Annotated in this window: 94 protein-coding genes, 2 tRNA genes, 5 pseudogenes and 1 other annotated feature (2 of these 102 running past the window's edge); of the genes and pseudogenes, 46 read left to right on the top strand and 55 right to left on the bottom strand. The window is 67.0% G+C overall.

The features are described 5' to 3' along the window. Together MFF58_RS01265 and MFF58_RS01260 are read left to right on the top strand one after the other, a co-directional pair. Positions 1–651, top strand: the 3' portion of a protein-coding gene (locus MFF58_RS01265; RefSeq protein WP_238284743.1) for a TerB family tellurite resistance protein. It extends 93 nt beyond the left edge of the window; the window shows 651 of its 744 coding nt (coding positions 94–744); its start codon lies beyond the left edge, outside the window; the stop codon is at positions 649–651. After that, positions 648–1,403, top strand: coding sequence for an N-acetylmuramoyl-L-alanine amidase (locus MFF58_RS01260; RefSeq protein ID WP_238284742.1), 756 nt, complete (start codon positions 648–650; stop codon positions 1,401–1,403). Before MFF58_RS01265 ends, MFF58_RS01260 begins: the two co-directional genes overlap by 4 nt. 12 nt (positions 1,404–1,415) lie before the next feature. Here MFF58_RS01260 and MFF58_RS01255 read toward each other — a convergent pair whose 3' ends face one another. Together MFF58_RS01255 and MFF58_RS01250 are read right to left on the bottom strand one after the other, a co-directional pair. Then, positions 1,416–2,450, bottom strand: a complete 1,035-nt coding sequence (locus MFF58_RS01255) for a TerC family protein (protein WP_238284741.1) — start codon at positions 2,448–2,450, stop codon at positions 1,416–1,418. A 159-nt stretch (positions 2,451–2,609) separates the two neighbouring features. Further along, entirely contained in the window at positions 2,610–3,584 is a 975-nt protein-coding gene (locus MFF58_RS01250; protein WP_238284740.1) for a GlxA family transcriptional regulator, read from the bottom strand. A 117-nt stretch (positions 3,585–3,701) separates the two neighbouring features. Between MFF58_RS01250 and MFF58_RS01245 the strand changes: the two genes are divergently transcribed. Further along, the gene (locus MFF58_RS01245; protein WP_238284739.1) at positions 3,702–4,379 is read left to right on the top strand and encodes an HD domain-containing protein; all 678 of its coding nucleotides are present in this window, start codon (positions 3,702–3,704) and stop codon (positions 4,377–4,379) included. 71 nt (positions 4,380–4,450) lie between these two features. On the opposite strand, the gene MFF58_RS01240 is transcribed toward MFF58_RS01245, so the two are convergent. Beyond that, on the bottom strand, positions 4,451–5,872 hold the full coding sequence (locus MFF58_RS01240) for an MFS transporter (protein ID WP_494337830.1): 1,422 nt from the start codon (positions 5,870–5,872) through the stop codon (positions 4,451–4,453). Positions 5,873–6,264: 392 nt separating this feature from the next. On the opposite strand from MFF58_RS01240, the gene MFF58_RS01235 reads away from it, so the two are divergent. Continuing rightward, complete coding sequence (locus MFF58_RS01235; RefSeq protein WP_238284866.1) at positions 6,265–7,479, top strand: TIGR03862 family flavoprotein; 1,215 nt, start codon at positions 6,265–6,267, stop codon at positions 7,477–7,479. A gap of 10 nt (positions 7,480–7,489) precedes the next feature. Here MFF58_RS01235 and MFF58_RS01230 read toward each other — a convergent pair whose 3' ends face one another. Beyond that, a complete protein-coding gene (locus tag MFF58_RS01230; protein ID WP_238284738.1) occupies positions 7,490–8,383 on the bottom strand; it encodes a collagen-like domain-containing protein in 894 nt (297 codons plus the stop codon). A 232-nt stretch (positions 8,384–8,615) separates the two neighbouring features. On the opposite strand from MFF58_RS01230, the gene MFF58_RS01225 reads away from it, so the two are divergent. From MFF58_RS01225 to MFF58_RS01200, 6 genes are all read left to right on the top strand, one after another. Then, complete coding sequence (locus MFF58_RS01225; RefSeq protein WP_238284737.1) at positions 8,616–9,395, top strand: ImuA family protein; 780 nt, start codon at positions 8,616–8,618, stop codon at positions 9,393–9,395. Further along, complete coding sequence (locus tag MFF58_RS01220) at positions 9,322–10,959, top strand: DUF6504 family protein (protein ID WP_238284736.1); 1,638 nt, start codon at positions 9,322–9,324, stop codon at positions 10,957–10,959. Before MFF58_RS01225 ends, MFF58_RS01220 begins: the two co-directional genes overlap by 74 nt. Then, complete coding sequence (locus tag MFF58_RS01215) at positions 10,956–14,246, top strand: error-prone DNA polymerase (protein WP_238284735.1); 3,291 nt, start codon at positions 10,956–10,958, stop codon at positions 14,244–14,246. The genes MFF58_RS01220 and MFF58_RS01215 overlap by 4 nt, the downstream gene beginning before the upstream one ends. 246 nt (positions 14,247–14,492) lie before the next feature. After that, positions 14,493–15,614 carry a histidine kinase dimerization/phosphoacceptor domain -containing protein gene (locus MFF58_RS01210; protein ID WP_238284734.1) on the top strand — a complete coding sequence of 374 codons (1,122 nt, stop codon included), beginning with the start codon at positions 14,493–14,495 and terminating at the stop codon, positions 15,612–15,614. After that, positions 15,611–16,060, top strand: coding sequence for a response regulator (locus MFF58_RS01205; RefSeq protein ID WP_238284733.1), 450 nt, complete (start codon positions 15,611–15,613; stop codon positions 16,058–16,060). The genes MFF58_RS01210 and MFF58_RS01205 overlap by 4 nt, the downstream gene beginning before the upstream one ends. Positions 16,061–16,098: 38 nt before the next feature. Then, a complete protein-coding gene (locus MFF58_RS01200) occupies positions 16,099–16,572 on the top strand; it encodes a hypothetical protein (RefSeq protein ID WP_238284732.1) in 474 nt (157 codons plus the stop codon). A gap of 118 nt (positions 16,573–16,690) precedes the next feature. Here MFF58_RS01200 and fae read toward each other — a convergent pair whose 3' ends face one another. Both fae and MFF58_RS01190 read right to left on the bottom strand, forming a co-directional pair. Further along, a complete protein-coding gene (gene fae / locus MFF58_RS01195) occupies positions 16,691–17,230 on the bottom strand; it encodes a formaldehyde-activating enzyme (protein ID WP_238284731.1) in 540 nt (179 codons plus the stop codon). A 62-nt stretch (positions 17,231–17,292) separates the two neighbouring features. Next, complete coding sequence (locus tag MFF58_RS01190) at positions 17,293–18,534, bottom strand: NRAMP family divalent metal transporter (protein WP_238284730.1); 1,242 nt, start codon at positions 18,532–18,534, stop codon at positions 17,293–17,295. Positions 18,535–18,614: 80 nt separating this feature from the next. Here MFF58_RS01190 and MFF58_RS01185 point away from each other — a divergent pair, with 80 nt between their 5' ends. After that, positions 18,615–18,830, top strand: a complete 216-nt coding sequence (locus tag MFF58_RS01185) for a hypothetical protein (RefSeq protein WP_238284729.1) — start codon at positions 18,615–18,617, stop codon at positions 18,828–18,830. A 6-nt stretch (positions 18,831–18,836) separates the two neighbouring features. Here the strand turns inward: MFF58_RS01185 and MFF58_RS01180 are convergent, their stop codons facing one another. Next, positions 18,837–19,292, bottom strand: coding sequence for a hypothetical protein (locus MFF58_RS01180; protein ID WP_238284728.1), 456 nt, complete (start codon positions 19,290–19,292; stop codon positions 18,837–18,839). A gap of 235 nt (positions 19,293–19,527) precedes the next feature. On the opposite strand from MFF58_RS01180, the gene lexA reads away from it, so the two are divergent. Further along, on the top strand, positions 19,528–20,256 hold the full coding sequence (lexA, locus tag MFF58_RS01175; RefSeq protein WP_238284727.1) for a transcriptional repressor LexA: 729 nt from the start codon (positions 19,528–19,530) through the stop codon (positions 20,254–20,256). Here the strand turns inward: lexA and MFF58_RS01170 are convergent. After that, complete coding sequence (locus MFF58_RS01170) at positions 20,250–22,547, bottom strand: ComEC/Rec2 family competence protein (protein ID WP_238284865.1); 2,298 nt, start codon at positions 22,545–22,547, stop codon at positions 20,250–20,252. The genes lexA and MFF58_RS01170 overlap by 7 nt on opposite strands. Positions 22,548–22,732: 185 nt before the next feature. Here MFF58_RS01170 and gltX point away from each other — a divergent pair, with 185 nt between their 5' ends. From gltX to MFF58_RS01155, 3 genes are all read left to right on the top strand, one after another. Further along, entirely contained in the window at positions 22,733–24,160 is a 1,428-nt protein-coding gene (gene gltX, locus MFF58_RS01165) for a glutamate--tRNA ligase (RefSeq protein WP_238284726.1), read from the top strand. A 250-nt stretch (positions 24,161–24,410) separates the two neighbouring features. After that, positions 24,411–25,700, top strand: coding sequence for a citrate synthase (gene gltA, locus MFF58_RS01160; RefSeq protein WP_238284725.1), 1,290 nt, complete (start codon positions 24,411–24,413; stop codon positions 25,698–25,700). Between the two features lie 71 nt (positions 25,701–25,771). Continuing rightward, the gene (locus MFF58_RS01155) at positions 25,772–26,650 is read left to right on the top strand and encodes a DNA-3-methyladenine glycosylase family protein (protein WP_238284724.1); all 879 of its coding nucleotides are present in this window, start codon (positions 25,772–25,774) and stop codon (positions 26,648–26,650) included. Positions 26,651–26,932: 282 nt separating this feature from the next. Here MFF58_RS01155 and parC read toward each other — a convergent pair whose 3' ends face one another. Next, on the bottom strand, positions 26,933–29,179 hold the full coding sequence (gene parC, locus MFF58_RS01150) for a DNA topoisomerase IV subunit A (protein WP_238284723.1): 2,247 nt from the start codon (positions 29,177–29,179) through the stop codon (positions 26,933–26,935). 178 nt (positions 29,180–29,357) lie between these two features. After that, complete coding sequence (recO, locus tag MFF58_RS01145; protein ID WP_238284722.1) at positions 29,358–30,077, bottom strand: DNA repair protein RecO; 720 nt, start codon at positions 30,075–30,077, stop codon at positions 29,358–29,360. 141 nt (positions 30,078–30,218) lie between these two features. On the opposite strand from recO, the gene MFF58_RS01140 reads away from it, so the two are divergent. Both MFF58_RS01140 and MFF58_RS01135 read left to right on the top strand, forming a co-directional pair. Continuing rightward, complete coding sequence (locus MFF58_RS01140) at positions 30,219–30,638, top strand: hypothetical protein (protein ID WP_238284721.1); 420 nt, start codon at positions 30,219–30,221, stop codon at positions 30,636–30,638. 19 nt (positions 30,639–30,657) lie between these two features. After that, entirely contained in the window at positions 30,658–31,347 is a 690-nt protein-coding gene (locus MFF58_RS01135) for a gamma-glutamylcyclotransferase (RefSeq protein WP_238284720.1), read from the top strand. Between the two features lie 178 nt (positions 31,348–31,525). On the opposite strand, the gene MFF58_RS01130 is transcribed toward MFF58_RS01135, so the two are convergent. Next, positions 31,526–31,669, bottom strand: a complete 144-nt coding sequence (locus MFF58_RS01130) for a hypothetical protein (RefSeq protein WP_238284719.1) — start codon at positions 31,667–31,669, stop codon at positions 31,526–31,528. Positions 31,670–31,842: 173 nt separating this feature from the next. Between MFF58_RS01130 and MFF58_RS01125 the strand changes: the two genes are divergently transcribed. Further along, positions 31,843–32,466 carry a hypothetical protein gene (locus tag MFF58_RS01125; protein ID WP_238284718.1) on the top strand — a complete coding sequence of 208 codons (624 nt, stop codon included), beginning with the start codon at positions 31,843–31,845 and terminating at the stop codon, positions 32,464–32,466. A 494-nt stretch (positions 32,467–32,960) separates the two neighbouring features. On the opposite strand, the gene dnaE is transcribed toward MFF58_RS01125, so the two are convergent. Further along, a complete protein-coding gene (gene dnaE / locus MFF58_RS01120) occupies positions 32,961–36,479 on the bottom strand; it encodes a DNA polymerase III subunit alpha (protein WP_238284717.1) in 3,519 nt (1,172 codons plus the stop codon). A gap of 525 nt (positions 36,480–37,004) precedes the next feature. On the opposite strand from dnaE, the gene MFF58_RS01115 reads away from it, so the two are divergent. Then, entirely contained in the window at positions 37,005–38,312 is a 1,308-nt protein-coding gene (locus tag MFF58_RS01115) for a glycosyltransferase (RefSeq protein WP_238284864.1), read from the top strand. A 272-nt stretch (positions 38,313–38,584) separates the two neighbouring features. Here MFF58_RS01115 and MFF58_RS01110 read toward each other — a convergent pair whose 3' ends face one another. From MFF58_RS01110 to proS, 4 genes are all read right to left on the bottom strand, one after another. After that, the gene (locus MFF58_RS01110; protein WP_238284716.1) at positions 38,585–38,845 is read right to left on the bottom strand and encodes a hypothetical protein; all 261 of its coding nucleotides are present in this window, start codon (positions 38,843–38,845) and stop codon (positions 38,585–38,587) included. 471 nt (positions 38,846–39,316) lie between these two features. Next, positions 39,317–40,030, bottom strand: coding sequence for an ABC transporter ATP-binding protein (locus MFF58_RS01105; protein ID WP_238284715.1), 714 nt, complete (start codon positions 40,028–40,030; stop codon positions 39,317–39,319). Between the two features lie 13 nt (positions 40,031–40,043). Beyond that, entirely contained in the window at positions 40,044–41,342 is a 1,299-nt protein-coding gene (locus MFF58_RS01100) for a lipoprotein-releasing ABC transporter permease subunit (protein ID WP_238284714.1), read from the bottom strand. 9 nt (positions 41,343–41,351) lie between these two features. After that, complete coding sequence (proS, locus tag MFF58_RS01095; protein ID WP_238284713.1) at positions 41,352–42,677, bottom strand: proline--tRNA ligase; 1,326 nt, start codon at positions 42,675–42,677, stop codon at positions 41,352–41,354. A 592-nt stretch (positions 42,678–43,269) separates the two neighbouring features. On the opposite strand from proS, the gene MFF58_RS01090 reads away from it, so the two are divergent. Continuing rightward, on the top strand, positions 43,270–43,464 hold the full coding sequence (locus MFF58_RS01090) for a hypothetical protein (protein ID WP_238284712.1): 195 nt from the start codon (positions 43,270–43,272) through the stop codon (positions 43,462–43,464). Between the two features lie 6 nt (positions 43,465–43,470). On the opposite strand, the gene MFF58_RS01085 is transcribed toward MFF58_RS01090, so the two are convergent. From MFF58_RS01085 to MFF58_RS01000, 18 genes are all read right to left on the bottom strand, one after another. Beyond that, the gene (locus MFF58_RS01085; RefSeq protein WP_238284711.1) at positions 43,471–43,797 is read right to left on the bottom strand and encodes a DUF1467 family protein; all 327 of its coding nucleotides are present in this window, start codon (positions 43,795–43,797) and stop codon (positions 43,471–43,473) included. A gap of 5 nt (positions 43,798–43,802) precedes the next feature. Beyond that, complete coding sequence (gene mce / locus MFF58_RS01080) at positions 43,803–44,207, bottom strand: methylmalonyl-CoA epimerase (protein WP_238284710.1); 405 nt, start codon at positions 44,205–44,207, stop codon at positions 43,803–43,805. Between the two features lie 215 nt (positions 44,208–44,422). Continuing rightward, positions 44,423–46,096 carry a ribonuclease J gene (locus MFF58_RS01075; RefSeq protein WP_238284709.1) on the bottom strand — a complete coding sequence of 558 codons (1,674 nt, stop codon included), beginning with the start codon at positions 46,094–46,096 and terminating at the stop codon, positions 44,423–44,425. A gap of 18 nt (positions 46,097–46,114) precedes the next feature. Beyond that, the gene (locus MFF58_RS01070) at positions 46,115–46,918 is read right to left on the bottom strand and encodes a biotin--[acetyl-CoA-carboxylase] ligase (protein WP_238284708.1); all 804 of its coding nucleotides are present in this window, start codon (positions 46,916–46,918) and stop codon (positions 46,115–46,117) included. A gap of 7 nt (positions 46,919–46,925) precedes the next feature. Then, the gene (gene nuoN / locus MFF58_RS01065) at positions 46,926–48,371 is read right to left on the bottom strand and encodes an NADH-quinone oxidoreductase subunit NuoN (RefSeq protein WP_238284707.1); all 1,446 of its coding nucleotides are present in this window, start codon (positions 48,369–48,371) and stop codon (positions 46,926–46,928) included. Between the two features lie 10 nt (positions 48,372–48,381). Beyond that, positions 48,382–49,902 carry an NADH-quinone oxidoreductase subunit M gene (locus MFF58_RS01060; RefSeq protein WP_238284706.1) on the bottom strand — a complete coding sequence of 507 codons (1,521 nt, stop codon included), beginning with the start codon at positions 49,900–49,902 and terminating at the stop codon, positions 48,382–48,384. A 1-nt stretch (position 49,903) separates the two neighbouring features. Continuing rightward, positions 49,904–52,012 (bottom strand): NADH-quinone oxidoreductase subunit L, encoded by a 2,109-nt coding sequence (nuoL, locus tag MFF58_RS01055; RefSeq protein ID WP_238284705.1) that lies wholly within the window; start codon positions 52,010–52,012, stop codon positions 49,904–49,906. Positions 52,013–52,091: 79 nt separating this feature from the next. Next, positions 52,092–52,397 carry an NADH-quinone oxidoreductase subunit NuoK gene (gene nuoK / locus MFF58_RS01050; protein WP_010686008.1) on the bottom strand — a complete coding sequence of 102 codons (306 nt, stop codon included), beginning with the start codon at positions 52,395–52,397 and terminating at the stop codon, positions 52,092–52,094. A 22-nt stretch (positions 52,398–52,419) separates the two neighbouring features. After that, a complete protein-coding gene (locus tag MFF58_RS01045) occupies positions 52,420–53,040 on the bottom strand; it encodes an NADH-quinone oxidoreductase subunit J (protein ID WP_238284704.1) in 621 nt (206 codons plus the stop codon). A 222-nt stretch (positions 53,041–53,262) separates the two neighbouring features. Continuing rightward, positions 53,263–53,751 (bottom strand): NADH-quinone oxidoreductase subunit NuoI, encoded by a 489-nt coding sequence (nuoI, locus tag MFF58_RS01040; RefSeq protein ID WP_238196703.1) that lies wholly within the window; start codon positions 53,749–53,751, stop codon positions 53,263–53,265. 23 nt (positions 53,752–53,774) lie between these two features. Then, entirely contained in the window at positions 53,775–54,797 is a 1,023-nt protein-coding gene (gene nuoH / locus MFF58_RS01035) for an NADH-quinone oxidoreductase subunit NuoH (protein WP_238284703.1), read from the bottom strand. Between the two features lie 13 nt (positions 54,798–54,810). Continuing rightward, complete coding sequence (gene nuoG, locus MFF58_RS01030; RefSeq protein ID WP_238284702.1) at positions 54,811–56,892, bottom strand: NADH-quinone oxidoreductase subunit NuoG; 2,082 nt, start codon at positions 56,890–56,892, stop codon at positions 54,811–54,813. 192 nt (positions 56,893–57,084) lie between these two features. After that, positions 57,085–58,386, bottom strand: a complete 1,302-nt coding sequence (nuoF, locus tag MFF58_RS01025; protein WP_238284701.1) for an NADH-quinone oxidoreductase subunit NuoF — start codon at positions 58,384–58,386, stop codon at positions 57,085–57,087. Positions 58,387–58,395: 9 nt separating this feature from the next. Further along, complete coding sequence (gene nuoE, locus MFF58_RS01020; RefSeq protein WP_238284700.1) at positions 58,396–59,757, bottom strand: NADH-quinone oxidoreductase subunit NuoE; 1,362 nt, start codon at positions 59,755–59,757, stop codon at positions 58,396–58,398. A 10-nt stretch (positions 59,758–59,767) separates the two neighbouring features. Continuing rightward, positions 59,768–60,958 carry an NADH-quinone oxidoreductase subunit D gene (locus MFF58_RS01015; protein ID WP_238284699.1) on the bottom strand — a complete coding sequence of 397 codons (1,191 nt, stop codon included), beginning with the start codon at positions 60,956–60,958 and terminating at the stop codon, positions 59,768–59,770. Between the two features lie 14 nt (positions 60,959–60,972). Continuing rightward, positions 60,973–61,620 (bottom strand): NADH-quinone oxidoreductase subunit C, encoded by a 648-nt coding sequence (locus tag MFF58_RS01010; protein WP_238284698.1) that lies wholly within the window; start codon positions 61,618–61,620, stop codon positions 60,973–60,975. A gap of 9 nt (positions 61,621–61,629) precedes the next feature. After that, complete coding sequence (locus tag MFF58_RS01005; RefSeq protein WP_010686017.1) at positions 61,630–62,217, bottom strand: NuoB/complex I 20 kDa subunit family protein; 588 nt, start codon at positions 62,215–62,217, stop codon at positions 61,630–61,632. 40 nt (positions 62,218–62,257) lie between these two features. Then, positions 62,258–62,623 carry an NADH-quinone oxidoreductase subunit A gene (locus tag MFF58_RS01000; protein ID WP_238284697.1) on the bottom strand — a complete coding sequence of 122 codons (366 nt, stop codon included), beginning with the start codon at positions 62,621–62,623 and terminating at the stop codon, positions 62,258–62,260. A 326-nt stretch (positions 62,624–62,949) separates the two neighbouring features. Here MFF58_RS01000 and MFF58_RS00995 point away from each other — a divergent pair. Then, a tRNA-Asp gene (locus MFF58_RS00995) sits at positions 62,950–63,026 on the top strand. A 523-nt stretch (positions 63,027–63,549) separates the two neighbouring features. Here the strand turns inward: MFF58_RS00995 and MFF58_RS00990 are convergent. The 3 genes from MFF58_RS00990 to MFF58_RS00980 all read right to left on the bottom strand — a co-directional run bounded on the left by MFF58_RS00990 (position 63,550) and on the right by MFF58_RS00980 (position 66,040). Beyond that, on the bottom strand, positions 63,550–64,230 hold the full coding sequence (locus MFF58_RS00990; protein ID WP_238284696.1) for a hypothetical protein: 681 nt from the start codon (positions 64,228–64,230) through the stop codon (positions 63,550–63,552). 584 nt (positions 64,231–64,814) lie between these two features. Next, positions 64,815–65,720, bottom strand: coding sequence for an EamA family transporter (locus MFF58_RS00985; protein ID WP_238284695.1), 906 nt, complete (start codon positions 65,718–65,720; stop codon positions 64,815–64,817). A 29-nt stretch (positions 65,721–65,749) separates the two neighbouring features. Then, positions 65,750–66,040 carry a YjiS-like domain-containing protein gene (locus MFF58_RS00980; protein ID WP_238284694.1) on the bottom strand — a complete coding sequence of 97 codons (291 nt, stop codon included), beginning with the start codon at positions 66,038–66,040 and terminating at the stop codon, positions 65,750–65,752. Positions 66,041–66,154: 114 nt separating this feature from the next. Here MFF58_RS00980 and MFF58_RS00975 point away from each other — a divergent pair, with 114 nt between their 5' ends. Then, positions 66,155–67,546, top strand: a complete 1,392-nt coding sequence (locus tag MFF58_RS00975) for an aminotransferase-like domain-containing protein (RefSeq protein WP_238284693.1) — start codon at positions 66,155–66,157, stop codon at positions 67,544–67,546. Between the two features lie 10 nt (positions 67,547–67,556). Here the strand turns inward: MFF58_RS00975 and MFF58_RS00970 are convergent, their stop codons facing one another. Beyond that, a complete protein-coding gene (locus MFF58_RS00970) occupies positions 67,557–68,882 on the bottom strand; it encodes a sensor histidine kinase (protein ID WP_238284692.1) in 1,326 nt (441 codons plus the stop codon). Continuing rightward, positions 68,882–69,547: a response regulator transcription factor gene (locus MFF58_RS00965; protein WP_238284691.1), complete on the bottom strand. Its 666-nt coding sequence runs from the start codon at positions 69,545–69,547 to the stop codon at positions 68,882–68,884. The genes MFF58_RS00970 and MFF58_RS00965 overlap by 1 nt, the downstream gene beginning before the upstream one ends. A gap of 442 nt (positions 69,548–69,989) precedes the next feature. On the opposite strand from MFF58_RS00965, the gene MFF58_RS00960 reads away from it, so the two are divergent. The 11 genes from MFF58_RS00960 (at position 69,990) to MFF58_RS00910 (ending at position 81,449) form a co-directional block, all read left to right on the top strand. Then, the gene (locus tag MFF58_RS00960; RefSeq protein ID WP_238284690.1) at positions 69,990–70,667 is read left to right on the top strand and encodes a DNA-binding protein; all 678 of its coding nucleotides are present in this window, start codon (positions 69,990–69,992) and stop codon (positions 70,665–70,667) included. A gap of 90 nt (positions 70,668–70,757) precedes the next feature. Further along, on the top strand, positions 70,758–71,057 hold the full coding sequence (locus MFF58_RS00955) for a hypothetical protein (RefSeq protein ID WP_238284859.1): 300 nt from the start codon (positions 70,758–70,760) through the stop codon (positions 71,055–71,057). Positions 71,058–71,136: 79 nt separating this feature from the next. Beyond that, entirely contained in the window at positions 71,137–72,888 is a 1,752-nt protein-coding gene (locus MFF58_RS00950; RefSeq protein ID WP_238284689.1) for an ABC transporter ATP-binding protein, read from the top strand. 67 nt (positions 72,889–72,955) lie between these two features. Then, the gene (locus MFF58_RS00945) at positions 72,956–73,831 is read left to right on the top strand and encodes an aldose 1-epimerase family protein (RefSeq protein WP_238284688.1); all 876 of its coding nucleotides are present in this window, start codon (positions 72,956–72,958) and stop codon (positions 73,829–73,831) included. 4 nt (positions 73,832–73,835) lie between these two features. Then, a complete protein-coding gene (locus MFF58_RS00940) occupies positions 73,836–74,540 on the top strand; it encodes a uroporphyrinogen-III synthase (RefSeq protein ID WP_238284687.1) in 705 nt (234 codons plus the stop codon). 105 nt (positions 74,541–74,645) lie between these two features. Beyond that, entirely contained in the window at positions 74,646–76,895 is a 2,250-nt protein-coding gene (locus MFF58_RS00935) for a translation initiation factor 2 (RefSeq protein WP_238284686.1), read from the top strand. Positions 76,896–77,020: 125 nt separating this feature from the next. Then, positions 77,021–78,643, top strand: a complete 1,623-nt coding sequence (locus tag MFF58_RS00930; RefSeq protein ID WP_238284685.1) for a heme biosynthesis protein HemY — start codon at positions 77,021–77,023, stop codon at positions 78,641–78,643. Between the two features lie 417 nt (positions 78,644–79,060). Further along, positions 79,061–79,492, top strand: coding sequence for an NUDIX hydrolase (locus MFF58_RS00925; protein WP_238284684.1), 432 nt, complete (start codon positions 79,061–79,063; stop codon positions 79,490–79,492). A gap of 100 nt (positions 79,493–79,592) precedes the next feature. After that, a tRNA-Thr gene (locus tag MFF58_RS00920) sits at positions 79,593–79,667 on the top strand. A 473-nt stretch (positions 79,668–80,140) separates the two neighbouring features. Then, positions 80,141–80,737 (top strand): hypothetical protein, encoded by a 597-nt coding sequence (locus MFF58_RS00915; RefSeq protein ID WP_238284683.1) that lies wholly within the window; start codon positions 80,141–80,143, stop codon positions 80,735–80,737. Positions 80,738–80,831: 94 nt separating this feature from the next. Beyond that, complete coding sequence (locus MFF58_RS00910) at positions 80,832–81,449, top strand: hypothetical protein (protein WP_238284682.1); 618 nt, start codon at positions 80,832–80,834, stop codon at positions 81,447–81,449. A gap of 316 nt (positions 81,450–81,765) precedes the next feature. Here MFF58_RS00910 and MFF58_RS00905 read toward each other — a convergent pair whose 3' ends face one another. The 5 genes from MFF58_RS00905 to MFF58_RS00890 form a co-directional block, all read right to left on the bottom strand. Next, positions 81,766–82,104, bottom strand: coding sequence for a DUF3768 domain-containing protein (locus MFF58_RS00905; RefSeq protein ID WP_238284681.1), 339 nt, complete (start codon positions 82,102–82,104; stop codon positions 81,766–81,768). A gap of 708 nt (positions 82,105–82,812) precedes the next feature. Further along, positions 82,813–84,192: a hypothetical protein gene (locus MFF58_RS00900; protein ID WP_238284680.1), complete on the bottom strand. Its 1,380-nt coding sequence runs from the start codon at positions 84,190–84,192 to the stop codon at positions 82,813–82,815. A gap of 211 nt (positions 84,193–84,403) precedes the next feature. Further along, positions 84,404–84,784: a GtrA family protein gene (locus MFF58_RS32530; RefSeq protein ID WP_353959811.1), complete on the bottom strand. Its 381-nt coding sequence runs from the start codon at positions 84,782–84,784 to the stop codon at positions 84,404–84,406. Positions 84,785–84,998: 214 nt separating this feature from the next. Next, the gene (locus tag MFF58_RS00895; RefSeq protein WP_238284679.1) at positions 84,999–85,997 is read right to left on the bottom strand and encodes a glycosyltransferase family 2 protein; all 999 of its coding nucleotides are present in this window, start codon (positions 85,995–85,997) and stop codon (positions 84,999–85,001) included. A gap of 1,304 nt (positions 85,998–87,301) precedes the next feature. Continuing rightward, complete coding sequence (locus MFF58_RS00890; RefSeq protein ID WP_238284678.1) at positions 87,302–88,297, bottom strand: IS701 family transposase; 996 nt, start codon at positions 88,295–88,297, stop codon at positions 87,302–87,304. Between the two features lie 153 nt (positions 88,298–88,450). On the opposite strand from MFF58_RS00890, the gene MFF58_RS00885 reads away from it, so the two are divergent. After that, positions 88,451–90,070, top strand: a complete 1,620-nt coding sequence (locus MFF58_RS00885) for a hypothetical protein (RefSeq protein WP_238284677.1) — start codon at positions 88,451–88,453, stop codon at positions 90,068–90,070. Positions 90,071–90,582: 512 nt separating this feature from the next. Here the strand turns inward: MFF58_RS00885 and MFF58_RS00880 are convergent. After that, positions 90,583–91,527: pseudogene (locus tag MFF58_RS00880) on the bottom strand (IS630 family transposase). A 289-nt stretch (positions 91,528–91,816) separates the two neighbouring features. On the opposite strand from MFF58_RS00880, the gene MFF58_RS00875 reads away from it, so the two are divergent. The 5 genes and pseudogenes from MFF58_RS00875 to MFF58_RS00855 form a co-directional block, all read left to right on the top strand. After that, positions 91,817–93,805: a Hint domain-containing protein gene (locus tag MFF58_RS00875; protein WP_238284676.1), complete on the top strand. Its 1,989-nt coding sequence runs from the start codon at positions 91,817–91,819 to the stop codon at positions 93,803–93,805. 234 nt (positions 93,806–94,039) lie between these two features. Next, a pseudogene (gene istA, locus MFF58_RS00870) lies at positions 94,040–95,304 on the top strand (IS21 family transposase). Further along, a pseudogene (istB, locus tag MFF58_RS00865) lies at positions 95,301–96,168 on the top strand (IS21-like element helper ATPase IstB). Before istA ends, istB begins: the two co-directional pseudogenes overlap by 4 nt. Before the next feature lie 107 nt (positions 96,169–96,275). After that, positions 96,276–96,797 (top strand): annotated as a pseudogene (locus MFF58_RS00860) (transposase family protein); the annotation flags it as partial. A gap of 56 nt (positions 96,798–96,853) precedes the next feature. Then, positions 96,854–97,527: pseudogene (locus MFF58_RS00855) on the top strand (IS3 family transposase); the annotation flags it as partial. Beyond that, positions 97,135–97,251: a sequence feature (AL1L pseudoknot), on the top strand. It overlaps the preceding pseudogene by 117 nt. Positions 97,528–97,744: 217 nt before the next feature. On the opposite strand, the gene MFF58_RS00850 reads toward MFF58_RS00855, so the two are convergent. The 3 genes from MFF58_RS00850 to MFF58_RS00840 form a co-directional block, all read right to left on the bottom strand. Further along, positions 97,745–98,992, bottom strand: a complete 1,248-nt coding sequence (locus tag MFF58_RS00850; protein WP_238284675.1) for an O-antigen ligase family protein — start codon at positions 98,990–98,992, stop codon at positions 97,745–97,747. Between the two features lie 127 nt (positions 98,993–99,119). Beyond that, positions 99,120–100,388 carry a GumC family protein gene (locus tag MFF58_RS00845; protein ID WP_238284674.1) on the bottom strand — a complete coding sequence of 423 codons (1,269 nt, stop codon included), beginning with the start codon at positions 100,386–100,388 and terminating at the stop codon, positions 99,120–99,122. 493 nt (positions 100,389–100,881) lie between these two features. Further along, a complete protein-coding gene (locus MFF58_RS00840) occupies positions 100,882–101,526 on the bottom strand; it encodes a hypothetical protein (RefSeq protein WP_238284673.1) in 645 nt (214 codons plus the stop codon). 406 nt (positions 101,527–101,932) lie between these two features. Here MFF58_RS00840 and MFF58_RS00835 point away from each other — a divergent pair, with 406 nt between their 5' ends. The 4 genes from MFF58_RS00835 (at position 101,933) to MFF58_RS00820 (ending at position 107,837) form a co-directional block, all read left to right on the top strand. Beyond that, on the top strand, positions 101,933–102,238 hold the full coding sequence (locus tag MFF58_RS00835; protein WP_238284672.1) for a DUF6894 family protein: 306 nt from the start codon (positions 101,933–101,935) through the stop codon (positions 102,236–102,238). A gap of 425 nt (positions 102,239–102,663) precedes the next feature. Beyond that, positions 102,664–103,449, top strand: a complete 786-nt coding sequence (locus tag MFF58_RS00830; RefSeq protein ID WP_238284671.1) for a lysozyme — start codon at positions 102,664–102,666, stop codon at positions 103,447–103,449. Positions 103,450–103,484: 35 nt separating this feature from the next. Continuing rightward, the gene (locus tag MFF58_RS00825) at positions 103,485–104,378 is read left to right on the top strand and encodes a M48 family metalloprotease (protein WP_238284670.1); all 894 of its coding nucleotides are present in this window, start codon (positions 103,485–103,487) and stop codon (positions 104,376–104,378) included. A gap of 801 nt (positions 104,379–105,179) precedes the next feature. Then, on the top strand, positions 105,180–107,837 hold the full coding sequence (locus tag MFF58_RS00820; protein ID WP_238284669.1) for an MHYT domain-containing protein: 2,658 nt from the start codon (positions 105,180–105,182) through the stop codon (positions 107,835–107,837). 170 nt (positions 107,838–108,007) lie between these two features. Here MFF58_RS00820 and MFF58_RS00815 read toward each other — a convergent pair whose 3' ends face one another. The 5 genes from MFF58_RS00815 to MFF58_RS00795 form a co-directional block, all read right to left on the bottom strand. Continuing rightward, entirely contained in the window at positions 108,008–108,163 is a 156-nt protein-coding gene (locus MFF58_RS00815) for a hypothetical protein (RefSeq protein WP_238284668.1), read from the bottom strand. A gap of 100 nt (positions 108,164–108,263) precedes the next feature. Further along, positions 108,264–109,952 (bottom strand): DUF927 domain-containing protein, encoded by a 1,689-nt coding sequence (locus MFF58_RS00810; RefSeq protein ID WP_283206415.1) that lies wholly within the window; start codon positions 109,950–109,952, stop codon positions 108,264–108,266. A gap of 210 nt (positions 109,953–110,162) precedes the next feature. Then, positions 110,163–110,696, bottom strand: coding sequence for a hypothetical protein (locus MFF58_RS00805; protein WP_238284666.1), 534 nt, complete (start codon positions 110,694–110,696; stop codon positions 110,163–110,165). A gap of 268 nt (positions 110,697–110,964) precedes the next feature. Continuing rightward, positions 110,965–111,216, bottom strand: coding sequence for a helix-turn-helix transcriptional regulator (locus MFF58_RS00800; RefSeq protein ID WP_238284665.1), 252 nt, complete (start codon positions 111,214–111,216; stop codon positions 110,965–110,967). Between the two features lie 58 nt (positions 111,217–111,274). Further along, complete coding sequence (locus tag MFF58_RS00795; RefSeq protein WP_238284664.1) at positions 111,275–111,523, bottom strand: hypothetical protein; 249 nt, start codon at positions 111,521–111,523, stop codon at positions 111,275–111,277. Here MFF58_RS00795 and MFF58_RS00790 point away from each other — a divergent pair. From MFF58_RS00790 to MFF58_RS00780, 3 genes are all read left to right on the top strand, one after another. Further along, on the top strand, positions 111,522–111,815 hold the full coding sequence (locus MFF58_RS00790) for a hypothetical protein (RefSeq protein WP_238284663.1): 294 nt from the start codon (positions 111,522–111,524) through the stop codon (positions 111,813–111,815). The genes MFF58_RS00795 and MFF58_RS00790 overlap by 2 nt on opposite strands. A 460-nt stretch (positions 111,816–112,275) precedes the next feature. Continuing rightward, positions 112,276–113,148: a hypothetical protein gene (locus tag MFF58_RS00785; protein ID WP_238284662.1), complete on the top strand. Its 873-nt coding sequence runs from the start codon at positions 112,276–112,278 to the stop codon at positions 113,146–113,148. 857 nt (positions 113,149–114,005) lie between these two features. After that, on the top strand, positions 114,006–114,380 hold the full coding sequence (locus MFF58_RS00780) for a hypothetical protein (RefSeq protein WP_238284661.1): 375 nt from the start codon (positions 114,006–114,008) through the stop codon (positions 114,378–114,380). A 529-nt stretch (positions 114,381–114,909) separates the two neighbouring features. Here the strand turns inward: MFF58_RS00780 and MFF58_RS00775 are convergent. Continuing rightward, entirely contained in the window at positions 114,910–115,266 is a 357-nt protein-coding gene (locus tag MFF58_RS00775) for an isocitrate/isopropylmalate family dehydrogenase (RefSeq protein ID WP_283206414.1), read from the bottom strand. A 22-nt stretch (positions 115,267–115,288) separates the two neighbouring features. Further along, positions 115,289–115,343, bottom strand: partial view of an adenylyl-sulfate kinase gene (gene cysC, locus MFF58_RS00770; protein WP_238284659.1) — the 3' end only. Its footprint extends 557 nt past the window's final position; only the last 55 of its 612 coding nucleotides appear in the window; the start codon falls outside the window, past its right edge; it ends in the stop codon at positions 115,289–115,291.

Below are 115,343 nucleotides of genomic sequence, written 5' to 3'. Positions count from 1 at the left end.
GTCGGCGGCGTCGCGGGCCATTTCCTGCTCGATCGGATCGGCGCGCCCTTCGGCCGGACCCCCCGGGACGTCGTGTTCACCACCGGGCTCGTGGCGCTCGCCGCCAAGATGGCCAAATCCGACGGCGTGGTCCTGCCCTCCGAGGTCGAGGCGTTCGGCCGGGTCGTCCAGGTCGAGCCCGCCGCGTGGCCGGGCGTCGAGCGGCTGTTCGATCTCGCCAAGAAGACAACGAACGGCTTCGAGGCCTACGCGCACCAGCTCGCCACGACCTTCGGCGAGGAGCCGGCGCTCCTCGAGGACGTGCTCGACGGGCTCTTCCAGATCGCGGGGGCCGACGGGGCGCTCCACGAGGCCGAGGAGCGCTACCTCCGCGCCGTCTCGGGCATCTTCGGCTTCGACGAGGCCGCGTTCCGGCGCATCGCCGCCCGGCACGTTCGGCTGCCGGACGATCCCTACGGCGTCCTCGGGCTGGACCGCGAGGCGGACGACGCCGCCGTGAAGGCGCGCCACCGTGCGCTGGTCGCCGAGCACCACCCGGACCGCGCCCTCGCCCGGGGCCTGCCCACGGAGGCGGTGGCCATCGCCACGCGGCGGCTCGCCGCGATCAACGCGGCCTACGACCGGATCGCGCTGGAGCGCGGGCTGCGGTGAGCCTCGTCGCCGACAGCCCCCTCGCCCGACGCGTCGCGCCCTCGCCGAACCACGGCGCACGCCGGGCCGGGCCCGTCGACATGATGATCCTGCACTACACCGGCATGGAGAGCGGGGCTTCCGCCCTGGCCCGCCTGCGCGACCCGCTGAGCGAGGTCTCGGCCCACTACCTCGTGTTCGAGGATGGCGGCATCGTCCAGATGGTGCCGGAGGCCCGCCGGGCCTGGCACGCGGGCGCGGGCGCCTGGAAGGGTGAGGCCGACGTCAATTCGCGCTCGATCGGGATCGAGATCGTCCATCCGGGCCATGCCGGCGGGCTGCCGCCCTATCCGGAGGCGCAGGTCGCCGCGGTGACCGCGCTGGCGCGGGACATCCTCGGCCGCTGGCCGATCCCCCCCGCGCGCGTGCTGGCCCATTCCGACGTGGCGCCCGAGCGCAAGGAGGATCCGGGCGAGACCTTCCCGTGGGCGCGGCTCGCGGCGGCCGGCGTGGGGCACTGGGTGCCGCCGGTCCCCCTGCGCGACGGCCGCTTCTTCGCGCAGGGCGATTCCGGCCAGCCCGTGGAGGCTCTGCAGGCGATGTTCACCCTCTACGGATACGACCTGCCGGTCCAGGGCGTGTTCGACGCCCGGACCCACGCCGTGGTGACGGCCTTCCAGCGGCACTTCCGGCAGGCACGGGTCGACGGCGTGGCCGACGCCTCGACCATCACCACGCTGCGCGACCTGATCGCGGCCTTGCCGGCGGCCTGAGGGCTCGCCCGGTCAGGCCCGGTGGGCCCGGGCCTCGTGCGGGTGCCCGGGTTCCGGAAGCGCCGCGGCGGATTCGTCGGTGCGGGTCCGCCACAGGCTGTAGGCGACGCCGGCCGCCAGCAGGGTCAGGGTGACGACCAGCGACACCCACGGCGGGACGACCACGAGCCCGAACGTGTCGGCGACCACGATCTTGGTGCCGATGAAGATCAGGATGAAGGCGAGCGCCGTCTTGAGGTAGGCGAAGCGATCGACCATGGCGGCGAGCGCGAAGTAGAGGGCGCGCAGGCCGAGGATCGCGAAGATGTTGGAGGTGTAGACCACGAACGTGTCGGTGGTGATCGCGAAGATCGCCGGCACGCTGTCAACGGCGAAGATCACGTCGGCGCCGTTCACCAGCACGAGGGCCAGCGCCAGCGGCGTGAAGTACAGGGCGACGCGGCCGGTCTTCGAATCGGTCTTGCGCACGGTGAAACGCTGGCCGTGCAGGTCGGGCGTGACTCGGAAAGTCGTCTTGAACCAGCGCACCACGGCGCTGTTCTGGAAATCGCCCTCGTCTTCGTGGCCGGAGAGCAGGATCTTAAGGCCCGCGTAGATCAGGAAGGCGGCGAAGAGCGAGAGCACCCAGTGCACCTGATGCACCAGGGCGGCCCCGAGCCCGATCATGAGGCCGCGCAGCAGGACCGCCGCCAGGATGCCCCAGAGCAGGACCCGGTGCTGGGCGGCGCGGGGAATGCCGAGCGCCGTGAGGATCATCGCGATGACGAAGACGTTGTCCATCGACAGCGACTTCTCGACCACGAGGCCGGTGACGTACTCTTCTCCGGCCTGAGGTCCGAGGTACCACCAGACCCAGCCACCGAAGGCGAGGCCGAGGGACAGGTAGAAGCCGGTGAGAGCCAGGCTCTCCCGGACGCCGATCTCGTGGTTCTTGTCGCGATGGAGCAGGCCCAGATCGAAGGCGAGCAGGCAGGCGATCAGGACGTGGAACCCGAGCCACATCCACAACGGCTTGCCGAGCCATTCGACGGTGAGAACGTCCATCATGCGCGGGACCTGATGCTGATTCCAGAAGGAAAGCATCGGCTCCGACATCACGGGCGCTGAGGAGCGCCCGCCAGAGGGGCCCGCAGCCGATGGCCCCGAGGTAAGGGGTGATCCGGGCGAATCAAGGGCAGGGCTGCGGTGCCCCGGGCGGGGCGGATCTCAGCCGCCTGCGTGCCGGCGCCGGTACTCCGCCGGCGTCGTGCCGACCCGTCGCTCGAAGGCGCGCCGGAGCGTGTCGGCGTCCCGGAACCCGCAGGCGCTTGCGACCTGCTTCAGCGCGCCGGCTCCGGTCTCCAGGAGGTGCCGCACCGCCTCGATCCGGACGGTCTCGACATAGGCGGCCGGGGTCAGCCCTGTCTCGGCCCGGAACACGCGGGCGAAGTGGCGGGGGCTCATCCCGGTCCGGGCGGCGAGACGCTCGACGGCGTGGTCCTCGGCCGGATGGGCGGCGACCCATCGCTGAACCTCCTGCAGGGCCGAGCGACCGGCGGGCGCGCTGACGCCCCGGCGGCTGAACTGCATCTGGCCGCCGCCGCGCTTGAAGAACATGACGAGCTGGGCCGCCACCCGGCGGGCGACCTCGGCGCCGAGATCCTCCTCCACGAGGGCCAGCGCGAGGTCGAGCCCCGCGGTCACGCCGGCCGCGGTGCGGAGCGGCCCGTCGAACAGGCAGATCGCGTCGGGCTCCACCCGGGCCGCGGGGTAGCGCGCGGCAAGTTGCTCCGCCACCGCCCAGTGGGTCGTGACCCGCCGGCCGTCGAGGAGGCCGGCCTGCCCCAGCAAAAAGGCGCCGCTGCAGACCGAGCCGTAGCGCCGGCACCGGGCCGCCGTTCGGCTGAGCCACGCGAGCAGGTCGGCCCCGATCACCGCCTCGTGGATTCGGGGGGCGCCGGCGACGAGGAGCGTGTCGAAATCCGCATCCGCCTCCCCGGGAGCCACGACATCGGCGATCAGGCGCCGGCCCGAGGAGGTGGTGATCGGGCCCGGCTCCGTCCCGACGAGCGTCAAGCTGTAGGCGCCCTGGCCGCCCTGGCCGTTCTGCGCATTCGCCTCGGCGAAGACGTCGAGGGGGCCGGCCACGTCCAGGAGCTGGACATCGGGCAGGGCGAGGACCGCGACTGATCGGGAGGCCATGCGGGCTCCGTGGCCGGGGTTGCCGGCATGTTGGCAGAAATCGTCGTGACACGGCGATTAATGACGGGCCGGGCGCCTCGTAGCCCGGAAGGGCAGTTATTGCCAAGGAGCTTCACGATGCCCCTCCCCGCCGATGTCGCCGTTCCAGACAGCTCGCTCGCCCGCGCGATCACCGAATTCGTCCGCGATACCGAGACCGCGCTGCTCTTCAACCATTCGAGCCGCGTCTATCAGTTCGGCGCGCTGGCCGGTCTGCACCGCGGCCTGACCTTCGACCGCGAGCTGCTCTATGCGGGCGCCATGTTCCACGACCTCGGCCTGATGCCGGACCACAGCAGCGCGGAGGAGCGCTTCGAGGTGGACGGCGCCGACGCCGCCCGCGCCTTCCTGACGGCGCACGGCGTGCCGGTGGCGGATGTCGACATCGTCTGGACGGCCATCGCGCTCCACACCACGCCCGGCATCCCGGTCCACATGCATCCGGTGGTGGCGCTGGTCACGGCCGGCGTCGAGATGGACGTGCTCGGCCTGACCTACGGCCGGTATTCGGCCGCCGAGCGCGAGGCGGTCGTCTCCGCCTTCCCCCGCACGCCGGATTTCAAGGAGGATATCATCCAGGCCTTCTACGACGGCGTCCGGCACAAGCCGGGCACCACCTTCGGCAACGTGAAGGCCGACGTCATCGCCGACAGGGAGCCGGGCTTCCGCCGGGAGAACTTCTGCAGCGTGATCCGAGCCTCGCGCTGGGCCGGCGGCGCGCATGAGCCGGGCTGCGGCTGCGGCCAGCACGGCTGAGGCGCATCGGGGGCCAAGCTCCCCTGGACTGGAACTCCTGGCCCTCGCGGCGGATCGGCTGGCCGTGACCCTCAGGCCGGCTTGTCCGGGGTCCCGCCGTCCATCCGGGGCGAACTGCGCTCGCCGAGCGGGCGCTCCTCCATGAGCGCCAGGAATGCGAAGGCCGCCAGGAGTCCCAGGCAGGCAGCCGCGAACACGTACCGGAAGGTCAGGGCGAGCTGCGCCGGGTCGGCGCCACGGATCAGGCTCTCCACGTCGTGACCCCCCGTGCCATCCGCTGCGCCGCCGAGCACGATTGTGCCGAAGGCCGCCACGATCAGCGCCCCCCCGAGGGACCGGAAGAAGTTCATCGAGGCGGTGGCGATCCCGAGCTGGGGCCGCGCCACCGCGTTCTGGATCGCGATGGTGGAGAGCGGCAGGATCGTCCCGATCCCCATCGAGAGCAGCGCGAACAGCAGCTCCATCAGCCAGAAGGGCAGGGCCCGACCCTGCCAGGCGATCACGGTGCAGCAGGCGAGGCTGACGCTCATCATCGCCAGCGGCACGCGCTTGTAGTGCCGGAAATGGATCATCGACCGGCCCGACAGGGTGGCGCCCGTGACGGTCCCGATCATCAGCGGCACGAGCGCCACGCCGGACTCGCTCGCCGAGAGGCCGATCACCCCTTCGAGGAAGATCGGCACGTAGATGGTCAGCCCGATGAAGGTGCCCATGGCGAAGCAGGCGGCCAGCGTCGCGCTGTAGACCACTTGGTTCCTGAGCACCTCGGTGGGGATCAGCGGCTCGGCCGCCGTGGCGAGCCGCGCCGCGAAGCCGGCCCCCAGCAACGCCGCCAGGGCGAGGAGGCCCAGGACCGGCGCGGAACTCCACGGGTAGCGCACGCCGCCCCAGCTCAGGGCCAGCAGCAGGGCGATCGAGCCCGAGACCATCAGGGCGGCCCCGGGCCAGTCCAGCCGGTGCTGGCGGTCGTGGCGCGGCAGGCGCTTGAGGTTGGCGTTGGTCAGCGCGAAGGCCAGGATGCCGACCGGCAGGTTGATCCAGAAGATCAGCGACCAGTGCAGGTGCTGGGCGAAGAAGCCCCCGAGCAGCGGTCCCGCCACCGAGGCGGCCACGAACACGCCCGCGATCACCACTTGGTAGCGCGCCCGCTCCTTGGGCGCCATGATGTCGGCCAGGATGGTCTGCGCGAGGGCGATCAGCCCGCCGCCGCCGATGCCCTGGAGGCCCCGGGCGAGCGCCAGCGTCACCATCGTGGGGGCGAGCGCGCAGGCGAGCGACCCGACCACGAAGGTCGCGATGGCGATCAGCAGCATGATCCGCCGGCCGTGGATGTCGCTCAGCTTTCCGTAGAGCGGGGTCACCGCCGTGGAGGCCAGCAGGTAGGCGGTGACGATCCAGGGGAGGTTGGCGGCGTCGCCGAGGTCGAGACCGATCGTCGGCATGGCGGTCGCCACGATGGTCTGGTCGAGGGCCGCGAGCAGCATCGCGGTCATCAACCCGAAGACGATGGAGCGGATCTCGCTGTCGCTGAGGCGGGTCTGCGGGGCGCCCGGCTGCGTCTTGGCCGGCGCCTGGATCTCGGTGAGGGCGACGGGAGTGGCGACGGGACTGGCGACGGGATTGGCCACGTGTCGGGGAGCCTTTGATCCGGGCCGTGCCTGCCGAGCATCCGGGACGGACGGGGCTTGGGGCGGCTTGGGGAGGTGCGCGCTTGGACCGCGGACGCCTGCCGGGCCGCCGATATCCGCGGGGGCCGGGATCGGAGCGGCCCTGCGTTCGGGCACGGGCGGTCCTTAGCGCAACGCCGGAGGACAGCCCATGGTGCCCGGCGCCGATCCGGCCTTCGCCCTTGACAGACGGCGCCGGCCTGTCGCTCTCCCGGCGGATGCCGGATGACAGGGATGAGTTGGCCATCGTGGGCGGCGGCCCCGCCGGGCTCGCGGCCGCCGAGGTGCTGGCCGAGGCCGGGCGCGGGGTTACGGTCTACGAGCGGATGCCCTCCGTCGCCCGCAAGCTGCTGATCGCCGGGCGGGGCGGGCTCAACATCACCCACAGCGAGGAGCGGGCCGAGTTCCTCGCCCGCTACCACCCGCACGGTTGTCTCGACGCCGCCATCACGGCCTTCCCGCCCGACGCGCTGCGGGCCTGGTGCGCGGATCTGGGGGAGCCGACCTTCGTCGGATCGAGCGGGCGCGTCTTCCCGCAGAGCTTCAAGGCCTCGCCGCTGCTGCGGGCTTGGCTCGCCCGGCTCGACCGCCTCGGCGTCCGGATCCGCACCCGCTACCGGCTCACGGCCCTCGGCGACGCGCTGCACTTCGAGACCCCGGACGGCCCGCACGCGATCCGACCGCGCGCGACCCTGCTGGCGCTCGGCGGGGCGAGCTGGCCGAGGCTCGGCTCGGACGGGCGCTGGGTGCCACTCCTCGAAGGGCTCGGCGTGGCGGTGACGCCCCTGGAACCCGCCAATGGCGGGTTCGCGGCGGCGTGGTCCGATCGGTTCCGGGAGCGCTTTTCCGGCGCGCCGCTGAAGCGGGTGGCGCTCGCCTGCGCGGGAACGACGGTGCGCGGTGAGGCGGTGATCACGGACTCCGGCATCGAGGGCGGTGCGGTCTACGCCCTCTCGCGCGTCCTGCGGGACGCGATCGCCGCCCGCGGCAGCGCGCGGCTGATCGCGGACCTGCGCCCCGATCTGACCCGGGACGCCCTCGCCCGCCGCCTGTCCGGCGGCCGGCCCGGCGATTCGACGGCGACCCGGCTGCGCAAGGCCGCGGGGCTCTCCCCCGTGGCGGCGGGCCTCCTGCGCGAGGCGGCCGGCGTCCTCCCGACGGATCCCGCGGCGCTGGCCGGTCTGATCAAGGCCGCGCCGCTGACCCTCACGGCCTCCGCTCCGATCGAGCGGGCGATCTCGACGGCGGGTGGGGTCCGGCTCGACGCCCTCGACGGACGCGCGATGCTGCGCACCCGTCCCGGCCTGTTCCTGGCCGGCGAGATGCTGGACTGGGAGGCTCCCACCGGCGGCTACCTGCTCCAGGGCGCGTTCGCGGGCGGCCGGGCGGCCGCCGCCGGGATGCTCGATTGGCTGCGCGAGACCGGCGGCTGAGGGGCCGCCCTCAGGGCCGCGTGCAGAACCCGACGATCCCGGCCGCCTCCGCCGGGCAGCCGGCGCCCTCCCCCTCGTAGACCGGCGTGCCGGCCTTGAGGCAGCGGGCGGTGACCAGCATCTCCCCGGCCTCGCAGGTGATGGCGCAGCCGCCCGCGCAGTCGGACCTGCGCACCGGCCGCAAGGAGGCCCCGGCCTCCCCCTTCGGTCCCGGCATGCCCTGAGGCCCAACCCCGCCCCGCGGGCCCGGGGCGCCCTGAAGGCCCGCGGGGCCCGCCTCGCCCTTCGGGCCCGGGGCACCCTGAGAGCCGGCTGGCCCCTGCGGGCCGGCCTCCCCCTTCGGACCCGTCTCCCCTCTCGGACCGGCCTCGCCCCGAGGGCCCGCATCCCCCTTCGCTCCTGTATCCCCCTGCGGTCCCTGGTCCCCCTTCGATCCCTGGTCCCCCTTCGATCCCTGGTCCCCCTTGGCACCTGGCTCCCCGGGCGGCCCCCCGGCCCCCTGCGGTCCGGGTGGACCCGGAGGCCCCTCGGGGGCGCAGTTCGCCACCACCGCCTCGCGCTCGTCCGGCTCCGCTTTCAGCGTCACCACGCAGGTGGAGGGCCGGTACGGCAGCCGGAAGGTGAACCGCCCGCGCCGGTCGGCCTGGATCGAGATGTCCTCGTCCAGCACCACGATCGCGCCGGGCTTGCGCACGGAGCCTGAGATCCGCAGGTCGCCCGCCTCGATGCGCGCGTCGTAGACCATGATCGGCTGGCTCGGCGGTTGCGGGCGCCGTGGCCGGGCCGGCGCCGGCCGCGGCGCGGCGGACGGCGCCGGAGCCGCAATCCCCGGACTTTCCGGCTGCTGGGCGAGCGCCGTCCCCGAGAGGGCGATCAGGATCGTCAGGGTGAGGGCTGGGCGCATGCGCGGTCCATATCCGCCGCGTCACGCACGCGGCGCCGCGACATTGGTCTCGCCCCGCGAGCGCGGTCAACCGTGGCCGTGGGGACCGGAGGCGCCGCCCGATTCCACACGCGTCCACAACCATCCACAGGCCAAGCCGCTGCGCCAACGCGCGATTCCGGGACCTCGGCGAAACCGTTTGTGCGTGTTCCTGTTATGTTCCTATCGTCCGGCATGACCGGAGCCGACGAAGATGGGGCTGGACCCAGCGGACGACACCGAGCGGGCATCCGCGCGCGGCGATCCCCGGGCTCGGCTGGACGCCCTGCGGGCGCGCCTTGCGCCGCCGGCCAGCAGCCGGGGCCTGCGGCCTGTCCTGCCGCTGGGGCTCGCGGCCCTCGACCAACATCTGCCGGGCGGCGGTCTCGCCCTCGGGCCGCCCCACGAGATCGCCCCGGCCACCCCCGTGGACATGATCGCCGCCCTCGGCTTCGCCCTGGCGCTCTGCGCCCGCCAGCTCGCACGGGCATCCGAGGCGGCGCTGATCGCCGCCGCGCCCGGCCAGCCCCTGCCCTACGGACACGGCCTCGCGGGCCTCGGCCTCGATCCCACACGGCTGGTGCTGCTGGAGGCCGGCAGCGACGCGGAGGTGTTCCGCGCGCTGGAGGCGGCCCTGCATGCGGGCAGCCTCGCGGTGCTGATCGGCCTCCTGCGGGAGGGCCTGCCGCTGAAGCCGGGCCGACGCCTGCAACTCGCCGCGGAGGGGCCGGCGCCGCCGCTGCTGCTGATCCTGCGGCCGGCCGCGTGCGGGTTGCCCAACGGGGCCGCCACCCGCTGGCGGATCGCCGCGGCCCCGGCGGCGCGGGACCGGTTCGGAACCCTCGACAGGCCGCGCTGGCGGGCGCGGCTCGAACGCTGCCGCAACGGGCGGGGCGGAGACTGGCTTCTGGAGTGGGACCATGCCGCGCATCGTCTGCATCTGCCTGAGTCACTGGCCGGTGACGCGTCTGCGGCGGGCCGGTCTCGCGCCTGAGGGCGGACCGCTCGCGGTGGCGGCCGAGGGTCCCGGCGGCCTGCGGCTCCTGGCCCTCGACCCGGAGGCCCGCGCCCTGGGCCTGAACCCCGGCGAGCCCCTCGGCCGGGTCCGGGCGCGGATCGGCGTGCCGCTCCAAGTCTACCCCGCCGACCCGATGGCCGACCGGGAGGCCCTGCTCCGGCTCTGCCGCTGGGCCTCGGGCTACGCGCCCCTCGTGGCGCCGTTCGGTCCGGCCGAGGCGGCGGACGGGCTCTACATCGACGTCGACGGGGCGAGCCACCTGCGCGGCGGCGAGACGAACCTCGTCGCGGACTTGGCGGCCCGGCTCGCGCGGGGGGGCATTTCGGCCCGGATCGCCCTGGCCGACACGCCCGGTGCCGCCTTCGCCCTGGCCCGCCACGGCGAGGCCGACCGGACCGTCGTGGCACCGGGCGGGTCCGCGGAGGCCCTGCGGGGGCTACCCCTGGAGGCCCTGCGCCTCGATCCCGACATGGCCGCGGGCCTGCGGCGGCTCGGCTTGCGCCGGGTCGGCGAACTCGACGCCCTGCCGCGGGCCCCCCTCGCCCGCCGCTTCGGCGAGGCGCTGCTGCTGCGCCTCGATCAGGCCCTGGCCCGCCGGCCCGAACCCCTGGCGCCCCTGTCGGACGAGGCCGAGTATGCCGCCGCCCGCGGCTTCCTCGACCCGATCGGGCGGCAGTCGGACATCGTCCGGACCGCCCGGGACCTGATGGCGGAGATCGCGCCGCGTCTGGAGCGGGACGGGCTCGGCGCCTGTGCCCTGCGGCTCGCCCTCCACCGGGTCGACGGGGCGGTGCGCCCCCTCGATCTCGGCCTGTCGCGTCCCGAGCGCTGCCCCGAGCGCGTCGCCGCCCTGGTCTCTTTGCGCCTCGACAGGCTGGGGTCCGGCCTCGATGCCGGGTTCGGCTTCGAGACGGTGGCGCTCACCGTCACGGTGAGCGGGGCCATGCCGGCCCGCCAGACGGATCTCGGCACCGCGACCGCGGGGGACGGGGTCGGGATCCTGGCCGACGCCTTGGCGCAGCGCCTCGGGCGGGTGCTGCTGCGCCTGGAGCCGGAGGCGAGCCATCTTCCGGAGCGGGCTGACCGGAGCTGCCCCTGGATGGCAGACCCGGGACAGGGATCACCGCCGGACATGGCCGGTGGCCGGGCGCCGGCGTACCTCCCTCCCTCCCCCGCAGGGAAGCGAGGGAGGGCTCGTGCCAGCGCGTCCCCGGTCGCGTACCCGGTCACCCCACCCTGGCCCGACCACCTCCCGCCCCGGCCCCTGGTGCTGTTCCCCCGGGGCGAGGCCGCCCTCGACGTGCTCTCCACCGTGCCCGAGGGGCCGCCCCGGCGCTTCAGCTGGCGCGCCCAGGTGCATCGCGTCGCCCATGCCGAGGGGCCGGAGCGGATCGCCGCCGAATGGTGGCGCGAGCCCGGCGCGGAGCGCGATTATTACCGGGTCGAGTGCGAGGCCGGGCACCGGCTCTGGCTCTACCGCGACGGGCCGCACGGGCCCGACCGCCCGGCCGCGTGGTACGTCCACGGGCTGTTCGCGTGAGCGGCCCCGGACCCGACTACGCCGAGCTCGCCGTCACCACGAACTTCTCCTTCCTGCACGGCGCGTCGCACCCGCAGGAATACGTCGTGCAGGCCGGCGCCTACGGTCTCGCGGCGATCGGCATCGCCGACCGCAACAGCGTGGCCGGCGTGGTGCGGGCGCACGCGGCGGCGCGGGCACTCGAACCGGAGGGCACGGCGATCCGGATCCTGCCGGGGGTGCGCCTCGTCACCGAGGAGGGGTTCGAGGCCGTCACCTACCCGATGGACCGGGCGGCCTGGGGCCGCCTCTGCCGGCTGCTCACCTTGGGCAACCGGCGCGTGCGGAAGGGCGCGTGCCGCTTCTCCTTCGCGGAGATGCTGGACGCCGCAGAGGGGCAGATATTCATCGCCATGCCCCCGGCCCGGCGCCTGTCGGAGGGGTTCCGGGCGCGGCTGGAGGCGCTCGCCGCCGCGGCCCCCGGCCGGACCTTCCTCGGGGCCTGCCATGCGCGGCGCGGCGAAGAGCGGCGGCGCCTCGGGCTGCTCGCCGAGCTGGGCGCGGCCGTCGGCGCCCCGATGGTCGCGGTCTCGGACGCGCTCTACCACCATCCCGAGCGGCGCCCGCTCCAGGACGTGGTGGCGTGCATCCGCGCGGGGTGCCGGATCGGCGAGGCCGGTTACCGGCTGGAGGCCAATGCCGAGCGCCACCTCAAGCCCCCCGCCGAGATGGCGCGGCTGTTCGCCGACCATCCGGAAGCCCTCGCCCGCACCGGCGAGATCGCGCAGGCCTGCGAGTTCAGCCTCGCGCAGCTTCACTACGAGTATCCGGAGGAGCCGGTGCCCCCCGGGCGCACGCCGCAGGAATACTTGGAGGAGAAAACCTTCGAGCGGGCGCGCTGGCGCTACGCCGGCGACATCCCGGCCGCCGTCGCGGCGACGCTCCGCGAGGAGCTGCGGCTCATCGCCAAGATGGATTACGCCCGCTACTTCCTGACCCTGTTCGACGTGGTCGAGTTCGCCCGCGGCAAGGGCATCCTCTGCCAGGGCCGCGGCTCGGCGGCCAATTCCGCCGTGTGCTTCTGCCTCGGCATCACCGCGGTGGACCCGTCCAAGCACCGGCTGCTCTTCGCCCGCTTCATCTCGGAGAACCGGGGCGAGCCCCCCGACATCGACGTCGATTTCGAGCACGAGCGCCGCGAGGAGGTGATCCAGCACCTCTACGCCCGCTACGGCCGGGAGCGAGCCGCCCTCTGCGCCACGGTGATCCACTACCGCCCGCGCATGGCGATCCGCGAGGTCGGCAAGGTCCTCGGGCTGACCGAGGACGTGACCGCGGCGATCGCCGACACGGTCTGGGGCTCGTGGGGCACCGGCATGCCGGACCAGCACGTGCGCGAGGCCGGCCTCGATCCGGACAACCCCGCAATCCGGCAGGCCTTGGACCTCGCCCACCAGCTGATCGGCTTCCCCCGCCACCTGTCGCAGCATGTCGGCGGCTTCGTGCTCACCCGCGGGCGCCTCGACGAGACCGTGCCGGTGGGCAACGGCGCCATGGCGGACCGCACCTTCATCGAGTGGGACAAGGACGACATCGACGCGATCGGCCTGATGAAGGTCGACGTCCTGGCGCTCGGCATGCTGACCTGCCTCAAGCGCGGCCTCGATTTCCTGGAACGGGACCACGGCGTCACCTACGAGACCCTGGCCGACCTGCCCCAGGAGGACCCGGCCACCTACGCGATGCTGGCGAAGGCCGATTCCGTCGGCGTGTTCCAGGTCGAGAGCCGAGCGCAGATGTCGATGCTGCCCCGCCTCAAGCCGAAGGAATTCTACGACCTCGTGGTGCAGGTGGCGATCGTGCGCCCCGGCCCGATCCAGGGCGACATGGTCCACCCGTACCTGCGGCGGAGGTCGGGGGTGGAGCCGGTTGACTACCCCGCCCCGCATTCGGACCACGGCCCGGCCGACGAACTCAAGGAGGTCCTGCAGAGGACCTACGGGGTGCCGCTCTTCCAGGAGCACGCCATGCAGATCGCCATCACGGCGGCGGGCTTCACCCCGGCGGAGGCCGACGGCCTGCGCCGGGCGATGGCGACCTTCCGCCATGTCGGCTCGATCGGCGGCTTCGTGGAGAAGTTCGTCGGCGGCATGACCCGCCGGGGCTACCCGCAGGACTTCGCCGAGCGCTGCTTCGCGCAGATCCGGGGTTTCTCCACCTACGGCTTCCCGGAGAGCCACGCGGCGAGCTTCGCGCTCCTCGTCTACGCCTCGGCCTGGATGAAGTGCCGGCACCCCGACGTCTTCCTGGCCGCGATCCTCAACGCCCAGCCCATGGGCTTCTACCAGCCGGCCCAGCTCGTGCGCGACGCCCGCGCCCACGGGGTCGAGGTGCGGGGCGTCTGCGTCAACGCCAGCGACTGGGACTGCACCCTGGAGCCGGCCGGGGATCCCGCCTTGCACGCCGTGCGGATCGGCCTGCGGCAGGTGCGGGGCCTGCCCGAGGCCGCGATGCGCCGGCTCGTGCGGCTGCGGGCCAACGGCTATGGCAGCATCGAGGGCCTGCAGGCGTCCCTCGCCCTCCCCCGCAACGCCCTGGAGCGCCTGGCCGAGGCCGACGCGTTCCGCTCCCTCGGCCTCGACCGGCGGGCCGCCCTGTGGATGGTCCGGACCCTGGAGGGGACCTCGGCGCGCAAGGCCGCCAGGGCGGATGCGAGCGCGCGCCGGGCCCATCTCCTCGACGCGCCCCTGCCGCTCTTCGCGTGGCACGCCGATGACGGGCTGTTCCGGCACGAGCCGGCGGTGGATCTGCCGACCCTGGCTGCGTCCGAGGCGGTGGCCGAGGATTACGCCGCCACCGGCCTGTCGCTGCAGGGGCACCCGGTCGCCTTCTTCCGGGGGCGCCTCGCCCGGATCGGCGCGATCCCGGCCCGGGCGCATCTCGATCCCGCCCTGCCCCAGGGCGCCCGGGTCACGGTGGCGGGGCTCGTGCTGATCCGCCAGCGGCCGGGGACCGCCAAGGGCGTGGTCTTCCTGACCCTGGAGGACGAGACCGGCATCGCCAACGTGATCGTCTGGAAAACCACGTTCGAGGCCAACCGCCGGGCCGCCATGCAGGCCCGGTTCCTGGCCGTGCGCGGCCGGATCCAGCGGGCGGAGGGGGTGGTCCATCTCGTGGCCGAGGGGTTCCGCGATCTGACCGACGCGCTGCGCGACCTGCGCGCCGCCGGGATGAAGCTGCCCCCCGAGACCACTGATTTCGGCGTTCCCCCGGATCGGCGCCTGTATCCCAGCCGGGATTTCCACTGAGCCGGCGGGGCTCGGGAAGAGCCGTTCCGGAGTCCTGTCCGGGGGCGTTCGCCCCGGGCCCGACGGGCCTCGCGTCAGGGCCGGCGCCGCACGCGCTGCGGCGTTCTGTCAACCGAAAACGAGCCGTCAAGCCGATTGCCCCTGAACCCATTCCGTGAATCGGTCGTTGGAGTTGCCAATCACGTAAGCGCAACCACAAGCCGATTGCCGGAGGTGACGAACGCCGGGCACGGAAGAGCAGGTTCGATGGAACAGCCCGACGCTTGGCATCAGACGGACCGGCTCGACGCCGAGCAGGGCAAGGGCGATCCGTTCGCCGCCGCGGTCCGCGCGACCCGTATGGCGATGATCATCACCAATCCGCGCCTGCACGACAACCCGATCGTCTTCGCCAACGACGCCTTCCTGCGGATGTCCGGCTACGACCGCAGCGAGGTGCTCGGCCGCAACTGCCGCTTCCTCCAGGGGGAGCACACCGACCGCGGGTCCGTGGCGCTGATCCGCGAGGCGGTCGAGGCGCGGACCGACATCGCGATCGACGTGCTGAACTACCAGAAGGACGGGACGCCGTTCTGGAACGCGCTGTATCTCAGCCCCGTTGTCAACGAGGCCGGCGAGGTGCTGTTCTTCTTCGCCTCGCAGCTCGACGTCACCGACCGCATCGACGCGCACCTGCGGGTGCAGCAGGAGAAGGATCACTTCGAGGCCGAGGTCGCCCGCCGGACCCGCGACCTGACCGAGGCCCTGGCCACGCAGACCATGCTGGTCCACGAGGTCGATCACCGGGTCAAGAACAACCTCCAGATGATTGCGGCGCTCCTGTCCATGCAGACCCGGGCGATCACCGATCCCGCCGCCCGCACCGCCATGGAGGCCATGCTGACCCGGGTGGAGGCCCTGGGCACGGTCCACCGCCGGCTCTATCAGTCCAACAACGTCGAGCGGTTCGACGTGGCCGAGTTCGCCCGCGACCTCGCCACCGATCTGGTCCGCGGCTCGGGTACCGACCGCATCCGCCTGCACCTGGACCTGGAGGCGGTGGAGATCCCGGTGAGCAAGGCACCCCCGGTGGCGCTGATGATGAACGAGCTGATCACCAACGCCCTCAAGCACGCCTTTCCGGACGACCGCGCCGGCCGTCTCTCCGTGACGGTGGCGCCGGACGACACGTACTTCACCATCCGGATCGCCGATGACGGCGTCGGCATGCCCGTCCAAGTGATGGAGCACCGCTCCTTCGGCAAACGGCTGATCGGCACCCTGTGCCGCCAGCTGAGCGCCAGCATCGCCTGGCAGGCCAACGATCCGGGGACCGTCGTCAACGTCCGCTTGCCGCGCGAGATGGCCGGCAGTCTGGAGGCATCGTGAGCGAGCCGCTGCGCATCCTCGTGGTCGAGGACGAGGCCCTCATCCTGATGCAGATCGAGATGATGCTGGAGGAGGCGGGCCACCGCGTCGTGGGGACGGCCGTGACCGCCCGCGAGGCCATCGCGCTGATCCCCGAGACCAGGCCCGAACTGGTGCTGATCGATCTGCGCCTCGGCGACGGCTCCTCGGGCATCGACGTGGCGCATGCCGTGCGCGACCTCGGCGGCATCACGGCCGCGTTCATGACCGCCAACGCCCGCGCGATCCCCGAGGACATGGAGGGCGCCACCGCGGTGATCGCCAAGCCCTTCTCCGACACGGTGCTGGGCGCGTCCCTGGCCTATCTCAAGGATTGCGTGCGCCGGCCGCCCCCGGGGGCGGAGGTGCCCTCGGGCATGCGCGTCGCCCCGAATTGGCTGGCGAGCTTCGCCGAGATGCGGGCCTGACCCCTCGACAGGCTTGGCGCCCCGCGTAGAGTGCGCCCATGTCAAGCTTCGCCGTCCAGCGCCTCGTCCTCGCCGCCCTCGCGGGCCTGCCGCTCCTGGCGCTGCTGGCGCTCCCAGCCGGGGCCGATACCTGCGACGACCTCGCCCGCCAGATCGCGGGCGCCATCGGCGGCAAGGTCGGCAAGCGCGCGGGCCCGAGCATCGACATCCGCGTGGCCGGCCCGATCAAGCTCGACGTGACCTGCCGGGCCGAGCCGATCGTGCAGGCGACCTCCGCCGAGCCGTCCCCCTCGCCGACCTTCTTCCGCGACCTCTCGATGGCCTCCGAGATCCTGACCGGCGAGGCCGCCGCGACCGTCGAGCCGATCATCGCGAACGCCTACCGGACCTCGCTGTCGGAGCGGCGCAAGTCGTTCATCCAGCAGAACGGCTGGTCGGCCTCCTGCTACACGGACCCGGGCAGCACCACGATGCGCACCCTGTGCTCGGTGGGCCGGATTCCGCCGGGCTAGGCGCCCGACCGGCGGGCCCGTCGACGCGGCCTGGACGGCCCACGCCGATCGTCGCCGTCCCGCATCGCCGCGCGCGACGACGGGGCGGCGTCCCCCGCCGAGCGCCGCGGCGCGCCGTTCAATACTCGATCACGTCCTCGAGCGCGTAGTGCTTCACGGTCTTCCGGTTGGCGATCAGCTCGTCCACGGTCGGCTCGCCCTTGAGGGCGCGGGCGATGGCGAGCTTCGTCGCCTCGTAGTTGGTCCGGTAGAGGTCCTTCTGGTCGAGGCTGTCGTCCTCGGCGCAGCGCGGGTCGAGCCAGATCATGATGATCATGCAGAGCTCGTCGAGCCCGTCCCGCGGCAGCACGCCCTCGATGATGCAATCGACGATCGCATCGCCGGTGGCCGCCTGGACCACGCCGCCGAGCAGTTCGACGTACTCGGCCGTGTGGATGGTGGCCTTGGTGGTCATCATCGTGGCCGGGCGCACCAGCTGATTGAGGTCGCGCACCACGAACATCCGGGTGTGGCCCTGCACCTGCCCCATCATCGACGCGAAGGCCTGGCCCACGGGCCCGCGCACCGAGCCGATCAGCACCTCCGGCATCGCGTCGGTGTACTGGCCCTCCGCCGCCAGCACCGTGGCTTCGCCCGTGCGGAACCAGATCTCTTGCATGTTCGAACTCCACCTGATCGGAGCCCGCGGGAGACATCATCGCGCCGTCCGCGTCAATCGGCTCAGAGCAGGCCGATCCCGTCGAGCACGCCGACCAGCGCGAACGCGACGGTCACCCCGGAGATGGTGTAGACCACCCACTTGTAGGCCCCGTCCACGCGTTGCCCCTCCGGCAGGGCGCGGGTGGCCAGCAGGATCAGCAGGCCGAGCGCCAGCGGCAGGAGCAGCGCGTTCATCACCTCTACGGCGATGTTGAGCGCCACGAGATTCGGCACGAGCTGGACGGCGACCGCCCCCGCGGCGACCACGAGCGCGAAGGCGCCATAGAAGGCCGGCGCCTCCCGGGGGGACTGCTCCAGGGAATGGGGCTTGCCGGTCACGTCGCCGAAGCCCCAGGCCAGCGCCAGGGCCACGACGTTCAGCGCCACGAAGGCGGCCGCGATGATGCCCACCCCGAACACCACCTGTCCAAGCCACGGACCCAGCGCCGGCGTGAAGGCCCCCGCGAGGTCGCCGACCGTCTCCAGACCGGCCTCGCTGCCCCGCCCGGCCTTGCCGATCGTGGCCGCGGCCGCGATCAGGATCGCCCCCATCACGCCTTGCGAGATCACCGCGCCCGCGAGGGTGTCGAGCCGCAGGCGCCTGGCGTGCGCCCATCCGAGGCCTTTGTCGACGATCGCCGATTGCTGGTAGAAGATCATCCACGGCATGATCACCGCGCCGATATTGGCGGCGATCAGCACCCGGTACCGCCCGTCGCCCAGCGGCATGTGCCCGAAGGAGGCGACGATCTCCCCCGCGTCCGGCCGTGCCGCGACGGCGAGGCCGATGAAGACCAGTTCGAACAGGCCCACCGCGATCGCCACCGCCTCGACGCGCCGGTAGCTCCCGGTGAACACCAGACCGAGCAGCAGAGCGGCCGGCAGCCCCAGGCTGACGAGGCGCGGCACGCCGAACAGGTCGCCGATCCCGGCGATGCCGGAGAATTCCGTGACGATGGCGCCGACCCCGGCGACCACGAGGCCGCCGTAGGAGATCCAGGCCCAGGCCGGACCGTAATGCGCCCGGATCAGCTCTCCGTGGCCGCGGCCGGTAGCGGTCCCCAGCCGGACCGTCAGTTCCTGGACGACGTAGAGGATCGGCACCAGCAGGATCTGGAGGAGCAACAGCGAGTAGCCCCAGCGCGCGCCGCTCTGGGCCGCGGTGATCAGGCTCCCGACATCCGTATCGGCGAGCATCACCACCAGTCCAGGGCCGGCGGCCTTGAGGAACGCGGACAGGCGAGGCAGGGAAGCGCTGGGCACGGCTCGGGAACAGTCCCGGGTGCGGGCAGTTCCGGCGCGCGGCTGCGGCGTTTTCCCGGAACGTGCGGGAGGAGAGGGCCATGGCGGAGAGCGCGGATCGGGGCGGTGGCTGGAGTCTGCAGGCGAGCGCCGTGCCCGACGGGGTGCGCCTGGAACTCGCGCTGTCCGATCTCGGGGGCGGCCCCGTCACCGCCGCGATCATCCTGGACCGGGCCGAGGCCCGCGCCTTCGCCCGGGCCCTGCTGGCGGCGGCTGGCGACGCGGCCGAGCGCACCTTTCCGAAACCGGGGACCTGAGCCGGATCAGCGCTGGATCAGGCCCGGATTGCGGCCCGGCAACCGCGGGACCACCGTGCCGCGCTTCTCGACCGGCCCGTCGCACGCGTAGGCGAATTCGGACTTCAGCGCGTCGAACACGGTCTCGCCGGTGATCCGGCACTCCTCCCGCACGGTCTCGTCGAGATAGGCGCGGGCGGCGGTGCGGAAGCGCGTCACCCGGGTCGCTCCCGGCTCGGGGTCGATCCGCGCCTCACTCAGGTTGCAGCCGGCATACTCGCGCAGGGTGTTCGAGACGATCAGCATCCGGCGCAGTTGCCGGTTGTCGTAGACCTCGTAGGGTTCCTTGCAGCCGATCGTCACCACCTGAGGGGTCAGCGCGACGTAGTTCCGCGAGATGTAGGAGAACCCGGTGGTGCACCCTGCGAGCGCAAGACCGAGGGCGATCAGGCCGAGGGGCAGCAGAGCTGCGGGTCGTCGCATCCTCGTCATCCCAGCCTGATCCCGGCCGCGCCCCGGCTTCTTCCCCTCCGGCGGGCGGCGGTGTGCATTGAAACGGCTCCGCTTGCGCCGTCAATGCGTTTCTGGCCCGGATGCGCCCGCGGCGACGCGAGCGTGGCCATAACTCTCTTGCGGAACACTTGCGGAACGTTTAACGTGTTCGTGATTTGTTTCCGAGACCGCCACGAGGCGGTCCACAAGCCGCGAGGCCCCATCAATGCTCACGCGCAAGCAGCTGGACCTCCTGCGCTTCATCCAGAACCGCATGCAGGAATGCGGCGTCCCGCCGTCCTTCGACGAGATGAAGGACGCCCTCGACCTGAAGTCGAAGTCGGGCATCCACCGGCTGATCACCGCCTTGGAGGAGCGTGGCTTCCTCCGGCGCCTCCCGAATCGGGCGCGGGCCATCGAGGTGATCCGCATTCCCGAGAGCCTGACCCAGGCGGCTCCGGTCCAGCCCCCCGCCGCCGAGCCGCGCCGCTTCACCCCGAGCGTGGTGGAAGGCGGCAAGTCCAAGCAGGCGCCGCTCCCCGCCAATGCCCGGATGATCGACGAATCCGGCCGGGCCATCTCGATCCCCGTCATGGGCCGGATCGCGGCCGGTACGCCGGTCTCGGCGATCCAGAACCAGAGCCACGCCATCACCCTGTCGCCGGACTTCCTGGCCGGCGGCGAACACTATGCCCTGGAGGTGCGCGGCGACTCGATGGTCGAGGCCGGCATCCTCGACGGCGATCTGGTGGTGATCCGCAAGCAGGACACCGCCAATACCGGCGACATCATCGTGGCCCTGATCGACGACGAGGAGGCGACCCTCAAGCGCCTGCGCCGCCGCGGCTCCTCCATCGCGCTCGAGGCTGCCAATCCGGCCTACGAGACCCGAGTCCTCGGGCCGGATCGGGTCCAGATCCAGGGCCGTCTCGTGAGTCTCGTCCGCCGCTACTGAAGCGGCGCGGCCGGCGCGTCGCCGGGCCCGCTTCCGGCGCCCGCCCGGTCAGCGTCGGTGGGCGCGACAGAGTCATCCGCGCGGCTGCTGTCCGCCGCGGCGGTCATCGGCCGCTGCGGCGTCGGCCGCGGATCCGGGCGCAGTCGCCACGGCAGGCCCCGGTCGAGGCTGCGGGCATAGCGCGCGGTGAACCCCGCGGCCTCGGCCCTGAGGGCCACGGCGCCGCGTTCTGACAAAATCTTTCGGTCGATGACGAACGGGCCCGTGCAGGTCGGGGGCGCCGTGAGGCCGGTGATCAGCACCGCGGCGCGGGGGCAATCCTCGGCGAAGGCGCGCCGGTCCCGGATCAGCGCGACCGCCCGTCCGTCCGGCAGGCGCGCGGTGCATCCGAGCCGGTCGCAATGCCCGCCGCCGGTCGGGGCGGCCAGCGCGCCGGGGCGCCGCCCATCGCCGTCCGCCTTCAGCCACTGCTCCAACACGAACCCCGAGGGGCTGCCCAGCGCCGCGAGGCGGCCGTCCGGTCCGCGCACCGCAGCGCCGCCGCCCTGCCGGTCGACGTAGAGGTCGTAGCGATCCGGCAGGGCCGCGAGCCAGAGGCCCAGCAGGATGGGCGGCGCGGCGAGCCAGCGCAGGCGCGAGACCGGGAGCGTCGCCAGCAGGAGACCGGCGGTCAGCAGGATCAGCGCCGTTGTCCCGAAGGCAGGCAGCACGAGGGTGGCGCGCTCGAACCCGGCGATCCACTGCGCGATCGCCAGCATGCCGCCCACCGCCTGGCCCATCAGCCACCAGATCGGCCGGTCGAGGGCGAAGGGATAGGCGAGGCACCCGATCACCGCGGATGGCATCACCACCAGGGAGACGAGCGGCAGCGTCAGGGCGTTGCCCACCAGCCCGAACGGCTGGATCGTCTGGAAATGGTAGGTGGCGAAGGGCGCGGTGGCGACCTGGGCAACCAGGGTCGTGGCCAGGGTTCCGGTGATCGCCGAGAGGCCGGTGCCGACGAGCCGCCCGATGCGTCCTGCCCCGGGACGCACGAACAGCCGGCCGTCGATCAGCCGTGCGCAGGCGATCAGCCCGGCCACCGCCCCGAACGACATCTGGAAGCTCGGGCCGAGGAGACCCTCCGGCTCCCGGGCCAGGGCGACCAGGGCGGCGAGGGCGAGGTTGCGCATCGACAGCGCCGGCCGGTCCACCAGGATCGCGCCCAGCATGATCAGGGTCATGAACAGCGAGCGCTCGGCCGCGATGTCCCAGCCCGAGAAGGCGCAGTAAGCAGTGACGCCCAGCATGGCCAAGCCGGCCGCGATCTTCTTGATCGGCCAGACCAGCGCGCAATACGGCACCAGGGCGAGGACCGCCCGCACCAGCCAGAACACCACGCCGGCGGCCAGCACCATGTGCAGGCCGGAGATCGATACGACGTGGTAGATGCCGGCGGCGCGCAGCGCGTCGTTGGTCTCAGGCCCGATCAGGCCCCGCTTGCCGGTCACCAGGGCCGCCGCCACGGCTCCCGCCTGCCCGCCCTCGGCCTGTGCGATCCGGCGGGTCAGCGCGTTGCGCGCGTCGTCCAGCATCGCGGCGAGACGCAGGTGCAGGGGCGGCGGCTCGGTCGGCGCGCGGATCGAGACCGCGCCGACCAGCGAGCCCACCGCGCCGATCCCCTGGAAATAGGCGTCCCGGGCGAAATCGTAGCCGCCCGGCCGGGCGGCTTCCGGCGGCGGCAGCAGCCGGGCCGTGGCGGCCACGACGTCCCCGGGCCGCGGGATCGGTGTCCTGCGGAACGACACCCGCACCCGGGCGGGCCGTACCTCCGCCGCGAGGCCGGCGAAACTCTCCACCCGGATCAACAGCCGGGCTCCGACCTCGCGCTCGTCGAGGGCCTCGACCATGCCGACGAGCGGGCCGATGGTGATCCGTGGGAGGATCGGGGCGGCGACCTGCGAGACCCGCCAGGTCGCCGCCGCGAAGCCGAGGAACGCGGCCGCCATCCCCAAAGCCAGCGCCAGGGCGGCCGGCCGCGCGCCCAGGGCTGGGGCCGGCGCCAGGGCGAGGGCCGCGCCGACGAGGGGGGCGACCAGGATCGGCCTGCCGTCGGCCGCCACGAACTGGGCCAGGATGCCGGCTCCGAAGGCCACCGCCAGCCAGGGGAACAGCCGGCGCTGCTCGACCTCCCGGCGGATCCCCTCGGCCATCCAGCGGCGGATCGGCGCGAGGCTGGCGGGGAGCGCGGACGCGCGCGAGCCGGCCGGCGACACCGCGCTCCCCGCCAGCCTCGCGCCGATCCGCCGCATTGCCGCCGCATTGCCGCCGCCCCGCTGCGCGCGACCTCTCATCGGCGGCCGGGCGATTCCGCGGTCGATTCTTAACGCATCCGCCGGCCCGTGCTACAGCCGACGCTTCGTGCTACGGGCGCCCTGCCGAGCCCCCTCGCCGCTCCTCCGCCCTCCCGCGACCCTTCCCCGAACATACCGGACCGATGTCCTCAGCCGTCGTCACGCGCTTCGCGCCCTCGCCCACCGGCTACCTGCATATCGGCGGGGCCCGCACGGCGTTGTTCAACTGGCTCTATGCCCGCCACACCGGCGGCCGGATGCTGCTGCGCATCGAGGATACCGACCGCGAGCGCTCCACCAAGGGCGCGATCGACGCGATCCTCGACGGCCTGTCCTGGCTCGGCCTCGACTGGGACGGCGACGTGGTCTTCCAGTTCGCCCGCGCCGAGCGCCACCGGGCTGTGGCCGAGGCGCTGCTGGCCGCGGGCTGCGCCTACCATTGCTACGCCACCGCCGAAGAACTGGCGCAGATGCGGGAGACCGCCCGCGCCGAGGGGCGCCCGCCGCGCTACGACGGCCGCTGGCGCGACCGCGACCCGTCCGAGGCCCCCGCGGGGGTCAAGCCGGTGATCCGCCTGCGCGCGCCGACCGAGGGTGAGACCGTGGTCGAGGACGCCGTCCAGGGCCGGGTGACCTGGGCCAACAAGGACCTCGACGACCTCGTCCTGCTGCGCTCGGATGGGACGCCGACCTACATGCTCGCCGTCGTGGTCGACGATCACGACATGGGCGTCACGCAGGTCATCCGCGGCGACGACCACCTCACCAACGCGGCGCGCCAGACCCAGATCTTCTCCGCCCTCGGCTGGGACGTCCCGAAGATGGCCCACATCCCGCTGATCCACGGGGCCGACGGGGCCAAGCTGTCGAAGCGCCACGGGGCGCTCGGCGTCGAGGCCTACCGGGATCTCGGCTACCTGCCGGCGGCGCTGCGCAACTACCTCGTGCGGCTCGGCTGGAGCCACGGCGACCAAGAGGTCTTCACCACCGACGAGATGATCGCGGCCTTCGATCTCGGCGCGGTGGGGCGCTCGGCGGCGCGGTTCGACTTCGCCAAGCTCGCCAACGTCAACGGCCTCTACATCCGCACCAGCGCCGATGCCGACCTCGCGGCGGCGATCGAGACCATCCTGCCGAGCGTCGGACCGGAGCGCGGCCTGTCGGCGCCGCTTCCGGCCGACCTGAAGGACAAGCTCATCCAGGCCATGCCGGGCTTGAAGGAGCGGGCCAAGACGCTGATCGAGCTCCTCGACAGCGCCTATTACCTCTATGCCCAGCGTCCACTGGCCCTCGACGACAAGGCCCGTGCGCTCCTCTCCGACGAGGGCCGCGCCCGCCTCGCCGGGGTCCGGCCGGCGCTCGAGGCGCTGGCCGACTGGAGCGCAGCCTCGACCGAGGGCGCCGTGCGCCAGTACGCCGAGGCGGCCGGCTGCAAGCTCGGGCAGGTGGCCCAGCCCCTGCGGGCGGCGCTCACCGGCCGCACCACCTCCCCGCCCCTGTTCGACGTGATGGCGGTGCTCGGCCGGGACGAGACCCTGGCGCGGCTCGGTGATCAGGTGCCGCAGGGCTGAGCACGCCGCCATCCGGGCCGGTCAGGGGAACCGCGGATCGCGGCCCGGATTTCGCTTGGCGGAATCGGCGTTGCGAATTCCCTTGGCGTCGGGGTCCGGTTGTCACCGACCCCGTTGCTGCTGCAGTGCCGTTTGGGTAACCCATACCTGTGAGCACCCGCAGCATAATGCGGGTGCTCAGGCCCCCGGGACCGGCTCGGGCAGCCCGAGGCCGGTATCCGCCACGTCGCCACAGAAGGGTCCACGATCCATGAGCGCACCCAGCACCATCACCGTGGACGGCAAGTCGATCGAACTGCCGGTGAAATCCGGTACGATCGGTCCGGACGTGATCGACATCGGCAAGCTCTACGCCCAGACCGGCGCCTTCACCTTCGATCCGGGCTTCACCTCGACCGCCTCGTGCGAATCGAAGATCACCTACATCGACGGCGACGAGGGCGTGCTGCTCTACCGCGGCTACCCGATCGAGCAGCTCGCCGAGAAGGGTGACTTCCTCGAGACCTGCTACCTGATGCTGTTCGGCGCCCTGCCGACCGCGGCCCAGAAGGCCGATTTCGACTACCGGGTCACGCGCCACACCATGGTGCACGACCAGATGAACCGGTTCTTCACCGGCTTCCGCCGCGACGCGCACCCGATGGCCGTGATGGTCGCCTCGGTGGGTGCGCTCTCGGCCTTCTATCACGACTCGACCGACATCACGGACGAGAGCCAGCGGATGATCGCCTCGATCCGCATGATCGCCAAGATGCCGACCCTGGCGGCGATGGCCTACAAGTACTCGATCGGCCAGCCCTTCGTGTATCCGAAGAACGACCTCGACTACACTTCGAACTTCCTGCGCATGTGCTACGCGGTGCCCTGCGAGGAATACGAGGTGAACCCGGTCTTCGCCCGGGCGCTGGACAAGATCTTCATCCTGCACGCCGACCACGAGCAGAACGCCTCGACCTCGACGGTGCGGCTCGCCGGCTCCTCGGGCGCCAACCCCTTCGCCTGCATCGCGGCCGGCATCGCCTGCCTCTGGGGCCCGGCCCATGGCGGCGCCAACGAGGCGGCGCTGAAGATGCTGATGGAGATCGGCACGCCCGAGAACGTCAGCAAGTACGTCGCCAAGGCCAAGGACAAGAACGACCCGTTCCGCCTGATGGGCTTCGGCCACCGCGTCTACAAGAACTACGATCCGCGCGCCCGGATCATGCAGAGCACCACCCACCAGGTGCTGAAGGAGCTCGGCAAGACCGACGATCCGCTGCTCCACGTCGCCATGGAGCTGGAGCAGATCGCCCTCAAGGACGAGTACTTCATCGAGAAGAAGTTGTACCCGAACATCGATTTCTACTCGGGCATCACCCTCAAGGCGATGGGCTTCCCCACCGACATGTTCACGGTGCTGTTCGCCGTGGCCCGCACGGTCGGCTGGATCGCCCAGTGGGCCGAGATGATCGAGGATCCCTCGCAGAAGATCGGCCGTCCGCGGCAGCTCTACGTGGGCCCGGCCCAGCGCGACTACGTGCCGGTCGACCAGCGCGGCTGAGGCGGGACCTGTCCCGGGACAAGACCGACGGGGCGGCCGAGCGGCCGCCCTTCTCGTTTGCGGAGGCGCCCGTGCTCCGGCTCCCCTACCGCCCGCCCTACGACTGGGCGGCGATCCGCGCCTTCCTGGCCAAGCGCGCGATCCCGGGCGTCGAAATGGTCGATCCCGGCGGCGCGACCTACGCGCGGACGGTCAGCGCCGCGGGCCGGCACGGCTTCCTGACGGTGGAGCCCGGCGACGGCTGCCTGCACGCGGCGCTCCGCGGCATCGAGGCCGGCGACGCCCCGACGGTTGCCGGACGCCTGCGCAGCCTGTTCGACTGCGACGCCGACCCGACCGCCATCGCGGCCTGTCTTGCCCGGGATCCCGTCCTGGCCCCGCTGGTGGCGGCGCGACCGGGCTTGCGACTGCCGGGGGCCTGGGACCCGTTCGAGACCGGCTGCCGGGCGATCCTCGGCCAGCAGGTCTCGGTGGCGGCTGCCATCGGACTCGCCGGGACGCTCGTGGCGGCCTTCGGGACGCCGCTGGCGGAGCCGGCCGGCGGGTTGACCCACATCTTCCCGGCACCGGCGGCGCTGGTCGAGGCGGATGTTGCGCGCGTGCTCAACATGCCGCGCGCCCGCGGGGCGGCGATCCGGGCGCTCGCGGCGGCAGCGCTCGCCGACCCGGACCTGTTCGCTCCGGCGGAGACGCTGGAGGCTGCCGTCCTGCGCTTCACGGTCATCCGCGGGATCGGACCCTGGACGGCGCAGTACATCGCCATGCGGGTGCTCAAGCTGCCGGACGCCCTGCCGGTCGGCGATGTCGGCCTGCTGCGGGCGCTGGAGACCGGCACCGGACGCCCGAGCCCGGCGGCGCTGCTCGCCCGGGCCGAGGCGTGGCGCCCGTATCGGGCCTACGCGGCGCAGCATCTCTGGGCGGCGGACGAGGCGGTCGTGAAGGGGCGATGACCGCGCCGCCGTCCCAGGTGAGCGGAGCGACGCCATCTGATCGGCGCCGCGCTGATGTTCGGCGCCGCGCGGGCGCTCGGCGCAGTCAGGCTCGGCCGCCCGCGTCCTCATCCTGGCATGCGGACTGGGATGCGTCCTGAGGTGCGGCGAAGCCGACGCCGAGGAGCCCTCCAGATGGCGCCGCGGTCCCTGGAGGGCTCCGTCGAAGCCTGCGCTGCGCTCCGGTCCCCACGATGAGGAGGTGGGCCGGCAGGTCCACACCCCTTCCGCCCGACAGGATCCTCAGCGCCCGAACCGCTCGAACTTCGGGAAGCTGCGCGCCATCATCAACCCGACCTCGGCGCGATGGCCGAGCCACTTCTCCAGCACCGATGCGTTGGCGAGCCGGCCCTCCGGCGAGCCGTCCTGCCACGGCAGGCCGTCGGCCAGCTTGAACACGTGTGCATCGAGCAGCGTCCCGCTGCGGCAGCGCTGGAGGCGCACGCCCTTGCCGCGGGCGAGTTCGGCCACTTCGGAGATCGGGAAGACCAGCAGCAGCTTCTCCGTGTTCACCACCGCCACGTGGTCGCCGTCCGCCGGCACCAGCACGGCCGCGGTGGCGTCCCCGTCGAGGCCGAGCACGCTCTTGCCCTTGCGGGTGTTGGCCACCAGCGCGTCGGACGGCGCCATGAAGCCGCGCCCGTCCGAGCCCGCGATCAGCAGCTTGGTTTCCGGCCGGTAGGGCAGCGCCGCCACGATCTCGGTGCCGTCGTCGAGGTCGGCCATCAGCCGCACCGGGTCGCCGAAGCCCCGCCCGCCCGGCAGCTTCGAGGCTTCGAGGGTGAACACCTTGCCGTTCGTGGCGAGCAGCAGGATCTTCTGCGTGGTCTCCGTCGGGAAGGCGATCTTCAGGCTGTCGTCGCCCTTGAAGGCCACGCCCGTGAGGTCGGCGACGTGGCCCTTGAGCGCCCGGATCCAGCCCTTGGTAGAGACGATCACGGTGATCGGCTCGCGCTCGACCAGGGCCGCGGTGAAGTCGATGCCGCCGACATCCGGCGGGCTCGCCAGCGTCGTGCGGCGCTTGCCCAGCTTGGTCTCGGCCCCGAAAGTCTTCTTCACGGCGCGGATCTGCGCCTGGATCGCCTTCCACTGCGCCGGCTCAGAGGCGAGGAGGGCGTCGATCTCGGCCTTCTCGGCGGTGAGCGCCTCGAACTCGCGCTTCAACTCCATCTCCTCCAGCTTGCGCAGGGATCGCAGGCGAGTGTCGAGGATCGCGTTGGCCTGGAGTTCGGTCAGCTCGAACCGGGCCATCAGGGCGGCCTTCGGCTCGTCCTCCTCGCGGATGATGCGGATCACCTCGTCGAGGTCGAGATAGACGATGAGCAGGCCGCCGAGGATCTCCAGGCGGCGGTCGATCTGGCCAAGGCGGTAGCGCGAGCGGCGCTGCAGCACCACGCGGCGGTGGTCGACCCATTCCCGCAGGCACTCCACGAGCCCGATCACCTTCGGCACGAGGCCGCCGACCAGGACGTTGAGGTTGAGCGGGATCCGGGCTTCGAGTTCCGTCAGCCGGAACAGCGATTCCATCAGGATGACCGGATCCACCGTGCGCGAGCGCGGCTCCAGCACGACGCGCACGTCCTCAGCCGATTCGTCGCGGACGTCGGCCAGGAGCGGCAGCTTCTTCTCCTGCAGGAGCTCGGCCATCTTCTCGATCAGCCGGCCCTTCGGGATGCCGTAGGGGATCTCGGTGACGACGATATTCCAGGTGCCGCGGCCGAGATCCTCCTTGGTCCAGCGGGCGCGGACGCGGAAGGCGCCGCGGCCGGTCCGGTAGGCCTCGGCGATGGACTCGGCCGAGTCGACCAGGATGCCGCCGGTGGGGAAGTCCGGACCCTGCACGAACTTGGCGAGGTGCGCCGAGGTCGCCTCGGGGTGGTTGATCAGGTAGAGCGCCGCGTCGCACAGCTCGGCGGCGTTGTGCGGCGGGATCGAGGTCGCCATGCCGACCGCGATGCCCTGGCTGCCGTTGGCGAGCAGGTTCGGGAACGCCGCCGGCAGGACGATCGGCTCCTCCTTCTCGCCGTTGTAGGAGGGCCGGAAATCGACCGTGTCCTCGTCGATCCCGTCGAGGAGCAGCCGGGCGACCTCGGTGAGCCGCGCCTCGGTGTAGCGGTAGGCGGCCGGGCCGTCGCCGTCGATGTTGCCGAAATTGCCCTGGCCGTCGACCAGCGGGTAGCGCTGGGCGAAGTCCTGGGAGAGCCGCACCAGGGCGTCGTAGATCGCTTGGTCGCCGTGCGGGTGGAAGTCGCCCATCACGTCGCCGACGATCTTGGCGCACTTCTTGTGCGCGGTGGTCGGATCGAGCCGCAGCAGCCGCATCCCGTACAGGATGCGCCGGTGCACGGGCTTCAGCCCGTCGCGGGCGTCCGGCAGCGCCCGGTGCATGATCGTGGAGAGCGCGTAGGCGAGGTAGCGCTCCTCCAGGGCGGATTTCAGCTCGACGCTCTCGATTCCGTCGCCGGACGGCGGCTCGAAGGGCTGGCCCATGACGGCTCCTCAATTCAACGTCTTCACCGCACGCCGTCATTCCAGGGCCGCGCAGCGGAGCCCGGAATCCAGAACCGCCGGCGCCCCGAGCGTCGGCACGAACGGCGATTCTGGATTCCGGGATCGCCTGCAGCGCCCTGGACCGACGCACGAGGGATATAAGAACAGAACACGAACATTACTCGGCCTCGCGGCCGAGTGCAACGAACCGGGTCCGCTCCTCGGGCATCCCGAGGCCGCGGGGACCCCAGACGTGCCGGTCGAGGAAGTACCCCGTCAAGGTAAACCCTTGCGCAACGCCGTCCGGGCCCGGGGATCCACCCGCGTGCAGGAAGGTCGGGAGCGCCAGCAGGCGGTCCCGGTAGGGTTCGCCCGCCGAGGCGCTGACCGCACGGCCGCTCTTCGGCGACACGTAGGCCAGGGCGTCGTTGCCGCCGGTGGCCGCACAGGCCGTCAGGTCGAGGCCGAAGCCGAGTTCCGCCAGGATCGCCAACTCGAAGCGCACCATCAGGGGGGGCGCGATGGCCGGGTCGTCCAGGTGCTCGACCAGGATCCCGGCGGCCTCGTAGAGGGCCGAATGCGGGTCGCGCTCGGGCAGGAGCCGCAGCAGGGCGGCCAGATGACTCATGCCGTAGAGGGCCAGGCTGGATCCGATCAGGCGCGAGACCCGGGATTCGAGGGGCTCCACCGCGTAGGATCCGAGCCCCTCGTCGAGGCGGGCCCGCCACGTCAGCCGGACCCGGTTGCCGGGCTGCAGCACGGGCTGCATGCGGCGCGAGCGTCCGCCGTGCACGAGGCCGAGATGGCGCCCGTGACCTTCGGTCATCGCCTCCAGGATGACGCCGGTCTCTCCGTGCCGGCGCAGGCCGAGCACCAGGGCGTCGTCGGACCATTGCATCGAACGTCGGGTCGCAGGGTGAGAGGGGCGCGGCGCGCGGCAGGCGCGGTCCGCTCGATCCCCTCCATATAGGAAGTCGCGCCGTCCGGCGCTGCCCGCGCTGGCCAGCCTGGGGCAGCCTTGACCGCGTAGCGATGCGCGATGCCGATCCGCGCCGCCCTCGCCCTCATCTCTTTCCTCGCCGCCATCCTTTCCCTCGCCTTGTCCGGGGCGCAGGCCGCGCCGCGGATGCGAGGACCCGCGGCCGAGGATGCGCCCTCCCCGGCCCTGCTCCGGCGGATCGCCGCGCTGGCGCTGAAACAGGTCGAGTTCGGCTCGGTCTCGCTGCTGCCGGTGCGCTTCGAGGGCAGCCGGATCGCCGGACCGATCGCGGAGTCCGGCCGGGTGATCTACTGCGTGTCGGGACGGATGTACGGCCGGACCTTCGGCAAGCCCGAACGTCCGAAGCTGGCGCTGCGCTACGACACCGACCGGCTCACGGTGATCGACGACGACGCGATCTGCACCGGGCACCGCACCCGGCCGTTCCCCGAACTCGACACCCTGGGCAACGCGCGGTGAGGCCGCCGCGTTGAGGGCCATGCCCGCTCCGACGCGCCTCCTCGACCTCAACCTCGACCTGATCGCCCGCGCCCACGCGGTCCCCGTGGCCGACGACCCGAGCGCCCTCGCCGTGCTGTCGGACGCGGAGCTGCGACCTGGCCTGGAGGACATCATCGCCGGGCGCGATGGCCGCGACCTCTGGGTCTTCGCCTACGGCTCCCTGATGTGGAACCCGGAATTCCCGGTGGCGGAGCGGCGGATCGGGACGGTCCGCGGCTTCCATCGCCGGTTCTGCCTGCTCCAGCGCCGCTTCCGCGGTACGCCGGAGCGGCCGGGTTTCGTCCTGGCGCTGGACCGCGGCGGCCTCTGCCGGGGCGTCGCGTTCCGCCTGCCCGGGATGGAGATCCGCGAAGCCCTGATGCCGGTCTGGCGGCGCGAGATGCGCGGCCGGGGCTACGTCGCCCGCTGGCTGCCGGTGGCGACCGAGGCCGGTCCGGTCTCGGCCCTGACCTTTCTGGCCAACCGCGCCAGCGACCGCTACGCCGGCCGCCTCTCGGATGCCGAGATCGCCGAGAAGATCGCCGCCGCCTGCGGGCATAAGGGACCGAGCGCCGAGTACCTGTTCCGGACCGTGGAGGCCTGCGAGCGCCTGGGCATCCGCGACCGGCACCTCTGGAACCTCCAGGCCCTGGTGGCCGCGCGGCTCAGAAGCTGCGTGCTGGTGTGAGACCGCATTCCGAGGCGGCTCCGAGGCGGCGCGGTCTTCGCGCCTGTTGCGCGGCGACCCGGAGCGCCACCAGGGCCCGCACGGTCACTCGGCCCTCGGTCACGGCGCTTCGCTCGCCATGCCCGGGAGCCTGCATCAGCCCGGGAGGTTTGGTCCGAAGGCCCGATAAGGTTCAGGCTCAGGCCCAAGCCCGCTTCATCGTGAGGACGACGCGGCCGCCCGCGTGCTCCGCATCCGGATTGCGCGGCTCCCGGATGCCGGGGGCACGGCCCGTGGTCACGTAGACCAGGAGGGTGAGGGCGAGCAGGATCTTCGTGCGCATGGCGACGCTCAAGCTTGAGCGAGCGTGCATAGGATCGATCGGTTTTTACGGAGTTGCTGCGATGCACGCGGACGTTTTTGCGGTGCGATTCCCGCGATCGTGGTGAACGAAGGGTTGCGGCCCGAGCGCGATCGTCTATGCCGCCGGCCGGACGATCACAGGCGGAGGATGGGATGCGGCTCCGGATCGGCGTGGCCCTGGCGGTGGTGATCATCGCGGCCGCGGCCCTCCTCGCGGGGCCGCTGAGCCGCGGGGAGCGGCTGTCCGACATCCTCACCGGGCGGACACCGCTTCTGGCAGGCGGTGCCCCGGCTCCCGCAGGCGGCACCGACCTGTCCGGCACCGCCTCCCTGGGGATGGACCAGCGCCCGGCGACCCTGCACGTCGCCTGCGATCCGGCCGGGATCGGCCTGTCGGCGGCGCTGATCGTTCCGCGCTACGCCGAGCTGGCGCCGCGCTTCGATTTCGCCGGGCTCGACGGCACGGGCGGCGCGGCACCGCTCACCGGGATCCTGGTCTCCAGCGCCGGCAGCGTCCGTTCCGTGCGCATGCCGGTGCAGGGCGTGCCGACCGGGCCGGATTCGGGCTTTACCCTGACGGTGACGGGATCCCGCCGCGGCGAGGATCCCCTGCGCGGGGTCGCCCGCTCGCTCACCCAGCCCGGGACGAAGATCATTTGGACGCAGGCGAGCCCGCGAACCGGCGATCCCACCCTGACGGCGACCTTTCCGATCGCGGAGTCCGAGGCCGCCGCACTGAAGGCCGCCCTCGGCGGCTGCCTCACGGCGCCGTTCTAGGGGCCCACGTCTCGGGGAAGCCTCCTCGCGACGAGGCCGGCGGCGAGGAACGTTGCCGCCGGCGGCCAGCCCGCCGATCCCGTCCGGCACCCGCCCCACGATCCGCGCCCGGCATGGACCCGGTCGCTGGTCATCGGCGTCACCAGGAGCGGCGGCACCGGGAAGCCCGGAACGATGCCGGACCGGTCGAGCGCCGGCATCGGGTCGAACCCGCCGCGGTTCGGACCAACCGCCGCGGTCAGGCCGCGATGGTGCCGTCGAACAGCTTGGCCTCGCGCGGCCGGGCGCGGCGTCCGCCGACCCGAGGAAGAAGGCTGTTCGTGGGTGAGGCCCGCCCCGCCTGTCCGCGGCTCGCCGGAGGCCACGCACGCAATCCGGACGCTCCGGCACCGTTCGGAAAAGCCGCCCTGGTGTGATGGCAGGCGGACCCCGGGGCCGGGCTTCAGGTTCCCGCTTCCCGCTGCCGGGATGGTCGTCCTGCGCGCAGGCGGAGGCTAGCTGACCTCCACCTGCACCACCCCCGGGACGGTCCGGAGCTGTCCGGCCAGTGCCGGGCTTGCCTGGAACTTACCCGGCAGCCGGATCTCCACCTCGCGCCCGCCACCGTCGAGCTTGAGGATCAGCGAGACCTCGCTCTCGCCCCGCATCGACAGGCGCTGCTGCACCGGCGCGACCCCGCGCGGGTCGCTCAGGTGGATGCGGATGCCCTTCTGGTGGCGGGCCACCGCCTGGTCGAGGGGCTCCGCGGTGAGGATGCGGGCGCGCACGTCCTCGCCCTCCAGGTTGGCCTGGAGCTGCAGCACCAGGGGACGGCCCGGTTCGAGGATGTCGCGGTACTGCCCGAGTCCCTCGGAGAAGATGATCGCCTCGAAGTGGGCCGTCCGGTCCGACAGGGTGACGATGCCCATCTTGTTGCCGGTCTTGGTGCGCCGCTCCGCCCGGTCGAGCACCGAGGCCGCCACCCGGCCGACGCTGGAGGTTCCGGCGCGGACGGCCCGGCAGAAATCCGCCCAGCTCTGCACCCGCAGCTTGTCCAGAAGGTCGCCGTACTCGTCGAGGGGGTGCCCCGACACGAAGAAGCCGATCGCCGCGTATTCGCGCTTGAGCGTGTCGGCCATCGGCCAGATCTCGTGGGGCGGGATCCGGAGCGAGACGTCGTCCGCCACCACGCCGCCGAACATGTCGGTGACGCCCGCGGACGCGGCCTCCGCCGCGCTGGCGGCGAGCTTCATCATCGGCTCCACCGCCGCGAAGGCCCGCGCGCGGTCCGGCTCGATGCAGTCGAGCGCCCCGGCCTGGACGAGGCTCTCCAGGGTGCGCTTGTTGATCATCCGGGGATTCAGCCGGCGGGCGAGGCAGGCGAGGTCCTTGAACGGCCGGTCGCCGCGGGCCTCGACCAGCGCCCGCACCGCCTCGCGGCCGACGCCCTTGATGGCGGCGAGCGCGTAGAAGATCTTGCCGTCGCGCACCTCGAACACCTCACCCGAGGTGTTGATCGAGGGCGGCTCGACGGTGATCTTGAGGCGCTGCGCGTCCTGGCGGAATTCCGCGAGCTTGTCGGTGTTGTCGATGTCGAGGGTCATGGCGGCGGCCAGGAACTCGACGGGGTGGTTCGCCTTCAGGTAGGCCGTCTGGTAGGTGAGCAGCGCGTAGGCCGCCGCGTGGCTCTTGTTGAAGCCGTAATCGGCGAACTTGGCCAGGAGGTCGAAGATCTCGTTGGCCTTGGCCTTGGTCAGGCCGCGCTCGGTGCAGCCTTTCAGGAAGCGGTCGCGCTGCGCGTCCATCTCGGCGCGGATCTTCTTGCCCATGGCGCGCCGGAGCATGTCGGCCTCGCCGAGCGAGTAGCCGGCCAGCACCTTGGCGATCTCCATCACCTGTTCCTGGTAGACGATGATGCCGAAGGTCTCCTTCAGCATCGGCTCCAGCTTCGGATCCGGGTACCAGGACGCCTCGTTGCCGGCGTCGCGGCCGAGCTTGCGCTCGCAATAGACCGGGATGTTGGCCATCGGGCCCGGCCGGTAGAGCGCCACCAGGGCGATGATGTCCTCCAGCCGGTCGGCCTGCATCTCGCAGAGCGCCTTGCGCATGCCGGCCGATTCCACCTGGAACACGCCGACCGTCTCGCCGCGGCCCATGGGCTTGTAGGTGTTCTCGTCGTCGAGCGGCAGGCTCGCGAGGTCGATGGCGATCCCCCGCTGCTTCAGCAGATCCGTGCAGCACCGCAGCATGGTGAGGGTTTTCAGACCCAGGAAGTCGAACTTCACCAGCCCGGCCTGCTCGACCCACTTCATGTTGAACTGGGTCACCCGCATGCCGGTCTTCGGGTCGCGGTAGAGCGGGACCAGCTCCTCGAGCGGCCGATCGCCGATCACCACGCCGGCCGCGTGAGTCGAAGCGTGCCGGTGCAGGCCCTCCAGCTTCTTGGAGATGTCGATGAGCCGGCCGACGATCGGCTCCTCCTCCATGGCCTGCTGGAGCTTGGGCTCGCCCTCGATGGCCTGGGCCAGCGTCACGGGGTTGGCCGGGTTCTGCGGCACGAGCTTGGTCAGCTTGTCGACCTGCCCGTAGGGCATCTCCAGGACGCGGCCGACGTCGCGCAGGACGCCGCGGGCGAGCAGCGTGCCGAAGGTGATGATCTGCCCGACCTGGCCCTCGCCGTAGCGCTGCTGCACGTAGCGAATCACCCGCTCGCGGCCCTCGACGCAGAAGTCGATGTCGAAATCCGGCATCGAGACGCGCTCGGGGTTGAGGAAGCGCTCGAACAGCAGGCCGAAGCGCAGCGGGTCGAGGTCGGTGATCAGCAGCGACCACGCCACCAGCGAGCCGGCACCCGAGCCGCGGCCCGGACCCACGGGGATGTCGTGGTCCTTGGCCCACTTGATGAAGTCCGAGACGATCAGGAAGTAGCCCGGGAACTTCATCGACACGATGACGTCGAGTTCGAAGGCGAGGCGCTTGCGGTAATCCTCCTCGGAGAAGCCCGGTGCCGTGCCGTGCTGCTTGAGGCGCAGTTCCAGCCCCGCCTCGGCCTGCCGGCGCAGCTCGGTCGGCTCGTCGGCCGAGACCGCCTGCACGCCCGTCTCGCCAGCATCCGCCAGGGCCTCGGCCATGGGCGGTGTCTCGCCCGCGGCCACGGCGCCGAAATTCGGCAGGATGGGCTTGCGGGTCCGCGCCCGCACGGCGCAGCGCATGGCGATCTCGACGGTGGCCTGGAGCGCGTCCGGCAGGTCGCGGAACAGCTCGGCCATCTCGGCGCGGGTCTTGAAGGCGTGGCTCGGCGTCACCCGGCGGCGTCGCTCGTCGGAAACGATCCGGCCCTCCGCGATGGCGAGCAGGGCATCGTGGGCGTCGTAATCGTCGGGCTTGGCGAAGAAGGGCTCGTTGGTCGCCACGATCCCGAGGCCGTGCCGCCCGGCGAGATCGAGGAGCGCGGTCTCGATCCGTCCCTCCTCCGGAAGGCCGTGGCGCTGCAACTCCACGTAGAGGCGGTCCTCCCCGAAAGCCTCCTTGAGCCGCTTGAGGCGGGACAGCGCCAGTTCGGGCCGGCCGGCCCGGAACGCCGCGTCGAGCGGCCCCGACATCCCGCCCGTGAGGGCGATCAGCCCGTCCGAGGCGCCCGCGAGCGCGCCGGCGTCGAGGCGGGGCGCCTCGCCCAGCGCCGTGTCGAAATAGGCGCGGCTCGCCAGCCGCAGCAGGTTGGCGTAGCCGGTCTCGTCCTGGGCCAGGAGGACGACGCCATGGCTCGTCGGGGCGCTGCGCTGGTGCGGGTCGGCCGCCTCGAATGCCACCGAGAGCTGCACGCCGGCGATCGGCTGCACCCCCTCCCCGGCCGCCTTCTCGGAGAATTCGAGCGCCCCGAACAGGTTGTTGGTGTCGGTGAGCGCGAGCGCCGGCTGCCGGTCGGCGACCGCGGCCTTGATCAGGGAGCCGACCTTCAGCGCCCCTTCGAGTAGGGAATAGGACGAGTGGACATGGAGGTGGACGAATCCGACCTCCTTGAGCTGGCGTGGCATGGCCGACCTTGTTCCGGGGTCGTGCAGCATCCCTGCTCGCCGGCTTTGAGTCGACGTGTGGAGGCCCCTGGCGGGACGATATCCACCGGTCGTGCCCTGGAAGCACCAGTTCGAGCTGCCCCTGTGGACAATCGGCATCGTGGGGCCGATCGCCTGTGCATAAGCCGCCCGCAGGGGGAACCGGGCGGCGATCGGAAAATTCCGGCTAACGAACCGGTGCCAAGGCTACCGTCCAGGCGCCCACCGCGGCGAACAGCATTCCGAACGCCATGAACTCGATCATTCCGGTCAGGACCATTCGCTTCAGCATCGCCGTGCCTCCTCTGTGCGCGGTCCATTATGTTCATGTTTTGTTCTAGAGGAAGGGGCTGGACGCGGCGCGTCGGCTGCTTCTCGTCGGCATGGTAAAAAGATCGTTGCTGCGCTTCGGCCGGGCTGGCATCACCCCCGCTGCGTACTGAATTCGTCATCGGATCGGGGGGTTCGGAGGAGCAGGTCATTCCCGCGATACGGACGGTCGGACGGATCGAGGTCGCGCTCGTGGCTGTCGGGACACACGGCGACGTGCTGCCGTTCATCGCGCTCGGCCACGCCCTCCGCGCGCGCGGGCACGGCGTCGCCCTGGCCGCGCCGGCACCGTTCGAGCCGATGGCCCGGCGGGCGGGCCTCGCCTTCCAGTCCCTGGGGACGGTCGCCGATTACGAGGCGGTGATCGGTGCGCCGGAACTCTGGCACCCCCGCTGGGGCTTCAAGCCGATGTTCGACTACGCCCTGCGGATGACCGAACCCACCTGTCTGTGGCTGGGTGCCACCCGGGCGCGGACCCGGGATCTCGTCGTGGTGGCGTCGCCGCTCAGCTGGGGCGCGCGGTTCGCCCAGGATCTGTACGATCTACCCACCGCCACGCTGCACGTGATGCCCTTCCTGATCGAGAGCCGGTTCGAGCCGCCCCGGATGCCCGGATTGCCGTTGCCGCGGCTGCTCCCGGCGCGCCTGCAGGCCTTCATCAACCGGGGCATCGACAAGGTCGTGGTGGGTCCGTTCACGCTGCCGCCGCTCAACGCGCTGCGCCACCACCTCGGCCTCGATCCGGTGCGCCGGCTGCGCCACTGGTGGAACAGCCCGACCCGCATGCTGCTGATGTTCCCCGGCTGGTACGCCGCCCCGCAGGCCGACTGGCCGGCCCAGGCGGTGCAGCTCGGCTTCCCGCTGGTCGACCGGTTCGGCGACGTGGCGGCCATGCCGCCGGACCTGGAGGTCTTCCTGGCCTCGGGCGATGCCCCGATCGTGTTCACCTACGGCTCGGCCATGCGTCAGGGGGCGGCCTTCTTCGAGACCGCCGTAGAGACGTGCCGCCGGATGGGGCGCCGGGGCGTCCTGCTCGCACCGCAGGGAGGCCAGATCCGCAAGCCGCTTCCCGAGGGGATCATCCACGTGCCCTACGCGCCCCTGAGCGCGCTGCTGCCGCGGAGCGCCGCCCTGGTGCACCACGGTGGCGTCGGAACGGTGGCACAGGCTCTCGCGGCCGGCATCCCGCAGCTCGTCGTGCCGGTGGCGTTCGATCATTTCGACGAGGGCCGCCGCCTCCAGGATCGGGCCCTCGGCATCACCCTGAGCCGCCGGGCGTTCCGGCCCGCCCGCGCCGCCCGGGTGATCGGGCGGCTGCTGAGCGACGCGGCGGTGACCCGTGCCTGCGCGCGGGCCAAGGCGCGCATGGCGGAGAGCCACGACGCCATTGCCGAGGCCTGCGCTCAGGTCGAGGCGCTGGCCGACGAGCGCGGGCGGACCGCGCCCGATCCCCGTGCCCCGGAGGGCGGCAGGCGGACACCCTGAAACTGCCGACAGGCAGACGTCGGAGCCGCGTCGCGGGCCCTGGTTTCTGCCTCAGGTCGGAGATCGGTGTGGGAGGCCGCAATCGGAGATCGGCCGCGGCGGTTTGCCTTCGAGGTCTCAAGGCGCCGCCGCGACCTCGGTGCGGACGCGCGGGTTCAGTGGCCCAGGAGGAGGCTCGCCGAGCCGATGAGCGTCGCGAGCAGGCCGCTCACGAAGGCGCCGATCATCGCGTAGGAGACAACCTTAAGCTTCATGTACGCCGATCCCCCGGCTCAGCAGCGGTAGCCGCCGGTGGTCTGCCCGTACTGCTTCACCGGGCGGGTCTGCTGATCGGCGTTGCCCTCCGCCGCGGAACTCATCGGGCAGCCCTCGTAGAAGGGCATGTCGTGGGCGCCGAGGCCGAGCGCGCCGGTGGTCTCGGGCGCGTAGGGCACGAAGCCGGTCCAGCGGCCCCGGTTCTCCGCCATGGCGGACGAGAGCGGTGCGGCACCAAGGACAAGCGCGGTGAGGGCGATGGCGATACGGTTCTTCATGGCAGGGCTCCAGAGATATCGCAGTACAGGCCGGTTGTTCGGCTCTGTTTTGTCTTGCGTGATTGCAATGTAGTGAGCCGATGTCTTTCGCGGCGTGACGCGCCGCACGCGGCAGGATGGATTAAAAATCGCGGCGTTTCGGGCGCGTCTCGGGCCCGTCTCGCGCCCTCGTGGCGGGGCCGGACGCGGTTTGCCGCGACGGTGAGAGCCGGCCCACATCGAGGAGGGACACGGCGGTCCGGCACACGGGATCCGGAGATCCGCGGAACGGATCCCCGAGCAGCGCTTCGCCCCAGGCGGTGTCCGATCGAGACCCGCGATCGCCGGGCGCCCGTCCGTCATCGGGGACGCACGGCATCGGCGCGCATTGCGCCGCCTTATCGGCTCGCTTCGCCGGCACCGCCGTCCGGGACTGGTGTGAGGGCCGGGCCGATGCCGGCGCCCGGTACGGTCCCCGGGGCGTGTCGCAGCCTAATCGAGCGGCGTGATCAGCCCGTCGCGGATGGTTACCCGGCGGTCCATGCGCGCGGCCAGCTCGAGGTTGTGGGTCGCCACCAGGGCGGCCAGTCCGGAGGCCCGCACCAGGGCGAGCAGCACCGAGAAGACGTGGCCGGCCGTGCCCGGGTCGAGGTTGCCGGTGGGCTCGTCGGCCAGCAGCAGCCGCGGACCGTTGGCGACCGCCCGGGCGATGGCGACGCGCTGCTGCTCGCCGCCCGACAGTTCGGCGGGGCGGTGCGGCAGCCGGTTCTTGAGGCCGAGGAAGCCGAGCAGTTCGGTGGCGCGGGCCTTCGCCTCCGCGCTCTTCAGGCCGCGGATGAGCTGCGGCATCACCACGTTCTCCAGCGCCGAGAATTCCGGCAGCAGGTGGTGGAACTGGTAGACGAAGCCCATCTCCTCGCGCCGGAGGCGGGTGCGTTCCGCATCCGGCATGGCGGCGGTGGGCTGGCCGCCGATATAGACCTCGCCCCCGTCCGGCCGTTCCAGCAGCCCGGCGAGGTGCAGCAGGGTCGACTTGCCGGCGCCCGACGGCGCGACCAGCGCCACGAGCTCTCCCGGCCAGATCGCGAGATCGGCGCCGCGCAGGATCTCCAGGGCGCCCTCGGCCTGAGGGTAGCGCCGCTCGACGCGGGAAAAGAACAGGGCCGGAACCGGCGGGTCGCCGGTCGTCTGGCTCGGATCGCTCATGGGTGGTGGCCCGTCAGCCGTAGCGGAGGGCCTGCACCGGATCGAGCCGGGCGGCGCGCCAAGAGGGATAGAGCGTCGCCGCGAGCGACAGCAGCAGGGAGGTGATCACCACGGCGGTGATCTCCTTCGGATTCATCTGGGCCGGGATCTCGGCGAGGAAGCGCACGGTCGGATCCCAGGCCCCCGGAAACAGCACGTGCTGGATCGGCTTGATGTTCAGCGTGATCAGGACGCCGAGGGTCAGCCCGCCCAGCGTGCCGACGATACCGATCAGCGCGCCGTTGATCAGGAACACGCGCATGATCGTGCCGGGCGTCGCCCCCATGGTGCGCAGGATGGCGATGTCGCTCGACTTGTCGCGCACCAGCAGGATCAGGCCTGAGACGATGTTGAGCGTCGCCACCACGACGATCAGGCTGAGGATCAGGAACATCACGTTCCGCTCGACCTCCAGCGCCCCGAAGAAGGTCCGGTTGCGCTGGCGCCAGTCGGTGAGCAGGATCGGGCGCTCGGCCGCCATCTCCAGGGGCTCGCGCATGTCGCCGACATGGTCGGGATCGTCGACATAGATCTCGATCATGCTGACGTCGCCGTCCTTGTTGAAGAAGGCCTGCGCCTCAGCCAGCGGCATGAACACGAAGGTCTGGTCGAACTCGGTCATGCCGACTTCGAACACCGCCTTGACCGTGTAGCTCTTGGTGCGCGGCGCCGTCCCGAAGGGCGTGGACGAGCCCTTGGGCGTCACCAGCGTGATCGTGTCCCCGGCCTGGAGACCGAGGGTATCGGCGAGCCGCCGGCCGATCAGCACGCCGGTGCCGTCGTCGAAGCCCTCCAGGGTGCCGCCGCGGATCGACGAAGACACCGCCGCCAGCGCGTCGAGGTCGGCGGCGCGCACGCCGCGGATGATGACGCCCGAGCCGCCGTACTGCGACGAGGCGAAGGCCTGCCCCTCCACCAGCGGCACCGCCGCGCGCACGCCCGCTACCTTGGACAGGCGCTCCGAGAGGTCGGTCCAGTCGTTGAACGGGCGGTCGATCGGCGTCGCGAACAGGTGGCCGTTGATGCCGACGATCTTCGACAGCAACTCCGCCCGGAAGCCGTTCATCACCGACAGGACGATGATCAGCGTGGCGACGCCGAGCGTTATGCCGAGCACCGAGAAGAACGCCACCACCGAGACGCCGCCACCCCGGCGGCGCGCCCGCAGGTAGCGGCCGGCAAGGATCCACTCGAACGGCGCGAACGGCGGGGTGCCCGCGCGGAGCGACGTCGCAAAGGTCTTCACCCGATCCAGCGCCGCTGATGCCGCCATCGGATTGACTCAGACGCGCCGGATGCGTGCCAGCAGGTCGACGGTCGCGAGGCTCTCGCGCTCGCCGCCGGCGCGCCGCTTCAACTCGACCTTGCCCTCGGCCAGACCCTTGGGCCCGACGATCACCTGCCAGGGCAGGCCGATCAGGTCGGCGGTGGCGAACTTGGCGCCCGGGCGCTCGTCGCGGTCGTCGTAGAGCACTGACAGGCCGGCGGTCTCCAAGTCGGACTGGATCTGCGCGCAGGCCGCGTCGGTGCCGGCATCGCCGACCTTCAGGTTGATCAGGGCCACGTCGAAGGGCGCCACGGAATCCGGCCAGATGATGCCGGCCTCGTCGTGGCTGGCCTCGATGATCGCCGCCACCAGCCGGCTGGGACCGATGCCGTAGGACCCCATATGGACCGGCCGCTCGATCCCGTCCGGACCCGCGACCTTGGCGCCCATCGGCTCGGAATACTTGGTGCCGAAATAGAAGATGTGCCCGACCTCGATGCCGCGGGCCGCGAGGCGGCTCGCCTCCGGCACCGCCGCGAAGGCCTCCGGCTCGTGCATCTCCTCGGTGGCGGCGTAGTGCGAGGTCCAGGCATCGACGATGCCCTGAAGGCCGGCGACGTCGTCGAAATCGACCGTCTCGGGCGGGGTGTCGAAGCCGAGATAGGCCTGGTCGCAGAAGACCTCGCTCTCGCCGGTCTTGGCCAGGATGATGAACTCGTGGGACAGGTCGCCGCCGATCGGACCGGTATCGGCGCGCATCGGGATCGCCTTGAGGCCCAACCCCGCGAAGGTGCGCAGGTACGCCACGAACATCCGGTTGTAGGCGTGGCGCGCCCCCGCCTGGTCGAAGTCGAACGAGTAGGCGTCCTTCATCAGGAACTCGCGCGAGCGCATCGTGCCGAAGCGCGGCCGCACCTCGTCGCGGAACTTCCACGAGATCTGGTAGAGATTCTTGGGCAGGTCCTTGTAGGAGCGCACGCTCGCCCGGAAGATCTCGGTGACCATCTCCTCGGCGGTGGGCCCGTAGAGCATCTCGCGCTCGTGCCGGTCCTTCAGGCGCAGCATCTCCTTGCCGTAGGCGTCGTAGCGGCCGGATTCCCGCCACAACTCGGCGGATTGCACCGTCGGCATCAGGATCTCGATGGCACCGGAGCGATCCTGCTCCCGGCGGATCACCGCGCAGACGCGCTCAAGGACCCGGAGGCCGAGCGGCAGCCACGCGTAGATGCCGGCCGATTCCTGGCGGACCAGGCCGGCGCGCAGCATCAGCCGGTGCGAGACGATCTCGGCTTCCTTGGGCGTCTCGCGCAAGGTCGGCATGAAGTAGCGGGAGAGACGCATGTCGTCAGAATCTTGGAAGTGGATCCGGCCGGGAGGAGCCGCGGCGCGCCGGCACACAACACGCCGGAGACGCAAATTACAAGCACTGCGGGACCAAGGCGCGGCGTAATCGCGGCGAAGCGGTGGCGCCGGGGGTATGTCGGCCCGGGGGCTGCCCATCGCGGAAGCGGTCTGCCCATTTGCCGGCAAGAAAGCGCAGATTTTTCTCGCAGACCCGGTGACAACACGAATTGTTGTTCCTATAAGCGTCCGGCGATGTTTGCGACGCCCGGAAGAGGTGGCGCAAGGTCCGAGTCTTGGGAGGAAAAGCGACCACCCCGCAGCCAATGCGAGGGATATTCAAAGGTCGATACACTGAAGCTTGAAAAGCAAGGCCTTCGGCCTTGCTTTTTTTATTCTTGGCGGCAGTCCGCACCGGTCCCGGTCCGGCAGCGCCTCCGCCCGAAGCCGCTCCCGACCGCCCTGTGGAGAGCGGTCAAAGCGTGCAGAACCCATGCCGGCGTCTACATTTCGACAGTGCGGGCCCCGTCCTTAACCCGGCAGGCTCTTCGGCCGCGCATGGTCGCTCGCGAACGACCCGTGCGAGCCCGCCATGCACTTCCAGATCCGCCAGGATGGCAAACGCTGGTCCTGGGTCCTGCTCAGCGACGCCCACGAGCCGATCGCCGCGTCGGACCAAGCCTATCCGTCGGCCGCCCAGGCCTCGGCGGCGGCCCTCGCCTTCGCCCATCTGGTCGCCCGGGCGGGCAGGTCCCTGACGGTGACCCCCTCGGGGCCCCTGCTCTGAGCCGCTCTACAGCCCGGTAAGCGGGAACACCGCCAGGGCGATCAGGAAGGCGGCCCCGGCCACGAGGGTCGTCCAGATCGCCTTCTCGCGCAGCCGCGGCGCGGCCGGCGCGCCCGGATCCTGCCCCGGCACCACGTGGCTGGCCCGGGTCTCCGGCTGGTTGCGCAGCGGCAGGACCGCGAAGAGCAGCGTCCACCAGACCACGAAGTAGAGAGCGATCGCGCCGCCCACCGTCAGCTTGAACAGGCTCACCCCCGCGGCCACGAAGGCGGCGACCAGCGCGGTGATGACGGCGAGCGTCATCGGCGTCGAGCGGGTGAGCGTGGTCATCATCCGTCTCAGACCTGTTCGAGCTCGACCAGCGTGCCCAGAAAATCCTTCGGGTGCAGGAACAGGACCGGCTTGCCGTGGGCGCCGATCCGCGGCTCGCCCGTCCCGAGCACCCGCGCGCCGTCAGCCTTCAGCTTGTCGCGGGCGGCCAGGATGTCGTCCACCTCGTAGCAGACGTGATGGATGCCGCCGCCCGGATTGCGGGCCACGAAGGCCTCGATCGGTGAACCCTCGCCGAGGGGGGACATCAATTCGATCTTGCTGTTGGGCAATTCCACGAACACGACCGTCACGCCGTGCTCCGGCTGCGGAAGCGGCGGCGTGATCGTGGCGCCCAGCGTGTCGCGGTAAACCGCGCAGGCGGCGTCGAGATCCTGCACGGCGATGGCCACGTGGTTGAGACGACCGATCATGGTGGTTCCTCCCCTAGCGCGCACCGATCGGCAGGCTGCGCCGTCCCCGTTCCCCGCGCGCATCCGGAGGTGCCGGCGCGCAGCGGAGGCCTCGCGAGAGCCGTCCGGGGATTGCGCTGCCGGCCCGAGAGCGCCTGAGAGGCCCACTCGCGCGGGCCTCTCAGGAGGGGGGACGGGTGCTGGACCTGCCGCGATACGTCGTCTGGCTTCGTACCTTAAACTTCCACGACCTGCACGTGGCAGGCCGGCTTCTTGCCCCAGACCTCGTTGGCGGCGGTGCGCACCGCCCGGTCGACCGTCTTCTCGACGCTCTCCGAGTCCTTGAGCTTGCCCCGCGACATCCCCGACAGGGTCCGGGAGACCGCGTCGACGACCGTCTCGATCAGCGGCTCACCCGACCGGCCCCGGTTCGGCAGGCCGATGATGTCCACCGCCGGCTCGCCCAGCACGACGCCGTCCTCGTCGATGGCGATGGCCACCGAGACGAGGCCGGCCTGCATGAGCTTGCGCCGCTCCGGGATCGCCCGGTCCTTCTCGTCGATCAGGACGTCGCCGTCCTTGAACAGGCGGCCGGCCTTCACGTTGTCGATCACCGCCGGGGTGCCGGGGCTCAGGCGGATGAGGCTGCCGTTGCGGGCCTTGACGACGTTCTGCACGCCCTGCGCCCGGGCGAAACGGGCATGCTCGTCGAGGTGCAGCGCCTCCCCGTGGACCGGAATGGCCGTGCCGGGGCGGGTCCAGCGGTACATCTCGACCATCTCGTCCCGGCGCGGGTGGCCGGAGACGTGGACGAGTTCGGTGCGGTCGGTGATCACCTCGACCCCCTGCTCGATCAGGTCGTTGATGATCGATCCGACATCGCGCTCGTTGCCGGGGATGGCCCGCGAGGAGAAGATCACCTGGTCGCCCGGGGCGAGGCTGATATCCGGATGGTCGCGGCGGGAGACCCGCGCGAGCGCCGCCCGCGGCTCGCCCTGCGAGCCGGTGAGCAGGGCCACGACCCGCTCGCGCGGCAGCGACTTCCACGAATCCGCGCGGCGGAACTCGGGCAGGCCGTCGAGGTAGCCGCATTCGCGGGCGACATCGATCACCCGGTCCATGGCGCGGCCGACCGCGATGACCTCGCGCCCGCAGGCGACGGCAGCCTCGGCGACGGCGCGGATGCGGGCGACGTTCGATGCGAAGGTGGTCACCGCGACCCGGTGGGGCGCGTCCGCGATCAGCGTCTTCAGGGTCTCGGCCACGGTCTTCTCGCTGGGCGAGAAGCCCTCGCGCACCACGTTGGTCGAGTCGCAGACGATGGCGAGGATCCCCTCGTCGCCCAGGGCCGTGAAGGCCTCCGGCGAGGTCACTGAGCCGGCGACCGGCGTCGGATCGATCTTCCAGTCGCCGGTATGGAGCACGAGGCCCGCGGCGGTGCGGATCGCGATCGCGTTCGATTCCGGGATCGAGTGCGAGACCGGCACGTATTCGAGTTCGAACGGTCCGACGGTCACGCGCCGGCCGGGCTTCACCTCCCGCAGGTCGACCTTCGGGGCGCCGGGCTCGGACAGCCGGCGCGTCTCCAGCAGGTTCTTGGCGAAGCGGGTCGCGTAGACCGGCGCCTTCAGCCGCGGCCACAACTCCGAGATCGCCCCGATATGGTCCTCGTGCGCGTGGGTGATGAAGATTCCCAGCAGGTCCTTGCGCCGCTCCTCGATGAAGGAGAGGTCCGGAAACATCAGGTCGACGCCCGGCATCTTCTCTTCGCTTGCGAAACCCATGCCGCAATCGACCATGATCCACTTGCGGCCCTTCTCCGGCCCGAAGCCGTAGAGCGCCGCATTCATCCCGATCTCGCCCACGCCGCCGAGCGGCAGGAAGACGAGCTCCTCCTGTCCCTTAACCATGTCTGTCGTCGTCCAAACTCAGGCCGCCGTCGCGGCCGATCCGAAATGCACCTCGCCCGCCGTCACGGTATGCCGGTTCCCATCGGGGGCGAGGATCACGAGCCGCCCCCCCTCGTCGATTGTCTCGAACACGCCCCGCAGGATGTGCCCGCCGCTGTGCACCGCGATCTCCGATCCGAGACCGGCCGCCCGCGCGAGCCAGTCGGCGCGCAGGGCAGCGAAATTCCGTCCCCGGTCCCAGGCGCGCGCCCGCGCGTCCATCCGGTCCGAGAGATGTTCCAGTAGCGCCTCGGCGCCGGCCGCGTAACCCGTCGCGGCCAAGCTCGTCGCGCCGCGAACCTCGGGAGCTGCCGCGACGTTCACGCCGAAGCCGACCACGACGGCGCGTCGCCCCCCCGGCAGCATCTCGGCTTCCAGGAGCAGGCCCGCGAGCTTGCCCCCGTCGCGCAGCACGTCGTTCGGCCACTTCAACTTCAGAGATCGGGCGGCAGGGGCGGAAACGGTATCCGGCAGGGTGCCGCAGGCCGCCACCAACGCCTCGATCAGCGCCAGGCCCGCCACGAAGCCCAACTCGGCGAGTTGCGCGGGCGGGACGCCGACCACCGGCCAGAGCACGCTTGCCGCGAGGTTGCCGGGCAGCGAGGCCCAGCCGTTGCCGCGCCGGCCACGGCCGGACTCCTGCCGGTGGGTGACCACCCACAGCGGCCCGGTCTCGCCCGCGCGCGCCTGCGCCATCGCCTCCGAGTTGGTCGAGCCGAGGGTGTCGTGGACGTGCAGGCGGTGACCCCGGGCGCGTGCCCCGGGTCCGAGTCGGTAGCTCAAGACCGTCCTAGAACAGCGACCGGGCGGCCCGACCGGCGGCGCCGACCAGCGGTCCGGGCAGCAGGAAGAACAGCACCACCACGACGCTTGACAGGGCCAGCACCACGCGCAGGCCCGGCGCCATCGCCTCGTAGGGCTCCTTCGGCTCGTCGAAATACATGATCTTGACCAGCCGCAGGTAGTAGTAGGCGCCGACCACGCTGGTCACGACGCCGATCACCGCCAGCGTCACGAGGCCGGCCTTTATGGCGGCCGCGAAGACGTAGAACTTCGCGAAGAACCCGGCCAGAGGCGGGATGCCGGCCAGCGAGAACATCATCGCGGCGAGGCAGAAGGCCAGCCACGGATGCGTGCGCGACAGGCCCGACAGGTCCTCGATCTTCTCGAACATCACGTCCCGGCGCCGGAGCGACAGGATGATCGCGAAGGTGCCGAGCGTCATCGCAAGGTAAATGATCATGTAGGTGACCAGCCCGCTGATGCCCTCCTCCGAGCCGCAGGCCAGGCCGATCAGCGCGTAGCCGATATTGGCGATCGACGAGTAGGCCATCAGGCGCTTGATCGAGCTCTGGCCGATGGCCGCGAACGAGCCCAGCGCCATCGACACGACCGAGACGAAGATGAAGATCTGCTGCCAGATCGCCGTCACGTCCGGCATCGCGCCGATGAACACCCGCACGGTCATCGCCACGGCGGCCATCTTGGGCGCGGTGGCGAAGAAGGCCGTCACCGGGGTGGGCGAGCCCTCGTAGACGTCGGGCGTCCACATGTGGAACGGCACCGCCGCCATCTTGAAGCAGACGCCCGCGGCCAGGAACACGATCCCGAGCACGATGCCCAGGCCCGCGTTCTCGTTCAGGGCCGAGACGATGCCGGGGAACGAGACCGTGCCGGTGAAGCCGTAGACCAGCGATGCGCCGTAGAGCAGCATGCCGGACGAGAGCGCTCCGAGGACGAAGTACTTGAGGCCCGCCTCGGTGGACTTGACGTCGTCCCGGTGGAACGCCGCGATCACGTAGGCAGCGAGCGACTGCAGCTCCAGACCGAGATAGAGGGCGATCAGGTCGTTGGCTGAGACCATCACCATCATGCCGATGGTGCAGAGCACGATCAGCACCGGAAACTCGAACCGGTCGATGCGCTCGCGCTTGAAGAAGTCGTGCGCCAGCAGGATCGTCGCCGAGGAGCCGAGCAGCACCAGCGACTTCATCACCTTGGAGAACGAATCCGAGACGAAGGCGCCCGACAGGGTCGTGACCCGCCCGTGCACCGGCTGGGAGATCACCACCGAGAGGGCGACGAGGAGCAGGATCAGGGCGCCGACACTCACGGTCTCGGCGGAGCGGTCGCCGCGCCAAGCCCCGTAGAGGATCAGGACCATCACGCCGATCCCGAGGATCAGCTCGGGCAGGAGCGGGGCCAACGAGGGCAGGACGGAGTGGACGGTGGGCATGTCTTCCGTCTCAGCGCGGGACCGGCAGCGCGGCGGCCGCGGTCTGGGTGTTGGACAGGGCGGCCTTCATGCTGGTCATCAGCGCGTCGGTCGAGGGCGCGAACACGTCGAGCACGGGGGCGGGATGCACGCCGTAGTAGATCGTCAGGGCCACCAGCGGCGCCAGGATGATCTTCTCGCGGGTATCGAGATCCATGATGCCCTGGAGGTTCGGCTTCTCCAGCTTGCCGTAGACCACCCGCGCGTAGAGCCACAGAGCGTAGCCTGCCGACAGGATGATGCCGAAGGTCGAGAAGAACGCCACGTTCGGGTTCGCCTTGAAGGCGCCCAGCATCGCCAGGAACTCGCCGACGAAGCCGGAGGTGCCGGGCAGGCCGACATTGGCCATGGTGAAGATCAGCATGGCCACCGCGTAGAGCGGCATCCGCTTCACGAGGCCGCCATAGGCGGCGATCTCGCGGGTGTGCATCCGGTCGTAGACGACGCCGACGCAGAGGAAGAGCGCGCCCGACACGATGCCGTGGGAGATCATCAGGAACAGCGCGCCCTGGATGCCCTGCTCGTTCAGCGTGAACAGGCCCAGCGTGACGAAGCCCATATGGGCCACCGACGAGTAGGCGATCAGCTTCTTGATGTCGGTCTGCATCATCGCGGTGAGCGAGGTGAAGATGATCGCGATCACCGACAGCGCGAAGACGAGGGGCGCGAAGTCGTGGCTCGCCACCGGCAGCATCGGCAGGGAGATCCGGATGAAGCCATAGCCGCCCATCTTCAGGAGGATGCCGGCCAGGATCACCGAGCCGGCGGTGGGCGCCTCCACGTGAGCGTCGGGCAGCCAAGTGTGGACCGGCCACATCGGCATCTTCACCGCGAAGGAGGCGAAGAAGGCGAGCCACAGCCACGTCTGCATCTGCGCCGGGAAGCGGGTCTGCAGCAGGGTCGGGATGTCGGTGGTGCCGGCCTGCCAGTACATCGCCATCACGGCGAGCAGCATCAGCACCGAGCCGAGCAGCGTGTAGAGGAAGAACTTGAAGCTCGCGTAGATCCGGCGCTGTCCACCCCAGATCCCGATGATCAGGAACATCGGGATCAGGCCGGCCTCGAAGAACAGGTAGAACAGCAGCAGATCGAGCGACGCGAACACGCCAATCATCGTCGTCTCAAGGACCAGGAAGGCGACGAAGTACTCCTTCACCCGGAAGTGGATCGAGTGCCACGAGGCGCCGATGCAGAACGGCATCAGGAACGTGGTCAGCAGGATCAGCGGCATCGAGAAGCCGTCGACGCCGAGCTTGAACCGGATCGTCTCGGCCAACCACGGATGGCTCTCCACCAGCTGGAAGCTGGCTGACGCGGCGTCGTAGCGGTTCCAAGCCACCAGGGAGAGGAGAAAGGTGACGACCGTGGTGGCGAGCGCGGCCCAGCGGCTGTTGCGGGCGACCGATTCCTCGTCGCCGTTCAAAGTCAGGATGAAGGCCGCGCCGCAGAGCGGCACGATCAGCAGGCCGGAGAGGATGCCGAGGCCGAGCATGTCAGTGAGCCCCCTTGGGCAGGCCGGACATCAGGTACCAGCTGATCAGGCCGGCGACGCCGATGAGCATCACGAAGGCGTAATGGTAGAGGTATCCGGTCTGGAGGCGGACCACCCCGCGGGTGACGTCCACGACGCGCGCCGCGATGCCGTTCGGCCCGAGGCCGTCGATGATCCGGCCATCGCCCTGCTTCCACAGGAACAGACCGAAATCCTTGGCCGGGCGGACGAAGATCCGATCGTAGATCTCGTCGAAGTACCATTTGTTGAGCAGGAACCGGTAGAGGGACGGCTGCTGGGCGGCGAGCTGGCCCGGCAGTTCCGGCCGGCGGATATACATCCAGAAGGCGAGCACGAAGCCGAGGATCAGCATGATCAGCGGCGAGTACGACACCAGCGCCGGGACCTCGTGGATCTCGTGCATGATGTGGTTGTTCGGGCCGTGCGCCAGGGCATGGCCCCAGAACGCGTCCATCCCCTCGCCGATGAAGCGGTCGTGGAAGATCAATCCGGCGAACAGGGCGCCGAAGGCGAGGATCGCCAGCGGGATCGTCATCACCAGCGGGCTCTCGTGGGGCGTGTGATCGCCGTGGTGGCCGTGCCCGTGATGATCGTCCGCGACGAGGTCGCTCGTGTGGGCCGGTTCGATGTCGTGGCCCTTGTCGTCGTGGGCGACGCCCTCGGTGTGACCGGGCGCGCCGTCGGCCTCGTGCGCCATGGTCGAGCGTGCCACCGCGGGGGCGTCGTGGTGGTCGTGCGCCGCGTGGGCGCCCCAGCGGGCCGGACCCTCGAAGGTCATGAAGAACAGGCGCCACGAGTAGAACGAGGTGAAGAACGCCGCCACGACCACGCACAGGAAGGCGAGCGTGTGGCCCGGCCGCGTCGACGCGTAGGCCGCCTCGATAATCGCATCCTTCGAGTAGTATCCGGCCGTGTAGGGGAAGCCGATCAGCGCCAGCGAGCCGATCGCCATCATGACGCTGGTGTAGGGGATGTAGCGGCGCAGGCCGCCCATGTTCCGCATGTCCTGCTCGTGGTGCATCGCGTGGATGACCGAGCCGGCCCCGAGGAACAGCAGCGCCTTGAAGAAGGCGTGGGTGAACAGGTGGAACACGCCGGCCGAGTAGGCGCCGACGCCGAGCGCCACGAACATGTAGCCGAGCTGCGAGCAGGTCGAGTAGGCGATCACCCGCTTGATGTCGTTCTGCACGAGCCCGATCGTGGCCGCGAAGAACGCCGTGATGCCGCCGATCACCGTCACCACGATCAGCGCGTTCGGGGCTTCCTCGAAGAGCGGCGACAGGCGGGCGACCATGAACACGCCGGCGGTAACCATGGTGGCGGCGTGGATCAGCGCCGAGACCGGGGTCGGTCCCTCCATGGCGTCCGGCAGCCACGTGTGCAGCAGGAACTGGGCCGACTTGCCCATGGCGCCCATGAACAGCAGCAGGCAGGCCAGGGTCAGGGCGTTCCAGTCGTAGCCCAGGAAGTGGAAGGTCAGCGTCTTGATCGCGTCGACCTTGCCGAAGATCGCGTCGAACGCCACCGAGCCGGTGAGCACGAAGACGAGGAAGATGCCGAGCGAGAAGCCGAAATCGCCCACCCGGTTGACGATGAACGCCTTCATGGCGGCGGCGTTGGCCGAGGGCTTCTCGTACCAGAAGCCGATCAGCAGGTAGGAGGCGAGGCCCACGCCCTCCCAGCCGAAGAACATCTGCACGAGATTGTCGGCCGTCACCAGCATCAGCATGGCGAAGGTGAACAGCGACAGGTAGGCGAAGAAGCGCGGCCGGTGCGGATCCTCCTCCATGTAGCCCACGGAGTAGAGGTGCACGAGCGTCGAGACCGTGGTCACCACCACCAGCATGACCCGGGTCAGGGTGTCGACCTTGAAGGCCCAGTCGACCTGCAGGTCGCCGGCCGAGAACCAGGAGGCGACCTGCACCCGCTCGGCGTGGCCGCCGTCGAGGAACACCCCCCAGGCGATCAGCGCCGTGAAGGCGAGGAACGCCGTGGTGATGTACTCGCAGGCCCGCGCGCCGATGTACCGGCCGAACAGGCCGGCGATCAGGAAGCCGATGAGCGGGAAGAAGACGATCGCGTGATACATCGCTCTCTTGCAGTCCGTCCTCCGGGCCGGCCGTTCAGGCGGCGTCCGGATGTGAATCGGGGCGGCGGGGAAGGAGGCCCTAGCCCTTCATCATGCTCACGTCCTCCACCGCGATGGAGCCGCGGTTGCGGAAGAACACCACCAGGATGGCGAGGCCGATCGCCGATTCGGCGGCCGCGACGGTCAGCACGAACAGGGCGAAGACCTGTCCGGTGATGTCGTTGAGCTGCGTCGAGAAGGCGACGAGATTGATGTTGACCGAGAGCAGGATCAGCTCGACCGACATCAGGATGACGATGATGTTCTTGCGGTTGATGAAGATGCCGAGCACGCCGAGCGTGAACAGGATCGCCGCGACGGTGAGGTAGTGGCTCAGGCCGATCATCGTTCGATTCCTCCGGCGGCCATCAGACCTCGACACCCTGGCGCGACGGGACCTTGCGGGTCTCCACCGCCATGGCCTGGGTGCGGGCGTTCTGGACCGCGATGTTCTGGCGCTTGACGCCCGGCCGGTCGCGGAGCGTCAGCACGATCGCGCCGATCATGGCCACCAGCAGGATCAGGCCGGCGAGCTGAAAGAAGTAGGCGTATTCGGTGTAGATCACCCGGCCCAGAGCCTGGGCGTTGGTGAGGTTCTCGGCGGCCGCGACGTTGCCGAGGGGCGCCTGGACGAGGCCCGGATCGATGCTCCACGAGCCCACCACCAGCAGCAGTTCGACCAGGAAGATCGCCCCGATCAGGCCGCCAACCGGCAGGTATTGCTGGAAGCCCTGACGCAATTCGGCGAAATCGACGTCGAGCATCATCACCACGAACAGGAACAGCACCGCCACCGCGCCCACGTAGACGACCACGAGGATCATCGCGAGGAACTCGGCGCCCATCAGGACGAAGAGCCCGGCTGCGTTCACGAAGGCGAGGATCAGGAACAGCACCGAGGCGACGGGATTGCGCGAGGCGATCACCATGAAGCCCGACGCGACCGTGATGCTCGCGAACAGGTAGAAGAATGCGGCTGCTGCGGTCATGCGCTGGTCGGGATCGGCCGCCGAAGCGGCCCCTTCTGCCGTGCGTTGAGACGGTTCGCAGCGGGCGGCCCGTCTATAGAACCCGGTCGGCGGGGGCACAACAGCGTCCCCGACATGGCTCTAGAGCATCGCGCCGGAAACCGGAACCGGTACGATGCTCTAGAGCCTTGATACTGCATCATCTTCCTTCGAGGGGCGGCGGCCGCCCGTCGGGACGATGTCTCAGCGATAGGGTGCGTCCATCGCGATGTTGCGGGCGATCTCGCGCTCCCAGCGGTCGCCGTTCAGCAGGAGCTTCTGCTTGTCGTACAGCAGCTCCTCCCGGGTCTCGACCGAGAATTCGAAGTTCGGGCCTTCCACGATGGCGTCCACCGGGCAGGCCTCCTGGCACATGCCGCAGTAGATGCATTTCACCATGTCGATGTCGTAGCGCGTCGTGCGGCGGGTGCCGTCGTTGCGGCGCGGTCCCGCCTCGATGGTGATCGCCTGGGCCGGGCAGATCGCCTCGCAGAGCTTGCAGGCGATGCAGCGCTCCTCGCCGTTGGGATAACGGCGCAGGGCATGCTCCCCGCGGAAGCGCGGACCGCGATGGCCCATCTCGAACGGGTAGTTGATCGTGGCCTTCGGCTTGAAGAAGTAGCGCATGCCGAGGACCATCCCCGACACGAACTCCTTCAGCAGGAGGCTTTTCGCAATCTGATCGAGCTTCATGCCGCGATCTCCGGTTCCGTGCGTCAGGCGCCCGGGGCCAGGCCGGTGAGCTTCAACACGAAGGCCACGACCACCACCGAGACGAGCGAAATAGGCAGGAAGACCTTCCAGCCGAGACGCATGAGCTGATCGTAGCGGTAGCGCGGCACGATCGACTTCACCATCGCGAACAGGAAGAACAGGAAGCTGGCCTTCAGCGTGAACCAGATCACGCCCGGCACCCAGGTGAAGGGCGCGAATGGGATCGGCGACAGCCAGCCGCCCATGAACAGGATCGTGCCCAGCGCGCACATGCTCATGATGGCGACGTACTCGCCCAGCATGAACAGCAGGTACGGGGTCGAGGAATACTCGACCATGTAGCCGGCCACGAGCTCCGACTCCGCCTCCGGCAGGTCGAAGGGCGGGCGGTTGGTCTCGGCCAGCGCCGAGACGAAGAACACCACGAACATCGGGAACAGCCACAGCCAGTACCAGCCGAAGATGCCGAGGCTGGTGTCCTGCGCCATCACGATGCGCGAGAGGTTGAGCGAGCCGGCGCAGAGCAGCACGCAGATGATCACGAAGCCCAGCGACACCTCGTAGGAAATCATCTGCGCCGCCGAGCGGAGCGCGCCGAGGAACGCGTATTTCGAGTTCGACGCCCAGCCGCCCATGATGACGCCGTAGACGCCGAGCGACGAGATCGCGAAGATGTAGGTGATGCCGACGTTGATGTCGGCGATCGCCCAGCCGTCGGCCAGCGGGATCACCGCCCAGCTCGACAGGGCCAGCATCGCGAAGACCAGCGGCGCCAGCAGGTAGATCGCCTTGTTGGCGCCCGCCGGGATGACCGGCTCCTTCAGGACGAACTTGAGCAGGTCGGCGAAGGACTGGAACAGGCCGAACGGCCCGACCACGTTGGGGCCGCGGCGGAGCTGCACCGCCGCCCAGATCTTCCGGTCGGCGAGCAGTGCGTAGGCGATGAACACGAGGAGCGCGGCGAGGAGCACGAAGCTCTTCAGCGCGATCAGGAGCACGGTCCCGAGGATTTCGAGCGACGTCATCGGTCTGGAGCTCCTACTCGGCCGCCGCGAGCGGCCGCGCCTCGGCGGCGCGTTCGCGGGCGAGGCGCGAGCACTCGGCGAGGATCCGCGAGGCGCGGGTGATCGGGTTGGTCAGGTAGAAGTCGGTGATCGGCGACGCGAAAGCCGGTCCGCCCGCCGTGCCGCCGAGTCCGGCGAGCTTCTCCACCGCCTCCGCGACGGTGCCGGCCTCGACGGCTCCGACCGCCGCGAAGTGCGGGTGGGCGGCGTAGAGCGCCCGACGAAGGGCAGTGAGCGAGTCGAAGGGCAGGCGGTGGCCCAGCACGTCCGACAGGGCGCGCAGGATCGCCCAATCCTCCCGAGCGTCCCCCGGCGGGAAGGCGGCGCGGTTGCCCATCTGCACCCGGCCTTCCGTGTTCACCCAGGTCGCCGACTTCTCGCTGTAGGCGGCGGCCGGCAGGATCACGTCGGCGCGGGCGGCGCCGCGGTCGCCGTGGGTGCCCTGGTAGATCATGAAGGCGCCCGGCGGCACGTCGCGCTCGTCGGCCCCGAGGTTGAACAGGACGTCCAGCGCGCCCGGTTCCAGCATCTGCGCGAAGGTGAGGCCGCCCTCCCCCGGCACGAAGCCGAGATCCAGCGCCCCGACCCGGGCGGCGGCGGTGTGCAGCACCCCGAAGCCGTTCCACTCGGCCGAGACCGCGCCGATCGCCTTCGCCAGGGACGCGGCGGCGGCCAGGATGCCGGGGGCGACGTTGGCGCCGACGATGACCATCGGCACCTTGGCCTCCTTGAGCACCTCCAGGAAGCTGTGCTCGCCGCGGGCGAGGCCCGCGAGCGAATCGGGGCCGGCGCCGATGTAGTGGCTCGGATAGGTGAGGTCGACCGGCTCGCCGATCACGCCCACCGCCAGCGGTGCCATGCGCCAGCGCTTGCGGATGCGGACGTTCAGCAGCGAGGCTTCGGTGCGCGGGTTGGCGCCGACGATCAGGATCGCGTCCGCGGCCTCGATGCCGGGGATCGTCGGGTTGAAGATGTAGGAGGCGCGGCCGAAAGCCGGGTCGAGGCCGGCATCGGTCTGGCGGCAGTCGAGGTTGGGCGAACCGACACTCCGCATCAGCTCGCGCAAGGCGAAGATCTCCTCGACGCCCGCGAGGTCGCCGACGACTGCGCCGAAGCGCTTCGGATCCGCGCCCTTCACCTTGGCGGCGATGGCCTGGAAGGCCTCACCCCAGGAGGCCGGCCGCAGGCGGCCGTTCTCGCGCAGGTACGGTCGGTCGAGGCGCTGCATCCGCAGCCCGTCGATGTGGTAGCGAGTCTTGTCGGAGATCCACTCCTCGTTGATCTCCTCGCTGATCCGCGGCTCGATCTGCATGACCTCGCGGCCCCGCGTGTCGATGCGGATGGACGAGCCGACCGCGTCCATCACGTCGACCGACTCGGTCTTGTTCAGCTCCCAGGGGCGGATGTTGTAGCTCTGCGGCCGGTGCACGAGGGCGCCCACCGGGCAGAGGTCGGCGACGTTGCCCTGGAGCTCCGAGGCCATCGACTGCTCAAGGTAGCTGGTGATCTCCATGTCCTCGCCGCGGCCGATGGCGCCGAGGTCGGGCACCCCCGCGACCTCCGCGAGGAAGCGCACGCAGCGGGTGCAGTGGATGCAGCGGTTCATCGCCGTCCGCACCAGCGGGCCGATGTGCTTCTCCTCGACGGCGCGCTTGTTCTCCGTGTAGCGGGTCGAGTCGACCCCGTAGGCCATGGCCTGGTCCTGCAGGTCGCAATGGCCGCCCTGATCGCAGATCGGGCAGTCGAGGGGGTGGTTGATGAGGAGGAACTCCATCACCCCCTCGCGGGCCTTCTTGGTGCCCTGCGAGCGCGTCAGCACCTCCGGCGGCTCGCCGTTCGGGCCGGGGCGGCAATCCTTCACCGCGTAGGCGCAGGACGCCACAGGCTTCGGTGCGCCCTTCAGCTCGACGAGGCACATGCGGCAATTGCCGGCGATCGACAGGCGCTCGTGGAAGCAGAAACGCGGGATCTCGGCCCCCGCGGCCTCGCAGGCCTGGAGCAGCGTGTAGTCGGCGGGGACGTCGACCTCGGTGCCGTCGACGAGAATTTTTGTCATCGGATCGTCTCGTAAACTGGCCCAAACGCGGGAGGCCGGATCCGACCCACGCCCTCATCCTGAGGTGCGAGGCGCAGACGAGCCTCGAAGGAGATGTCCAGCCCGCCGCGCGGTCCCCGGAGGCCTCCTCGGAGGACCACCGGGGCGAGCACCTCGGGCTGAGGCTGCGGGTTGGACGACGGCATGGCGCTTCTACTCCGCGGCCATCGGCACGGGCTCGCTGTGCGGGTTCGCCGTATAGCGGTCGATCCGCTTCTCGATCTCGGGGCGGAAGTGTCGGATCAGGCCCTGGATCGGCCAGGCCGCCGCGTCGCCGAGCGCGCAGATCGTGTGCCCCTCGATCTGCTTGGTGACCTCGAACAGCATGTCGATCTCGCGCTTCTGCGCGCGGCCCTCGGTCATGCGCTGCATCACCCGCCACATCCAGCCGGTGCCCTCGCGGCACGGCGTGCACTGGCCGCAGGATTCGTGCTTGTAGAAGTACGAGATCCGCGTGATCGCCGCGACGATGTCGGTGGACCGGTCGAGGACGATCACCGCCGCGGTGCCCAGGCCGGAGCCGAGGTTGCGCAGGGTGTCGAAGTCCATCTTGGCGTCGACGATCTGCTCGGCCGGCACCAGCGGCACCGAGGAGCCGCCCGGGATCGAGCACAGGAGATTGTCCCAGCCGCCGCGCATGCCGCCGCAATGGCGGTCGATGAGCTCGCGGAAGGTGATGCCCATCTCCTCCTCGACGTTGCACGGCTTGTTGACGTGGCCGGAGACGCAGAAGAGCTTGGTGCCGGTGTTGTTCTTGCCGCCCAGCCCCGCGAACCACGCCCCACCCCGCCGCAGGATCGTGCCCGCCACCGCGATCGACTCGACGTTGTTCACCGTCGTGGGACAGCCGTAGAGGCCCATATTGGCGGGGAACGGCGGCTTGAGCCGCGGCATCCCCTTCTTGCCCTCCAGGCTCTCGATGAGGGCCGTCTCCTCGCCGCAGATATAGGCCCCGGCGCCGTGGTGGACGTAGATGTCGAACGGGTAGTCGTGCACGTTGGACTGGCCGACGAGGCGGGCCGCGTAGGCCTCGTCCACGGCCTTCTGGAGGGCGTGCTTCTCGGCGACGTACTCGCCGCGGATGTAGACGTAGCAGGCATGCGCGTTCATCGCGAAGCAGGCCAGCATGCAGCCCTCGATCAGGAGGTGCGGATCGTGCCGCATGATCTCCCGGTCCTTGCAGGTACCCGGCTCCGACTCGTCGGCGTTGACCACGAGGTAGTGCGGGCGTCCGTCCGACTTCTTGGGCATGAACGACCATTTCAGGCCGGTCGGGAAGCCCGCGCCGCCGCGGCCGCGCAGGCCCGAGGCCTTCATCTCCTCGATGATCCAGTCGCGGCCCTGCTCCAGCAGGAACTTGGTCCCGTCCCAGGCGCCGCGCTTCTTGGCGGCGTCCAGGCCCGGGGATTGCAGCCCGTAGAGATTGGTGAAGATGCGATCCTGATCCGACAGCATGTCAGGTCCTCACTGAGCCGGCGCCGACAGGGCCTTGGCCTGCCCCACCCAGTCCTCCCGGTCGATGCGACCAGGGAACGCGAGGTAGGTGCCGACCCAGGTGATTTCGTCGCGGCTCCACGCGGCGATCTGGTCGAAATGGTAGATGCCGAGCGCGTTCAGGCGCTGGCTGTTGCCGGGACCGATGCCCCTGATGCGCGTCAGGTCGTCCGGCTGGCCGGCGCGTGCCGCATCCAGCCCGGCGGGGCGCTTGCCGACCGCATCGGCCTTCTGTTCGGGGCTCGCGTCCTTCGGCAGGGCCGCGAGGGCACCGGCAACGCGGGCCTCCTCGGCCTCGGCGGCGACCTCGCCCTCGCTGGCGCCCGAGGCCTCGGGCTGCTGCGGAACCGCGTCGCGCTCCGGCACAGCCTGATGTCCCTGCTCCCCGGCAGCGGGCTCGCCCTCGACGACGCGCTTGGCGGGCGTCTCGATCACGTCCGCATCGCCCGGACGGGCGGCGCCGTGCTTGGCGGTGGAACGGCCGCGCTCGGCCGCGTCGGCGCGGTCCTCGGGCTTCACGGGCGTCTCCCCGTCGGCCGCGCGCTGGGCCGGGGCGTCACTCACGGTCCGTTCCACCGGCCGGCCGGCATCGGGCCGCGCCGGCTTCGGGTTCTCGGCGGCCTGCTGCGTCGCGGAGGCCGCCTCGCTGGTCTTGGCGGCCGGATCCTCGGCCTTGCCGGCCTCCTCGAAGCGCTTGCGCCACGCGCCGACGCGGGACCCGTCGTAGAGCGTCGGGTCGGTCAGCGTGTTGGCGCCGCCCAGCGGCTCTGAGGAGACGCGCCCGGTCTGCGAGCCGATCGTCACCGGCCGGCCGGCGGCGAGGTCGTCCATCAGCGCGCCGAGGGATTCCGGCGTCAGATCCTCGTAATAATCCTGGTTGATCTGCACCATCGGGGCGTTGCAGCAGGCGCCGAGGCACTCGACCTCGAGCCAGGAGAAGTTGCCGTCGGCCGAGACGTGCCCCGACGGTCCGAGCCGGGCCTGGAGCATCTCCTTCAGCCCGCGCGCGCCGCAGGAATCGCACGGGACCGTGCCGCAGACCTGGATCCAGAAGCGCCCGACCGGCTCCAGGGCGAACATCGTGTAGAAGGTGGCGACCTCCAGCACGCGGATGTTGGGCATGCCGAGTTCGGCCGCCACGGCCTCGATGGCGGCGCGCGGCAGCCAGCCGCCGTTCTGCTCCTGCGCCTTCCACAGGAGCGGGATCACCGCGGAGGCCTGCCGTCCTTCCGGATACTTGGCGATCTGGGTCTTCGCCCATTCGGCGTTCTCGGGCGAGAACGCGAAGCTCTCGGGCTGGTCCGAGGCGGGGGCGAGTCTGCGGTTTGCCATCGCTTTTGTCTTACCGATCCACTTCGCCGAACACGATGTCGAGCGTGCCGAGCACGCAGGAGACGTCGGCCAGCAGGTGGCCGCGGCACATCCAGTCCATCGCCTGCAGATGCGCGAAGCCCGGCGCGCGGATCTTGCAGCGATACGGCTTGTTGGTCCCGTCCGACACCAGGTAGACGCCGAACTCGCCCTTGGGCGCTTCCACGGCGGCGTAGACCTCACCCTCGGGCACGTGGAAGCCCTCGGTGTAGAGCTTGAAGTGGTGGATGAGCGCTTCCATCGAGCGCTTCATCGCCCGGCGCGGCGGCGGCGCGAACTTGCCGTCGAGCGCCGCGATCGGACCCTGACCGGCGGGCTCGCGCAGCTTGGTGATGCACTGCTTCATGATGCGCACCGACTCGCGCATCTCCTCCATGCGGATCACCTGACGGTCGTAAGTGTCGCCGTTCTTACCGACAGGGATGTCGAATTCCATCTCCTCGTAGCACTCGTAGGGCTGCGCCTTGCGCAGGTCCCACGGAATGCCCGAGCCCCGGACCATCACGCCCGAGAAGCCCCACTCCATCGCCTCGTCCACCGACACGATGCCGATGTCGACGTTGCGCTGCTTGAAGATCCGGTTGCCCATGACGAGGGCGTCGAGGTCGTCGACCACCTGCAGGAACGGGTCGCAGAACGCCTCGATGTCGTCGATGAGCTTCGGCGGCAGGTCCTGATGGACGCCGCCGGGGCGGAAGTAATTGGCGTGGAGCCGGGCGCCGGAGGCCCGCTCGTAGAAGATCATCAGCTTCTCGCGCTCCTCGAAGCCCCAGAGCGGGGGCGTGAGAGCGCCGACGTCCATCGCCTGCGTGGTGACGTTGAGGAGGTGCGACAGGAGCCGGCCGATCTCGCAGTAGAGCGTGCGGATCAGCTTGGCCCGGCGCGGCACCTCGATGCCGGCGAGCTTCTCGATCGCCAGGCAGAAGGCGTGCTCCTGGTTCATCGGCGAAACGTAATCGAGCCGGTCGAAATAGGGGGTCGCCTGCAGGTAGGTCTTGTACTCGATGAGCTTCTCAGTGCCGCGGTGGAGCAGCCCGATATGCGGATCGACGCGCTCGACCACCTCGCCGTCCAGTTCCAGCACGAGGCGCAGGACGCCGTGCGCCGCCGGATGCTGGGGGCCGAAGTTGATCGCGAAGTTGCGGATGTTGTGTTCGGTCATCGGACGGCCCCTTCTCAGGCCGACTTCTTCTCGTCGCCCGGGAGCACGTAATCGGTGCCCTCCCAGGGCGAGAGGAAATCGAAGTTCCGGAATTCCTGCGTGAGCTGCACCGGCTCGTAGACCACCCGGGCCTCATCTTGGTCGTAGCGGACCTCGACGAAGCCGGTGAGCGGGAAGTCCTTGCGCAGCGGGTGCCCCTCGAAGCCGTAATCGGTGAGCAGGCGGCGCAGGTCGGGATGCCCCGAGAACAGGATCCCGTAGAGGTCGTAGGTCTCGCGCTCGTACCAGTTGGCCGCCGGGAACACCTCGATCACCGAGGGGACGGGCGTCACCTCGTCGGTCTGCGCCTTCACGCGGATGCGAAGGTTATGACGCAGGGAGAGCAGGTGATAGACCACGTCGAAGCGCTTCTCGCGCTGCGGATAATCCACGCCGCAGATGTCGATGAAGTTGCGGAACGCGCAGGACGGGTCGTCGCGCAGGTAGGTCAGCGCGTAGACGATGTCGGAGGCCTGGACCACCAGCGTCAGCTCGCCGAACGCGATGGCGTGCGACACCACCGCCGGTCCCAGCGCGCCGACGACCCGCTCGGCCAGGGCCGCGACGGCGTCGTCGCCGTAGACAGGCTGGGTGTGGGGAAGGATCGAGATGCCGTTCGTCATGGCCGCTCCTCAGCGCTCGATCGTACCGGTCCGGCGGATCTTCTTCTGCAGCAGCAGCACGCCGTAGAGCAGCGCCTCGGCGGTGGGCGGGCAGCCGGGCACGTAGATGTCCACCGGCACCACCCGGTCGCAGCCGCGGACCACCGAGTAGGAATAGTGATAGTAGCCGCCGCCGTTGGCGCAGGAGCCCATCGAGATGACGTAGCGCGGCTCGGGCATCTGGTCGTAGACCTTGCGCAGCGCCGGGGCCATCTTGTTGGTGAGCGTGCCGGCCACGATCATCACGTCGGACTGGCGGGGCGAGCCGCGGGGCGCGAAGCCGAACCGCTCGCAATCGTAGCGCGGCATCGACATCTGCATCATCTCGACCGCGCAGCAGGCGAGGCCGAAGGTCATCCACATCAGCGAGCCGGTGCGGGCCCAGTTGATCAGCTCGTCCGTGGTCGTGAGCAGGAAGCCCCGGTCGGCCAGCTCGTCGCTGATCGACAGGAAGGTCGGATCGTCCGCGCCGATCGGGCGGCCGGTGTTGGGATCGATGATCCCCTTCGGCTGGGGCGCGATCGCGGGGGCGCGGTTCGTATCGGTGATCAGGGCCATCGGCGACTCAGGGTCCGGTGCGGGCGGGGGCTGACGGGGTTCAATCCCACTCGAGGGCGCCCTTGCGCCACTCGTAGACGAAACCGACGGTCAGCACGCCGAGGAAGACGATCATCGACCAGAAGCCGAACCAGCCCAGGTCCCCGAAGGTGATCGCCCAGGGAAACAGGAACGCGACCTCAAGGTCGAAGATGATGAACAGGATCGCGACGAGGTAGAAGCGCACGTCGAACTTCATGCGGGCGTCGTCGAAGGCGTTGAACCCGCATTCGTAGGCCGAAAGCTTCTCCGGATCGGGATTCTTGAAGGCCACGATGAAGGGCACCACCAGCAGGGCCGTTGCGATGAACAGCGCCACGCCGATGAACACGATGAGCGGCAGGTAATCCGCCAACAATCCGGTCATGCCAGGGCCTCGCGAGACGTAGAAAACCGCGGTGCGACGCCGATCCGGACTCGCCCGTGGAATTGTTCTTATGCCAGGATGCGCGCGGCCGGAGGCTTAGTCGAGCCGCCGCCCCATGACAATGGCTTGTCGCGTCGCACAATGCGCGCTGTCAGCGCTTCCCTGAGATGGGAATGGGCGGCCTGCCTGCAACACGACGGAAGCGCGCAGGCTCATGAGCCCCGAGGCCGGCGAATCCGCACCGGATGCGCTTGACAGGTCCCGTAGCGGCCCATAAACCCCGCCCCGTCGCCGGGCGAAACGCCCCTTCGAGGCGACCACGCCGTGCGGGCGTAGCTCAGTTGGTTAGAGTGCCGGCCTGTCACGCCGGAGGTCGCGGGTTCGAGCCCCGTCGCCCGCGCCATTCCCGTCGAGCGCTCGGCTCGAATCCCCACCAATCGCCGTACCGGCACATCCGGCATCATCGAACGACCTGCCGCGTCGGCGGGGTGTGTCCGACGATCTGACGCGATTGGCCATGTGCCGGCGTCGGGATCGGCATGCCGACAGATGCGCGTCACCCCGGCATGGTCGGCGATCGACCCGGGCGCGCTTGCGGCCGTGATGGTCGCGTGACGCATCCCCGTCCCTTAGCACCGGCCGCGGGCGAGCGCCGGATGACGAGCCTCCGCCGGTTCCCCCTTGGCCCGAGGTGGCATGGGTCGCAAAAGCTCGAGCCGCCGGGACCGCTCCCCGCCGGGCATTCCTGCCTGTGTGCCGGACGCGGGCGTGGACGACACGGTCGCGTCCGGCAGAGCGCGCTTCGCCGCCTGTCCTGGTCCTCGTCCGCCTGCTTCCGGTGACGTCGAACCGTCTGACCTGCAGGCGGGCCTGCCTGTCCGAGCGATCTCGGGCGGCTCATGAAGCTGGCCGCCCGTGTTGTTCGGTCAGATCGTCACCCACGGGCGATTCTTGGGATCCGGCGCGTGAGGTGTGAAAGGAACAAACAGCCGCTCGAAGGCGAAATCGCTCTTATTGCTCACCCGATCGTCTCGGATGAAAACGGCGTTGACACCGTTCGACCAAACCAAAGTATACCCTTTGTCCTTCGCGACCTTGTCCAGGGCGCGCAGGCTGGCGCCGTGATAGACTGTTCCATCCCACCTGTGCGTTACATCGAATTGAATCGATATTGACGGGTCAGCCCCGATCCCGCCGTTGTATTCTAGTATAACAACTTTTGGTCTGGCCTGGAGTGACAGCCAGATCCAGAGTTCCTGGCCGTCAACGTCGATCGACATGAAGTCCAGATCGTCCGGCAATCCATATTTTCTATAGAGCGTATTGATGTTGAGTGGCGTAATGAATTCTTGCCTGACGTCGTATTTTGGCGGGTATTGTGCGCCGTCGAGGAAGATGCCCTTCCAGCCCTGCTCCCTGAGGTGAACAAAATTGCCCTCCAGGCCGTCCTCGATCGGGTGATTCCAGGCTGGTCCGATGCCGAACTCGAAGAACGTGCCCGTGTTGATCCCCAGGCATTCAGATATTTTTTCTATAATACCGTCTTCGCCGAGCTGTGATCGTACCTTGCGCTCAAATGCAGATAGATCGGGTACAATATAGGGCATGGCGTATCGCCTCTACTGGCGCTAACGGTAAGCCGGACGGGGACGAGCTGTTGCACATATTCCGAGACTGTGGAAGTTCTCTGGGCGATCCTCGCTTCATCGGCCGGGCCGGACGCGGTGCTGACGGGCTCTGTTGCGCAGCCGGGACGACGTGCTACCGTCGGTGTTCCAGTGACGAGACGAGGCCCGGGCCGAGCTGAGCGATCCGCCATGATCGTCGCAGCGGTGGCGGGGGCCGTTCGATCGAGGATCGCCGACTGGTCCGAAGAGGCTGAAGCGGTCCGGGGGAAGGGCTCATCAGGGATCCAACGTCAACCGTCGGCACGGCCATGGTGCGCGGGCCGGCCCTCTCCGCGTGGTCGACGATCCCGGCCCTGCCGGGTGTGAACGCAAAGGCGGCTGTTTCGACCCGGCAGCGACGGGTGGCGTTTCCATCCGGCCTGTCACGCTGAGCACCGCACGTTCGGGCCCCTCCCCGGCGTCACGTCCGCGTCCGTCGCAGATCCGAGCCGGCATGCCCTGTCGCGGTTCGGGTCCGCCGGCGTGCCCGGCCTTCTCCGTCGTTTCGCATGAACCGCCGGGGATCAGGCGACCTCCGGCGGTGCGGTCGCCTTCGCTCGGGCCGAGGGGTCGGCCGCGGTCCGGCCTCCGCGAAGGCTCAGTGCGATGCCCGCCAGGATCAGGCCTCCGCCGACGAGGATGTCGGCGCTCAGCGGTTCGCCCACCACGAGATGCGTGCTCAGGATGCCCGCCACCGGCACCAGCAGGGCGAAGGGCGTCACGGTGGCCGCCGGGTAGCGGGTCAGGAGCCCGCTCCAGAGCCCGAAGGCGAGGAGCGTCGTCGGGTAGGCCTGGAAGGCGACCGATCCGATCGCCCCCCAGCTGGGATGCGTCAGCCCCGCCAGGGCGCCCGGTCCCTCGATGATCAGCGACAGGATCAGGAGCGGCGGCGTGGTGGCGAGGCTGCCCCAGACCATGAGCGCCAGCCGGTCGACCCGGCCGATCCGCTTCACGATGACGTTCGCGCTGGCCCAGGCCAGGGCCGCGCCAACGACCAGGAGCAGCGGGCCCAGCGGGGCGCCTCCGCCCCGTCCGAGCGCCACCGCGGCGACGCCCACGAGGGCAATCCCGCCCCCCAGCATCTGGAGGCCACGCGGACGCTCCTTCTGCACGGCCCAGGCGAGCGCGACGGTGAAGGGCACCTGGACCTGGATCAGCAGCGACGACAGCCCGGCCGGCATCCCGAATCGGATCGCCGTCATGAGCAGCCCGAACTGGCCGACCCCGAGGGCCATCCCGAACCCGGCCACCAGCGCGACGGGGGCCCGGGGAGGCCGGATCAGCAGGGCCGCCGGCAGGGCCGCGAAGCCGAAGCGCAGGGCACACAGCATCAGCGGCGGGACCGTCTCCAGGCCGACCTTGATGGCTACGAAGGCCAGACCGAGGATCGTGACCACCAGGATTGCGGCGAGCCCGTCGCGCAGCGTCATGCCCCGATCCTATGCCGCAACCACGCGCTTCACCAACGCTGGGCCATGCGGGCGTGGCGGCGCTCGTCGCGTCGGTTGACCAGCAGGTCGATGGCGTCGCCGGTGCCGGGCAGGCAGGCATCCGCCACGTCCTGCGGGGTCAGGCCGATATCCTTCAGCTCGCGGGCCGTAAGAGTCGAGAGCCGCTGCAGCACGCGCCGGTTCATCGCGGTGCGCGACAGGGCGGCCCGGATCTCCGCGGCGGCTCCCGAGACCGCGCCGGCCAGCCGGGCGAGCCAGGATGGCGGGGTTGCGGCGGTCTCGGTCAGGCCATGGTCCATGATCCCCTCCTCCATCATCTCTGGGGCAGGGCGATCCTGGCCGTTGGGGACTGGCGGCGACAGGAACACTTCGGTACGGTTTAGAAGAATTGTCCGGACGGGAGAGCAGTACGGATGCCGGTCGCGGCCAGAAGCCCGGGAACCCGCGTCGACGCCGTGGTCGGCGAGATCCGCGAGCGGATCGCGGCGCGGCGGCTCGTCCCGGGCGTGCGGATCCCGTCGGTGCGCGCCTTCGCGGACGCCATGGGCGTCTCGAAATCGACGGTCGTGGAGGCCTACGAGCGGCTCGCCGCCGAGGGGGCCGTGGTGGCCCGGCCGGGCTCGGGCTTCTACGTCGCCGGCAAGACGCGGCCGCTCTCGCTCCAGGCGATGGGACCGCGGCTCGACCGGATCGTCGACCCCCTCTGGATCACCCGGCAGGCGCAGCAGGCCGGCTCCGATCAGCTCAAGCCCGGCGCGGGCTGGCTGCCCGATTCCTGGATGCCCCACGAGGCGATCCGGCGGGGCCTGCGCCGGGTGGCCCGGGCCGACCGCGCCGAGATGACCAACTACGACCGGCCGCTCGGCTACGAGCCCCTGCGCCACCAGATCGCCCGCAAGGTCGGCGAGAAGGGCGTCGGCGCCGAGCCCGATCAGATCGTGCTGGTCGAATCGGCCACGCAGGCGCTGGACCTCGTCTGCCGCTTCCTGCTGCAGCCCGGCGACACCGTGCTGGTGGACGACCCCTGCTACTTCAACTTCCTGGCACTGCTGCGCGCCCAGCGGGTCGCCGTGGTCGGCGTGCCGATGACGCCGGAGGGGCCGGATCTGCGGGCCCTCGCCGCGCTCCTGGAGCAGCACAGGCCGCGCTTCTACCTGACCAACGCGGCGCTGCAGAACCCGACGGGGGCGAGCCTCGCGCCCACCGTGGCGCACCGGCTCCTGAAGCTGTGCGAGGCGCACGACGCGCTCATCGTCGAGGACGAGATCTTCGGCGACTTGGAGCCCGACGCGGCCCCCCGGCTGGCCGGGTTCGACGGTCTGGAGCGGGTGATCCAGATCGGCAGCTTCTCCAAGACCCTCTCGGCCGCCGCCCGCTGCGGCTGGATCGCGCTCCGGGCCGACTGGGTCGAGCCGCTGGTCGACCTCAAACTGGCCCTGAGCCTCGGCAACGGCCATGTCACGGCGGCCCTGGTGCACACGCTCATCAGCGAGGGCGCCTACCGGCGTCACCTCGCCGAGACCCGGCGCCGCATCGCCGGCGCGATGGTGCAGGCCTCCGCGGAGCTGCGCGGCTGCGGCCTGGAGCCCTGGTCCCAGCCGCGGGGCGGCTTCTTCCTGTGGATGCGTCTGCCGGACGGGCGCGACGGGGCCGAGGTCGCCCGCCGGGCGCTCGCCCGCGGCATGGTGCTGGCGCCGGGCACCTCGTTCAGCCTGTCGGAGGCCTGGAACGGCTACATGCGCTTCAACGTGGCCCATTGCGCCGATCCGCGCATCCGTCCGATCCTACGGGAGGCGCTGGGCTGAGCGCGTCCGGTCAGGCCGGGAGAGCCAAGTCCACCCGCAGGCCGCCGAGATCCGACCGCCCGAGGCTGAGGCCGCCGCCGTAGAGTTCGGCGAGTTCCAGGGTGATCGGCAACCCGAAACCGTGGCCTGGCACGCCCTCGTCGAGGCGACGCCCCCGCGCCATGACGGCGGCCGCCGCCGCCGGGTCGAGGCCTGGCCCGTCATCCTCAACGGACACGGACACCGTGCCGTCGCGCAGCCCCGCGGAGACCCGCACGCGGCTCCGGCACCAGCGGCAGGCATTGTCCACGAGGTTGCCCAGCATCTCGTCGAGATCCTGGCCCTCGCAGGCGGCGGAGAGAGCCTCCGGTACGGCGAGGTCGATCGCCACGCCCTTCTCGGCGTAGAGGCGCACGAGGGCGTCGCGCAGGTCGGTCAGACGCGGCGCCAGCGGCATTCGGCCCCGGGCCGAGCCGGCCAGGGCCGCGGCCCGGGCGCGGCGCAGGTGATGCCGCACCCGCCGGTCCATGTCGTCCACCTGCCGGCGCAGCGCGCCGTCCGGGTCGCGGGCGGGCTCCGCGAGCGCCATCGACAGGGTTGCCAGCGGCGTCTTGAGGGCGTGGGCGAGGTTGGCGACGTGGCCGCGGGCCCGTTCCAGGGTCTGTGCGTTCTGGTCGAGAAGCGCGTTGAGTTCCACGACCACGGGCGCGATCTCGGCCGGCTGGTCCGCCGGCACGCGCTCGCGCCGCCCGGCCCGCACGGCCGCGAGATCCGCCCGCAGGCGCGTCAGCGGCGCGAGGCCGAGGCGCACCTGGACGGCCAGCCCGGCGAGTAGGCACAGGCCGAGGATGCCGAGCGCCACGGCGAGGCTGGTCAGCGCCTCGCGCAGGGGCCCGCGCAACTCCGCCTCGGGCGCCGCCACCACGATCGTGGCGGGCGGAGGCCCCGGCACGGTGAGCACCCGGGCGACGAGCGGCTCACCGCCCGGGCCCGTGGCCGAAGCCGGATGCGGCCGGTCCGGGTCGTCGTCCGGCCCTGGATCGGACAGGCGGATGTCGCCGCCCCGCAGCGAGCCGGAGCGGATCGTCTCGGAGCCGCGGCGCACCTCCCAGGCCCAGCCGGGACCCGGCCGGTCGAAGGGCGGCGCATCGAGGGTCTGCGGGAGGAGCCCGACCTCGAGCCCGGCCCGCAGGGCGGTGATCTGCGCGTCGAGCCGTCCGTCGAGCTGCCCGCGCACGAACCGGTGCAGGATCACCCCGATGGCGAGGCCGGCCACCACCAGGGCCGCCAGGACCAGCACCAGGGCCGCCGCGAGCAGGCGGGTGCGCAGCGAGCGCCGCCGCGTCGCCCCCGCCATCAGGCGGGATTCGCGTGCAGGCGGTAGCCGTGGCCGCGCACGCTCTCGATCCGGGCTGGCGCGATCTTCCGGCGCAGCCGCGTGATGATCACCTCGACGGAGTTCGAATCGACGTCGGCGTCGCCCTCGTAGACCCGCTCGATCAGGTGCGGGCGCGGCACCACGGCCTCGCGGTTCAGCATCAGGCAGGACAGGACACGCCATTCGAGGCCGGTGAGCCTGAGCGGCAGGCCCTCGTGCTCGAAGGCGCCGAGCCCCGGATCGAAGCTCAGGGGGCCGCAGGCGATCCGGCTCGCCCCGCCGCCCTGGGACCGGCGCACGAGGGCGCGCAGGCGGATCACCAGCTCCTCCACCCGGACCGGCTTGACGAGGTAGTCGTCCGCCCCCGCCTTGAAGGCCGCGACCTTGTCGCTCCAGCCGTCCCGGGCGGTGAGCACCAGCACCGGCAGGGTCCGTCCGGCCGCTCGCCAAGTCCGCAGCACCGAGACGCCGTCGCCCTTCGGCAGGCCGAGATCGAGCACGACGGCGTCGTAGCCCTCGGTCTCGCCGAGATGCTGGGCGTCCTCGCCGGTGGCGGCGTGGTCGAGCACGAAGTTCTCCGCGCGCAGCACCTTGGCGACCTCGGCGGCGAGCGCCGCGTCGTCCTCCACCAGCAGGATCTTCACCCGTCCCATCTCCCCCGTCTGGCCTTCGATCCCCGGTCGAGGCCCGATCCGTCCGCGCCGGGACATCCGGTCGCGCTCGCCCTCTCCGGCGGCGCGAGCGGGGCGCGGTGTCCCCGGGGCGGCTCGGAGACCGGGCGCGCATGGCGCCCGGATCCCACGGCCGCAAACGACGCCGCCGCCGAGACTTAGAGCCGTTTTCTCATGTCGCCCGTGCACACGGAAGCGCGGGGGCGGATCCCAGGCACCCGCCCGGTATCGCGCATCGCGGACCCGCATCGGCTCCTGCCGCCAAGCCTTTGCGCCCGCACGGGTTCCCCAGGGTGCGGTCTAGGGCGGCCGGTTTAACCGGACCTGAACCGGACGGTTCAGGCCGGATTGGATGCCGCCCCTTACGAAGGCGCCACGGATCGAACGGATCCGGACCCTTCAGAGGCGACACATCATGAGCAGCGACAAGACGATCGACGGCACGGGGCGGGAGATCCCGGAGCCGGCCCCCGGCCCCGCCGGCTCGCGGCGGATTGCGGTTCCCCGCCGGACCTGGGTGGTGGGCGCGGTGGCGGCGCCCCTGTTCCTGGGCGCCGTGGGCCTGTCCCTGGCGCAGGGGACGACCTTCGAGCCCACCCCGGTGGAGCCCGTGGCGATCCAGGCGCTGGCACCCTCCGGCGCGACCGCGATCAGGGGCAACGTCGCCGAGATCTTCGGCAACAAGTTCGTCGTCCAGGACGGCACCGGCCGGGCGCTCGTCGAGACCGGCCGCGCCGGCGAAGGCGGCGGCCTCGTCGCCAAGGGCGAGGCCGTGACCGTTCAGGGCCGGTTCGAGCGGGGCTTCCTGCACGCCAGCGTCCTCACCCACGGCGACGGGCGCAAGGTGGTACTCGGGCCGGCGGGCGGGCCGCCGACCGGCAGCCTCGACTGGGCCAAGGATCGGATCGGCCTCGGGCCGACGCCGGACCTCCCGGCATTGACCGCCTCGGTTCAGGCCGCCGGCTACAGCGACGTGCGCGTCACCGGCCGCGGCCCGCGCCACATCGAGGTGGCGGCCAAGGATCGGGACGGGCGCGAGCGTCAGCTCCATGTCGGCTTCGACGGCCAAGTCCGCGAGCGGCCGATGCCGTAGGTCGGCCCGCGGCGGGGCGGCATGCAACCCTTCCCGCCCCGCCGCGTCCTCCTGTCACCGAATCGACAGGAGTTGCGCACCGTGGAACCGATGAAGCCGATGAAGCCCATGGAACCGATGAAGCCCATGGAACCGATGAAGGGAATGGAGCCCTGGTGGCCGAAGGACCTGGGCCAGCCCGCGACCAGCGGCGCGCAGAACGGGATGAAATACGCGTTCTTCCCGGACAAGCACCGCCTGCTGATCGACCGCGACGGACAGGTCTCGACCTACGACAGCGGCGACCACCGGATCGGGGGGGTCTCGCAGGCGGATGGAAGCGGCCAGTCGCTGACCTTCTCCAGCCAGAACGGGGACGTGGATCTGGGCACGCTGAAGAAGCTCGGCTGAGCCCGGCGTGGACAGGCCGGGGCGGCGCCCTTAAGCCCGGGCCCGCCATGCGATCCCCCCCGCCGACCTGTCCGACGCCATGCGCGCGCTGACCGATCTCGTCCGCGCCATGCGGGCGCCGGACCGGCGGCGCCTCGCCCTGATCGCCCTCGGCCTCGCTGTCGCTGCCCTGCTGGAGGTGGTGGGCGTGGCCGCGGTGATCCCGTTCCTGACGCTGGTGGGCGACCCGTCGGCGGCGACCCGCATCCCCTACCTCGCCCAGACCAGGGCGTTTCTCGGGCTCGCCGACGAGCGCAGCTTCCTGCTGGTGACCGGCGGCGCAGCGCTCGCGGCGATCCTGGTCACGGCGCTGGTGAATGCCGGGCTGACCTACGCGCAGCTCCGGTTCACCCATCTGGCCGGCTACGGCTTCAGCCGGCGGCTGCTGTTCCGCTACCTCGACCGGGAGCGGCTGTTCTTCGCCCGGGCCAACAGCGCCGAACTCGCCAAGAACGTGCTCTCCGAGACCGACCGGCTGGTGGTCGGCGCCCTGACCCCCGCCACCGTGCTGGCCTCGCGGGCGAGTTCGGCACTGGCGGTGATCGCCTTCCTGCTGGCCTACGCGCCGCAGCTCGCGCTGATCCTCGGGGGCGGCTTCGGCGGGCTCTACGTGGGCATCTACCTCGTGATGCGCGCCCGGCTCGCCCGGCTCGGCAGCCGCACCGTGGCCGACAACGAGGCCCGCTTCCGCATCGTGCAGGAGACGTTCGGGGCGCTCACCGAACTGAAGCTCTACGGCCGGGCGGAGGCGTTCGCCTCCCGGTTCGATGCCCCGGCCCGCGCCTACGCCCTCGCCACCGCGGCGAGCCAGCTCACCGGTCAGATGCCGCGCTTCGTCATCGAGGCCCTGGCCTTCGGCGGGGTGATCGTGGTGGTGCTGTTCGCCCTGGCCCAGGGGCTCGACGTTGCCGGGATCCTGCCGCTGCTCGGCCTGTTCGCCTTCGCGGGTTACCGCATGCTGCCGGCCTTCCAGAACATCTTCACCTCGGTGGCGCTGATGCGCTTCACCCTGCCGGCGGTGCGGGTGATCGTCGACGAGCTCGCCGACGAGCGCACCCCCCTGCCCCGCACCGCGGAGCGCCTGCCTTTCGCGCGGGAGATCCGGCTCGAAGGGATCGGCTTCGACTACGGCACCGGCCGGCCGGCGCTCTCCGGCATCGACCTCACGATCCCGGTCAACACCACGGTCGGGCTCGCGGGCCGCACCGGCTCCGGCAAGTCGACGCTGGCCGGCCTGCTCCTCGGCGTGCTGAGCCCGACCGCGGGGCGGCTCACCGTGGACGGCCGCCCCGTCGATGCCGGCGCCCTGCCCGCTTGGCAGAACCGGATCGGCTACGTCCCGCAGGAGGTGTTCCTGGTGGACGGCACGGTGGCGGAGAACGTCGCGCTGGGCCTCGATGCACCCGACCTCGCCGCCGTCGAGCGGGCGGCGCGGCTCGCCGGCGCCCACGACTTCATCGCGGCCCTGCCGCAGGGCTACGGGGAGCGGGTCGGGGAGCGCGGGGCGCGGCTGTCGGGCGGCCAGCGCCAGCGCATCGGCATCGCCCGGGCGCTCTACCATGATCCCGACGTGATCGTGTTCGACGAGGCGACCTCGGCCCTCGACGACGAGACGCAGGCTGCGGTGATGCGGGCGCTGCGCGCCCTGTCGGGCCGGCGGACGCTGATCCTCATCGCCCACCGCCTCTCCACCCTGGAGGGCGCTGACGCGGTCCACGTGCTGGAGGCCGGCCGCCTCGTCGCCTCCGGCCCGCCCGAGGCGGTGCTGCCGGGCCTGGGTACGGCGGCGTGAGGTGCGGCCCTTGCGCCCCGCGCCGCATCCGTTACCTCGGCTCTCCGAGGATCAGCGGGAGAGTCCTGTGAGCACGCGCATCGACCTGACCGCTTCGGACGGCACCACGGCCGCGCTCTCGACTCACGGCGCCGAACCGGTCTCCTGGCGGGTCGGCGGACACGAATACCTCTGGAGCGGCGATCCGGAGCACTGGAATCGCCACGCCCCCTGGCTGTTCCCGGTGGTGGGCGCCTCGGCCGGCGGGCACGTGACGGTCGGGTCCGCGCGCTACCCGATGGGCCAGCACGGCTTCGCCCGCGACCTACCCTTCGCGGTGGTGGCGCAGAGCGCCGACGCGGTGACCCTGCGCCTCACCGACGGACCGGAGACCCGGGCGCATTACCCCTTCGCCTTCCAGCTCGATATCGCCGCCCGGGTCCGCCCGGCCGGCCTCGACCTCGACGTGAGCGTGACCAACACGGGGGACGTGCCCCTGCCCTACGCCATCGGGTTCCACCCGGCCTTCCCGTGGCCCTTCGCGGGCGGCAGCCGCGCCCGGGACGGCGGCTACGCGGTGGAGTTCGAGCAGGCTGAGCGCCCGTTCGCACCCCAGGTCGGGCCCGGTGGACTGCTGCTGCGCGACGAGCAGCCGATCCCGATGACGGGGGCGACTCTGCCCCTCGATCCCGCGATCTTCACCGAAGCCTTCGTGATTCGGAACGCGCGCAGCCGCCGGATGCGTTTCGCGGGCCCCGATCGGACGATCCGCATGGACATGGCGGATTTCCCCCACCTCGCGATCTGGACGAAGCCGACGGCGCCGTTCCTGTCGCTCGAATGCTGGACCGGCCATGCCGACTGGGCCGATTTCTCCGGCGACCTCACCGAGCGCGACGCCCAGCGCCGCCTCGACCCGGACGCAGCGGCGCACCACGGCGTCCGGCTGACCCTGGAAAGCTGAGGCCTTGCGCGTCTGGATCGCGCGCCCCGAGCCCGGTGCGACGCGGACCGGCGCGGCGCTCGCGGCACGCGGCCACGCGCCCCTCGTGGCGCCGGTCCTGGCGGTGCGGCCCATCGGCGGGGCGCCGCCGGCCGGCCCCTTCGACGCGCTGCTGCTCACCAGTGCCAACGCGGTTCCGGCCTTGCGGGACGCCGCGGCCCTGCGCGGACTGCCGGTCTTCGTCGTGGGCGCCCGCACGGCCGCGACGGCGGCCCGCGCCGGCCTCAGTCCCGTGCGGGAAGGGCCGGGGGAGGCTGCCGGGCTCGCGGCCCTGGTGGCGGAGGCGCTTCCGGCGGGTGCGCGCGTGCTGCATGCCGCCGGCGCCGAGCGGAAGGCCGAACCCGCGGCCACGCTCACGGCGGCCGGATTCCAGGTGGCGACCTACGTGGCTTACGCGGCGGAGGCGCTGCCCGGATTGCCGGGCGCGGTCGACGGCGCCCTGTCGTGCGGCGACCTCGACGCTGCCTTCCATTACTCGCGGCGCAGCGCCGCCGTCGCCCTCGCCCTCGCGGATGGAGCGGGTCACGGCGGAGCTTTCCGCGGCCTGAGGCATTACTGCCTATCGGCGGATGTCGCCGCGCCCCTGGAAGCGGCCGGCGTCCCGATCCATTTCGTCGCGGCGCGACCGCGCGAAGCGGAGCTGCTCGACGCCCTCGGACCGCACCCGTAAGGGTGCGGTGACAGGGAGGCCGGGCCACCGTATCCCGCCCTCGCACACCGGGTCACCGCGGTGCTAGGGGGACACGGCGACGCATGAGAGTTGGAGGACCTGCCCGTGACGCCACCACCCAGCGACGCCGACAAGCCCGGATCCGGCAACCGGAAGCCGGATGCCGGATCGGGTCGGCCCGGGCAGCCGAATTCGCCCGGGGGCGATGCCAAGGTGACCCCCGCCCCGGCGACCCCCGCCCCGGCGTCCACCGCATCGATGGCCTCCTCATCGACGTCGTCGGCGACCGGTGGCGTGAAGCCGGCCGCCCCGGGTTCGACCGCGAGCGCGCCGCAGGGGGCCGGGCAGGGATCCGGCCAGGGATCCAGCCAGGGCTCCGGGATGCCGCCCAGGCCGGCGACCGAGCCGGTCGTGGCCGCGAAACCGGGCTCGACCGATGCGAAGCCTGATGCCGGCAAGCCGGGCTTCGGCGCCACGGGGCCGAAGCCCGCGACCGGACCCACCGCCCAGCCGATTGGCAGGCCCGACGCCGTGAAGGCCGACACCACCAAGTTCGACACGAAGACGGAGCCGCCCAGGGCCGGCATCGCCGGATCGACGGGGGCCGCCGCCAAGCCGGGCTCGGCCACCTCGTCATCGGGCTCGGCCACCTCGTCATCGACGGCATCGACGGCCTCCGGTGCGTCGGCCGCGGGCCCGAAGGTCGGGACCGAGCCGCCGAAGGCCGGCCAGCCGAGCGCGGGTCCTCAGGCGGGCACCCGTCCGGGCGGACCGACCTCCGGTGCCGCCGGCACGGTGGCGGCCGGTGCGGTGACGGCCGGGCCGATCATCGACATGAAGGCCAGCCGCGTCCCCGATACCTCCACCTCCGGGAAGGATGCGGGGAAGGATGCGGGCAGGGATGGGGGCAAGGGCGGGAAGGAGCCGCCGAAGGGGCCGGGTCCGGCAGCGGCTGCCGCCGCCGGTTCCACGGCCGGCGCGGTCCCGTCCGCTCGGGCCCGCGCGGGCTTCGGCTCGCTGGCGGCCGCCGGCCTGCTCGGCGGCGTGATCGGGGCGGGCCTCCTGTTCGGGGCCGAGAAGGCCGGGATCGGTCCCGATCCGCGCCTGAACGCCCTCGATCAGAAGCTGACCGGTCAGATCGCGTCCCTCGACAAGCGCCTCGACGGGCTCGCCCCCCGCGACGCCGTGGGCGCCCTCGACAAGCGGGTCGCCGCCGCAGAGGCAGCCGCCAAGCAGGCGTCGGAGAAGGGCGGCGTCCCGGTCGCGGCGTCGCCGGACGGGCAGCCGTCCTCGGCGCCGGCGACGGCCGTTCCCGCGGATCTCGTCGCACGCCTCGACAGCCTCGATCAGCGCGTGGCCGCGCTTCAGGAGGAGCCGGGCCGCGACCAGCCGGCCGAGTCCAAGCTCAACGCGGTCCAGGACGGCGGCAGGCCGCTCGCCGACCTCGACGCCCGCGTGAAGGCCCTCGAGGGGAGCGGCGCCGACAAGGGCGCGGCCGAGGATGCAGCCCGGAAGATCGCCGCGCTGCAGGGCGAGGTCGAGCAGAAGACCAAGGCGAATGCCGAGGCGGACGCAGCGCTGGGTCAGCGCCTCGATTCGCTGCAGCAGGCCCTCGACGCCCGGGTGAAGGCCGCCACCGAGGCCGTGCAGGCGGCGACGCAGGCGAGCCGCACCGCCGCGGAGGCTGGCCAGACCCAGGCCGCTGAGACCGCGAAGGCGGTCGACCGGCGCCTCCAGGAGCAGGCCGACAAGATCGCCGCCCTCGACAAGAGCGTGGCCCAGCGCGCCGAGGCCGGCACGGTCCAGGCGGCCCTCCGGGTCGTCGTGGCCGACCGCGTGGCGGCGGCTCTGGAATCCGGCATGCCGTACGCGGAGCCGCTGGCGACCCTGCGCCGGCTCGATCCCGGCGCGGACGCGCAGGCCCAGGCGCTCGCCCCCTTCGCCGACACGGGCGCTCCGACGGCGTCCCGCCTCGCCGACGCCTTCCGGCCGGTCGCCGAGCGGATCGCCGCCAAGCGGCAGGCGCAGCGGGCCAAGAGCGCGGCCGAGACCGGCGATTTCCGATCCAAGCTCCTCAGCATGGCGGACGGGCTCGTTCAGGTCCGCAAGGTCGACGCCCCGGCGGCCTCGGAGACCTCCGAGGATCCGGAGCACAAGGTCCAGGCCGCCCTCGACCGCAACGATCTGCCGGCGGCCTCCGCGGCCTTCGCGGCGCTCCCGGCCGAGGCGCAGGAGCAGGCGGGGGATTTCGGCGCCAAGCTCAAGACCCGGGCCGAGGCCGATCAGGCCGTGCGGACGCTGCTCGACAGCGCCTTCAAGGCCCTCCCGACCCCCGCGGCGTCCGCGGGCCGCTGAGACCGTGATGGCATCGATCCGCGCGCCGCGCGGCCGCGACCTCTCCGGGCGGGCGCGCAGGCGCTCCGCCCCTCCCGCACCCAGCGGCGGTCGCCCGCCGGCCGCCGACAGGAGATACTGACCCCATGTGGCGCGCCCTCGCCTTCCTGGCCCTGCTCGCACTCGCCGCCTTCGGGGCGGTCTGGATCGCCGACAGGCCCGGCACCGTCACCGTCGTCTGGAACGGCTACCAAGTCGGCACCAGCCTGGCGCTCGCCCTCGTCGGCGTCATCGCCGCCGCGATCGTCCTCGGCCTCCTCTGGGCGATCGTGCGCGGCGTGATCGGCCTGCCCGAAGCGCTGGTCCGGGGCTCCGCGGATCGCCGCCGGGCCAAGGGTCTGTCGGCCCTCTCGCGCGGCATGGTGGCGGTGGGCTCGGGGGATCCCCTGGCGGCCCGGCGCTACGCCGGGGATGCCGAGCGGCTCCTCGGCACCGAGCCCCTGACGCTCCTGCTCAAGGCGCAGGCTGCGCAGATCTCGGGCGACCGGGACGCCGCCGAGAGCGCCTTTCAGCGCATGGTCGACGATCCGGAGACGCGGGTGCTGGGCCTGCGCGGCCTGTTCGTGGAGGCCCGGCGCCGGGAGGACGAGACTGCCGCCCGCGCCTATGCCAGCGAGGCGGCCCGCCTCGCCCCGAGCGTCACCTGGGCCAACGACGCGCTCCTGGAGGCGCAGAGCGCGGACGGCGACTGGGGTTCCGCCCTGGAGACCATCGAGCGGCGCTCGTCCCTCGGCCTGATCGACAAGGCGAGCGCCCGCCGCCAGCGGGCCGTGCTGCTGACGGCGATCGCCGGCGAGCGCGAGGCCGGCGAGCCCGAACTCGCGGCGGAGCGCGTGCTGCAGGCGGTCAAGCTCGCCCCGGAGCTCGTGCCGGCGGCCTGCATCGCGGGGCGTCTCCTGTCCCGCCGCGGCGACCTGAAGAAGGCGTCCCGCGTCGTCGAGGCGGCCTGGAAGGCGAACCCGCATCCCGACCTCGCCAAGGTGTATCTCGGATTGCGCCCCGGCGATTCGGTCCGCGACCGGCTCGCCCGGGCCGAGACCCTGGCCAAGCTCTCCGTCTGGCATCCGGAATCCCGGCTCGCTCTGGGGCAGGCCGCCCTCGACGCGCGGGACTACAAGCGCGCCCGCGAGGCCGCGAAGCCCCTGCTCGCCGACCGACCGACCGCGCGTGCCTGCCTGCTGATGGCGGCGATCGAGGAGGCCGAGCACGGTGCCGCTTCCGGGCAGGCCCGCGAGTGGCTGGCCCGGGCCGCCCGCGCGCCGCGCGATCCCCTGTGGATCGCCGACGGCGTCGCCTCCGAGACCTGGGCCCCGGTTTCGCCGGTCACCGGCCGCCTCGACGCGTTCGTGTGGCGCGAGCCGCCCAACACCCTGGCGGCCCCCGAGCCGGCCGTGGAGCCGGAACCCGACGCGTCCGGACCCGTCCTGGTCCCGGCCAGAACGGTCGAGGCGTCCACGCCACCGATGGCGTCCCAGCCCCCCATAGCGGCCAAGCCGCCGATGGCGCCGAGCGCCGTCGCGCCGCTCCCGACCCTCGTCCCTGCGGCACCGGGCGCCCCCAAGGCATCCGGGAGCGATTCGGTCTCGGCCGGGATGGCCGCGGCGGCACCGGGCGACGCCAAGGCATCCGGCAGCGATCCGGTCTCGGCCGGGATGGCCGCCGCGGCGCTGCCGGCCTCCCAAGCCGCCGGGGTGCGCAGGACCGGCTGACCGGTCCTGCGACCTTCCGAGGGTCGCGCATCGGCTCGCGCGTCGCTCTTCTCTCCCTTGCTGAAAGGGATAGCCGCCCGTCTGTCGGAGCTGCGCCAACCGGCGACGCGGTAGGGTCGGGTTGCCGAGAGCGGGATGGGGCGCGCGCCTGTCTCTCAGGGCCCGCGCGTCCGGCGGAGCGGCACGGCTCGGATGGCGCGCCGCCGTCGGGCCCGCCCCGGCGATGGTGAGCCCGGCAAATCTATGTTCATGTCACAAGGTTCGGTCATCGGTATTTGTTGGAACGTCTCTACCGTGTAGCGTGTGTGTTCAGACGCCGACCGAGGATACGACCATCCGTCCACCCGCTCATGCTCCGGACAGGCTTCGGGACCCGTCGGCTCCGGCACGGATCGGGCGCCGCGCGGGGCGGGCCCGATGATCCTCGACGATGATGGCGAGCCGCGGCGACAGGTCGGCGCGTTGCCGTTCCGGCTCGGTCGGGATGGGAAGACCAAGATCCTGCTGGTGACGTCGCGGGAGAGCCGCCGCTGGGTCATCCCGAAGGGCTGGCCGATGAAGGGCCGGAAGCCGTTCCAGGCTGCGGCCCGCGAGGCTTTCGAGGAGGCGGGCCTGCGTGGCGCCGTCGGCAAGCGCCCGATCGGCCATTACCTGTACCAGAAGCGCCTCAAGAACCTCGACGCCGTCCTCTGCCAGGTGAAGGTGTTCCCGCTGAAGGTGCGCAAGCAGCTCAAGCATTTTCCGGAGGCGCACCAGCGGGAACTGCGCTGGTTCACCCCCGCCGAGGCAGCGGACGCGGTCTCCGAGCCGGGCCTCGCCGCGATCATTCGTGCCGCCTGCCGCACGTAATGCGTCCCGCCGCGCAACACGGCGTTGCCAACGCGGCGGCGATCCGTTATGGCCCCACTCGACCGGACGGACTTGCCCCTGCGGGGCGCCCGGGTCACCTGCTGCGGTAGCTCAGTGGTAGAGCACTTCATTGGTAATGAAGAGGTCGAGAGTTCAATCCTCTCTCGCAGCACCAGAATTCCCTAATCATCATAATGGCTTACCGAGCTGTTGGCACTACCGCGTCGCGCCTTCGAATAGCTTGGTGACCACCGGGTGACCACGCTTTTCGCCGCGCAGTTCGGTGACCAGTAGGCCGCGCGACAAACGCCAATTCATGCTGACAAAAGGCCGCGCCGACCCAAAGCGCGGCCAATGGCGCAGAATGGATCAATGGCCATGTCCAACGACGCTGTGCCGACCATTCGGTTTAACCGACCTCGTCCCGCCTTCCCTTCAAAACGGCCCCCGCGCCGCCCCGAACCGCCGAAGGCGCCTAACCGCCCAACGGCCGCAAAGCCTGCTAGCGAGCCTGGCGTATCCGGTCGAACCGGTGCTGAGGCGGGCAGTCGCGACGCCGTAGCGGCCGATGCAGAGCGCTTCCTGCATCACCTTCAAGGTGCCGGGTCGCAGTCGCTCGACAGTTCAGCCTGGTTGCATCGGGCGGGCTTGAACATCCGCAAGGCGTCAGACGCGCAGCACCTTGAAGCCATCGCTCTGGCCTACGCCACTTACGTCAAAGTTGGCGCCAGTCCGCTGCGTGACGCGATCGTGGATGAGCTTGAAACCTTAAGCGGGCGCAAGCGCTCGCGCACCACCCACGACCTGCACCTGATCGTCGAACGGTTCGTCTCCTACGGTGGCGAGACCCCGACCGAGCGTCTGGCGGCGCGCAAGCTGATCAGCCGCGACGTGCGGGCCATTCAGCACCTCGAATCAGCCAAGGTGCTGCCGAGCCGGGTTCAGGCCCTGGCCACGACGCCGGGCGAAGGATTGCATGCCTGGGCACGGCAGCGCGCAGTGGCGAAGCGGGTGTGCTTATCCCCGTCGGATGCCATCGCGCAGGCGCGACGGTCGAAGGCCGAGGCTCGGCAGCGGGCTTTGATCCATGAAGTAAGCTTTACGACGCGGCGGCCGGACGGTTCCCAGAAGGCTCAGCGCCGGTTCAAAATTACCGGTGTTCTCGAAGCCGAGATTGTGGGGCTGCGACGGCGCGTGAAGGACCTGGCAGCAAGAGCCGCGCAAAGCTTAGGTCCGCTGACATAGCTGACGGCCGAGCGGCGTCGGCTCGAACACAGCCGGAATGCGCCAGGAGCGAACATCGGCGTGACGCCTACAAGCGGACGTATAGCCCGAGGCGATGCAAGCCTTCGACGCCCTGCGCGCGGCGGGTAAAGCGCTCACCACCGTGAAGGGCAAGGATAAGGCTGCCTCTTTCGTCGAGCACGCTTACGCCGAACGCCTGCGGTCTGTGCAGTACGTCGATCTCGAGAGCGTCTTCATTGAACCCGTGGGTGAGGACCGGTACCGGGTCTACACCGGCAACGAACCGAAGCAGGTGGTCTGCGGGTTCGACCAGCCGCAGTTCCTCGACAAGCTGTGGTTTGAGGCGGGCTTGCAGGGTAAGGATGTGCCGGTGCAACCTCGCGCGCAGTCAGTACTGGATCCGCTACAATCGGCGTACTTCGGACAGAGTTACGCGCTCGTGCGCAACTCACTGCAACAACGTGGTTACACAGCCTTCGCCGTTCCGGATCCGATCACTGAACGCTGCAAGCCTGCCACCGAGCGGCTCTGCGAGACCTATCCAGAGGCTTTCTGCGAGAACGACATAGTAGCCGGAATAAGCTGCACATTTGTATACAAGCGAAACGGCACGAATCAAGTCATCGGCGTCGATGCGAATGTTGAGGGCCTGACGCAATATTCAGCTCGGATTAGCGTCACCGGCCTCAGGGAACTTGGCGTAGAGCCGTAAGAGACATTTAGTCTTCGCTTGCGAGCGCATCGAGATCGATGAGGATCAGCCGCAGTTCGCGCCAGTCGACTGAACCAGCACCAAGGCTGAAGCTCAAGTTCGTAGAATCTGAGGGGCGGGCCATACTCAGCCCTCCTCCTGGTCGCCGTCGTGGATGCAGCCAGACCAGTCGCCGTCGTCATCGGCCGGCTAGTTCTCGTCCCACTCGGTGTCGGCATCGAGCTCGGCCTCGCCACGCGGCTGCGGCCGCATGATCTCACCTGAGTGACGTGGATCCGTTCGGGACACCCGTGGCGTGTCGTGGGACCCAGCCACGTCAGTACTCGTCGGCGCGCATGATCGTGAGTACGCGGGTCGTAACCGCGGGGTCGGCTGGATCCAGCGAGCCGCCGAGTATTGCCCGATCGTAGGTATCGATTTTCCAGAAGAAGCGCTCACCGCCGACCTCAACCGCGCCGAAGTCGTGCTCGCCGTGGGGTTCGTTGTTGGGGTCGAAGCTGCTGAAGCGGCACACGGCCAGCAGCCGGTCAATGCGCTTGCGCGAATGCCGCTCGCCCTGCTCGCGCAGGTCGGCGTGGACACGCGGCGCGCCGTAGGTCTGATGCGAGCCGAGATGGACGGTGCGGATCCGCTTCAGTAATGCGGCGTCAGCCACCGCCCGTGCCGATCCAATGGATGCTCATCCGCAATCCCGAGGCGCGCTTCCCGTCTCAGGCTCTGCTCTGCATTGATTCGACGCGCGAGCCCGCGCAGATCGTGGGGTGATTCGTGCGGTGCTCGAGTGTCGAGGTCACCTTCCAAATGGCGCGCGCTCACCTCGCAGGGTGGAGACGCAGCGGCAGTGGTCGGACAAGGCCATCGCCCGCACCACGCCCTGCCTGCTCGCCCTGTTCTCGATCGTCACGCTGCTGGCTGCACGGCTCGCGGTCCGCCAACGGCAACGGATCGCGGCCGCCGCGTGGTACCCCAGACCGCGTCCGACCTCCGCCGATGCCCTGGCCGCCGTGCGCTCTGCGATCTGTTCTGAGCGGACTTTGACAACATCACCGCGCCGACGCGCCTGAGCAAAACCCCGCTTCCGTTTGCCAGCGCCCTGGGCCTATGACCTCTGCCACGCCGCCTGATCGGCCAAAGTCGAGCTAAGTGCACCAGATCAAAGATTGCTTTGCAATTAGTCGCGCAACAAAATCACTTCCTGGTTTAACTGCCTTAGGTGGCCAGCGACCAAAGCGAGATAATGTAACATCTGCGGTTTTCCCAAGATGGAAAACTAGACATTTTAGCAAGCCGCAATCCATTAACGGTAGAAAAAGTGTAGCTCAACATAGCACTATAAAAAATCCAGACGGATTAAAGGTTTGTATCATTCTTGGCAGGACAGACTTGTCGTACGTTCCTTCGGTATTTCGAGCGTCTCAGTGCGTAATTGCACAAACGGATCTCTGATTATTTTATAGTCGATATACCTTGGGTCGGCGAGGACAATCGGAAGGGCGTCCATCCGGGCGCCTGTATCTTGAAAGATTATGTCAATTTGCCTCGAATCAAAAATCATCTCGATACGTTTCATGCCATGATAGGCTGTGTAAGACAACTTTTCAGGTTTCATTCCGCGCTTGTAAAATGACATAAGCAGCAATGGTGCTTCCGATGATATAACGATGAGATTGACAACACATGTGGCGTTAGCAATCCTGTCGCCGAACTCAGCTGCCCGCATTTTGCTAGCTATGGTCATCTGACTTCGCCAATAAGTATTCCCGATGGGCGCGGGAACTATGAACCTTTGATCAATCGCCAATTTTTGACCGTGATATTCAACAATGGCAGGCTCAACAAAATCGGATAAGAACTGATTGGCAACGATCACCGTCACACACAAAATCAAGATCGTCTTCTTCGACAATTCAACCATCTCATCGATCATGAAGACCAAGAGAAGGCAAGTGCAAAAAATAACGGGTAGAAAATGGCGAGCTGGAACTGGATTTGGAAGCCATACTATTAGGCCAATTGTTATTGTAATGGCTGGACCGACGAGCCTCAGAAGATTTACAGATCGCCGACCCGAAATGCAGTAAATAATGACGGTAAATAGAAGGGCAACTACTGTTAAAAATCCCAAAGCTGAGCTTAATGCAACCGCGCCAATTGGGAGGTTGTTCAACTTATACCATGTCTCAAAAAATGGCGCCTCTTGCAATGATTTGGATGGATCTAACAACTGATAAGCGATTAACCGCGACAGAACCAAGGCTGTAGAGCAGAGTAATGCCCTAATGGCGATGTTCACTGCGGCATTTTTGAAGTTGCCATCTGCTATTTTTTTCAAAGGTATTAAGACGAACCATGGAAAAAAAAGTACTATGTCACCTCGAACACTACAGGCGAAAGTAAAGAGTATTACAGCAAGCGCTGCATAAAAAAACTTAAAATTACTTAAATGCTTGTCGCTATTGTATGATTCAAATGCACCGATCGACGCAAAGAACAGAGCTAGTGAAAGTAGAGTGGGATGTCCCGACTGAAAAACTTCTAAAAAACCTGGAGAGAAGAAAAATAGGGCGGACACCGTAAGAGCGATTTTCTCGCCGTAAACTATGAAGAGGGACAAGAAACAAGCGGTTGCTAGGATCAGAGAAGAAACTAAACCCACATAATTGAAGGCGATTACGACTGAATGACTATCGGATGCTTGCTGACCAAGCAAAAAATATATTGTTTGTATAAAACCGAAGGTCATGAACGAATTGTAATGAAGTGCGCTATTCACGTATGCTCTGCTGACAGCGCCATCGAGTATACCAGCGGCTTGATGGTATATATCAAGCTCCTGTAGAGTTTCCGTATGATGTATATTAATCCATACAGTTATCAATGGTATTATTATTAATAACAAAAACCTGCACATGCCCCTTATCATCTGCGTTCCCTCGAACATGAATCCCAAGATCTCACACGCTTTTCTGTTCATAGACAAAATACTTAGAAGATAAAAAGTTTAAAAAAACCAGAGGGATTATCGAAAGTAATTTAGCATTGTTAACATTAAAGTATTTGACTAACATCGTTACGATCAGTGCTGAAATTGAAGCAAGAGCACATTGTAGCACTGCGAAACGTAGAATAATTGATACTGCTGTGCTCAATTGCGTTATCGTCATTGAAAATGTAAAGATTTTGTTCATAAAAAAGCTGCTAATTGCCCCAGTCAAATACCCCGCCGCAGACGCTAAGCCGCTCCCTACGTCATTATAAAACAGGACTTGAAACACCACGAAGTCCAAACCAGTGTTAATGATTCCGACTGTCGCGAAGATTGCAAACTGAAGCATCGTACGCGCGTATTTAAAATTTGTTTTCATGATAATTTCGCCCTAAGGATCTAGCTTGTGAATAGAAGTGGCAAGTTTCTAAACCTCCCTGTCCTTCTCTCCGATCTCAAATGTATATAATTAAGGTCTCGTGGAGGCATCTGCGACATCAAATACATACGAAAGATCAATTGGAGCACCTGTTGGTTTAATTAAGTAGATCTTATTAGAAACGCTACACATCAGCCTCGATTCGCAGTTCCCCCTTTTGCACAAAATCAATAATGTAGAGTGGTCGCCCTTTTATTTGCTGAGTTATCCTTCCAATATATTCCCCGATGATGCCGAGAACGATTAGTTGGACGGCACTAAAAACTGAAATGGCGGTAAGAAGGCTGGCCCAGCCTGCGATCGTTTGCCCCTCAAAATATGAAAATACAGTGTATCCTAGCAGCAATACCGCGACGATAGAGAATATACACCCCAAGTAAGTGGCGATCCGGAGCGGAACCGTTGAAAAGCTGGTAATTGCGTCCGTCGCGAACCTAATCATTTTGCTTAAGGGGTATTTTGTTTCACCTCCATATCGCGCATCTCTATTATATAAAAGCGGTGTTTGTTTTCCGCCAATCCAACTAACCATTCCTCGAATAAATCTATTCTGTTCCGGCATGTTAAGAAATATTTTCACCACCCTCCGCCTCATAAGCCGAAAATCGCCTGTGTCTTTAGGCACTGGGGTCGGACTAAGGAATGAAAGTGTTCTGTAAAACAAATCAGCTGTAACTAACTTGAAATACGTCTCCCCTTTTCTAGCCATTCGTTTGCCGTAAACCACATCGGCCCCCTGGTCCATTATCCGCATCATTTCCGGGAGCAGTTCGGGCGGATCCTGTAAATCTGCGTCAATTAATAGAACTCTATCGCCATTTGAAGCCGAAAGCCCAGCTGTAGCTGCAAGCTGATGACCATGATTGCGAAGTAGTTTAACTCCCACTATTCTGTCGTTGTTCCTTGTCTCGGCAGCTATAATGTTCCACGTTTCGTCACATGATCCATCGTCAACCAAAATTAGTTCGTAATCATCATCGACCAAATTAGTGCAAACTGGCACAGTTCTTCTTATGAACTCTAGAATTGACTCTTCTTCATTGTGACAAGGAGCCACCACCGAAATTTTCTTTCTCTGAGATCTTGAATGCTTAAGGACAGGATCTGCTAAAAGCATGTTCATGGTTTTTCCTTCAAAGCCTACATATATCGGTTCTGTATTACTTAATTTGTATCGTTGTCAATTACCAAAACATGTTCGAACAATAAACTCAGTATTTTTAGCAATATAAGTAAAAATGAAGCAGCATATCTTCCTGTTTTCTCGGACCCTTAAATATATCCCTTCCCCAGCTTTGCTACCGGTCTGCGCTCAGTTGTTATTTTCTGACTGAGCGATCCGATTTCGAGGGCTTCATGATTTTAATGTTTGACGAAGTTCATCTATGTTTATGGAATTTTATGCAGTAATTGACGAATAAGATCTGTCTGAAATTTTTTTACAATCGATCAGCATTTTGGCGCAAATCGAATACCGTGGCGATCGCATAACAGCAGCAGTTCTATCGAGGGTCTTATTAGTAGATGGGTCGTACGATTTGGACAGTGATGGCATGTAGTAAGACGTGCCTTCATTTTAGCAGTGATCGATGCGATGTAGATTACTTGGTAGTTGAAAAATAATTGGGTGACGTTGCTTTTATAAAGAAACTCGATTTAGAAACATGGCTCCAGGTGCTGATCGAACTTGGGTGGGGTGTTGGGCGTAGCGCCCCCGGTTTTGATCTTGTACCTGATCAAGTCGCCATAGCAACCTTGAGCGGCGAACGCGCTACAGTAAGTTGCTGCGCTCAGTTAAAAGGCAGAAGCCGTGTGGTCGACCGTTTATCCGCTCTTGGAAAGCCAAGTGCATGGCTGGCGTGATCGGTGATGGCGTTTCTCCTGTTGAAGCGCCAATCCTGCGAGTTGGTATGGTCTTAGTCCTATCTCGCTTCTTCTAGGCAGCGCTTCGAGGAGCCTTTACGGCGTTGGTGACGATCAGTACGTGGGTAGCGAGTCGCTGACAGGAGCAAACCTCTAGACCAAGCCGATACAGGCTCCCGTAACCACTTAGCTCGACTTTGGCCGATCAGGCGGCGTGGCAGAGGTCATAGGCCCAGGGCGCTGGCAAACGGAAGCGGGGTTTTGTTCAGGCGCGTCGGCGCGGTGATGTTGTCAAAGTCCGCTCAGAACAGATCGCAGAGCGCACGGCGGCCAGGGCATCGGCGGAGGTCGGACGCGGTCTGGGGTACCACGCGGCGGCCGCGATCCGTTGCCGTTGGCGGACCGCGAGCCGTGCAGCCAGCAGCGTGACGATCGAGAACAGGGCGAGCAGGCAGGGCGTGGTGCGGGCGATGGCCTTGTCCGACCACTGCCGCTGCGTCTCCACCCTGCGAGGTGAGCGCGCGCCATTTGGAAGGTGACCTCGACACTCGAGCACCGCACGAATCACCCCACGATCTGCGCGGGCTCGCGCATCGGTTCGTTGCAGAGCAGGGCCTGCGGTGCAAAGCGGCTTTCGGGATCGCGCACCAGCACCCATCGGATCGGCACGACCGGCAGACCGCCGTGCCGCCACACGGCGGTCCCGGAGGCGATCTCAAGGGTGCGTTCGCCTGCCCCGTACCAGCCGCGCACCACGACCGCGTGCCAGCGCGTGTCCTTGGCCGCGAGGATCGCGGCGAGCGTCGGCAGCCGCGCGCCTTTGGTCCGCGGGCGTCCGATCGTGCCGGGCGGCCGCGGTGGGGCGGGATCGTTGAGAGCAGCATCCAGCCGCAGGCGGGTGATCGTCGTGATGCGGGCGCGGCGCATCGCGTCGAGGAACAGCAAGGCCGAGAAGCCGCTGTCGCCCACCACCACGAGGTCGCGTACGCGCAGCCAGCGGCGAGCCTGGAGAGCGAGTTGGCGTCCGACGTCGAGCAGAGGCTTGTGCCGACGGCCCCGTTCACGACAGGCGCGCTCTGACGGCACCAACGCGGTCCGGAACGGCAGCGCCCAGACGCGCCCCGCCCAGGGAATTGGGGCGAGCACCATCAGGCTCATCCAGCGCAGCCCGCTCGCCTTGACGAAATGGCTGTCGGAGGAGCGAACTGGATCACGGTAGATGCCCTTGGCCGCGATCTGCTTGCCGCGGCGGCGCTCGATCGTATCGTCCAGTCCCAGGACCACGGGGCCGCGTTGCGCGAACGCATCGACGAGGAGCCCGAGCAGGATACGGCTGCCGGAGCGCGGGCACCACGCCGCCCGGCTGAGGATGCGGTGGACGTTCACGAACCGCCGCTCCTGCGCGCGGCCGATGATGCGCAGGACGCTCGTCACCGTGCGCCGCCCCGGCGTCAGGATCGCGCCGATCAGCAACAGCTGAGCATGGCGCCAGGAGCGGTGGACGAACAGCGGTGCGAACGCCAGGATGATCCCGGCGAAGCGGGCAGGCAGGGGCAGCATGGCGGTGTCTCTTGGCGGGGACGCCATCAGCCTATCCGTCACGCCCGCGTCGTCACCTCCGCCCACTCGACGCGCCGCAAATGTCCAAAGTCGAGCTTAGATCAAGACGAATTGCCTTTCTTTATGATAGCCTGCTCTTTTGGAGGTTGTTAAGTGGCTTTCCCAATCGCATCTCTTCCGTCAACCGATTTCAAGCAGATCGGCGTTATACCCGCAGGTATCGGATCGCCGGCGCTCATCCGTGGTTCTGCAGATCTTTCCACCTCACCTGGCGTAGTGGTTGGAAGCCTGTCTAATGCCTCGGAACGCGTTGCAAATGGCCGTTCTTTGCAAGCTGCGCTAAATTGGTGTGCCATCAATGGTAAATATGCGGAGATGCCCCCTGGACGCTACGAGTTCATCGCAGTCGGTAGACAAGATCGTACTAATATTGGATTGCATTGCAGAAAAGAAGTCCCCGGACTGATTGGAGCTGGGGCGGCTGTCAATAGAGGTACCACACTCATTCAGTATGCTAAAAATCAGCCAGTTTTGACTATTGGCGATGTGGGACAAAACGATGCCGATTCTATTGGGCAAGGACAATTTCGGGGATATCGACTTGGATACGGAGTGGATCAGTCCGGTCATATTCAAGCAAACGGTTTGCTACTAGGACGTATTTGCTTCTCCAATTTTGATGATATCACTGTTAGCCGCTTTGCCAGCGGGATTTTATTTGATCCTTATATAGGCATTTGCATTGGAGCTTCAGACAGGCAGTTCTTTTTTTCAAATCTAATTGGTCGCGTTGAAGTTGACGGAGCACAGCAATCTTTACTCTCCATGAATGCAAACAGCACTGGTAATCATTGGAACAGTTTGTATCTTGGGGGCGGAACATTTGGAAGACGTGTCGCCTTATCTGGTCCTGCGATGTGGGCAAATTTATCGGGCGCTGAATTTGGGTCGATTGCGCAGCTTAACATTGAATGGTGCGAAGCGCCGATCATGCTCCGCAACGATTCCCTAGCACTCAACATCGATCATCTGCATATAGAAGGAGTAGCGCCAATCGGGCTTAGTCCGTCTCTGGTGCGCAATGTCGCCGGCATGCTGAATATTAGGTCATTTCGGGCACTCAATTGCTGGTTCAATTCAAAGTTTGCAACTGGGACAATCAAGATCTTTGCCGGCTTTAACGACGCTCGTACGTCGATCGAACAAGCGGATCTTAGATGGGATGGCGCTGACTACCATTCAGAAGCTACATCGTCTCTCCCTATCGATCTATATAAAGATGATCGTGCCCCTTCGGTGAGGGGGTCAATCTTTGAAGTGGGACAATTCCAAATTGCTGGGCACTCTGGGCATTTCAAATTGGATTCGAAGCCCCAATCCGATTCGTTGGTCGGAGGAGCGAAGATTTCGTTTTTTCGTCGGTATACTTTCGATACGATGCTGTCTTCGACGGAAGGAGTGACGGTCACAATGGAAGACGAGTCGTTAACGATTTACGGACAGCATAAATATTCTAGAGTCGTTGCAACGAACAGTTTTACTGCTAATCGAATTCTTAGACTTGGCCACCGGTTAGCGGCCAATGGTCCAGGTTCTTCCTCAAAGCGTTTGCCTGGTGATATAATCCAAGTTTATCGGCCGGCAGAAAGTGTATTTGATCTTCAAGTGCGTGCTCACGATGGCGCTTCGATACTTTTCACGTTCTACAGTGGCGCTCCTGTAGAGACGGAGAAATTTTTTGAGTGGTCTGGCGATGATTGGGTGCTGCTTTGAAAGCAACGCGCCAGTATTAGTAACTACGTTAACATAATCGAGAAGTCATTTTAGGTTGTTGTTTGTGCATTAAGTGACGGTTATCTCGGTAGTTTTATTGAATTTGCCAAAACTGCAGCTGCTGTTATTTCAACGGGTGCTTTGCGCTGTTTCTCGACCATCGTCTCAGTCCGTTCGCTAAATCCCTGCGAACGTATTGTCGCCTTCGCGGCGCTCATCGGTTCCGGGCTCCGGCTGTTTGATTGCGGAACGTCGTCGGAATGTGGCGCGATGAGCGATCAAAGCTTACGCTTTACGGTTCGACGGTGTGCGCCGCCAGTCTGCTAGGCGGGAGCGCTGATGCTCGCTATCGATCCCCAGGCCCGCACGACCCCGACCGTGCGTACAAGATCGTCCGCTAGCACGAGAGCTCCGGCGTGCTGGCCAAGCGCTCTGGCGTCTCGGCCGAGATCATCCGCAAGCGGCGCAAACGGCCGTGTCCCTGGCGTTGGTGTAGTTAGAGCGTTTTCAATTTAATCCGGCTCATATCTTGCGGCTGCGAAAAGGTTGGCACATCCGTTGGGCGTGATGGTGTCGATTAACTGGCCGATGGCTGTCCATAATCCCTGGACGATGCGCTCAGCGGCCTCCGCAGCAGCGGCTTATGCTTGGAGAAGACTATCTCGATCGGGTTGAAGTCTGGCGATTCGGCGAAGAGGTAGAGCAGCCGAGCTCCCACCGCCTCGATCCGCTCGCGGATGCCGCTGACCTTGTGGGCTGGCAGGTTATCCATGACGACCGTGTCGGCGGGCTGGAACGTTGGAGCGAGCACGTCGGCCACGTAGCTGCGGAAGGTCTGCCCGTTCATGGCACCGTCCAGCAGCCAGGGTGCGGTGATGCCGCTGGTGCGCAGACCCACCGTGACGGTGGTGGTTTCCCAGCGGCCTTGCGACACGCTCGTCCGGCAGCGTTCGCCCCTTGGAGCACGTTTGTAGCGCCGGGCCATGACGGTGTTGGATGCGGTCTCGTCGATGAACACGAGGCGATCCGGATCGAGGTCGCGTTGGCCCTCGAACCACGCCTCGCGCGCAGCTCCACGTCCTCCCGGTCCTGCTCGGCCGCCTGACCCGTACTTTTTTTCGCGAGATGACTTAACGCTTGAACAAGCGCGAGAGGCTGCTCTGGGCCACGCAGATGCCGTGCTCGGCGAGAGCCGCACGGAGTTCGTGAAGGTAGATGCCGGGCTGCGCCTCGTAGAGGAAGACGATCAGGTCGGCCTGCACCTCGATCTGGTGCGAGCGCTGATCGCCGCCCATCGACTTGGGCGCGAGGTTGCCCTCTCGGGCGAAGCGCTCACACCACCGACTGGCGCTCGCCAGGCTGACCCCAAAGCGTTCGGCAGCTTTGTGTCGGGAGGCGTCGGCCGCGACGGCATGGACCACGCGCTGACGCAGATCGACGGACAGGGCTGAAGACATCGACGCTCTCCTTCGCCGATTAACCCTTCACGCCGCCAGCCGTTTGATCACGTTCGGATGGTGCTCTAGCACTGGCCGAAATGAATTTTATTGATCTGCTCGAGGCAGTGCACCTGCTCGGCGCGTCTAGCAACGGCAGGGGCCATCCAGCAGTTGACCATCCGGAAGCAGCAACCGAGGCAACTATGGCCCCGGGGATCAATTTTTCGTTAACCATTTTCGTAAACTATTTTAGCCAAACTCGCGGCTCGGCCGTGCGAAATAATGACTATGATCGAGAGCGATTATCATGCTACAAACCGGTATTTATGGTGGCAATGACCCCAATAATGTAGCATCTTATAATACCTGGGCCGGCAAGTCTGCAGACAATGTTCTCGTGTTTCTGAATCAAAATAGTTGGCAAGCATTTGATAGTTCGATCTCATACTCAGTTGATATGTGGAAAGGCTCCTCATCCGACCCGATCTACTCCGTTCCCTTGACCGTAACAGGTACGAGTTTAGAGCAGACCGCGAGCGGATCATACAACGATCATTATCTCAATGCCGCGCAATCTATGGCGGCGGCAAGCGACACCAATCAACCAATCTACGTCCGTCTCGGATGGGAGTTCAACGGGGACTGGCAACCCTGGGCCGCCGCAGGACACGAGGCCGCCTTCATCACGACATACCAAAATGCGGCCCAAACCTTTCAATCTGTTTCTAGTAAATTCAAATTTGTTTGGGATATGAATATAGATGGCGGAAACATGGATCCGTCTAAAGCATATCCGGGTGACAATTATGTCGATGTGATCGGATCTGATATATATTACAACCATCAATGGGACTCATCCGATCCTATTTCTGCCTTCAACCACAAAGTATCCACAGATTATGGCTTGAATTGGCAATCAAATTTTGCACAAGCGCACGATAAGCCGACAGCAATCTCTGAATGGGGGGTTTCCAGTAATAACGACGGTCCATATGTTCAGTCTATGTTCAAATGGATGACCGATCATGATATGATTTACGAAAATTACTGGGAATCAAACGGAGCTTACCCCGGTGAATTGCATAATGGACAATATCCCAAGGCAGGCGCCGCATTCAAAGCCGCGATCGCTAATCTGTCACCACCACCGGATCCGGGCAACCATGGCGGCGGCACTCCGGTGAATGGCGGCAGTGCATCCACTGACCCTGGTGCTGCTTCCGGCTCCGATAAGCCGACGCCGGATCCGGGCAACCATGGCGGCGGCACTCCGGTGAATGGCGGCAGTGCATCCACTGACCCTGGTGCTGCTTCCGGCTCCGATAAGCCGACGCCGTCACCTGCCTCGATTAATCCGAACGCAGCTCAAACGGCCGGCCCAGCCCGCTGCTACGTCTCAGGAACGCGCATCCGCGTTCTTCGCGCGCTCACCATCCAAGACGTGCCAGTCGAACGCCTATGCGTGGGCGACCTCGTCATCACCGCCGCCGGCAAACCGCGTCCCATCCGGTGGATCGGCAACCGCAGCTACGTCGGTTTGACGGCTCCAAAGCACGACCGCCCAGTGCGCATTAAAGCTAGAGCGCTCAGCGATGGCATCCCCACCCGCGACCTGCTTGTATCCCCAGATCATGCTCTGATGGTCGACGGCCTGTTCATCGCCGCTGGCCACCTCGTCAACGGCACTTCGATCACGCGCGGCGAGGTGGTTCAGGACCTCACCTATTGGCATGTCGAGTTGGACGGCCACGATCTCCTGCTGGCCGAGAACACACCAGCGGAGAGCTTCCTGCCCGCCCCTGGCTTGCGTGCAGGCTTCGACGGTGTCCACGCTCTCGACGCCGGCGCAGCGCCCATGTCCTACGCTCCTCGAACCGAACTTGGCTCCGAACTCGCCGCGCTGCGTGGGCGCTTGGCCCGTCGCGCCGTCTCATCAGGTGACACCGCAGAGTTAGGTCCCGTGCGTGCCTGGCTTGACCGATGCGTGGTTGGAGGCGATGGCCTGTTGCACGTGGCCGGCTGGGCTCTGGACGCCAACCAGCCGGACGCCCCGGTTTGCCTGGATATCCTCGTGGACGGCACGATCGTGGCTCTGGCTGTGGCCTCCGAGTACCGCGCCGACATCGCGGCGGCTGGGGTGGGGAACGGTCGCCACGGCTTCGATCTCGGCTTGGCGGTGCCCTTGGTTTCGGGCGTGCCGCATTTAATCGACGTGCGCCGCTCGGCCGACGGAACTCTGGTGTGCGCCAAGCAGGTCGATGCGGCGGGAGCATGGACGGCGCTGCTGGCGGCGTAGCTGTCTGGCTGCGGAACGTCGTCGGAATGTGGCGCGATGAGCGATCAAAGCTTAGGCGTTACGGTTCGACGGTGTGCGCCGTGTCAGCGGGCGTTGAATACTCCCTGATTGTGGGCATCGAAAATTCCCTCGTCGGTGCCCTGGCCTGAGTGCGCGGAGGGCACCCCGCGCTCTCAGGCTTATCCATCCTGCGCCACCATGCCGGCCGATGCGTATCGGTCGGGAGCGACGAGGATGGTCCTGCTGGGAGAACTCCTCATGATCCTCGACCTGCACCGACAGGGGCTGTCGGTCACCGCCATCGCCCGCCGGACAGGGCGTGATCCGAAGACGGTCCGGAAGTACATCGAGCGCGGCCTCGAACCACCGGCCTACGGTCCCCGCCAAGCCGGACGCCCGAGCAAGCTCGCCCCCTACCTCGTCTACCTGCGCGAGCGCGTCACGGCCTTCCCCGATCTCAGCGCCGTGCGCCTGACCCGCGAGCTGCGGGAGCGCGGCTATACTGGGGCCTACACCGCCGTGAAGCGGTTCGTCGCCGCGACCCGTCCGCCCGAGGCCAAGCCCTACGAGGTTCGCTTCGAGACCCCCGCCGGCCAGCAGGCGCAGGTCGACTTCGCTCGCTTCGTGGTCACCTTCACGGACGCACCGGGCGCGAGCTGCATCGTCTGGCTGTTCTCGCTCGTGCTCGGCCATTCCCGGCACATCGAGGCGCGCTTCGTCCTGCATCAGGACCTGCAGACCCTGATGCGCTGTCACATGCAGGCGTTTGCCGCGATCGCCGGGAGCCGATCGAGACCCTCTACGATCGCATGAAGACCGCGGTCACCGGCGAGGAGGCGGACGGCCACATCGTCTACAATCGATCCCTGCTGGCGCTGGCCAAACATTACGGCTTCCTGCCGCGTGCCTGCCGACCCTACCGGGCCAAGACGAAGGGCAAGGTCGAACGGCCGTTCTCCTACATCCGCCAGGACTTCTTCGTTGCCCGCTCCTTCCGCGATCTCGACGACCTGAACCTCCAACTCCGGACTTGGCTCGACACCATCGCCAACGTCCGCCTGCACGGCACCACGCAGCGGGTCGTCTCAGAGGCCTTCGCCGCCGAGAAGCCCGAGCTGCAGCCGCTGCCCGCCGTGCCCTTCGACGTCCTGCTCAAGCTCGAACGGCGCGTCAGCAACGACGGCCTCGTCTCGATCGGCGGCAACTACTACAGCGTGCCGGATCGGACGCGGCGGGTCGTCGAGGTGCACCAGTTGCCCGACACGATCCGTATCCTCGACGGCGGCCGGCTCGTGGCGAGCCACCCGATCCTGGACGGCCGACGACAGTACCGCGTCGATCCCGGCCATCGGCAAAGTGCGGCCGCCCGGGCCATGCGGCACGGCCATCCCGACAGCCTGACGATCGGCCGCCGTGGCGATCACGTCGCGCAGCGCTCCCTGGCCGTCTACCAAGCCGTCGGCGAGCGGCTCGCTGCTGGGATCGGGGTCCGGTCATGACCCGCACCACTCCCGCCCATGCCGCGACGACTCTCGACAGGATCAAGCACAGCCTGGTCGGCTTGCGCATGCCGCAAGCCCTTGAAGTCCTCGACGCCACGGTCCGGCGCATCGAGCAGGGCGAGATCGATGGGATCACCGCCCTCGACGAGATCCTGATGGAGGAACTGACGCTGCGCGAGAACCGCCGGGTGAAGACCGCCCTGCTGGTCGCACGCCTGACCACGATCAAGACGCTCGCCGGCTTCGACTTCACCTTCCAGCCCTCCCTCGGCGGAGCGGATCATGGCGCTGGCGGAGCTGACCTTCATCGACCGGGCCGAGGTCGTCCATCTCCTCGGGCCGCCCGGCACCGGCAAGAGCCATTTGGCCACGGCACTTGCCGTCGAGGCTGTGAAGGCCGGGCGCAGCGTGGTGTTCTCGACGCTGGCCGAGCTGATCGCCTCGCTGGCCAAAGCCGAGCGCGACGGCGCGTTGTGCGAGCGGATCCGCTACCTCAGCCGGGCCTCGCTCCTGGTCGTCGACGAGATCGGCTACCTGCCCGTCGTCCCGGGCGGGGGCAACCTGTTCTTCCAGCTCGTCAACGCGCGCTATGAGAAGGGAGCGATGATCCTGACCTCGAACCGCGGCTTTGCCGAATGGGGTGAGGTGTTCGGTGATCCCGTCGTGGCCACGGCCCTGCTCGACCGCCTGCTGCATCACGTCGTCGTCATCCAGATCGAAGGGGCAAGCTACCGACTGCGCCAGCACGGCGATCTCATCCCCGAGCACGTCCGTTCTAAGGCGCTGATCACCCCGCCGCCGGTTCCACGACGCCGCGGCCGGCCACCCAAGAAGGCGACCCTTGATCATATCGCCGGCTGATCACCGATCACCATCGAACCCGCCGGGTAGGGAATTTTGAAAGCCCATAATTGCGGAGACTTGGGCGCCCGTTGACAGCGCCGCCAGTCTGCCAGGCGGGAGCGCTGATGCTCGCCATCGATCCCCAGGCCCGCACGACCCCGGCCGTGCGTACAAGATCGCCCGCTCGCACGAAAGCTCCGGCGTGCTGGCCAAGCGCTCTGGCGTCTCGGCCGAGACCATCCGCAAGTGGTGCAAACGCGGTCCCGATGCGTGCCAGGACCGCTCGGCGCGCTCCCACAAGCTTGCGTGGCGCGCTCCGCCCCTCTACCGGCTTTCCTCTCGACGTGCTGACCTTCGTGGTCAGCCACTTCCTGCCATGCCTGAACCGCGACGCGGTCTACCGCATCCTCAAGGCCGAGGGCCTCAACCGGCTGCCGCCGGCCGAGAAGGCCCGCAAGCCGCATGGCAGCTTCAAGGATTACGAGGTCGGCTTCATCCACGTCGACGTGAAGCACCTGCGCAAGTTGCAAGATCGCGACCGCGTCTCGCGCAAACGCTACCTGTACGTCGCCATCGACCGGGCCTCCCGCTACGTGCATCTCGCCGTCAAGGATGACGAGACCACCGCCTCGGCGGTGGCCTTCCTCACGGACTGAACCGCACCGAGTTTCCCGGAGACTCCAAATCTTTCGAGGATGGAGCCATGACGAAGCGAATCCCACCGTTTTCCTCTGAAGTCCGCGAGCGTGCGGTGCGGATGGTGCTGGAGCACTAGGGCGAGCACGACTCTCAGTACGGCGCGATCCGCTTGATCGCGGCCAAGATCGGTTGCTCGGGCGAGACGCTGCGCAACTGGGTCCGACAGGCCGAGCGCGACAAAAGCGTTCGAGCCGGGCCGACCACGGACGAGCGTGAGCGGATCAAGGCCCTGGAGCGGGAGGTGCGCGAACTCTGGCAAGCCAACGAGATCCTGAGAAAGGCGCCCACGTATTTTGCCCAGGCGGAGCTCGACCGCCGGTTCAAGTCATGATCGCTTTAATCGACGAGAATCGTCAGACCTACGGGGTCGAGCCGATCTGCAGGGCCCTGCCGATCGCCCCATCGACGTACCATGCCTATGCGGCGCGGCGGGCCGATCCCGGCAGGCTGCCGGCTCGGGCCAAGCGCGATGCGATGCTAATGTCTGAGATCCGGCGCGTCTACGAGGCAAGCTTCCAGGTCTACGGCGTGCGCAAGGTCTGGCGGCAACTCGCCCGCGAGGGGATCGTGGTCGCGCGCTGCATGGTGGCCCGGCTGATGCAGACGCTGGGCTTAGCCGGCGTCGTCCGGGGGCGACGGGTTCGCACCACCGTTCTCGACCCGGCTGCGGCCTGCCCATGCTCTGGCCCCGAGAGTACCTCAGCCGCGGTGCCTAAACCCGACCCGCTGCCTAGCTGGTCAGACAGGGTGCACACCACTGAGCCAGTACCAACGGGTGGTGGATCACACGGTCGGTTCGACGGCTTCCGCCGCGTGCCTGTCCGCTAAGAGCGATGCGCCGACATTTACGATGCTTTCGCCAGCCGCGCTTCCAAACCCATTACATTTAACCAAATCAGTCTGTCCCGTTTGACGCGTTAAAATTGTCTGATTGTTTTGGTGTCCACGCTAGAAAAACTACAAGCAGTGAGATAATAGGAGCATATGCTATGTAACCTCCCATGAAAAAATAAACTACACCTAAGCTTAAACAGATAAAGAACGGAGTGTTTCTGCAAAAACTTAAGAAGTAGAATATATATATGATAAATCCAAGCGCGCCGTACTCGAAGAAGATTTTGCCCCATGTGGGATCTGTGATTTGGAAAGGCGCAAAGACGTCTTGTGGTATAATTTGCCCAGGGCCAACCCCAAAAAATGTGGGAAAGACTCCAAAATCGAGCTGACGTTCTATCACCCAAAAAATGGCGATGAAACGTGCGTGCGCACTGGTATTAGGCAGAAATACTTCGGTCACACGTTTCGTGAGAAACTCCGAGTCAATAAACTGCAAAAAAATAGTAACAAAGACCAGCAGAGCAGTGCAATAAATGAAACTTTTGAATGAAGCTCTGAAAATCAAATAAATAGGCAGGACAATGAATAACATCACCACGCCCGTGCCAGAATAACTAACCAGTAATCCCATGAGATAGCACAATAGATATAACGGCCGTTGTCGCTTTATGATTTCAAAAAAAACAGCCAAAGACAAAAACTGATTGAATATAGATGGTTCTGGAAAGAACACACCATTGCTTTTTATTATTGGACTATCCCAATCGAGAGGATTTAAGTTGTTAAAACCTTTTAGATAAATTTCCTGAGGCAAGTTATAGTCCAGAAAAAATGAGTATTCACGATTTATAACAAACTGGGAAAAGTATTGAATTACGGCTAAAACTGAAACAAGGAACATGCTGTTGCAATAAAAATCAAAAACATCAGATATCTTGAAATCTTGCCTAACACTTGTGACTAACACCGATTGACAGGCAACTACATATGCAAGAGATGAAATCGTATTTTCTTTACAAAATATGCTGCTGAAACACCCTATCCCACCGAATATGGAAAACAGAAAAACGCTGGTTCGGCTGATAAGCAAATCCCCGCGCCATAATCCGGCAAGTGTGGCTAACAATAGTATCGGCAGAACTAGAGGTATGACACCTGACGTCCCCGGGAATGAAAACTTTTGGAAAAAAATCGAAGATATTAAGATGACTTTGATATAGGTTATAACTGTGTTGGAACGACTTGCGTCTGATAAGCTGCAATTTTTGACTGACATTGTCACCGGTATACTTTCCATCACCGTCACCCAACCTCGATAATTTACGAAGCAGTCACAGTACACAATTCTATAACCAAAAATTCCTGAAATCGCACAAGTGAATATTTACCATTATTGTCATCCCTGCAAATGATATTCAAAATCTGAATTTATATCACGCTGACCGCCCTTCCTCTTTAAGCCAGTCCACCGCTATTGCTGTTGCCAGACCAACCATCAATCCTAGTGCAACGCCCAGTATTAATGTAACGGATGACTTCGGCCAGATCGGCTGGAGTGGCGGAACTGCCACTTGCATAATTTGCAAATTCGATAAGCTCTCGGTGGATCTGAGTGACTTCTCCACCTCCGCTTCAGTATTCCTCTTGGAGATCATAAGCAAGTCGGTCTCAGCTTTGGTAACATCGCGCTTCAATCCATTATAAACCTCTTCTTGAGTCGACAGATAAGATAGTTTATCGCTGATAGATTTTACTCTTTCGGATTGTTTTTTCTTAAGTTCTTCAAGACCAGCAAGTTCAGCGTTCGAGGAGACAAGTTTCTGCGCAGAGTCTTGAAAAATACGAATATGAAGGAGTGGCGGATCTGAACTAGACTGATCGCTTAATCTTATGGACGTATTGGCCAATGCTTGTTGAGAAGATCCATATATTTCAGGAGGTAAAACTAACTTGCTTTTCAGGGCTGCAATCTGCATTTTCAGAGATGCAATCTCACCGAGTGCCTTGCCAATGAGTCCATCAGTTGAAGCAAGTTCTGTCGACGTAGAGTCGAGGCGCTCTAGCAACAATTTCTTTTCATCGGCGATGGCGAATATCCGATGAGATTGTTCGTAAGCTCGTAGGCGCATCGCGGCTTCTTTTAACTCCTCTTTATATTTGAGGGATTCCTTTGAGAAGAAATCTGGCGCTCCCGAAATTAGGTTGAGTTCAAGGTGCTTTTCCCTTAACGCTGTGGAAACAGCATCTGCCATGTCAGCTGCGAAAACTGGATTTTTATCCCTAAACGTCACTTTAATCAAATTAGTATTCGGCTCAGATAGCACGCGTAGATTGCTAGTAACAAACAATTCGATAAGGCGATTTTGCGGTATATCTGACTGAAATTGACCTGGTTCTCGCTGCTTAACGAACTCCAATGCATTTGAAATTTGGATTGCGCGTTGGATTACTGAGGGACTTTGCGCTATTTGAGACTCAGTTTTCAGCATCTGTTCGCGCATGGCCACCGTAACTTGTTCTCGTCCAGCGCCTTCCATGCTAACAGCCGGGTTGCCGCTTAGCAAAAGCCAGGTTGAAGCTTCGTACGTTTTAGGGTAATATTTTTGAAATAACACCGATGAGATGAAAACAGCGATAACTGGCAAAATGAATGAAAGTTTTCGTCGCCAGAGAAGTTCTTGAATAGCAGAAAGCGTCATCATGAGATGCCCTGATCATGTTTTGCAAAAGGTAGGATAGTTTGTTCTAGAGGCATTGGCAACTTAGGGCCTGTCTTCGATATGTCCTGTGCAGCCAGGCGGGACTTCGCATGGGCGCTGTCGAGTAGGGACGAACACTGTTGGGCGCGTCAGAGACGGCCGTCTCCGAAGTTTATTGTAGTGGTATCCTTGGAACTGAGCGGCAAGATCGGCTTTTTTTGGGCGTTAGGTCGAGAACACTCTTCAAGATCTCCGCTGCGATAGCTTCGCGTATATGCGACTGTTGCTGCCCTTTGAAGACCGAACAGGGACTCCTGGGTTGATTGGGCGATAAACTCGCGCTGCAAGCGGTAGCATGGTCGCTTCGAAGAAGCCTTCAGAGCCGGCTGAGCGGCCGCATTGGGCGCATTTCCGACATAGGGTCTCGCACCGCCGAGTAGTTCGTCGGCCGGCAACACCCAACGCGCCGCCGGCCAGCTTTGTGATCTGACCGCGATCAGGCGTCGGCTGCCGCCGCAGCATTCGGGTGCAACAAGGCCATCTCATCGCGTCGGCGCACCAGCAGCGGCAGATCCGGCCAATCGCGCCACTGCAGCGTGAACTCGCCGCCGGGTTTCGAGGCGACGACGATGGCTTCGTACCAACCATCCTCGTCGCCCTCGGTGATCAACACGAGGCTGCCGATCGCGATGCCCGCCCAGCTGCGCGGGTAGCGGGGATCGGCCGGGCCCGACCCGCCAAAGCAGCCGTCGTGGCCGTCAACGGGCTTCTCAGGGCTCTGTGCGGCTAATCTGATATTGGCGGTGGTGGATCTCGCAGATTCGCCGGCGAGGGCTTGCAGGCGCTCGTACACCTCCCTAGCGACGAACGGCACGTAGGCGCGACCCGAGCTGAACACCCGGCCCTGTGGCAGTTCAGCGGCAGTCGAGCGCTGAGCATCGTCGCACAGCGCGAGGGCAGGGAAGCCGATGGTCTCGGCCGCCTTCGTGGCTAGGCTCACATCGGGAGTAGGAAACCAAGCGGCGTGAGGCTTGCCGCCCTTGTCGGCGCCGAACACGATGAGCGCCGGCGTGGGCTTGACCAGTGGGCTCTCGGCCGGTGTGAGTGCGCCCTTGGACTTTGTAGCGGTGGCTGCGGTCATAACAGGCTCCAGAAATGCGAAGGGGGCCTCGGATGAGGCCCCCTTGGGATGGTTGCGGATGGCTGAGAGCAGCACGGAAAGCCGGTGGATCGACCTCGGCGGTCCGGCATCAGCGTGGGTGATGGGTGCCTCATGGCGGCCCTCGATGAAGGCCACCAAGCGGCGGCCCGAAGCCTAAGTATCAGATTATATTCCTATTTGTCAATGTGAGCCCAGCCGAGGCGCAGTGCTCGACGCTGCCAGCCGACCCCGCAACGGTGAGTAACAGTCGTTGCCTTCAGCGATCGTGTAAGTACGGCTTTAAGCCTGCTCACCGCTCATGACACGCAGGGCGAACAATGCGACACTACCTCTAACAAGAACAAACAACGGTAACGCCGATCAACGAGGGGGCGAGGAGGAACCCGTGCCGCACTATTTCTTCGACGTTCAATCCCCGCGAGGGGTAATGTGCCTGGATCATCAGGGGCTCGATTGCTCCGATGACACGGCCGCGCTGGCACTCGCGCGCCACGGCGACGGCTTTACCTCAGCAGGCGACTGCGAGTGCAATCCGCAGCTGAAGAGCTACCGTTTCGCCGTAGCGGATGCCGACCGCCACCTGCTCTTCACCGTGCCATTCACGGACCTGCTTCCGGATGAGGAACCTGCTGCAGCAGTTCGGAAGCGCCGCCCTCAAGCTTCATCGAGGCGGCCAGGCGCGCCAGAATGAGGGTGGCCTGTCGGCGTCATCTGTGAGTGGACAGAAGGTTCAGCTCACCACCGACTGCGGAAAAGCCAAACGATGGATTTCCAGCCCGCAGTGAGGCCCCTGCGTCTCACACGCGACCAGTGAGGTCAAAGCAGCGCTGGCCGTGTCATAGCAGCCGAGAAGATCCTGCTTCAAGGTGATTGCGAAACCGCCTCATGCGGCCGCGCGGTCCAAGCGGGTGATAAAGGAAGACGACCCTCGCGCCCCTCAGTTGATGACGCTCGTCCCTCGGCATAGCTGTCACCCACTGCAGCCGCTTTCGACCCATTGCAGACCCTCAGAAGGTCTGCTTCGCGGCAGCTTGTTGTGTACGCCGTTGACGGGCACTGGGGTGCGTGAAACAGTCTGGTGAAAACTTTGCTGTCTCATTGAAGTCGGAGGTAATCGTGACGAGAGTGCTCTGCTTTAGCATTAGCTTCGTCCTATTCGCTTCTGTCGCGTACAGCCAAGACTTTCCCGATGTACCCGCTAAGATCACATCTCAATTCGCGATTACACTACTGGAGGGAAGAGAGTCTAACAGCCTTGGAGCGGCTCCACCTTCAACTGGGGCTCGGACCATATCTAGCCTCGGATTGGCGCTTATAATTGATTTCGAGGGGGCCGTTAAAAAGGGAAATACTCACATTCCTTACAATGACGCGGCCGGATATTGCACGATTGGTTACGGTCGGCTGCTCAAGAAGGACCGCTGTGGGAATATAAGCCTTGATGTCTTGAAGGATGGGATCAGCGAGGACCAAGCAGTCGCGTTTTTGAAGGAAGATCTCTCGTTCGCGAGCTTGGCTGTTAGAAAGACTGCTTTGTACAAAGAGGATAAAGATGGAGATGGTAGGCGGGATGCCATCGAAACTAATATTGATCAATTTTCTGCTCTCGTGTCATTCATCTTCAATGTCGGGGAAGGTAATTTTTCGAAATCAACACTTCTCCGTCATATGCAAAGGGATCGGAATGATCTGGCAGCGCGTGAGTTCATGAGGTGGGTTCGCTCGAACGGAACGATCTACGAGGGTCTTATTGCCCGACGCGAATGTGAGCAGACTCTATTTCGGGGAGCTTTGACCTTCGGTAATAACGGCAAGTTCACGCGCTCGAATTGCTCGTCCCTCGGGATCGCGTCCACGGCCGGCGACCTGATCGATATCAAAACCGGCGAGCCAACTCCATGAACGCGCAAGTTTTTGGCCGGATCTCATGCCTCCTGATGGCCACGGCCTTGTTCGTACAATTGCCTTGGTCCGCCGCTGCCGCCGTGGCAGATGTGAAGGTCTGTCTTGAGGAGCACGCCACAGGAAAAATCACTGGAAGTGCGAAGGTCAGCGATACTGTTCCTGATGCAGAGGAACTTCTGCGAACCGTCGGCTCATATTTTGGGATGGATCGTGATATCTCGATTATATCATGTGGTATGATTGAAAAGGTCGAGTCGTGGGCGGCAAGTGCTCCGGACATGACTCAAGAACTTAGCTCGGTCGGAGTCAAGCCCGGAAGATATATTGTATACAACCCGACATGGGTACGGGAAGTAATCGGCAACGATCGAGATCAGGCCATCTTTGTATTTGGGCATGAGTTCGGACATTTCGTTCGGGGACACTTTTTTGAAAGAAGGGAGGTTGCGCGGGATAGGAAAGAACTTGAAGCAGATCAGTTTGGTGGATGTGCTACAGCAAGGATGAAAAGCAACTGGTCGTCGGTTCAGAGCCTTGTGTCGCGTTTACGTCCAAGCAGAGGAGACGGGTTCTATCCATCGGCCGAAGATTCTGTCGCCGTTGTGAAAGAAGGGTTCGAGGGCTGCGACGGGAGCGTCGTTCGTATGTGTCGCGTTCCCGATAACGGCGTCGCCTCGTGGGGTTTCCAAAAGACGATTGATAAGGCGTCGAATTGGAGAGGAGGTGGAGGCAACCAGCCTGGATATTGTGCTGAAGCTATAGCTGAGTTGAAATCATCTTACCCTAAAGCCTACGAGTTTGAAGTAGTCACCTCCAATGAGACCGAACGGGATACTTGTAGGCCTTTTCGGTGCATTGAGCGAAAGTACTACTGCACCGTAAATGTGAAAGGTGACCCTACATATCTTGAAGCATCCTGCAAATAATACCTGTCGATATTCGATCGCCGCTGGCCGTTAGCATGCTGTCGCTGTAGGTTATTGCCATCTCGGCGGCCCGCGTAGATCAACGTTCGCAATAGGTCGGATGCGGAACGTCCGCTTCGCGCCGGAAGGCCAAAGTCCGGCTACCACCCTTCTCGGACGTTCGATCCGGCCGCTTCCATTGTGTCGTGGCAGGCGTCAGCATGGCTGCCGGATCCCTAAGGTCCCAGCGTCACCGCGCGGTCCTTGAGGTGATGGGCGGGAGCCTGTTCATGGCCGGTCTCGGGTTTGCAGGCGCAGACTTCGTGCTGGCATCCTGATTCGGCAGGGCCCTGAACGCTGCCGACTTTCGGCTCTGGCGTAGGCTTGAGTGCCTCGGCGAAGAGGCGTCGTTGACCTCCACGCCCGTCCCAAGCCCGTGCCCAGGGCAACCCGGTGGGCGTGGATGCATGCTTCTTGCGTTGTCTCGGCGTCGGGTCCTCCTCTCGACCTCCACGCCCGTCCCCTTGTGTGCCCCCTACCTCAGTCGGGCGGGCGTGGATGCCTTCACAAACTTGGCGACGGCAACTGACACAACGGCCGGATCGCCGGCACGCTGCTGGTGTAGTAGGCGAAGCCGATTGCTGGCGGCCCAGAACCGCTCAGTTTCAGACGTCGCACACGCCGAACCACACCGCTGCAGTGCTCAGCCTCCACGACGTGATACGGTGACCACGATCCGCGCGCCATCGTTGCCGGCTGGAAGATTGCCGCAACACCGCTCGGATTCCGAGATAAAGTTCCGGCGACATCATCGGGACTTCTATGATCCATACCGGCTACGACCCCGCCCTCTTCGCGCTCTCCATCGCCATCGCGGTGTTCGGCTCATACACGGCCCTCGACCTCGGGGGGCGCGTCCGTGGGGCAGCGACCGGCCTGCGTTGGGCCTGGGTCGCGGCCGCCTCGCTCGCCATGGGTGGGGGGATCTGGGCGATGCATTTCGTCGGCATGCTCGCCTTCGAGATGGGCATGCCGGCGGCCTACGACCTCGGGATCACCGTGGCGTCCCTGGTGTTGGCTATCGCGGCCACGGGCGCGGCCTTCACCTGGGTCAGCCGCCAGGACGCCGCGCCGCGCGACGTCCTCGTCAGCGGTCCGCTGATGGGCGTCGGCGTCGCGGCCATGCACTACACCGGCATGGCGGCGATGCGGGTGCCGGGCAACCTCGCCTACAGTCTGCCCGTGGTCGTCGCATCGGTGGCCATCGCAGTGACCGCCGCGACCGCCGCGCTGTGGCTGACCTTCCGGCAGAACAGCGTCTGGCAGAAGCTCGCGGCCGCCGTGGTTATGGGCCTCGCGGTCGCGGGTATGCACTACACCGGCATGGCCGCGGCGACCTTCACGGCGGAGGATCTCGGGGCTCACGCCGCCCACGCCGCCGGCGTCGACGTCAGCCAACAGAACCTCGCCTTGTACGTCTCTGGCGCGACCTTCACGATCCTATTTATGGCCATCGTGGCCGCGTCCTTCGACCAGCAACGGGTGCAGCGCCACCTCCACGCCAGCCAGGGCCGCTTCCGAGCCGCGGCAGAGGCAGTCGGCGACATCATCTGGACCGCCGACGCTCGCGGCGCGATGACCGGGCCTCAGCTGTACTGGCAGGCGTACACCGGTCAGTCCGAGGAAGAGTGCCAGGGCACCGGATGGGCGCAAGCCGTGCATCCCGAGGACGTCGAGCCGACCAAAGCTGCGTGGCGTGAAGCTGTCGCGGAGGACAGGGGCTACGAGCTCCGGCACCGCGTGCGCAACCGGGACGGCGTGTACCGCCTATTCGCGGTGAAGGGGCGCCCGGTGCGCAACGCGGACGGGACAATCCGCGAATGGGTCGGCGTGCACTCTGACATAACCGAGCGCGAGGCGTTCGAGGCCGCCCTACGTGAAGCCAGGGATGAGGCCGAGGAACACAGCCGTGCCAAAAGCCGCTTTCTGGCCAACATGAGCCACGAGCTGCGCACGCCGCTATCTGCGGTGATCGGCTACTCGGAGATGCTGGAGGAGGAGGCGGAGGAGCTCGGCCAAGATAGCCTCCTGAAGGACCTCGGTAAGATCAAGTCGAACGCCCAGCACCTGCTCGGGCTGATCAACGACGTGCTCGACTTGTCCAAGGTCGAGGCCGAGAAGATGGAGCTCTACCCGGAAGACATCGACGTCGCCGAGTTCGTGCGCGACGCCGCCGGGACGGTCGACGCGCTGGTCGCAAAGAAGGGCAACACCCTCGTCGTAGAGGTCGCAGAGGACGTAGGACGGGCCCGCACGGACGCGGTGAAGCTGCGCCAGTGCTTGTTCAACCTGCTCTCGAACGCGGCCAAGTTCACCGAGGCCGGCACCATCGCCCTCGGGGTCGGCCGCGAGGCGGACGTCGGCGGCAACTGGCTCCGCTTCACCGTGGAGGACACCGGCATCGGCATGAGCCCCGAACAGGTCGGGCGCCTGTTCGAGCGCTTCACCCAGGCCGACGAGAGCACCACGCGCAACTACGGCGGCACCGGCCTTGGGCTGGCGCTGAGCCGTGCCTTGGCCCAGCTCCTCGGCGGCGACATCACCGTAACCAGCGTCGAGGGCCGCGGCACGTGCTTCGCCCTCGTCGTACCGGCGACGCTTTTGAAGGTGCCCGACGGGGGCGTCGCGGTCGAGCCCGCGTTTGAGGAAGGGCACGGCGAGCCGGGTCGCGGCCTTGTGCTGGTCATCGACGACGAGGCGAGCCAGCGCGAATTGATGACCCGATTCCTCGCCCGGCAGGGGTTCTCGGTGCGCACGGCCGCCGACGGTAAGACGGGTCTGGAGATGGCCCGTAGCCTGACGCCGCGGGTGATCCTGCTCGACGTGATGATGCCGGAAGTGGACGGCTGGACGGTACTGGCGACCCTGAAGAGCGAGGAGGCCACGCGGGACATCCCGGTGGTCATGATAAGCTTCGTGGCCGACGCAGCGCTGAGCGCGTCCCTCGGTGCGGCGGACGCGTTGCCGAAGCCGGTGGATTGGGGACGGCTCAAGGGCGTCCTCGACCGGGTCGGACGTGGGGCCGGCGACATCCTCGTTGTCGACGACGACGCCGACATGCGGGCACGCCTCCGGAGCGTCCTCGAACGCAACGGCTGGTCGGTGCGCGAGGCCGGAGACGGGGCCGAGGCCCTTGAGCGCATGGCTGAGGATAGGCCCCGGCTGGTGCTGCTTGACCTGACGATGCCCGTGATGGACGGGTTCACGTTCCTTCGCGAGATGCGGGGGCGACCCGGCTGCGAAGAGATCCCGGTCGTCGTCCTCAGCGCGCGGGACGTGTCGGGAGAGGAGCGCCGCAGGCTGGCTGGGGCGGACCGGGTGCTGCGCAAGGGTGACGCCAGCCTTCAGGACCTCGCCGCAGAGGTCGTCCGGCTCGGGCAGGTATCGGAACGCCAAGGCACCCCGCAGGCTTCGGCCTGACCGAACGGCGCCGCGATGGCTCCGTCGTCGTTCGCGAGGCGTCCCATAGGCGCTGAATACATGCCGGAGCTGACCGGAATCGTGGCGAGCACGATCGGCAGAGCGTCGAAGCGCCAGGGCTTCCACTCGGGCCGGATGCTGCCCGGCTCCTCGGCCGACAGCAGGTGATCCTAGGCGGCCACGCAGACCGTGTTCGGCGGACGGAAGAAGCGCTGCAGCTGCCACGTCGCCGAGGGTTTCTCGAAGAAGAACAGCATGCGGCCGGAGCACGGAGGTGACATGTCGCTGCCCGCGAAGGCGCCCACTCCACGCGGTAATTTGTTCACATTTTGCTCAATTATCGCTGCTCCTGCTCCGCGATAACCGTCAGGAAGCTGCAGCTCCGTCACTTGCTCGCAGTTTCTTTTCGCGGTGTCACATGTGCCCTCAAGTTATTCGTATGCAATAAACGCGTTTGCCGGCACATATGCCTCGTGGCGCCTTAACTGACCGCTTTTTTTGCTCGCCATTTTCAGGCTTGAGTAGTCCATCACTTTCTAATGCATCTAAGATCATTTTATAATCTGGGAATTCATTTTGGAATCGCACGGTAGGGATGAGCAACTCAGTCAATTGCTTCTGATTCCGAAGGAAACCGGGGCAATTATCGAAATCGCCTTTTGACATGGGCTTTTTGTTGGTCAAGTCGACAATTCCGTCTTGATGCCGCTCGGCAAAGGCCCGAACGCTCTCGATCGGTGAAGCCGAAACACCAGGCTGATCATCCTGCATGAGCCGCACAATGGCGCGAATCATGGCTGTCGGTGAGCCCCATGCCTCAGGGAAGACGTCCCACTCGCTGGCGAGACTGCCTGCCACTGCTACCAGGGCGAGCGTCTTTTTCACGCGTGTCGAGCAGGGAACGTCAGCCAGTGCTTGCCTGGCACGGACTATGTCCCTCGCTACCCGTCGCCGAAGGCGGTCCTCATCGCGATTGGCTCTTTGAACAAGCTTTCCCACGAATCTCCGAGCTGGAGTGCCCCAGCACTCATCGGCAGCAGACTGCAGCGCCTCGATCGCCGCTTCTGCACTCGCGTAACCCGTGGGCACTGTGTCAAGGACGCCAAATGGCCGACCGGGCGCGAGGGTAATCGTGATCAAACGCGAGCGCATCGCTCGTATGCTGGCGTTCTCCCTCGTAACCAGATCTTTGAGCGGGATGTTCGTTGTGCTTAGGATAGCGAGGCTGGCATTTTCAAGCGCGCTTGGATCTCCCATACGCCTTTTGCCTCGATTTGAGCTATTTTTGAAGATTAAGTCCTGCAGGAAGCCGGATCTATGACCGGGGGAAGAGCCAACTAAGTTGGCTTCGTCCAAGAATGCGAAGCTGTCGCGACGGAAAGACTTTACCTCGTCGAAGGAGTTGAATGTGCCGTCAAGGCTCTCTCCACCCCCTACATCGCTGTTTGGGTCGCCAGCCCAAATTGAAGACGCTAATACCCCGATCGCGGATTTGCCAGTTTCCTGATCTCCAACTATCTCAACCTGCGGATTTAACTGACCACGGGCGACAAATCGCAGCAAGGGGCCTACGAGTGCGAAGGCTACTGCGAAGTGAACGAGGACTTGCTGCTGAACGAAGGGGTCGAACAACTTCTGCCACTCGGCCAGGGTGCCACGCGATCTGAAGCGTATGTCCGGCTCGAAGGTGCAGATTACCTTGCGGCCATCGTCTTTCGGTGAAATTACTGAACCGTCGCCAAAAACAAAGTGGTTTTTTAGCCAGCCCGGTCGCGTAGCGACCAGTGCCTCACCGAAGGTGGTGTGGTCTTCAATCTCCGTTTTGAAAGCGGTTATAGATCGCGCGGTCAATACTGGCGCGTTGATCTCGGCGAGGCGACCGAAAACCTGCGATTGTGCTCTTACGAGGTCGGCCATCGCGAACCAAATTGAGCGTGTGTCGGTCCCGTATCTGAACCATGATGCACCGTGCTGATCGTGAACGGCATCAAGAATGCGCGGACCGCTGCGAGTCGGATTAGAGTTCAACCGAGGTGCATGTGGGCGTTGGCGGCGGCCTTGAGGATTGCCGGACCGTGGTCGACGAGCCGACGGCTTTGATTTAGGCGAAGTCATACGCATGTCTCCTATCAGTTGTGGCGTCGCTCAGATCGTCCCACTTGTCCCACCCGCCCCACCTTTTGCGGTGCCCGTGTGCTAATTGGTGTGCCTAATCGGTGCAGTGTTGCTGCCAATACCCACCTCGACACCGCCCACCTGCCCTCAACAGGCCGCTCGTTGCCCTCAACAGATCCTCCGAAGGCATCGAGCGGCCCCTCGCCGATTTCACGGCCTCGACCCTCGACGACTGGCCCCGCCGTTACGGCGCACGAGTCGCAGCCCGTCGCACCCGTGAACGAGGCGCAGGCCGTGCAGGATCAGGCGGCGCTGCAGGGGCCAGCGATCGAGGAACAGCGCGGCTTCAACCGCGGCCCCGGCCGGCAGGGCTTGGGGCCGCGTGTTCGCCCGGCCAGTGGCGTCGATGAAGCCGGAGCGCTTATAGAACGCTGCCTTTACTGCGTAGCTGAACACCTTTGCTCGCCCTGCCCTGCTGACTTCCCAGAACTGGAAAGGCCGCGGAGCGGACGGTTCACCAGGGCAGCGGGCTAGGATCGCTGCCCGCAGAGCCTTGGTGTTCGCCGCCTCGATCAGCAGGTACAGGTGCACCACCCAGACTGGCACACCGTTTTCGAAGGTGTTCAGGGAGACGTCGACGCCGCCGAACACCACGATGCTCGGTAGGGCCCGTTGTAGGGCCCGCAGGCGGCTCGCGATGAACCGCCGGAGGTCGAACGCCGCGAGGCCGCCGAGCGGGATCACGCCGCCCTGCGGGATCCACGATAGTCGCGTGAGTGGCCCATCCCTTCGCAGGGCTGCGTCGGCCGCCCGTATTAGGATCTTCCGCTCCAGCCGCTGGCAAACGTGACAAGCCCCCGAGCCGCAACGATCGCCTTTCCGACAGAGTTCAAGGCGCGACGTGAGTTCGGGTGCACCGGGTTCAAGGCTGCGGGCGAGCTGCCGGACCAGCCGGTCCCGCCGTTCCCGCACTTGCAGTACGGTCTCAAACCCCGGAGGGAGAATGTCGCCGTCACGCATCGGCGCCACCCCGATCGCTCGTGCTGCTGTGAAGCCGCGCGTTCTCCCAGGGAATCACGTCGGACAAGCGGTAGCGAACGAGGCGCCCTATTTTGATGAACGGCACGCCGCCGCCGAGCACCCGTTGGTTGCGGATCGTTTTGACCGATCGATTTTGCCGGCGCGCGAGGTCGAACTCGGTCAGCAGAGTGTCGTGATTGCTGAACGCGGTTGCCGTCGATGTTTCGAGGTTTAAGTTTTTCATCGTCGTGCTCCAGGGCTGTGACGATGAGCTTTTACGAGTCTGGTCCGGGTGCTCGGGATCAGCGCCGAGTGTCGGGCGCGCGAGGTCGCCTGAGCAGGCTTTGATGCGCGATGTATTCGAGCGGCCAGGCGCGGCGCTCCCTAACCTCCACCCGCGCGCGCCACATCTGAGCGGCTTTTCCAGTGCGCTGCAGGTTGTCGCTGTTGAGCTCGACGTCAGCCGCGGCTGCCGCGTAGCCGACCGAGTCGCGCGCTGCGCGCCCGGCTAAAAGGCGTCGGACCCGTAAAAACTGATCGGTGGTGATCATGCCGCCGCTGATCGGAGAAAGACTTATGACTTCCAAACCGCTTGAGGATGCATTCCGCTTTCACGACCAAGGCAACGCGGCACGCCTGGCGCTGAAAATCGCTTTCCGCGAGTTCATCGCTTCGCGGGTGGGGTTTCAGCCGAGGCAGGAAATCTCAACGATCGAAACGATTACGACGTTGATCGAGTGCGCGTCGGGGTGCCTCGCCAAGCTGCGAAGCCGCGAGGTTGCCGCAGACGTACTGGAGGACGTCGCGAGGCGGCTGCGGCGGCACCAGCGGATCGATTTCTAATGCTGTGATTCACGCGGTGGGGGGCGCTCCGGTGTTCCCCACCGTAAGCCCGTGGCCAAGGCTGACGTGCTGATGCCATCTTGGAAACGCGCTTTCAGTCGGTTTCTCATCCATCTGACGAGGTGCCGCGCGGCGACCTCTCAACCTCGGTCGCATTGGAACCTTCGAGCAGGCGCGTAACGAAGCGCACGACGCGTGTGCCCAGCTCTCGATACCTGCGGCTGCTGAAGCGCTCGATCACGGCAGTTCGTTAACGGCGAGTTAACCAGCGCCTCTGAGCGCGCGGCCAGTGGAACCAAAATTTTGCAGCGCCATTGCGTCTGTAGTACAGACCGACGTCACAGTCTGGAGCTAACCGATGGCACCTTATGAACGCAGCGGACCGAAGCGTCCGACACGAGCCGCGCCTTCGCATATGCAGGTCACCCCGGCTCGGTCGCTACAGCGTGAGAAGACGTCGGTGAAGCGACGTAATCGATCGATCGACGATTCAATCTTGAGCGATCCGGTAGTGACGCAGGATATCATTGACGATGCCGAAATTTACCTACTAGGCCGCGATGGTTGTAACGCATTCGATCGGGCTAATTCAAGCGAAAAGATTGGTATCATTGCCGACAGTATTGTAAAATCTCACAGTTCAAGTATGAGGCAGCGCTATGAAAGCATAGCGACGGCATATTCTGTTTATGCAATGTTTAAAGAAAATCGTATAATAAGCGAGTCGATGATAGAAGCGGCACACAAACTGAAAATAAATGTGAAAAATTATTATACTCCACTGAGACTAATTGTAGAGTTGCATATAAATTATGGTGAAAGTGAAACGAAAGAAGATGTTCGACGTGCTGGAAAGCTTTATAGTCGCGACGTGACGGTGATTAAAAACTTGATCAAACGGAATATTAAACCGAGCGAGGTTGTTGCCTTGAGTGCAAAGCCCGGCGAGGGCCTCCACGCTTGGCAACGCTACAAACCCGACAGCGAGGCCGAGCAGGCGTCAGATCCAGTCCGCGGCAGTGCTGAGCAGGCATCAGAGCTGGTCGACATCGCCTCTGAACCCATTGGCGAGCTGGCGGCAGGCTGGGCGGCAATGATGAGAGCAGCGATGGCCAAGAGGGATGGCCGGGATGTCCCCTTAGATAATCAGGCGGAACGTACCGACGACAGCAGCCGCGTCGAGCCGACCGGTCACCATAGGGACCTGCTGACCTGGGAGGGCATCGACGAAAACGGTCAGAAGGTCCAAATTTTTCAGCAGGTCAATCGCCTGCCGCAGGAATTCGTGAAGCTGATATTTGGCTTGGCGACAAGCTTCGCGGCGCCTCGCTGATCCTAGTGCTGGCCGGCGGGCACAAAGATCCACGGAGGTTCTGAATCGTGCGAGGTTGTACGAGCGCCGTGAACCGTCCGCATGTTCCTCGATGCTGCTGAGGCATGGCTGATCGTTTTCGTAAACGACCACGTCCGACCCTCAGTTGCGTCCGGTGTGCCAGAATTGTCCTGATGGCGACCGAGCGACGCGGCGTGCAGGACATGGCGCGGCAGCAGGTCGGTGTCGGGGCCCGGCCGCGTGGCGCTGATAATAGCGCTGCGGTGAGCAAGTTCGACGGCTTTTCTGCGTGAAAAGTTGCGGCTATGGGGCGCCCGCCCCGCTTCACCGAGACAACCGCCAAGGTGTTCGCGCTGACTTACTCGGAGCCGCTGAGCGAGGTCACGTATTGGACCGGTTGCGCGTGGCCCGGGGTTCATCGGCATCCCGCATCGTGCCGAGCCGCGGACCTGGACGGCATACCGCCTTCGACCGCACCGGGTTTACCAGAGGATTATAAACCAAGATGCATCGAGACGGCGGCTCATTCCGCGACCTCGACAAGGCCCCGATCGGTAAATCCACCGACCGCGATGGGGATGGAGTGATTGATCAGGATCCGGTCGAGCCCGAGCAAATTTGCGTGCGGGCCCAGCGGTACGGATCCGCTAATGACGTCGGCGCCTCAGCGACCGTCCCCATCTCGGCTCGCACGTACCCGTAGGCAGACTCGTAAAAGCTTAGGGGATGCACAACCGCACCCTAGAGCAGCGAGTACTACAATGACTAGGAACAACGATCGTCGTGCACGCACGTCCAGGCGCAAATGCGGCCGGGGTCCTCACACTGTGCCAATCAAAATCCTACAATACATACAAGTGCGCGCCGAAGCGATCGGTCCGTTGCAGGCCGCGGCTGAGATGGCGGCCATGAGCAGCGTCATGTTCGAGGGCTACACCGACTCGGGGCGACCGAGGGCGAAACCGAAGGTCAACTACGATACCTTTGTCGCGCGCGCTGACAGGTTGTTGTCGTGCGAGGCCGACCGAGCCACCGACAGGCTACGGCGTGAGACCTGGGCGCGGGTCTTGCAGCTCGCCGACGCGGTCGGACCGTTCATGGCCATGGCCGAGTTGGCGATGCAGTGCGGCCTCATGATATCCGTCTGTCGAGAGGTAGGATGGTTGAAATCGGGACCGGTGGTCAGTCCCTTCGATTTCGCTAAACGCGCCGACGGAACCAGCCTGCTGTAGTTTGCAACAAGAGTCAGCCAGCATGCGTCATTCGACGCATGCTGGCTGACCATGGCGGAGCCATGCAAGATCGTCCGTCCCACCTGGAGCCTCCGCACAAACATGGGCGAGAAAGCTGCAGGTTGGGATTGGCTGGTTCCCATGGCCACTGATGACCGTCAGTGCGGCAGCCTCCGGCAGGGAGCGGGGAAATGGTGATCGACCAACACCGTCGGCACGTCGGGCACTATGTCTTCCGCTTGAACTCCCAGGTCAGTCACGACGATGCCCCCGGACGGCGGGAGGCGAGCGACCCTCGGGTCGCGGGCGAGCAAGCCGAGGCGCCCCGGCCGATCACTTGCACATCGACTGTGCTATAGCTGCCCATCGCTGCAGGGACCAAGCGTCGGATTTCGGGCATTAGGATCAAGCCCACGTCGGAAGCCACTGCGGAGCCACGGGCAGCTCGACAGCCGTGGAAGGTCCAAGCCACGTTGGACCTATTATCCTGCTCCTCAACGTGAGGCTGAGCAGTCGCGGGCTAGGTGAGTTATAGCGTGAGCGACGGCATCGCCCCTTCCGGACGTCCAGGCTGTGTGCCACCTGGATGATCGGTCAGCGTTCTAGAACCGGTCATCGCTTTTACTGCTCGGTCAATCAACCCGGCAGCCGTCAGCGCAGCTGTGTCGCCTTGCTTCGTGCCAAGCCAACTCAGCATCATGCTGGCGGATAGGATCGTGGCGATCGGGTTGGCAATGCTACGCCCAGCCAGTGTCGATGCCGAGCCGGGCGAGGTTTGGAACATACTATGCGTATCGCCGATGTTGCCTGACGGCACCATGCCGAATCCGCCATACAGCGCGATAGCCCTTCGCCAAGGTATAGTCGCCCGGATGGGTATACCCACTAAAATGGACCAACCGGTACATTCACGACCCGTTCGCGCTCAACCGTAACAGAGCTTCGCACAGAGGAGCCGTTGAG

The sequence above is a fragment of the Methylobacterium longum genome, from assembly GCF_022179385.1.
GTDB lineage: Bacteria > Pseudomonadota > Alphaproteobacteria > Rhizobiales > Beijerinckiaceae > Methylobacterium > Methylobacterium longum.
The sequence above is the reverse complement of the archived record's forward strand: the minus strand, read 5'-3'. Positions and strand labels throughout refer to the sequence as shown.

Coding starts and splice junctions, on each gene's coding strand:
- MFF58_RS01255 (WP_238284741.1), bottom strand. CDS start 2,450: ATGATGGACGTTCTCACCGTCGAATGGCTCGGCAAGCCGTTGTGGATG.
- MFF58_RS01250 (WP_238284740.1), bottom strand. CDS start 3,584: ATGGCCTCCCGATCAGTCGCGGTCCTCGCCCTGCCCGATGTCCAGCTC.
- MFF58_RS01245 (WP_238284739.1), top strand. CDS start 3,702: ATGCCCCTCCCCGCCGATGTCGCCGTTCCAGACAGCTCGCTCGCCCGC.
- MFF58_RS01240 (WP_494337830.1), bottom strand. CDS start 5,872: ATGACCGCGATGCTGCTCGCGGCCCTCGACCAGACCATCGTGGCGACC.
- MFF58_RS01235 (WP_238284866.1), top strand. CDS start 6,265: ATGCCGGATGACAGGGATGAGTTGGCCATCGTGGGCGGCGGCCCCGCC.
- MFF58_RS01230 (WP_238284738.1), bottom strand. CDS start 8,383: ATGCGCCCAGCCCTCACCCTGACGATCCTGATCGCCCTCTCGGGGACG.
- MFF58_RS01225 (WP_238284737.1), top strand. CDS start 8,616: ATGGGGCTGGACCCAGCGGACGACACCGAGCGGGCATCCGCGCGCGGC.
- MFF58_RS01220 (WP_238284736.1), top strand. CDS start 9,322: ATGCCGCGCATCGTCTGCATCTGCCTGAGTCACTGGCCGGTGACGCGT.
- MFF58_RS01210 (WP_238284734.1), top strand. CDS start 14,493: ATGGAACAGCCCGACGCTTGGCATCAGACGGACCGGCTCGACGCCGAG.
- MFF58_RS01200 (WP_238284732.1), top strand. CDS start 16,099: ATGTCAAGCTTCGCCGTCCAGCGCCTCGTCCTCGCCGCCCTCGCGGGC.
- fae (WP_238284731.1), bottom strand. CDS start 17,230: ATGCAAGAGATCTGGTTCCGCACGGGCGAAGCCACGGTGCTGGCGGCG.
- MFF58_RS01185 (WP_238284729.1), top strand. CDS start 18,615: ATGGCGGAGAGCGCGGATCGGGGCGGTGGCTGGAGTCTGCAGGCGAGC.
- MFF58_RS01180 (WP_238284728.1), bottom strand. CDS start 19,292: ATGCGACGACCCGCAGCTCTGCTGCCCCTCGGCCTGATCGCCCTCGGT.
- lexA (WP_238284727.1), top strand. CDS start 19,528: ATGCTCACGCGCAAGCAGCTGGACCTCCTGCGCTTCATCCAGAACCGC.
- MFF58_RS01170 (WP_238284865.1), bottom strand. CDS start 22,547: ATGCGGCGGATCGGCGCGAGGCTGGCGGGGAGCGCGGTGTCGCCGGCC.
- gltX (WP_238284726.1), top strand. CDS start 22,733: ATGTCCTCAGCCGTCGTCACGCGCTTCGCGCCCTCGCCCACCGGCTAC.
- gltA (WP_238284725.1), top strand. CDS start 24,411: ATGAGCGCACCCAGCACCATCACCGTGGACGGCAAGTCGATCGAACTG.
- parC (WP_238284723.1), bottom strand. CDS start 29,179: ATGGGCCAGCCCTTCGAGCCGCCGTCCGGCGACGGAATCGAGAGCGTC.
- recO (WP_238284722.1), bottom strand. CDS start 30,077: ATGCAATGGTCCGACGACGCCCTGGTGCTCGGCCTGCGCCGGCACGGA.
- MFF58_RS01140 (WP_238284721.1), top strand. CDS start 30,219: ATGCCGATCCGCGCCGCCCTCGCCCTCATCTCTTTCCTCGCCGCCATC.
- MFF58_RS01135 (WP_238284720.1), top strand. CDS start 30,658: ATGCCCGCTCCGACGCGCCTCCTCGACCTCAACCTCGACCTGATCGCC.
- MFF58_RS01130 (WP_238284719.1), bottom strand. CDS start 31,669: ATGCGCACGAAGATCCTGCTCGCCCTCACCCTCCTGGTCTACGTGACC.
- MFF58_RS01125 (WP_238284718.1), top strand. CDS start 31,843: ATGCGGCTCCGGATCGGCGTGGCCCTGGCGGTGGTGATCATCGCGGCC.
- dnaE (WP_238284717.1), bottom strand. CDS start 36,479: ATGCCACGCCAGCTCAAGGAGGTCGGATTCGTCCACCTCCATGTCCAC.
- MFF58_RS01110 (WP_238284716.1), bottom strand. CDS start 38,845: ATGAAGAACCGTATCGCCATCGCCCTCACCGCGCTTGTCCTTGGTGCC.
- MFF58_RS01105 (WP_238284715.1), bottom strand. CDS start 40,030: ATGAGCGATCCGAGCCAGACGACCGGCGACCCGCCGGTTCCGGCCCTG.
- MFF58_RS01100 (WP_238284714.1), bottom strand. CDS start 41,342: ATGGCGGCATCAGCGGCGCTGGATCGGGTGAAGACCTTTGCGACGTCG.
- proS (WP_238284713.1), bottom strand. CDS start 42,677: ATGCGTCTCTCCCGCTACTTCATGCCGACCTTGCGCGAGACGCCCAAG.
- MFF58_RS01090 (WP_238284712.1), top strand. CDS start 43,270: ATGCACTTCCAGATCCGCCAGGATGGCAAACGCTGGTCCTGGGTCCTG.
- MFF58_RS01085 (WP_238284711.1), bottom strand. CDS start 43,797: ATGATGACCACGCTCACCCGCTCGACGCCGATGACGCTCGCCGTCATC.
- mce (WP_238284710.1), bottom strand. CDS start 44,207: ATGATCGGTCGTCTCAACCACGTGGCCATCGCCGTGCAGGATCTCGAC.
- MFF58_RS01075 (WP_238284709.1), bottom strand. CDS start 46,096: ATGGTTAAGGGACAGGAGGAGCTCGTCTTCCTGCCGCTCGGCGGCGTG.
- nuoN (WP_238284707.1), bottom strand. CDS start 48,371: ATGCCCACCGTCCACTCCGTCCTGCCCTCGTTGGCCCCGCTCCTGCCC.
- MFF58_RS01060 (WP_238284706.1), bottom strand. CDS start 49,902: ATGCTCGGCCTCGGCATCCTCTCCGGCCTGCTGATCGTGCCGCTCTGC.
- nuoL (WP_238284705.1), bottom strand. CDS start 52,012: ATGTATCACGCGATCGTCTTCTTCCCGCTCATCGGCTTCCTGATCGCC.
- nuoK (WP_010686008.1), bottom strand. CDS start 52,397: ATGATCGGCCTGAGCCACTACCTCACCGTCGCGGCGATCCTGTTCACG.
- MFF58_RS01045 (WP_238284704.1), bottom strand. CDS start 53,040: ATGACCGCAGCAGCCGCATTCTTCTACCTGTTCGCGAGCATCACGGTC.
- nuoI (WP_238196703.1), bottom strand. CDS start 53,751: ATGAAGCTCGATCAGATTGCGAAAAGCCTCCTGCTGAAGGAGTTCGTG.
- nuoH (WP_238284703.1), bottom strand. CDS start 54,797: ATGACGTCGCTCGAAATCCTCGGGACCGTGCTCCTGATCGCGCTGAAG.
- nuoG (WP_238284702.1), bottom strand. CDS start 56,892: ATGACAAAAATTCTCGTCGACGGCACCGAGGTCGACGTCCCCGCCGAC.
- nuoF (WP_238284701.1), bottom strand. CDS start 58,386: ATGCTGTCGGATCAGGATCGCATCTTCACCAATCTCTACGGGCTGCAA.
- nuoE (WP_238284700.1), bottom strand. CDS start 59,757: ATGGCAAACCGCAGACTCGCCCCCGCCTCGGACCAGCCCGAGAGCTTC.
- MFF58_RS01015 (WP_238284699.1), bottom strand. CDS start 60,958: ATGACCGAACACAACATCCGCAACTTCGCGATCAACTTCGGCCCCCAG.
- MFF58_RS01010 (WP_238284698.1), bottom strand. CDS start 61,620: ATGACGAACGGCATCTCGATCCTTCCCCACACCCAGCCTGTCTACGGC.
- MFF58_RS01005 (WP_010686017.1), bottom strand. CDS start 62,217: ATGGCCCTGATCACCGATACGAACCGCGCCCCCGCGATCGCGCCCCAG.
- MFF58_RS01000 (WP_238284697.1), bottom strand. CDS start 62,623: ATGACCGGATTGTTGGCGGATTACCTGCCGCTCATCGTGTTCATCGGC.
- MFF58_RS00990 (WP_238284696.1), bottom strand. CDS start 64,230: ATGCCCTATATTGTACCCGATCTATCTGCATTTGAGCGCAAGGTACGA.
- MFF58_RS00985 (WP_238284695.1), bottom strand. CDS start 65,720: ATGACGCTGCGCGACGGGCTCGCCGCAATCCTGGTGGTCACGATCCTC.
- MFF58_RS00980 (WP_238284694.1), bottom strand. CDS start 66,040: ATGGACCATGGCCTGACCGAGACCGCCGCAACCCCGCCATCCTGGCTC.
- MFF58_RS00975 (WP_238284693.1), top strand. CDS start 66,155: ATGCCGGTCGCGGCCAGAAGCCCGGGAACCCGCGTCGACGCCGTGGTC.
- MFF58_RS00970 (WP_238284692.1), bottom strand. CDS start 68,882: ATGGCGGGGGCGACGCGGCGGCGCTCGCTGCGCACCCGCCTGCTCGCG.
- MFF58_RS00960 (WP_238284690.1), top strand. CDS start 69,990: ATGAGCAGCGACAAGACGATCGACGGCACGGGGCGGGAGATCCCGGAG.
- MFF58_RS00955 (WP_238284859.1), top strand. CDS start 70,758: ATGAAGCCGATGAAGCCCATGGAACCGATGAAGCCCATGGAACCGATG.
- MFF58_RS00950 (WP_238284689.1), top strand. CDS start 71,137: ATGCGCGCGCTGACCGATCTCGTCCGCGCCATGCGGGCGCCGGACCGG.
- MFF58_RS00930 (WP_238284685.1), top strand. CDS start 77,021: ATGTGGCGCGCCCTCGCCTTCCTGGCCCTGCTCGCACTCGCCGCCTTC.
- MFF58_RS00925 (WP_238284684.1), top strand. CDS start 79,061: ATGATCCTCGACGATGATGGCGAGCCGCGGCGACAGGTCGGCGCGTTG.
- MFF58_RS00910 (WP_238284682.1), top strand. CDS start 80,832: ATGCAAGCCTTCGACGCCCTGCGCGCGGCGGGTAAAGCGCTCACCACC.
- MFF58_RS00900 (WP_238284680.1), bottom strand. CDS start 84,192: ATGACCTTCGGTTTTATACAAACAATATATTTTTTGCTTGGTCAGCAA.
- MFF58_RS32530 (WP_353959811.1), bottom strand. CDS start 84,784: ATGCTTCAGTTTGCAATCTTCGCGACAGTCGGAATCATTAACACTGGT.
- MFF58_RS00895 (WP_238284679.1), bottom strand. CDS start 85,997: ATGAACATGCTTTTAGCAGATCCTGTCCTTAAGCATTCAAGATCTCAG.
- MFF58_RS00890 (WP_238284678.1), bottom strand. CDS start 88,297: ATGCTGCCCCTGCCTGCCCGCTTCGCCGGGATCATCCTGGCGTTCGCA.
- MFF58_RS00875 (WP_238284676.1), top strand. CDS start 91,817: ATGCTACAAACCGGTATTTATGGTGGCAATGACCCCAATAATGTAGCA.
- MFF58_RS00845 (WP_238284674.1), bottom strand. CDS start 100,388: ATGATGACGCTTTCTGCTATTCAAGAACTTCTCTGGCGACGAAAACTT.
- MFF58_RS00840 (WP_238284673.1), bottom strand. CDS start 101,526: ATGACCGCAGCCACCGCTACAAAGTCCAAGGGCGCACTCACACCGGCC.
- MFF58_RS00825 (WP_238284670.1), top strand. CDS start 103,485: ATGGCCACGGCCTTGTTCGTACAATTGCCTTGGTCCGCCGCTGCCGCC.
- MFF58_RS00820 (WP_238284669.1), top strand. CDS start 105,180: ATGATCCATACCGGCTACGACCCCGCCCTCTTCGCGCTCTCCATCGCC.
- MFF58_RS00810 (WP_283206415.1), bottom strand. CDS start 109,952: ATGACTTCGCCTAAATCAAAGCCGTCGGCTCGTCGACCACGGTCCGGC.
- MFF58_RS00800 (WP_238284665.1), bottom strand. CDS start 111,216: ATGAAAAACTTAAACCTCGAAACATCGACGGCAACCGCGTTCAGCAAT.
- MFF58_RS00790 (WP_238284663.1), top strand. CDS start 111,522: ATGCCGCCGCTGATCGGAGAAAGACTTATGACTTCCAAACCGCTTGAG.
- MFF58_RS00795 (WP_238284664.1), bottom strand. CDS start 111,523: ATGATCACCACCGATCAGTTTTTACGGGTCCGACGCCTTTTAGCCGGG.